The following is a 112,232-nucleotide window of genomic DNA, read 5'->3' as shown; positions in this document are numbered from 1 at the left end:
TATCCGCATTCAGGGGGAAGGGGAGACCGTCTTCTTCGACTTCTGAGGTGAAGCTTGGGGCCGCTCTGCGGCCCATTCGCGGGCAAGCCCGCTCCTACATTGATCGGCGTCGGCGTACGCAGATCGTCGTAGGAGCGGGCTTGCCCGCGAATGGGCTGCAAAGCAGCCCCGGCAAAACAACGATCAGCGCCGAACCAGCAGCACCCCACTCTCCATATGGTGGGTATACGGGAACTGGTCAAACAATGCACAGCGCTCGATACGGTGGGTGTCCTGCAACTGGGCAATGTTCGCTGCCAGTGTTTCCGGGTTGCACGAGATGTACAGGATGCGTTCGAAACGACGGGTCAGCTCGCAGGTATCCGGGTCCATCCCCGCACGCGGTGGGTCGACGAACACGGTACCGAACTGATAACTCTTCAGGTCGATGCCTTCCAGGCGACGGAACGGCCGCACCTCATTCAGTGCCTGGGTCAGCTCCTCTGCCGACAAACGTACCAGCCGCACGTTATCCACAGCGTTCTCGTCGAGGTTGCTCAGTGCGGCATTGACCGATGTCTTGCTGATTTCGGTGGCCAGCACCTGGCGTACGCGCGTGGCCAGCGGCAGGGTGAAGTTGCCGTTGCCGCAATACAGCTCCAGCAGGTCATCCTCACGCTCGCCAATGGCCTCGAAGGCCCAGCTGAGCATCTTCTGGTTCACTGCGCCGTTGGGCTGGGTGAACGCACCCTCCGGCTGGCGGTAACTGAACACGCGGCCAGCCACATCGAGTTTTTCCACTGCGTAGTCGCGGCCGATAACCAGGCGCTTGCCCTTGGAACGGCCGATGACGCTCACCCCCAGCGCTTCAGCCAGTTGCCGTGCTTCCACTTCCCAGGCCTCGTCCAGCGGGCGGTGATAGCACATCGTGATCATCGCATCGCCAGCCAGCGTGGTGAGGAACTCCACCTGGAACAGGCGGTTGCCCAGTTCTTCGCTGGCCTGCCAGGCTGCCTTCAGGCGTGGCATCAACGCGTTGATGCGTTCGCTGGCAATGGGGAAATCGTCGATCAGGATTGCCTTGTGCTTCTCGCCCGGGGCGAACATGGCGTAGTGGCGCTGGCCATCCTCGCGCCACAGGCGGAACTCGGCGCGCAGGCGGTAATGATCGCGCGGTGAGTCGAAAACAGCCGGTTCCGGCGCGCCGAACGGTGCCAGCAGCTCGCGCAGCCGGGTCACTTTGGCATCCAGCTGGGTGGCGTAGGAGGAGGGGTCGAAAGCAGCACTCATGCGTTGAACCAGCCTAGCTTGATGACGAACAGGATGGAAAGGATCACCAGCGCCGAGTTCAGTTCGCGGTGGCGGCCCGAGATCAGCTTGACGGCGGTCCAGGCGATGAAGCCGAAGGCGATACCATTGGCGATCGAGTACGTCAGCGGCATGGCCAAGGCAGTTACCACCACCGGTGCGGCTTCGGTGACGTCGTCCCAGTTTATTTCCGCCAGGCCCGAGGCCATCAGTACCGCGACGAACAGCAGCGCCGGAGCGGTGGCGAAGGCGGGCACGCTACCGGCCAGTGGGGCAAAGAACAGCGCCAGCAGGAACAGCACGGCAACCACGATGGCCGTCAGGCCGGTGCGGCCACCGGCGCTCACGCCCGCAGCGGATTCGATGTAGCTGGTGGTGGTCGAGGTGCCCAGCAGGGAGCCGGCCATGGCGGCGGTGCTGTCGGCGATCAGGGCGCGGCCCATCTTCGGCATGTGGCCGTCCTTGCCCATCAGGCCGGCGCGCTTGGCCACGGCGATCAGGGTGCCGGAGTTGTCGAACAGGTCGACGAACAGGAACGCGAAGATCACGCTGATCAGGCCCACGTCGAGGGCACCGGCGATGTCCAGCTGCAGGAAGGTGGGTGCCAACGACGGTGGCATCGACACGATCCCGCCGAACGGCGTGACGCCCATGGCGATCGACGCGACGGTGACGGCCAGGATGCCGATCAGCACCGCGCCGCGCACTTTCAGCGACTCAAGGCCGACGATCAGGAAAAAGCCCAGTGTGGCGAGAATCACCGAAGGCTGCTTGAGGTCGCCCATGCCCACCAAGGTGGCTGGGTTATCGACGACGATGCCGGCGTTATGCAGGGCGATCAATGCCAGGAACAGGCCAATGCCGGCGGCAATCGCCGAACGCAGCGGCAGCGGGATGCTGTTCACGATCCACTCGCGGATGCGGAAGATCGACAGCAGGAAGAACATCACTGCTGACAGGAACACGGCACCCAGTGCCACCTGCCAGGTGTGGCCCATGTGCAGCACTACGGTGTAGGTGAAGAACGCGTTCAGGCCCATGCCCGGTGCCAGGGCGATCGGGTAGTTGGCAATCAGGCCCATGGTGGCGGAGCCGATGGCGGCTGCCAGGCAGGTGGCGACGAAGATCGCGCCCTTGTCCATGCCGGTCTCACCGAGGATGCTCGGGTTGACGAACAGGATGTAGGCCATGGCCAGGAAGGTGGTGACGCCCGCGAGAATCTCGGTGCGCACGTTGGTGTTGTGTGCTCTTAGTTGAAACAGCCTTTCCAGCATGCCCGCTCCCCAAGGCGCCCCCGGCGCCATGAATGTATCGACCCCATCAGCAAAGCACAGACCGTACCGGATGCTGTGGTTTTGTGTGGGGAGGAAAAAAGCCGCGCATCATACCAGCATGCATGGCGGGGGCCTATGGCCGTTGGGGAATGGGTTTTTCCGGCCCTGCGCGGGTAACGTCCCCTGCAGGCGCGGGCTTGCCCGCGAACAGTCCGGCACGGGTGACGCGTCACCCGTTATGCAACCGATCCCGCTTGGCCAGGGTAGGGAACAGTTTTATCCACACCCCGGTCACCACCAAGGTGCCCACCCCGCCCAGCACTACCGCCGGCACTGTACCAAACCAGTGCGCGGTCACCCCCGATTCGAACTCACCGAGCTGGTTCGAGGCACCGATGAACAGGCCGTTCACTGCGCTCACCCGCCCACGCATTTCATCCGGTGTCTCCAGCTGCACGAACGAGCTGCGAATGACCATGCTGATCATGTCTGCCGCACCCAGTACCACCAGTACCGCCAGCGAGAACCAGAACGAGGTCGACAGGCCGAAGGCGATGGTCGCCACGCCGAACACCCCGACCGCAGTGAACATCGTCCGCCCGACGTTGCGCTGGAACGGGAAGCGCGCCAGCCAGAGCGACATCAGCAACGCCCCCACCGCTGGCGCGGAGCGCAACAGGCCAAGGCCCATCGGCCCGGTCAGCAGGATGTCTTTGGCAAATACCGGCAGCAACGCGGTGGCCCCGCCCAACAATACGGCGAACAGGTCCAGCGAGATGGCGCCGAGGATGTCGGGCCGGCTGCGAATGAAACGGATGCCAGCCAGCAGCGATTCGATGCTGGCGCGCCCGCGCTGGGCGACCTGGCCGCGCGCCTGCAGGCTCAGGGTCAGCACGCAGGCAATGGCGTACAAGGCCACCGTCGGGCCGTACACCCACATGCTGCCAAAGGCATACAGGAAACCGCCCACCGCCGGCGCCACGATGGTCGCCGACTGGGTGGCCGAGGCCGACGCCGCCACTGCCCGCGGGAACAGCCCGGCCGGTACCACATTGGGCAACAGCGCCTGGGTTGCCGGCATTTCGAATGAGCGGCTGGCGCCGAGCAGGAAGGCCAGGGCAAAGATCAGTTCGCGGGTGACGTTGTCGGTGGCACTGCCCACCGCCAGCGCCAGGGCAATCAGCCCCTGAAGGCTCTGGCACAGGGCGGCGACCTTGCGCCTGTCATAGCGGTCGGCGACATGGCCGGTGTGCAGCATGAACAGCACCCGTGGGGCGAACTCGACCAGGCCGACCAGGCCCAGGTCCAGGACGTTGCCGGTCAATTGGTAGAGGTGCCAGCCGATGGCCACGGTGAGCATCTGGAAGCCGCTGGCGGTGAACACGCGGGCCAGCCAGAAGGCCAAAAAAGGACGATGGTGACGCAACAACTGCGGTGCGGAATCGGACATCGGAAACCAGGGGCCTCGGCGCAGTAGAGGGGGGGCGCAGCGTATCATCTGTTTGTAACAAGCGGTTACTGTTTGCTCAGGTCGGCACTTTTCCACTGCTAATCAAAGAGGGTGAGGCAACAGGTCACGCGGCAATCCACCACACGGCCCACCGGGCCATTCGGGACTATGCTTCCTAGCATTCATTGATCTGGGTCAATCGTTCCAGATCAATGAATTGGCCGTCTGGCCGGAATCCCTGCGATCGAACAGAACAATTCCAACACGCCGTACTCGACCCAGTGGGGGCAGTGGGCGACTGGGGCCACAAGCCCGGACGCCGGATTATCTGAAGAGGAAGCACCATGTTCGGAATAGAGGCCTTAGAGCTCGCCCGAATGCAGTTTGCCTTTACCGTGTCGTTCCACATCCTGTTCCCGGCCATCACCATTGGCCTGGCCAGCTACCTGGCAGTCCTCGAAGGCCTATGGCTGCGGACCCACAACCAGGTCTACCGTGACCTCTATCACTTCTGGTCGAAGATCTTCGCCGTCAACTTCGGCATGGGCGTGGTCTCCGGTCTGGTCATGGCCTACCAGTTCGGTACCAACTGGAGCCGCTTCTCCGACTTTGCCGGCGCCGTCACCGGCCCGCTGCTCACCTACGAAGTACTGACTGCGTTCTTCCTCGAGGCCGGCTTCCTGGGCGTCATGTTGTTTGGCTGGAACCGCGTCGGCCGTGGTCTGCACTTCTTCTCCACGGTGATGGTAGCGCTCGGTACGCTGGTCTCTACCTTCTGGATTCTCGCCTCCAACAGCTGGATGCAAACCCCGCAAGGTCACGAGATCATCGATGGTCGGGTGGTGCCGGTGGACTGGTTTGCGGTGGTGTTCAACCCCTCCTTCCCCTACCGCCTGATGCACATGGCCACTGCCGCGTTCGTGTCCACCGCGTTCTTCGTCGGTGCCTCGGCGGCCTGGCACCTGCTGCGCGGGCGTGACAACCCGGCTGTACGCAAGATGCTGTCGATGGCCATGTGGATGGCACTGATCGTCGCCCCGATTCAGGCAGTGATCGGCGATTTCCACGGCCTCAATACCCTCAAGCACCAGCCGGTGAAAATTGCTGCGATCGAAGGCCACTGGGAGAACGTGCCCGGTGAGCCGACTCCGCTGATCCTGTTCGGCATTCCCGACATGGAGGCCGAGACTACCCGGTTCAAGATCGAGATCCCGGCGCTCGGCAGCCTGATCCTGACTCACAGCCTGGACAAGCAGGTGCCGGCGATGAAGGAGTTTCCGCCCGAGGACCGGCCTAATTCGACCATTGTGTTCTGGTCGTTCCGGATCATGGTCGGGCTTGGTTTCCTGATGATCTTCGTTGGCCTGTGGAGCCTGTGGTTGCGCAAACGCGGCACGCTGTACAGTTCACGCCCGTTCCTGCATGTGGCCCTGTGGATGGGGCCATCCGGGCTGATCGCGGTGCTGGCCGGCTGGTTCACTACCGAAATTGGCCGCCAGCCCTGGGTGGTGTACGGCCTGATGCGCACGGCGGACGGTGTTTCCAACCACAGCTACGCCCAGCTCGGCTTCACCCTTGTGGCGTTCGTGGTGGTGTACTTCGCCCTGTTTGGCACCGGCCTTGGCTACATGATGCGCCTGGTGCGCAAAGGGCCGCAGACCGGTGAGGGTGACGAGCACACACCGGGAGGCCCTGGCCAGAAACGCACGCCGGCACGGCCTTTGTCCGCCGCCGATGATGGCCGCGAGGCCACCTCTGCCAGCCTGAACAAGGGGAACTGAACCATGGGTATCGACCTTCCACTAATCTGGGCCGTGATCATCATCTTCGGCGTCATGATGTACGTGGTGATGGACGGATTCGACCTGGGGATCGGCATGCTCTTCCCCTTCGTCAAGGGCGAGCAGGACCGTGATGTAATGATGAACACTGTCGCGCCGGTATGGGACGGCAACGAAACCTGGTTGATCCTGGGCGGTGCCGGACTGTTCGGGGCCTTCCCGATGGCGTATGCCGTGGTCCTCGAGGCCCTGTACCTGCCCCTGATCCTGATGCTGATCGGCCTGATCTTCCGGGGCGTGGCCTTCGAGTTCCGCTTCAAGGCCAAGGCTGACAAGCGGCATATCTGGGACAAGGCTTTCATCTGGGGTTCACTGATCGCCACCTTCTTCCAGGGCGTGGCGCTGGGCGCGTTCCTGGAGGGGTTCAAGGTGGTCGACCGGCATTTTGCCGGTGGCACCCTGGACTGGCTGACGCCGTTCAGCCTGTTCTGCGGGCTGGGGTTGATCGTGGCCTACACCCTGCTGGGTTGCACCTGGCTGATCATGAAGACCGAAGGGCCGCTGCAGCAGAAGATGCACGATATGGCCCGGCCGCTGGCGCTGGTGCTGCTGGTGGTGATCGGTATCGTCAGCCTGTGGACGCCCATCGCCTACCCGCAGATTGCCGACCGCTGGTTCAGCATGCCCAACCTGATCTGGTTCATGCCGGTGCCGCTGCTGGTGCTGGTGACCTTCTACGGGTTGCTCAAAGCGGTGGCACGCAACGCGCACTACACGCCGTTCCTGCTCACGCTGGTACTGATCTTCCTTGGCTACAGCGGCTTGGGAATCAGCCTGTGGCCTAACATCATCCCTCCGTCGATTTCGATCTGGGATGCCGCAGCGCCACCGCAAAGCCAGGGCTTCATGCTGGTGGGTACCCTGTTCATCCTGCCGTTTATCCTCATGTATACCTTCTGGAGCTACTACGTGTTCCGCGGCAAGGTGACCCACGAAGACGGCTATCACTAGGAGGGCCGCATGATGGCTGGCAAGCATGGTTTGGAAGACAAGAAACCGCTGTGGCAGCGACTGGGTTGGCTGTTGCTGATCTGGGCGATGAGCGTCGCAGCGCTGGGTGTGGCGGCCTGGGTGATGCGGCTGTTCATGGGGGCGGCGGGCCTGACCACACACTGATAAAGAGCGGCAGCGGGCTTGCCCGCGAAGCAGGCAACGCGCTAGATGGCACCGGCGTTGCCGGTGTTCGCGGGCAAGCCCGCTCCTACGGGGGCGGTGGCGCGCTTACTTGCGGGCTTTCAGAATGACGAACTTGGGCGTTGCCGCCACCTGCTCCACCCCCCGGAACAACCGCGCCAGCTTGCTGTGATAGCCCAGGTGCCGGTTACCCACGATGTACAGCGCCCCACCTACCACCAGCGCTTCACGCGCCTGCTGGAACATGCGCCAGGCCAGGAAATCGCCTACTACCTGCTGTTGATGGAACGGCGGGTTGCACAGCACCACGTCCAGCGACTGTTTCTCCAGCCCGGCCAGGCCATCGGCCGCGAAGAAGGTCGCCGGGCGCTCGCCCAACGCTGCCAGCCAGTTCTCCCGCGCCGATTGCACTGCCATGTACGACTCGTCGACCAGGGTGTACTCGGCCTCCGGGTTGGCCAGGGCGCTGGCGATCGCGAGCACGCCGTTGCCGCAGCCCAGGTCTGCCACCCGTGCACGGCCGAGGTTGCGTGGTAGATGCGGGAGGAACGCCCGCGTCCCGATATCCAGGCCTTCACGGCAGAACACGTTGGCGTGGTTGACCAAGTCAAGAGCCGGCGTGTCGAGGCGGTAGCAGCTGGGGTAGGGGGACTTGGCGAGCGGCCGCTCGGCAACCGTTGCTGTCAGCAAACGGGCCTTTTTCAGTGCCAGCGAAGCCTGTACGGGGCCGATGTACTTCTCCATCAGGTCGCCGGCCGCCCGTGGCAGGTGCTTGATCATTGCCCCAGCAATCACCTGTGCACCGGGTGCCAGCTGGCCTTGCAGGCGGATCAGTTGTTCTTCCAGCAGTGCCAAGGTCTTGGGCACACGCACCAGCACCCGGTCGAACGGGCCTTGCCAGTGTTCGCTGGCCGGTACGAACGGCACACTGTCGAACGGCAGGCCATTGCGCACCAGGTTCTTTTCCAGGGCCAGGTGCCCCAGGTGCGAGTCACCGCTGCTGACCACCTGCAGCTGGCCCGCAAGGCTTGCAGCCAGGGCACCGAAGCTGTCATTGAGCACCAGTACCCGGCAATTGGCGTCGGGTGCCTGATCGTGTAGCTGCGCAAGCAGGTACTCGTCGGCGGCATCGAAGGCCTGCAACGGGTCGTTGGCCTGCTCCGGCTGGCGGATCAGGTCGAGTTCGGCGTAGGGGGTGGTCAGCAGGGGCATGGCGTCTGGCTCGGGTACGAAACTGCCCGTTGCGGTTCGCGCCGGGCTTTGCCGGGCGATTCTACAGGGCTTTGCCCAAGGTCGCAGGTTTGAAGGTCAGATCCAGCCACGCAAGGCGGCAATGGCGATGGCTCCGGCCTTGTTGGCAGCGTTGGTCTTGGTGATCACGCTGCGGATATGGAAGTTGACCGTGCTTTGCGACAGCGAGAGGATGGAGGCAACATCGGCAGCGGTCTTGCCGGCGGCAGACCATTTCAGCACTTCCAGTTCACGCTCGCTCATTTTCGGTTGGGGTGGGCACAGCGCGTTCAGGTGGTGCTCGCCCAGTACCGCGTGAAGGGTGTGGCACAGCCACTGCACGCTACCGGCTTTGTCGTACAGCTCGAGCACATCGATGTGGCCGTTTGGCCGAGCGACACTGATCTGGCTTTCGTTGTGCTGCTGGTCGTGAAGCGACTGTGTCCAGCCGTGGCGCAAGCCATGCTGGCAGGCCATTTCGCGAAATTGCGGGGCTTCCTTGTAAAGTTCATCGGTCCACAGCACCGGCGTCGTCGAGCTGTGGCTCAGGTTCGCTGCCGGGTCCAGCTTGTAGAAGTCGTCGCGCTGGTAACGCTCGATCCACTCAATTGGGTAGTTGCTGTAGAGGTACAGCCTTGGCGTTTGCGTAGCGATCTGAATGCGGATGTTCAGCCCAAGGTAATCCATGTCCAGGTCCTGAGCCAGATGGACTGCGATGTCGAATAGCTTCTGCGGGCTGCGTTCGCTGACGAACGCATGAAGATACTCGGGTTTCCAGTGAAGCATTTGAAACACTCCTAGGGGCGCGCAGGATCCAATCCGTTTGAGTACCCGGATGATTGTAGGAAAAGACCTACCATCCTGTTGGGATTTTTTTGTTATAGCGAACAGGATTTTCTGCGAGTTCGGCACGTTCAACCTGGATGAGGCCCTACAAAGCGGTGGTTTTTATCCTGGCCACTTTAGGCGACACTGTGCACACGCCAACCCTGGAGCCCGATATGACCGCTAGCGCCGAAAAGTTCACTCGCCAGACACTGCTCGATGTTCAGCCACTGACGCCGAACCTCTTCAGCCTGCGGGTTACGCGCGATGCGGGGTTCCGTTTCCGTTCCGGCCAATTTGCCCGGCTAGGTGTGACCAAGGCCGATGGTAGTGTGGTGTGGCGCGCCTATTCCATGGTCAGCGCCCCTCATGACGAGCACCTGGATTTCTTTTCCATCGTGGTGCCAGGTGGTGAATTCACCAGTGAGCTGAGCCGTTTGGGGGCAGGCGATACGTTGCTGATCGACCGCCAGGCGTTTGGTTTTCTCACCCTCGACCGCTTCGTCGGAGGTCGTGACCTGTGGCTGCTGGCTACCGGTACCGGCATTGCGCCCTTTATGTCGATCCTGCAGGACTTCGAGGCCTGGGAGCGCTTCGACAGCATCAAGCTGGTGTATTCAGTGCGCGAAGCGAAGGAGCTGGCTTATGTGGATGAAATTGCCGGGCTGGAACAGCGCGATTATCTGGCCGAGTACGCGGGCAAGTTGCAGTTCATTCCCGTGGTGACCCGTGAACAGCACCCCGGGGCGTTGAATCAGCGCATTACCACGTTGATCGAGAATGGCGAGCTGGAGAAGGCGGCAGGGCTTGAGCTGTCGCCGGAGCATTCTCGTGTGATGCTGTGCGGTAACCCGGAAATGATCGACGAAACCCGCAAGGTCCTCAAGGCGCGAGACCTGCAACTGAGCCTGAGCAAGCGGCCCGGGCAGGTGGCTGTCGAGAACTACTGGTAAGACCATTGCGGCCGTTGCGGGCCTGTAGGAGCGGGTTCACCCGCGAAAGGGCCGGGCCTGCTGGCCAATCTCCACCCGCCGTTCACCGTTGCCGCCGCCACCGTATTCGGGGGTAATCCGGATCCTACACAGACCGCCGTAGGAGCGGGTTTACCTGCGAAAGGGCCGGGCCTGCTGGCCAATTTCTACCAGCTGTTCACCGTTGCCGCCACCACCGTATTCGCGGGTAAACCCGCTCCTACACCGGATCGGTGGTGGACACACCTCAGTGTTTTAACACAGGCCGCCGTAGGAGCGGGTTCACCCGCGAAGAGGCCGGCCCTGCTGGCCAATTTCCACCCGCCGTTCACCGTTGCCGCCGCCATCGTATTCGCGGGTAAACCCGCTCCTACGCAGATTGGTGGTGGACACACATCGGAGGTTGGACACAGGCCGCCGTGTAGGAGCGGGTTCACCCGCGAAGAGGCCGGCCCTGCTGGCCAATTTCCACCCGCCGTTCACCGTTGCCGCCGCCACCGTATTCGCGGGTAAACCCGCTCCGATGGTGGACACGCATTGGAGGTTGGACACAGGCCGCCGTGTAGGAGCGGGTTCACCCGCGAACACCGGCGAAGCCGGTGCCATCCACCGCACTGGATTCTTCGCCAGCATGCCCGCCCCCCCAGCGCCCCCGCCAATGTCAAGGCAAGCGGTTCTGGTTCTGCGTCTTGAGCAAATCGCGAATTTCGGTCAGCAGCGTCTCTTCAGCCGAAGGCACAGGCGGCGTAGTCGGTGCCACGGCTTCTTCACGCTTGAGCTTGTTGATCGCCTTCACGCCCATGAAGATGGCAAAGGCCACGATCAGGAAGTCGATCACGGTCTGGATGAACTTGCCATACGCCAGCATCACCGCTGGCACGTCACCTTCGGCAGCCTTCAGGGTAATGGCCAGGTCGCTGAAGTCCACGCCACCGATCAGCAGGCCCAGTGGCGGCATGATTACGTCGCCGACGAAGGACGAGACGATCTTGCCGAAGGCCGCGCCGATGATGATACCGACCGCCATGTCGACGACATTGCCTTTGACTGCGAAAGCCTTGAACTCGTTGAGCATGCCCATGTTTGGTTCCTTGTAACAAAAGGTAAGGTTAAGGCAGTGTAAGCCACTTAAACGCTTCATGCGTTGTGTTCAGGGCTACTGACTGCAGTTAGAACGAATAGTTTTGTCGCATCTCGAGGCGTTCGAGACACGTCCTGCTCAGTTATCATGGCGAATTTTTCCAGGAGACCCCACCCATGGCTAAGGCCAAGCGCTTGTATGGCTGCACCGAATGCGGCGCGACCTTCCCCAAATGGGCCGGCCAGTGCGGCGAATGCGGGGCCTGGAACACCCTGGTCGAAACCATGATCGAAAGCGGCGGCGCTGCTGCACCCAGTAGCGGCCGCGCTGGCTGGACAGGGCAGCAGGCGCAGATCAAGACCCTGGCCGAAGTCAGTGTCGAGGAAATCCCGCGCTTCACGACCAGCAGCACCGAACTGGACCGTGTGCTGGGTGGCGGCCTGGTGGATGGCTCGGTGGTGCTGATTGGCGGTGACCCCGGCATCGGCAAGTCGACCATTTTGCTACAGACCTTGTGCAACATTGCCGTGGGCATGCCGGCCCTGTATGTCACGGGGGAGGAGTCGCAGCAGCAGGTGGCCATGCGCTCGCGGCGGCTGGGCCTACCCCAGGACCAGCTCAAGGTGATGACCGAAACCTGCATCGAGACGATCATTGCCACGGCGCGGGTCGAGAAGCCGCGGGTAATGGTGATCGACTCGATCCAGACCATTTTCACCGAGCAGTTGCAATCGGCCCCGGGCGGCGTGGCCCAGGTGCGCGAAAGCACAGCGTTGCTGGTGCGCTATGCCAAGCAAAGCGGTACGGCAATCTTCCTGGTCGGCCACGTGACCAAGGAAGGCTCGCTGGCTGGCCCAAGGGTGCTGGAGCACATGGTCGACACGGTGCTGTATTTCGAAGGTGAGTCCGATGGCCGGCTGCGCTTGCTGCGGGCGGTCAAGAACCGTTTTGGCGCGGTCAACGAGCTGGGCGTGTTCGGCATGACCGATCGTGGCCTCAAGGAGGTATCCAACCCGTCGGCGATCTTCCTCAACCGTACTCAGGAAGAGGTGCCGGGTAGCGTGGTTATGGCAACCTGGGAGGGGACCCGGCCAATGCTGGTCGAGGTGCAGGCGCTGGTCGACGATAGCCATCTGGCCAACCCGCGGCGGGTAACCTTGGGCCTGGACCAGAACCGTCTGGCCATGTTGTTGGCGGTACTCCACCGCCATGGCGGTATCCCGACCCATGACCAGGATGTGTTTCTCAACGTGGTCGGCGGAGTGAAGGTGCTGGAAACGGCTTCGGACCTGGCGCTGCTGGCGGCGGTGATGTCCAGCTTGCGCAACCGGCCACTGGCCCATGGTTTGCTGGTGTTTGGCGAGATCGGCTTGTCGGGCGAGGTACGGCCGGTGCCCAGTGGCCAGGAGCGCTTGAAGGAAGCGGCCAAGCACGGCTTCAAGCGTGCCATCGTGCCCAAGGGCAATGCGCCGAAAGAAGCGCCTGCGGGGTTGCAGGTGATTGCCGTTACCCGGCTGGAACAGGCGCTGGATGCATTGTTCGAATAGCGTGCAGGAGCGAGCAAGCTCGCTCCTGCAACCCGTCAGTGCTCGGCAACGGCCGTGCGCCTGACCGTTTCATTGCCGTGCTCGTCCAGTTCCAGCATCGGCACTTCGTTACCCTCGGCATCGAACAGCTTGCCATCCTTGAAGTAGTCCCCATCACGCAGCGCGGAAATGTCCGAATACTGGATGGTGCGCTCGTAGGCTGCAGCGAACACTGACTGGTTTTCCGAGTTGCCGGTGGTGAAATGGTTGAAGATCAGGTTCAGCAGGATGGCCATGATCGCCGCCGAGCTGATGCCGGAGTGGAAGATGGTCTCGAACCAGTTCGGGAAGTGGTGGTAGAAGGTCGGCGCGGCAATCGGGATCATGCCGAAGCCCAGCGAGGCCGCGACGATGATCAGGTTGACGTTGTTCTTGTAGCTGACCTTGGACAGGGTGCGGATACCGCTGGCCGCCACGGTGCCGAACAGCACGATACCGGCGCCGCCCAGTACCGGGGTAGGCACGGCGGCAATCACCCGGCCCATGACCGGCAGCAGGCCGAGTACCACCAGAATCACGCCGCCGGTAGCCACTACGTAGCGGCTCTTGACCCCGGTCACGGCCACCAGGCCAACGTTCTGGGCGAACGCGCTTTGGGTGAACGAACCGAAAATCGGCGCCAGGATGCTCGAGGCCATGTCGGCGCGCAGGCCGTTGCCCAGGCGCTTGGAGTCCACCTTGGTGTCGATGATCTCACCCACGGCGAGGATATCGGCCGACGTTTCCACCAGGGTGACCATGATCACGATACACATCGACAGGATCGCGGCGATGTGGAACTCCGGCATGCCAAAGTGGAAAGGCGTGGGGAAGGCGAACATCGGGCCTTCGCTGACCTTGCTGAAATCGGTCATGCCCAATGCCCAGGCGATCAGCGTGCCGACCACCATGGCCAGCAGGATCGACAGGCGTGAGATGGTGGCGCTGCCAAGCTTGCTCAGCAGCAGCACGATGGCGAAGGTCAGCCCGGCCAGGCCGATGTTGGCCACGCTGCCGAACTCCGGCGAGGCGCTGTTGCCACCCATTACCCAGCGTGCGGCAACCGGCATCAGGGTCAGGCCGATGGTGGTGATGACGATACCGGTCACCAGCGGCGGGAAGAACTTGGTGATGCGCGAGAACACCGGTGTGATCAGAAAGCCGATCAGCGACGCAGCCATGACCGCGCCGAGCACCCCAGGCAGGCCACCGCCCCCCTCGCTGCTCAGGATCGCACCCATGGTCGCCACACCGGCGAACGACACGCCTTGCACCAGTGGCAACTGGCAACCGAAGAACGGCAGGCCAAGGGTCTGCAGCAGGGTAGCAAGGCCACCGGCGAACAGCGAGGCGGCGATCAGCATGCCGATTTCGGCACCATTCAGGCCCGCGGCCTGCCCCAGGATCAGGGGTACTGCGACGATCCCACCATACATGGTCAGCACATGCTGCAGACCATAGGCCAGGTTGGCACCAAGGCCGAGGTTTTCATCCTCGGGTCGCTTGGCGGGAGACGTGCTAGGGGACGTAGTCATGGAGCAGGCTCTCTGTTTATTGTTGTGCCGCTACTGTAGACACTTCCTACAAATGATTGCTACAAGAATTGTATACAATATTTTGATCGGAGCGCGAACAGGTCTGGCTGCAGGGTGTGCTAAAACCCAATGCAGAAGGCGTACCAACTTGGCAGAAGCTGTATTAGAAGGGTGTGTACAAAGCATCGCTACCCAGGCTTAAAGCTGTCTGGGTAGACAAGAAACACCGGGTGGGAGGGCTATTAGCTAGCTAAGAGATTTCATTATTCGATGAGTTCGCGCAGCTCACGCATCATTTCGGTGCTGTCAGCCACGTTCAATTCCACAAGACGGTGCAAATGGGTCATCGAATCGACGTCGATGTACAGGCAGATGAAGCCCAGGCGGTCCGGCTCTTCGTGGCGCAGTTCGACTTGCATCTGCACACGGACCTCGTTGTCCAGGTCGATGATGGCGTCGAAGTCCTGAGTCAGGTCGGCATCCCAGTCTGCCGGGCGTTCGATCAGCAAGCCTTTGAGTGAAAGGTCCAGCAGTTTTGCAGGCCAGCGTTTCAGCCCCTGGCGCAGCTCGGTGGGGGCATCGAAGTCGATGCGTTGAAAGCGGCGGCGTTCGTCATGATCGCTCATGGCATGGATCCTCGAATAGGTCATCAGGTGTCATCCTGACTATAGTTAGAGTTGCATGTGCATCAGGTACTGCAATCTGGCCGCAGAGGCTCTAGAACGAAGCAAGTGTGGCAATGCCGCTTGACTGGCCCTAGACTCGGTGGGCGGTCTTTCCAATCCACCAGCTGGAAGCTAACCATGAACAACAATAATAGCCTGCTACGCCATATTCCGTGGCTGGCGCTGGCAGTCATAGGCGCCTGCGCACTGGGTGTGGTTGCCCTGCGTCGCGGCGAGGCGATCAACGCCTTGTGGATCGTGGTCGCGGCAGTGGCCATCTACCTGGTCGCCTATCGTTACTACAGCCTGTTCATCGCCACCAAGGTGATGCAACTCGACCCGCGCCGTGCCACCCCGGCGGTGCTCAACAACGACGGCCTGGACTACGTCCCGACCAACAAACACATTCTTTTCGGTCACCACTTCGCTGCCATCGCCGGCGCAGGCCCCTTGGTCGGGCCGGTACTCGCCGCGCAAATGGGCTACCTGCCCGGCACGCTCTGGCTGATCGCCGGCGTGGTGCTGGCCGGTGCGGTGCAGGACTTCATGGTCCTGTTCCTGTCTACCCGCCGCAACGGGCGCTCGCTGGGCGACATGGTGCGCGAGGAAATGGGCAGAATCCCGGGCACCATCGCCCTGTTCGGCTGTTTCCTGATCATGATCATCATCCTCGCGGTGCTGGCGTTGATCGTGGTCAAGGCCCTGGCCGAAAGCCCATGGGGCATGTTCACGGTGATGGCGACCATCCCGATCGCGATGTTCATGGGCATCTACATGCGCTACATCCGTCCGGGCCGTATTGGCGAAATCTCGGTCGTTGGTGTGGTACTGCTGCTGGCCTCGATCTGGCTGGGCGGCGTGATCGCTGCGGACCCGGTGTGGGGCCCGGCGTTCACGTTCACCGGCGTGCAGATCACCTGGATGCTGGTGGGCTACGGTTTTGTCGCCGCCGTGCTGCCAGTGTGGCTGGTGCTGGCACCGCGTGACTACCTGTCGACCTTCCTCAAGATCGGCACGATCCTTGGCCTGGCCATCGGTATCCTGATCATCGCACCTGAGCTGAAAATGCCGGCGCTGACCCAGTTCACCGACGGCACCGGCCCGGTGTGGAAGGGGACCCTGTTCCCGTTCCTGTTCATCACCATTGCCTGTGGTGCGGTGTCCGGCTTCCACGCGCTGATTTCCTCGGGGACCACCCCCAAGCTGCTGGATAACGAAACCAACGCCCGCTATATCGGCTACGGCGGCATGTTGATGGAATCGTTCGTCGCCATCATGGCCATGGTAGCGGCCTCGGTGATCGAGCCGGGCGTGTACTTCGCCATGAACAGCCCGGCTGCAGTGGTCGGTACCGATGTCGCGTCGGTGGCGCAGACCGTCAGCAGTTGGGGCTTCCTGATTACACCCGAGCAGCTCGAAGCCGTTGCCCGTGACATCGGCGAGCACACCATCCTGGCCCGTGCCGGCGGTGCGCCAACCCTGGCGGTCGGTATCGCGCAGATCCTGCACCAGGTGTTGCCAGGTGAAAACACCATGGCCTTCTGGTACCACTTCGCGATCCTGTTCGAGGCGCTGTTCATCCTCACGGCGGTAGACGCTGGTACCCGTGCCGGGCGCTTCATGCTGCAGGACCTGCTGGGCAGCTTCGTGCCTGCACTCAAACGCACCGAATCGTGGGGGGCCAACCTGCTCGCCACCGCTGGCTGCGTGGCACTCTGGGGCTATCTGCTGTACCAGGGCGTCATCGACCCACTGGGTGGCATCAACACCCTGTGGCCGCTGTTTGGTATCTCCAACCAGATGCTGGCCGGTATCGCCTTGATGCTCGGTACTGTGGTGCTGATCAAGATGAAGCGTCAGCGCTACATCTGGGTCACCCTGCTGCCGGCCGTATGGCTGCTGATCTGCACCACGGCTGCAGGCCTGATCAAGCTGTTCGACCCCAACCCGGCTGTCGGCTTCCTGGCCTTGGCCAAGAAGTACAGCACTGCGTTGGACGCCGGCCAGGTACTGGCCCCGGCCAAGGACATCGGGCAGATGCAGCACGTGATCTTCAACGCCTATACCAACGCGGGCCTGACGATCTTGTTCCTGCTGGTGGTCTTCAGCATCCTGTTCTTCGCCATCAAGGTCGGCTATGCCGCCTTGGGCCGCAAAGAACGCAGCGACAAGGAAACCCCGTTCCAGGCGTTGCCTGACGCGTAATCGAGAGGACTGCAATCATGTTCAACGACTTGGGTCGACTGGGCAAATACCTGGGGCAGGCAGCCCGCCTGATGGTCGGCATGCCCGACTACGACAACTATGTCGAACACATGCAGAAAACGCATCCGGACAAGCCGGTGATGAGCTACGAGGCGTTCTTCCGCGAACGTCAGGAAGCACGTTACGGTGGCAAGTCCGGGCCCAAGTGCTGTTGAGCCTGCGGTACGTGTAAACCTGTGGGAGCCTGGGTAACCGGCTCCCACAGTCATTTTCAGATTCAGGAGTATTTTGCGTGCAGACGCCCATTCCCGTAACCGTCCTCACAGGCTTCCTCGGTGCCGGCAAGACCACCTTGCTCAAGCACATGCTCAAGGCCGAGCATGGCCTGAAGCTCGCCGTGATCGAAAACGAATTCAGCGAGGCCGGCATCGACAGCCAACTGCTGGGGGACCAGCCGGTGCAGGTCATGACCTTGGCCAACGGGTGTGTATGCTGCAGCATCCATGGCGACCTGACTCGCGCGCTGTACCTGCTGCTTGAACGCCTGGATGCCGGGGAAATCGCCTTCGATCGCCTGGTGATCGAATGCACCGGCCTGGCCGACCCGGCGCCGGTAGCGCAAACGTTCTTCATCGACGAGGAGCTGCGTGAGCGCTACATCCTCGACGGCATCATCACCCTTGTCGATGCCGCGCATGCCGAACTGCACCTGACCCAGACCATCGCTCAGGCTCAGGTCGGCTTTGCCGATCGTCTGCTGCTGAGCAAGACCGACCTGGTCGAGCCGGCTGCTGTTGAAGCCCTCCGCGAACGCCTGGCCCGCATCAATAGCAGGGCTGCGATCCGTGTGGTCGAACACGGCTGCATCGACCTGGCTGAGTTACTGGATGTGCGAGGTTTCAACCTCAACCCTGACCTTGGGGTGAACCTGAAACCGATGTTGCGACCGGTGCTCAAGCCTGCCACCCCGGACCGCATTTCCACGATGGTGCTGCGTACCGAAGCCCCGCTGGATATCGACCGCCTCAGCAGCTTCATGAACGAGCTGCTGGAAACCCACGGCAAACAGCTGCTGCGCTACAAGGGCGTGCTGAACATTGCCGGCGAGGAGCGCAAGCTGGTGTTTCAGGGCGTGCTCAAGCTTTATGGCTTCGACTGGGACGCCGAGTGGGCTGCAGGCGAAGCGCGCGAAAGCGTGATGGTGTTCATTGCCGATGAACTGCCGGAGGCTACGATTCGGGCTGGCTTCGAGGCAATGGCTGCGGGCTGAGCCGCTGCGGTGCCTGCCCTGCGAACCACTGCGGCCATGAGCTGCGGTGGCGGGTTTCGACCTCGATGCACGGGATCAGGCGCTCGGTCAGCACAGCGGCTTGCCGCACTGCTTTGGCGGTGCGGTACTTGACGCTGTGGATGCACTCGCGGTCGCCGAACTCGCAGCGGTTCAGGGCGGTTCCGCCGCAAGGGCCATTGGCCAGGCCTTTAGGGCAGGTTTCCGGGCAGATATACAAGGTGTCTTCCAGGCGGCAACGGCCGCAGGTGTCGCAACCCACCAGCGGGCGCTTCACACTGCGCTCCAGCGTGTGCAGCACGTGTGCGCCGACGCGTGTACCCCACAGAGGCTGGCGCACCGCCCAGCCGAAGGCCTTGCTCAGGCTGTTGCGGCGGCTGAACAGCAGTGCGTGCATGCCATGCATCAGGTGATAGCGGGCTTTTTCCTTGAATGAGGCATCGACCCGTGACTCGTCCAGGCGCCAGCCAGCCTGTGGCGGATGGAAGGTCACCGCCGGCAGGCCAGGCATCTGCCAGCTGGCGTGCCAGGCCGGTGCCCATTGCTCCAGGGACTGAACCTGGGTTTGCCAGTACTCGATACGGGCCTCCAGGGCCAGCAGCTGTTCGAGCGTGTGAACCCCTGACAGGTGCACACCGGCGTACCCCATCAGCTTTGTACCGATAATCTGCAAGGCCAGGCGGTCAACACTGCGCGCCTGGGCAAAGGCCTTGGACTGCGCCGTCTCCGCTTCGAGCATGTCGCGCATGGATGGCGTGACAGTCACGCCGGCCACGTGGTCGAGCATCGCCGCGCGCCCGTGGGTGAGGCTCATGAGGCAGGCCAGCATGGGCTTGGGAGTGGCCTGGCGGCGCATCCAGTGTATGGCTTCCTGATGCTTGGCGGCATCGAAGCCCAGTTGCAAGGTGAGGAAGTCAGCCCCCGCTGCCAGCTTTTTCTCGGCCTTGAAGTACTGGGCGCCGCCTTCTTCCTCGTGGTACTTGAACGGGTTCAGCGCCGCACCCAGCAGCCAGTGCGGGCAGGCCTGGCGAGCAACCTGCAGGGCGGCGACCGATTCCAGATAACGCACCGGGCGCTGGCCAGGTTCATGGCCGGGCAGGCGGTCGCCAGTCAGCAGTAACAGCTGGTCGAGGCCGGCGGCGTCCATACGCTGCAGTTGGGCGAGCAGGTGGTGGCGTTCGCGATCCTTGCCTGAAAAATGCGGCAGGGCAGGCACCGGGTTGCTGAACGAGGCGAGGGCGTCCAGCGGTGACATGTCCAGCGGGCTGCCGACACGATCACCGATGGCCACGGTCATGGGCCAGCCGCATAGGTGCGCACGGGCCAGGATCGCTTCCATGGCGGCAAAGCGTTCTGCGGAAGGCTTGGGGACGAACTCCATTACGCAGACGAAGTTCTGTTCGCGCAGGGCGGTTCTCAGCAGGCTCATATTGGCCGGGCACCTGGTGTGGTCAGGGTGGCATTGTGCGGCAGAAGGCGAGCCGGGTCATGTCCGGATGCGCAAGGTGGTGATCTGAATGAGACATGGGGCGCGAAGACCATGACAGCATGATCATGAAGATTTCTTGGGTTCATCTCAAATTTAATGAGTTTGTCTCAATACCTCGCCAGCCGGAGAATCCCCTCATTCATTCAAGCATGCTGAAGGGACAAGACATGGCACTGGCACATAACCTGGGCTTTCCACACATCGGCCGTGACCGCGAGCTGCGTGCCCGCCACTGGCAGGTGCAGAAAGACGCTGGCATCGAGCTGCTGCCGGTCGGCGACTTCGCCTGGGACAGCCACGTGCTTAGCGCAGGCGATCAGCCGTTGGTTCTGAACTGGGAACCACTGTTCGAAGAAGTGGAGCACGCCAAGGCTCTGGGTCATGCAGTCAAGCCGGTAGTGATCGGCCCCTTGACCTACCTGTGGCAGGGCCAGACCTTGGGCGGTGACTTCGACAAGCTGGAGCTGCTTGACCGCCTGCTGCCCGTGTATGACCAGCTCCTCAACCGCCTGGCCGACCATGGCGTTGAATGGGTGCAGATCGATGAACCCATCCTCGCCCAGGACCTGCCCCAGGATTGGAAAAATGCCTATGAACGCGTTTACAACATCCTTCAACGCGCACCGTTGAAGAAGCTGATCGCCACGTACTTCGGTGGCCTGGAGGGCAACCTCGGCCTGGCCGCCAACCTGCCGGTCGATGGCCTGCACGTCGATCTGGTTCAGGCGCCCGAGCAGTACCAGACCATTCTCGATCGCCTGCCGGCCTACAAGGTACTGTCGCTGGGCCTGGTCGACGGTCGCAACGCCTCGCCTTGCGATCTGGGCAAGACCCTGGGGCTGCTGCACGAAGCCCATGAACGCCTGGGTGAGCGGCTGTGGTTGGCGCCGGCCTGTTCGTTGCTGGAGAGTCCAGTGGAACTGGCCGTGCAGAAGTGCCAGGAAGTGGCGGTGCTGGCCGCTTCGCTCGAGCAGGACCGAGCCGCGGCTTGATCAGATGCTGCCTGTGCCGGCCTCTTCGCGGGTGAACCCGCTCCTACGACGGCCTGCGCGCAATCACGGATGTGTGTCCGCCACCGATCAGTGGTAGGAGCGGGTTTACCCGCGAATACGGTGGCAGCTGCAACGGTGAACGGCTGGTGGAAATTGGTCAGCAGGCCCGGCCCTTTCGCGGGTAAACCCGCTCCTACACGCGGCCTGCGCCCGATCACCGATGAGTGTCCACCACCGATCAGCGGTAGGAGCGGGTTTACCCGCGAATACGGTGGCAGCTGCAACGGTGAACGGCTGGTGGAAATTGGTCAGCAGGCCCGGCCCTTTCGCGGGTGAACCCGCTCCTACACGCGGCCTGCGCGCAATCACCGATGTGTGTCCACCACCGATCAGCGGTAGGAGCGGGTTTACCCGCGAATACGGTGGCAGCTGCAACGGTGAACGGCTGGTGGAAATTGGCCAGCAGGCCCGGCCCTTTCGCGGGTGAACCCGCTCCTACACGCGGCCTGCGCGCAATCACCGATGTGTGTCCGCCACCGATCAGCGTAGGAGCGGGTTTACCCGCGAATACGGTGGCAGCTGCAACGGTGAACGGCTGGTGGAAATTGGTCAGCAGGCCCGGCCCTTTCGCGGGTGAACCCGCTCCTACACGCGGCCTGCGCCCGATCACCGATGTGTGTCCGCCACCGATCAGTGGTAGGAACGGGTTTACCCGCGAATACGGTGGCAGCTGCAACGGTGAACGGCTGGTGGAAATTGGCCAGCAGGCCCGGCCCTTTCGCGGGTAAACCCGCTCCTACGACGGCCTGCGCCCGATCACCGATGAGTGTCCACCACCGATCAGCGTAGGAGCGGGTTCACCCGCGAAGAGGCCGGGCCTGCTTGAATCAATCAGCGCTCGATGGCCAGCGCCACCCCTTGTCCACCACCAATGCACAAGGTCGCCAGGCCTTTCTTGGCATCCCGTTTGATCATCTCGTGCAACAGGGTCACCAGCACCCTGCACCCGGAAGCACCAATCGGGTGGCCCAAGGCAATCGCCCCTCCATTGACGTTAACCCGCGCGGCATCCCATGCCAGCGCATTGCCCACGGCCAGCGCCTGGGCGGCAAAGGCTTCGTTGGCTTCGATCAGGTCCAGTTCGGCCAGTTGCCAACCGGCCTTGTCCAGGCAACGCTGGGTCGCCGAAACCGGACCAATACCCATGATCGCGGGGTCTACCCCGGCACTGGCGTAGGCGGCGATCTTCGCCAGCACCGGCAGGCCCAAAGCCTCGGCCTTCGCTGCGCTCATCAAAAGCACGGCGGCGGCGCCGTCGTTCAGGCTGGAGGCATTGCCTGCGGTGACGCTGCCGTCCTTCTTGAAGGCCGGGCGCAGTTTGGCCAGGGACTCGGCGGTGGTGTCCGGGCGTGGTTGCTCGTCACGGGCAAAAACCTTGGGCTCTCCCTTTTTCTGCGGCAGCACGATGGGGGTGATTTCAGCGTCGAAACGGCCGGCCTCCATCGCCGCCACTGCCTTGCGCTGCGACTCGGCAGCAAAGGCATCCTGCTGCTCACGGCTGAGGCCGTACTTGTCCACAAGATTTTCGGCAGTGATGCCCATGTGGTAGTCATTGAAGGCATCCCACAGGCCGTCCGTGATCATGCTGTCGATCAGTTGGCCATGGCCCATGCGTTGGCCGGTGCGGGCGGAGGGCATCACGTAGGGGGCAAGGCTCATGTTCTCCTGACCACCTGCAATCACCACCTCGGCATCGCCGCAGCGGATCGCCTGGGCGGCCAGGTGCAGGGCCTTGAGGCCCGAGCCGCAGACCTTGTTCAGGGTCAGGGCCGGTACGCTGAAGGGCAGGCCAGCCTTGATCGCCGCCTGGCGTGCCGGGTTCTGACCGGCACCGGCAGTGAGCACTTGGCCGAGGATGACTTCATCGACCTGCGCCGGGTCCAGCCCGGTTTGTTTCAGCAGTTGCTTGATCACGGCGGCGCCGAGGTCAACTGCAGGCACTGTGGCCAGGGCGCCCTGGAAGCTGCCGATGGCGGTACGGGTTGCGGCGACGATCACCACGTCGTTCATGTTGTTGTTCTCCGTGCAATGGGCGTAGTGCCGCCAGCATCGGCGGGTTCGGCTTATTTGTTAAGTTTGTTTTTCTTTCGGATTGATGTGAAAAACAAATCAATGGGTGGCGAAGGTTCTAACCAGCCAATCTGGATTCCGTGCAGCTGTGAGCCTCCTGCACATAAGAACTCTGGTTTTGCATCCCTCTGATCACCCCGTAATATGTGTCGGATAACCTGCGGGGGTAGTCTCACCCTCTGATCAATCGGAATCGCCCCAAGCGGCGCTTCCCCGGCATAAACCTGACGAGGTACAGACATTGGCCATCATTCATCCTAAGGTTCGCGGTTTCATCTGCACCACGACTCACCCGAAGGGCTGCGAGCTCAACGTCCGTGACCAGATCGAAGCCACCCGCAAGCTGGGCGTACGCGAGGATGGCCCGAAGAAGGTCCTGGTCATCGGTGCTTCCAGCGGCTACGGCCTGGCAGCCCGCATCACGGCGGCGTTCGGCTTCAAGGCCGACACCCTGGGCGTGTTCTTCGAAAAGCCAGGCACCGAGACCAAGGCCGGCACTGCTGGCTGGTACAACGCTGCTGCCTTCGACAAGTTCGCCAAGGCCGAGGGCCTGTACAGCAAGTCGATCAACGGTGACGCCTTCTCCGACGAAGCCCGCGCCAAGGTCATCGAGCTGATCAAGAACGAAATGGGTGGCAAGGTCGACCTGGTCATCTACTCGCTGGCTTCGCCCGTGCGCAAGCTGCCGCAGACCGGTGAAGTCATTCGCTCGGCACTCAAGCCGATCGGCCAGCCATACAAGTCGACCGCCATCGACACCAACAAGGACACCATCATCGAGGCCAGCATCGAGCCGGCCACCGAGCAGGAAATTGCCGACACCGTCACCGTCATGGGTGGCCAGGACTGGCAGCTGTGGATCGATGCGCTGGCTGGCGCCAATGTACTGGCCGAAGGCGCTCGCACCGTGGCCTTCAGCTATATCGGCAGCGATATCACCTGGCCGATCTACTGGCACGGTGCACTGGGCCAGGCCAAGCAGGACCTGGACGAAACCGCCCTGCGTCTGAACCAGAAGCTGGCCGGTGAAGTGAAAGGCGGCGCCAATGTGGCGGTGCTCAAGTCGGTGGTTACCCAGGCCAGCTCGGCCATCCCGGTGATGCCACTGTACCTGTCGATGGTCTTCAAGATCATGCAGGAGAAAGGTGTTCACGAAGGCACCCAGGACCAGCTCGACCGCATGTACCGCGACCGTATGTACCGTACCGACGGTGCGCCGGCAGAGGTCGACGAGAAAGGGCGCCTGCGCCTGGACGACTGGGAACTGCGTGACGACGTGCAAAACGCCTGCAAGGCCCTGTGGCCACAGGTGACCACCGAGAACCTGTTCGAGCTGACCGACTATGCCGGTTACAAGAAGCAGTTCCTCAACCTGTTCGGCTTCGAGCGCGCTGACGTCAACTACGACGAAGACGTGGCCACCGATGTGAAGTTCGACTGCGTCGAGCTGTAATCGGATCAGCCTGCACTGGCCTTTTCGCGGGTGAACCCGCTCCTACAGGTCTCACCCCTGTAGGAGCGGGTTCACCCGCGAAGAGGCCGGTACAGGCTACAAAATATTTGCTAGTTTTGGCGCACAACGACAGGGAATGCGCCATGAGTAGCCTCACCCAACCTGCTACCCCATTTCGCCACCCCGCGGCCGACGGCTACCGCCTCGGCGGCTTCTGCTGGCGCCACGCCCAACCTGCCCCCCAGCGCCCGCTGGTGATCATCAACGCTGCCACTTCGGTACGCTGCCGCTATTACGCCCGCTTTGCCGACTACCTGTTCGCCCACGGCTGCGATGTGCTGACCTACGACTACCGTGGCATCGGCGAATCCCGGCCGGCGTCGCTGCGTGGTTTCCAGGCCTCCTGGAGCGACTGGGGCCGGCTGGATTTCGAAGCCATGCTGGCGCATGCGGCAGCGCATTTTCCAGGTCAGCCGGTGGACGTGGTGGGGCACAGTTTCGGCGGTTGTGCAGTAGGCCTGGCACCGTCGGCTGGCCTGATCCGTCGGGTCGTGATGGTTGGCGCGCAGTTCGCCTACTGGCGCGACTACGCGGCCAACCAGCGCTGGCAGCTGTTCGGCAAGTGGCATGTGGTCATGCCGCTGCTGACCCGGGTATTCGGCTATTTTCCCGGCAAGCGCCTGGGTTGGCTGGAAGACACGCCATCCGGCGTGGTACACGACTGGACCACGCGTACCCCACGTTATGAGCACCGCCCCAGCGGGCGGGCGTTGGCGGCGCTACCGTTCGCCCAGGTGCGTGCGACGACGCTGGCCATCAGTCTGACGGACGACCCTTTCGGGACCGTGGCGGCGACCGAGCGTTTGTTGGGTTATCTACAGGGTGCCGAGCGAAAGCACCTGCGCATTGCACCTGTGGATATCTCGGCCGAGGAAATTGGCCATTTCGCGTTTTTCCATGACCGGTTTCGCGAAAGCCTGTGGCCGGTGGCCTTGCAGTGGTTGCGGCAGGGGAGGCTGGAAGGCGGGGGGCCAGGCATCATCATGGATTGAGGGTGGGCGCGGGATCGTGGGGCCGCAAAGCGGCCCCGGCAATCTCAAGCCTTGCGCGCAAGCGGCTGCGCAGCAAACTTCACACCCGCCAGACCGTGTTTGATCAGTGCACGGATGTTGCCATGGTCGCTGCCCTCAGGCGTGGCCAGCACATCACGGTAGTGTTCGCCGAAGGCCAGCAGCGCTTCCTGGTCGCTCAGCCCTTCAAGCAAGGCCAGGCCCAGGGTTTTGCACGAACCTTCGTTCTGCCCTGCCGCATTCTCTACGCCGCCGTTATTGAAGGCCTGCGGCTGGTAGCTGTAGTTGTCGGCAATGAACGCCAAGGTATCGGCAAATACATGTTGGCCGCTGGCCAGGCTTGCGCGCAGGGTATTCAGGTCAGTCACGAGGTTTTCCTTTTTCGAACGCCGCTTGTTGTTCGGCGCTGGCTTCTTTCTGGTATTGGGCTTTCCACTCGGCGTAGGGCATGCCGTACACCGCTTCGCGGGCATCATCCAGGCTCAGGTCCAGCTGACGCTCGTCAGCGGCGGCCTTGTACCACTTGGACAGGCAGTTGCGGCAGAAACCGGACAGGTTCATCAGGTCGATGTTCTGTACATCGGTGCGCTTTTGCAGGTGTTCGACCAGGCGCCGGAACGCGGCGGCCTCGAGCTCGAGCTGTTGCTGTGGGGTCATGGTCTTCTCTCAAGTCATGCGGTTCTTCAGGTGGCGGCCACCGTTGATGACCACCTGGCTGCCGGTGCTGTACTGGCTGGCGAGCAGGTACTTGACGGTCTCGATCAGCGGGCCGGCGCCGGGTTCGAACTCCAGCAGGGCCTTTTTCAGGGTTTGCTGGCGGTAGGCGTCGTCACCCCCTTCCTTGAGGATCAGCAGCCCAGGCAGGATACCGTTCACACGCACCTTGGGCGCATATTTTTCGGCGAATGACAGCACCATGTTCTGCAGCGCGGCCTTGGTGGCGGCGTAGCCGATGTGGCTTTTACTGCCGCGCGAGGAGGTTTCGTCGCAGATGTGGATGATGTCGGCCTTTTCCACCTTGGCCAGCAGGTCGCCCAGGGCCAGGTTGAGGTGGTAGGGCGCTTCGACGTGCAGGCGGAACATGGTCTCGAGGTTGTCGAGGCCGTCGTCGAGCCATAGCGAGGCGTTGTGGATGATGGCGCGCAGTCCGTCGTAACGATCGTGCAGGTGATCGATCAGCGCCTGGCGGTCGCCCGCCTGGCACAGGTCGGCCTGAAACTGCACGATGTTGGGGTGGGCTGCCTGCGGCTGGATGCTGCGGCTGGCACTGACCACCGTATGGCCGGCCTGTGCCAGTTCGAGGGCCAGGGCCAGCCCGACGCGCTGGCTGGCTCCGGTAACGAGAATGGGGCTGTTCATGTTCGGGGTGGTCAACTTGTCTGTCCTTTGGTTGCCACCCAGCATACCCGAACTGTTTCCCTGTTGTATGGCCTGGCCTCAGCGGCTGCGCAAGGCGCCGGCAGTGGCCGGGGAGGCATGCAGCCAACTGGCTAGCAGGCGGGTGGACAGCGGGATGAACAGGTACACCATGACCGGCGTCAGGGCCAGGGTGCTGAGCAGTACCCGGGGCACGAGGTCGAGTGCCGTCAACCAATGGCCGAACAGCAGGTTGAAGGCCAGCGAAACTGGGAAAAACGCCAGCCAGATGGCCACGGCCTGCTTCCAGCGTGGCGGTTTCCGCACCGTGTTGGTGCCGAACCAGTCGTCGATACCGCTAACGCGCGCCTCTTTGGGGCGTTCGAACAGACCGTTGCCGCGTTGTAACCATGCGCGGCGAGAGGCGGAGTGCTCCCAGGCATGCAGCGTCGGCTCGTCGCTGAAGCGGAAGATGATCTGAAATTCGTCGCCATCCCGGGGCGGGGCAAGGATGCCCGAGCCGAGGTAGCCAGGGAAGTCGGTGGCCAGCTGTTCGCCTTCGTGCAGCCAGGCCAGCAGGTCCTGGTAGCGGCCATGGGCGGCGCGGCGCGACACCATGAGGGTGACGGGTGGGGTAGACATTGTGTATCTCCTGGCAACGGGGCTGGCGGGTAGCTGGCCCTTTGGCTGTGTGGCCCGGGGTGGTGGGCGACGCAGTCGTGCATGCAAGAATCGGGCACGCATTATCGCGAAGTTGCGTTCCTCGGCAACTATCAGCTGGCAAACGGTGGGTCCAACAGACCGACACAGTCGTAGTAAGCTATGTGCACAGTTTTTACGCACTCAGGGTACTTCGTGCAGATGAACGAGCAGGGACGTAAACCGGTGATCGATGCGAGTTTCGAGCAGCAGGAGCTGTTTCCGATTCGTGAAGTGTCACGCTTGACCGGTGTCAACGCCGTGACCCTTCGCGCCTGGGAACGCCGTTATGGGCTGATCCAGCCCATCCGTACCGACAGTGGCCACCGCCTGTATTCCCTGGCTGATATCGATGAAATCCGCCGTATCCTCGGTTGGCTGGAGCGCGGCGTGGCGGTCAGCAAGGTGGGCAGCATTCTCGCTCGCGACAATGCGCTCTCCGGGCAGGCTGGCGGCGCGGTGGACGCCTGCCTGCGCTGGCAAAACCAGATTCGCCTGGCGGTACAACACTTCGATGTGGCGAGCCTGAATCGCCTCTATGACGAGGTGTTCGCGGCCAACACCCTGGACCAGGTTTTCGCCGATGTGTTCATGCCGGTTTGGCATGACATGGTCGTTCGGCAAGGCGGCTATGGGCAGGCCAGCGAATGGCTGTTCTATGACCAGTTCCTGCGCGGTCGGGTTTTCGCCCGCTTGCAGCTGGCCCGTGTGCCGTGTAGCCGCACCGTGCTCTTGGCGCCATTGCCGGGGCAGTGCCATGAGCTTGAGTTGCTGGTAACCAGCCTGATACTGGGCAGCGACGAAACACGCGTGATCCCACTGGCTAACGGGCAGCCGCTGCAAGAGCTTGCGCTGGTCTGCGAACGGCTGAAGCCGGACGCCCTGGTGCTGTTTTCCCATCAGTCGCCCACAGCAGAACTCGCCCGGCACTTCAAGCGCCTGGCATCGATGCTGGAATGCCCGTTGTTACTGGCTGGTGAAGTAGCGGAAGCGGTACAGGACAGCCTGGCTGGCAGCCCTGTAGCCTGCCTGGGCGCGCAGGGCAGTGTGATGCGTCAGCGCTTGCGGCAGTTTCTGGCCCGTCAGCTCGATACTTGAGTGTGCAGTTCGGGGTGGGCGTGGCGGTGGGCCTGGAGGATGTAGTCGCGCAGGCGTTCGATTTCTTCGGCTGGGCTTTGGCCGAGGTCGTAGGCAGCCAGGTCCGTGCCGATGCGCCGGCCCAACACACCATGCAGTTCGATCGGGGTGATGCCGCCGGGGGCGAAGCGCAGCTCGAAGCGGGTGGGGGCTGTTGGCAAATCACGGACTTCCAGCAACACGCCTTTGAAGGAAATCTCGCGCACCCACAGGCCGCTTGCCTCGTCATGGGCATTGAGCAGTGCGCTCGGCTGGTCCAGCGACAAGCGCCATGGGCGCAGCATGGGGCCGTCTTCGTAGATTTCCGGTGAACCCAGCTGCAGGTGCAGGGCGTGGAACTCGTCCTCTACCAGCTGCAGCGGGAAACTGATCTGCTGGTTGTTGAACTGGGCCTGCAAGGTCACCTGCTCGTTAGCCACCAACCGGGTGAGCAAGCTTTGTATGCGGCGGTCGCCATTGACCAGCAGGCTCGACATGGTGTCAGCCAGGTTAAGTTGCGGCGAATGCTGCATGTTCTGTATGAAATCCAGCTCGTCCTGGGTCAGGAGCGCGTCTGCTTGCATGATCGAACTCGGTGGTGGCGATTTCTTCAACGGAATTGACCGTGCGTGGCGGACTTGGTTCAGGCGCGTTCGTCGGGTTTCGGACGAGCGCGCAGTTCTGCCAGCTCCCGTTCCAGTTCGACCTGGCGGCTGACGTCTTTCTGGATGCCGATGAAGTAGGTGCGCTGGTCGAAGTCGCTCTTCACCGGCGTGATCGACAGCTCGTTCCAGAAGGCGCTGCCATCCTTGCGATAGTTGCGCAGCACTTCGCGACATGGGCGGCCCTCGGCCATGGCCTTGCGGATGCGTGCGCGGCCAAGCTGGTCACGGTCGTCACCCTGCAGGAACCGGCAATCCTGGTAGAGAATCTCGTCACGGCTGTAGCCAGTGAGGCATTCGAAAGCGGCGTTCACGTAGATCAGGATGGTGTCGTCGCCTTCCTTTTCGGCAACCACGATGCCGTCATTGGACGCATCGACCATCGATTGCAGCAATTGCGCGTTGATCATGTCCGGGCCATTGGTAAAGAAAAACGGAAGATGGCGACGTGGGTAACGGCGGCCTTTTGCCAGCGTTGAATGCTAGTATCCTACGTTTTCACTCAGTTTCGGAATCCTCTACCCGATGAAAGTCGCCATTATTTCCGGCTCGGTCTATGGCACCGCCGAAGAAGTCGCCCGTCATGCTGAATCGCTGCTCAAGGCGGCGGGGTTCGAGGCCTGGCATGCTGCGCGTGCCACCCTTCAGGATCTTCAGGGCTTTGCCCCCGACGCCTTGCTGGCCGTGACCTCTACCACCGGCATGGGTGAGTTGCCGGACAACCTCATGCCGCTGTACAGCACCCTTCGTGACACACTGCCTGCGGCCTGGCGCGGCCTGCCTGGCGCGGTGATCGCGCTGGGCGACTCCAGCTACGGCGATACCTATTGCGGGGGTGGCGAGCAGATGCGTGAGCTGTTCGCCGAACTGGGCGTGCGCGAAGTGCAGCCAATGCTGCGCCTGGATGCGAGCGAGACGGTGACCCCGGAGGCGGATGCCGAGCCTTGGCTGGCTGAGTTGGCGAGCGCACTGAACGCCTGACCCGGCACCTGTGCAGGCGTGTTAGCCGTGGGGCTCGCGCAACAAGGCCAACCACGCCTGCGCCGCCCGTGACAGGTAGGCGCCACGCCGCCAGATAAACGCGATATCCCAACGCAAATCCTCCTGCGCATGCAACGGCACACGCACCACCCCGGGGCGCTCCAGCACTTTTGCCACCACCCGGGGCAGCATCACCACGCCCTGGCCCGCCGCCACCAGCGCCGCCAAAAAATCCGCCTGGCCGCTGCGCCCGCCTTCCTTGGGGGTGAAGCCCTGCTGCTGGCACGCCTTCAGCAGCCGGTCGTTGAGCACGAAACTGCGCTGGTACAGCAGGAACGGTGTATCGGCCAGTTGCCCCAGGCCCACGGCGTCCAGGCCCGCCAGAGCATGGCCCGCCGGCAGCAAGGCATCCAGCGGTTCGTTGCAGAAGGGCTGGTAGTCGAATGCCTCGTCGGTGGGCGTCAAACAGCCGCCCAGTTCCAGTTCGCCACTTCTGACGGCCTGTTCGACGCTGCGGCTGCCGCCTTCAAGCAGCTGGATGGCGATGTTCGGATGGCGCCGCCGGTACTCGGCGAACAAGCCGGCGAACAGCGTGTCGCTGCCAAGCATCGGCAAGCCCAGGCGTAGTTCGCCACGCTCCATCTGGCTGAGATCGTCCAGCTCGTTGAGCAGCGCCTGGCGCTGGCGCAGCAGGGCTTCGCCACGCTCCAGCACGATGCGCCCGGCAGCGGTCAGGTGCAGGTGCGACGCTTGGCGCTCCAGCAGCGGCTGGCCCACATCTTGCTCAAGCTGGGCCACCTGCTTGCTCACGGCCGACTGGCTGATGTGCAGGGTCTGTGCGGCCTGGGTAAAACCGCCGCGGTGGACCACTTCGATAAAGCTGCGCAGTTGTTTGAATTCCATTGCTTCGATTCCATTCTGGAATGGCAGGCAGTCTAACAATTCGCTTCTGGCCTAGGCAGCCAAATCTTAAAATGAGGGCCTGTCGAGGAACCCCGCCATGAAACCTGCATTATTGAAAAAAGCCCTGCGCCTGCTCGTCGAGCTGGCGGTTCTCTGTGCCCTGTTCCTGCTCGGTGGCCAGATTGCCAGTTGGCTGGGCTGGCCGATCCCCGGTGGTGTGATGGGCCTGGCACTGCTGTTGATACTGTTCGCTTCAGGTGTGCTCAAACCGGCCATGCTGCAATTGGGGGCCGGCTGGCTGATGGCTGAGATGCTGTTGTTCTTCATCCCGGCGCTGATGAGCCTGCTCGACTATGGCGCATTGATCCGTGAAGAGGGCTGGCGCATCTTGCTGGTGATCGCCGTGAGCACGCTGATGGTGATGATTGTGACCGCCATGACCGTTGAAATGGTGTGCCGCTGGAGGCTGCGTCGTGAGCCTTGAACCCATGCCGTTGTTCTGGTTGGCCTTGACCTTGCTGGCTTACCTGGGCAGCCGTTGGTTGTATCGGCGTAGCCAGCGCTACCTGCTGTCGCCGTTGATCCTGGTGCCGGTGTTGCTGCTGGCTGTGGCCGTGCCGCTGCATACGGCCTATGCCGAGTATGCGCGCAACACCCACTGGTTGATGGGCGTGCTCGGCCCGGTGACTGTCGCCTTCGCGGTGCCGATCTGGCAGCAGCGGGCCATGCTGGCGCGTCATTGGCCGGCCCTGATGGTGGGCATGGTCGCCGGCAGCAGTGCCTCGATCGCCAGCTCCTGGGGGCTGGCGCACCTGTTGGCGCTGGACAGCGCAACCAGCCTGTCGCTGGTGCCGCGCTCGATCACCACGCCATTTGCCATGCCCCTGGCCCATGACCTGGGTGGAGTGCCAGAACTGACCGCGGTGTTCGTGATGTTCACCGGCGTGCTTGGTGCCATGTTCGGCGGTGTGCTGTTGCGTTGGCTGCCGCTGCGTACGCCGCTGGCACGGGGGGCGCTGTTCGGTGTTGGCGCGCATGGTGCCGGGGTCAGCCGGGCGCAGGAAGTGGGCCGTGAGGAAGGCTCGGTGGCCGGCCTGGTGATGGTCCTGACCGGGCTGCTCAACCTGTTCGCGGCGCCGTTGTTGGCATTGCTGCTCTGACCGTTCGTGCCACTGACTCGCTCAGTCATCAAGCTGGCTGGCAACGCAAGTTCCAGCCAATGGGCTGCTGGCTAGACTTTGCCTCGACATAGAGAGCACATGTAAGTGCCGAGGTGACATGCAATGACCGCAGCCTTGCCCTATTCCGCCAATACCACTACACCGGGACCCATCTGATGCCTATGGCCGAGATTCCATTGTGCGTCTGGCGTACCCGGGCACAGAGTTTCATGTTCCGGGGCCAGAGCATCCGCTACTGGACCGCAGGGCAAGGAGAGCCTCTGCTTCTGTTACACGGTTTCCCCACCGCCAGTTGGGATTGGCACTACCTGTGGGGCCCTCTGAGCCAACGTTTCCGGGTGATCGCTTGCGACATGCTCGGCTTTGGTGATTCGGACAAGCCCGTCGATCACACTTACAGCCTGATGGAGCAGGCAGACCTGCAGCAGGCATTGCTTGCCCATCTGCAGGTCGCGCAGCCCGTGCACCTGCTGGCCCACGACTACGGCGGCAGCGTGGCTCAGGAACTGCTGGCGCGACACCATGAGCAGCGTGCCGACATCGCCAGTTGCGTGTTTCTCAACAGCGGGCTGTTCCCCGAAAGCTGCCGCATGCTACTGATCCAGAAGCTGCTGCTCAGCCGCTTTGGCTGGCTGGTCGGGCGCTCGTTCGGGCGTGACGACCTGGTGCGGAATGTGATGCAGGTGTACGGCCCCTGCACCCATCCCAGTGAAAGCGCGCTGGATGATTTCTGGAGCCTGATCGCTGCCAACCGGGGCACGCGCATCCTGCATAAGCTGGTGGGCTACATGCCGGAGCGCAGGTTGCACCGCGAACGCTGGGTCGGGGCGATGCAACGTAAAGGCGTGCCGCTGCGCTTGATCAATGGCGTGGTCGACCCGCTTTCCGGCGCGCACATGCTTGAGCGCTACCGGCAACTGGTGCCGGAGCCGGACACCGTGCAGTTACTGGGCATTGGCCATTACCCGCATACTGAAGCGCCGGTGCAGGTGCTGCGCCACTACCTGGCCTTTCGTGAGCAGCCGCTGAGCTTCTACCCGCCAAAAGTGGCGTGGTCATGACGAGGCTTCAGCGTCGGCCACCTGGCAGCCAGGGTGCATGTTCCGACGCCAAAAAAAAGGCCGCTGCAAGCCGCAGCGGCCAATCGAGACGTCAGATCAAGGAGCTTCAAAATCTACGTCGGTGAACCTGGCAGGCTTGAAAGGCGGGGGGGAGAGCCCTTCAAGCCGGCCAGTGAGTCAAGAATAAGCGCTTGATCCGTCAGGAAAAATAGCTTCTGTCGACATTCACCGTTACGTATCAGGCAACAGTGCCAAGTGCTGGGTAAGCTTCCCTGCGCTATTGCCTTTATCATCCGTTCACTCTGCTGCTTCGGTAATTTTGGAGCACAGTTCATGTCTTTCGATTTCAATTTTGGCACCCCCGATCTCGGTGAGGGGTGCCCAGATGCACGCTCTGTGAAAGAACAGGTGAAGGCCATGATGGCTCACGCCCAGGAGCTGCAACAACTGATGGCTACGGTTGCGCAACTGGCCAGCCTGATCCCGGAGGCTCATCGGCAACAGTTCACCGAGCAGAAGCGTTTACCGTTGGCGGTTGTCGAGTCGCTTGTGCCGCAAAGGCAGGCGGTTCTTGACCAGTGGTGGGAGCAACAGTCCAGATTAAGTTTGAAACCACTTACCCTGGCGTCCCGTTTGATCCAGCTGATGTTTGCCGAAACGCGCCTCAAGGCCCTTACGTTCAAGGCCTGGGAAGCCGGTATCGAGGCCCTCGAACAGGACGGGGACGCAAACAAGCATGAGGTGTACCTGGTTGCCGGAGATTTGCGTTTTCGTTTGCCGGGTGTCGTCGCCAGCCGTCATGACCTCGAACAGAACCCGGACGCACCTGCGGATTTTCTGATTTACAGCCTGGCCAGCGGTTGCTGGTTCGACACTGAACGCGCGCGCGCAGCCCGTGAACTCGCCCCTGCCTTTGCTGAAGGCAGCCCGTTGCGTTGGCTGTTGTCTTCGCAAGAGCGAGCGGCGTTGTCTACGGAGGGTTTGACACTCGATTTCGTGCCGCTGCAGGTGCCACTTCACAGGTATTTCATCCGTGATCTGCAGGCTATCCAGCTTGAAGCCACCCGGCGCAGCCTGTGGGTCAAGGTCGATGACGCCCGGCGTCTGGCCCAGCTCGACAGTGCGGCTCGGCTTGAGCCTCTGGTGGCTGCGCTGCAGAAACGTGCGACGCGGCATGTGCGAGCGTACCGCACCAGCCTGCTGCCCGAATGGCGGCGGTTCATGCAGGGCGAGGAACTGCAAGCCTATCGACAGCTGGAAGATGACCTGCAGGTGAAGGAGCAGCGTTGCACCGAGCGTCTGGCGCAATGGCGCGACCTGCGCAGCTTCGCCAGGAAACAGGTCCAGCAAGCCCTTGGCCTGGATATCGACCCCGAGCAGGTACGACTGCGTGTCAGTCACGTCGATGACCCTGAGCAGGCGATGAAACACACTCTGCTCGATTGGGCGCTGAGTGGTGGCTACAGCGGGGGCCAGCTCAAGGTCGAAGTCCTGGGTGAGCGGCACCGTTCATTGTTGGGGAGTACCTCTATCCAGAGCGTGATCGAAAAACTGGATTTGCGCGTGAACTACGTCAAGCAGATCCGTACGCTCTATGACGACGCTTTGACCATGGCCGCACTGTGTGAGGTTCTCGATGCGCGGCTGGCGCTGGCCAATCAGGCCGCTCGTCATCAGGGTTTTCACCCGGCGGCGTTCGATCTGTTGCACCACGCACGCCTGGGGAAAATGCAGGCCAATGTCATCAGCGCCGGTCTGGTTTGCCTCGATGGTGCGCAAACGCCCTTGAAGGACCTGCTGTGCCTGGTGCAGGGCGATCAGTACCTGCTCTATGCCCCTGGGGCGCCGGGAGGCGATTTTCATCTTTTCGACTCACTCGAAAAAATGGCGCTCGAAATCGGTAGCTGGACCTTGTGGCCGGTAGGCAGTGAATACCTGCTGGGGCAATGCTCGCGGGCCCAGCATGATTCGCTCAAGCGCCATTTGCGCAAGGTCGAGCTGCTACCCACCGACTGGTCCATGCACAGCGTGACGCTCGCGCCGATCAAGTCGCAGCAGTGGCCGGATGTGCTCAAAGCTCTGGCCAAGCGCAAGATCCTTGCCCTGATCGAGGATCAACAGGCCACCACGCCAAGCTGGTTCATCAACGCCAGTCGTGCCGAGCAGCAGGCACTGGTTGATATCGATCAACTGCTCAAGCTGGCGCAGGCCAGGTATCAGTCGCTGATGAAGATGCCGAGCTTTCGCACCTTCGCCCATCGACAGGTGACGGAAAAGATCAACTCATACCCGGGCAATCGCGGCGGCCCAATCAACCCGGATCAGGTATTGATAACGCTGGAAGAGGATGCAATTCGCACACTGACACAGACTGTCATCAAAGGTTATCCCACGTATTACAATTTCTCCGACTTTGCCCGCATCACCTCGGCTACCGGCCAGGATATCTCGCACCTGAGCCCGGCGCTGCTGGGGAGCTACATCCGTGCTGCCGACCTGGGCAACAAGTACATCGAAGAAGTGAAAGCGCAGTTACTCGACCGCTCCAGGCCGGAATATGAAAGGCTCAGGCAGTGTTATCGCACGCTCTTCGCTTTGAAGATCAGGCGTGCCGTGCTCAGCGAGAAACTTCAGGGCAGCTTGTCGGGCCGCCATGCGCAGTGGCTGGAGTCGGTGATCGACAGCTTTTCGGGGACCTCGATCGACGCGGCGTGCAACCTTTATCCGTTGTGGATGGACGATTGCCCCGTTCAAGGTGCCTACCTGCTGAAGCATGCTCGTGACCGCGAGCTTGAGCCCTTGGTCTATCTGCCAGAAATCGAGCAAGGCCCCACGCTGCGGACCCTCAGCGAGCTGGCAAGGACTTGGCGTGAGCACGACTTGGCAGGTTATTGCCAAGACCGCGTGCCGTTATCGAACCAGGCGCGCCTGAACGTATTGATCGAAGAGCAACTGCGCGCCGGGGATGGCATTGAGGTGGTGCTGGACGCCGTTGCCCGAGGCAGGGGCGTGCGGCCGCCGATAGGCGAGACCGGGCGTATCGGGGATCCTGTCCAGGACCTGGAGAAACGTATCAGGCGGATGATCAACGAAGCCGCTGAAGACAGCGCCGACGCTGCCGAGCGTATTTCGGCCGTGGTGGTGGAGTGGGGGATCGTACTGGCCGGCATCCTCACCGTGCCGTTTCCGCCGGCAGCTATGGCCGTCGGGCTGTTCTGTGCGGCCAGGTCCTTCGTCACCGGGGCCATCGCATGGAGCGATGGCGACCGTTCCGCCGCCTTGCTGTCGTTCGCGGCGGGGGTTGCAGGAACGGTGGCTTCCACGGGGGTCTTGGTGCGGCTGTTCGGTGCCGCACAGAAATACATCACCGTGCTTTCCCGGGCAGAGGTGTCTCAGCCCACGGCATTCTCGCGTGTGATCGGGCGGCTATGCGATGACTACGGCGATTTGGTGAGTGAGGTGGCGCCCGCCCTTTATGACGGCTTCTCTCAGGAACTGCTCTGGCTCGTCGAGGAGGAAACGCTAGACGTCGAAGCGCAGTGTGGGTTGCCCGCGTAACCCATGCGCCAGCTCACGGTTCGTGCGGCCGTGAGCAGGCGCTGCGCCGCCGGCCCATGTTCATCGGCATGGAAGATCGACGTCGGCCCGACCACGGTCATCACCGCGGCGATCTGCCCCATGGCGTTGAATACCGGCGCCGACAGCGCATCCACCCCCGGCATCAGCAGGCCATGCACATGGTGCAGGCCCTTTTCGCGGATGCCGGCCAGCAGTGTGTGGTAGTCACTGGCGGTTTGTTGCAATGCGGCCAGTTCCCTGTCGCGCAGTTCCTGGGTTTCTCGCTCGGGCAGGTAGGCGGCGAATACCAGGCCAGTGGACGAACTGAGCAACGGCAGCACCGAACCGATCTGGGTCACCACGGTGACCGCGCGCACGGCAGGTTCGATGCTTACTACCGTGGCCCCCTGGTTGCCCCACACGGCGATGAAGCAGCTTTCGTTGAGCTCATCTCGCAACTGCGACAACGGCATTGCCGCCACCTTCAGCACATCGATGCTGCCCAGCGCCGCCAGCCCCACCCGCAATGCCTCGCGCCCCAGCCCGTAATGGTTGGTGGCCGTATCCTGTTCGGCAAAACCACTGGCAATCAGCGCCTGCAGGTAGCGATGCACTTTGCTCGCAGGCATCTGCACGTGCTCGGCCAGGCGTGATAGTGACGTCGAGGGCGAGAGTTCAGCGAGGGCCTTGAGGATGTCGGTGCCGACTTCCGCCGAGCGGACCTTCTGCTTGCCGGTGTCGGTGGAGGCGTTGGCTTTGGCCATGGGAGGGGAGGTTCCGGGTTTATCGTGTCGCCTTTATAGCTTGACGCCTTGAACGGAGCAAATTACGTTATTCGTAATCTGATTACGATAAAAACAAAACCCGGAGGCATCGATGAACCGCGACACGTCGCCCGACCTTCACTACCTGAGCGGCTTCGGCAACGAATTCGCCAGCGAAGCATTGCCCGGGGCGCTGCCTGTCGGGCAGAACTCCCCGCAGAAGGCCCCGTATGGCCTGTATGCCGAGCTGCTGTCGGGCACGGCGTTCACCATGACCCGCAGCGAGCTGCGCCGTACCTGGCTGTACCGCATTCGCCCTTCTGCCTTGCACCCACGCTTCGAGCGCCTGGCGCGCCAGCCGCTCGGCGGGCCACTGGGTGGCATCAACCCCAACCGCCTGCGCTGGAGCCCGCAGCCGATTCCTGCTGAACCGACCGATTTCATCGAAGGTTGGCTGCCCATGGCTGCCAACGCCGCAGCGGAAAAACCGGCTGGCGTGAGCATCTATATCTACCGCGCCAACCGGTCCATGGAACGGGTGTTCTTCAACGCAGACGGTGAGCTGCTACTGGTGCCGGAACAGGGCCGCCTGCGTATCGCCACCGAGCTGGGCGTGATGGAGGTCGAACCGTTGGAAATTGCGGTGATCCCACGTGGCATGAAGTTCCGCGTCGAACTGCTTGACGGCCAGGCCCGTGGCTACATCGCGGAAAACCACGGTGCGCCGCTGCGTCTGCCGGACCTGGGCCCGATCGGCAGCAACGGCCTGGCCAACCCCCGCGACTTCCTCACGCCTGTGGCCCACTACGAAGAAGCGGAAGGCCCGGTGCAGCTGGTACAGAAGTTCCTGGGTGAACACTGGGCCTGCGAGCTGCAGCACTCGCCACTGGACGTTGTGGCCTGGCATGGCAGCAACGTGCCGTACAAGTATGACCTGCGCCGCTTCAACACCATCGGCACGGTCAGCTTCGACCACCCGGACCCCTCGATCTTCACCGTGCTCACCTCGCCAACCAGCGTGCATGGTATGGCCAACATGGACTTCGTGATTTTCCCGCCACGCTGGATGGTGGCCGAGAACACCTTCCGTCCGCCATGGTTCCACCGCAACCTGATGAACGAGTTCATGGGGCTGATCAATGGCGCCTACGACGCCAAGGCCGAGGGCTTCCTGCCGGGTGGTGCCTCGTTGCACGGGGTGATGAGTGCCCATGGCCCCGACGCCGAAACCTGTGAAAAGGCCATTGCCGCTGACCTGGCGCCACACAAGATCGACAACACCATGGCCTTCATGTTCGAGACCAGCCAAGTGTTGCGCCCGAGCCTGCAAGCCCTTGAATGCTCGCAATTGCAGGCCGACTACGATAGTTGCTGGGCGACTTTGCCGAGCACCTTCAACCCGAACCGGAGATAACCCATGAACCACTCTGCCAATGCCCGTAGCTGGGTCGAGCACGCCAACGGGCACAGCGACTTCCCCCTGCAGAACCTGCCATTGGGCATCTTCAGCCGGCCGGGTGAAGCCAGGCGCTGTGGCGTGGCCATCGGCGACGCGATCCTCGACCTGGAGGCGGTGCTGGCCGCCGGCCTGTTCGACGGGGCGGCCAAGGCCGCCGTTGAAGCCACCCGCGGCGGGGCTCTGAACGCATTCTTCGCTTTGGGCCGCAACGCCCGCGTAGCCCTGCGCGAGCGTTTGCAGGTGCTGCTGGGCGAGCACAGCGAACACCAGGCAGCCCTGAAGCCGGCGCTGCTCCCGGCCAGCGACTGCCAGCTGCACGTGCCAGCGCAGATCGGTGACTACACCGATTTCTACGTTGGTATCGAGCATGCGAAGAACGTGGGCAAACTGTTCCGCCCCGACAACCCACTGCTGCCCAACTACAAGTACGTACCGATCGGTTATCACGGCCGCGCCTCCACCATCCGCCCGTCCGGCACCGACGTGCGCCGGCCCAAGGGTCAGACCCTGCCGGCCGGGCACACCGAGCCGAGCTTCGGCCCTTGCGCTCGTCTGGACTACGAACTGGAACTGGGTATCTGGATTGGCCAGGGCAATGACATGGGCCAGGCAATTCCGGTAGGCGACGCTGCCGAGCACGTAGCCGGCCTGTGCCTGCTCAACGATTGGTCGGCGCGCGATATCCAGGCTTGGGAATACCAGCCACTGGGGCCGTTCCTGTCCAAGAGCTTCATCACCACCATTTCGCCCTGGGTAGTCACCGCCGAAGCGTTGGAGCCGTTCCGCTGCGCCCAGCCGGAGCGCCCGGAGGGCGACCCGCAGCCACTGTCGTACCTGCTGGACAAGCGCGACCAGGCCAGCGGTGCATTCGATATCGAACTCGAAGTGCTGCTGCTGACCGAGCGCATGCGTGAGCAGGGCATTGCCCCGCACCGCCTGACCCTGAGCAACACCCGCAGCATGTACTGGACCGTGGCGCAGCTGGTGGCGCACCACAGTGTCAACGGCTGCCAGCTGCAGCCAGGTGACCTGTTCGGTTCGGGCACGCTGTCGGGCGCCACGCCGGGATCGTTCGGTAGCCTGCTGGAGATCACCGAAGGCGGCAAACTGCCGGTCGAGCTGGCCAGCGGCGAGGTGCGCAAATTCCTCGAAGACGGCGACGAAATCATCCTGCGTGCCCGCTGCACACGTGACGGCGTGGCCAGCATCGGTTTCGGTGAGTGCCGCGGCACGGTCATCGCAGCCAACTGAGGAGGCAGGGGTATGGAGCTGTACACCTATTACCGTTCCACCTCGTCCTACCGGGTGCGCATTGCCCTGGCACTGAAGGGGCTGGCTTACCAGTCCCTGCCGGTCAACCTGCTGCAGGGTGAGCAGCGTGACGAGGGCTATGTAGCCGTCAACCCGCAGGGCCGCGTACCGGCCTTGCGCACCGACGGTGGTGAGGTGCTGGTGCAGTCGCCGGCGATCATCGAGTACCTGGAAGAGGTTTATCCACAGCCTGCGTTGCTGCCGGCCACAGCCGAGGCACGGGCCAAGGTACGTGGGGTGGCGGCCATCATTGGTTGCGACATTCATCCGCTGCACAACGTCAGTGTGCTCAACCGGCTGCGCCAGGCCGGTCAGGATGAGGGGCAGGTCAACCAGTGGATCGGCCACTGGATCAGCCAAGGGCTCGCGGCAGTGGAGCAACTGATTGGCGATCACGGTTTCTGCTTTGGCGACACGCCTGGGCTGGCGGATGTGTACCTGATCCCGCAGTTGTACGCGGCCGAACGCTTCAACATCGACCTCGACAGCTTCCCGCGCATCCTGCGGGTTGCCGCACTGGCGGCCGCGCACCCGGCGTTCGCCAAGGCCCATCCCGCCCAGCAGCCGGACAGCCCGGCTCAGTGAAGTGAACGGTTCGCCGCCGGAAGCTTGCCGATTCGCTCGGACAGCTTCAGGCGCTGGACCGGGTCTTCCGTCAGCAGCAATGCATGCTCCAGGTCGAAGCGCTCGGCCTGTGGGCAATCCAGATGATGGTAGAGCGAGGCGCGAGTCATGTAGTCGCTCACCTGCACCGGGCCCAACTGCATGATCCGCTCTGCATCGATCAATGCCGCCAGGTGGTTGTCGTTACTGATGTGCAGTTGGCGCAGGTTGCGTGACAGGCGTTGCAGCATCTGCAGCGGGCTGGCGCTGCGCAGGTGCTCGGCTGTCAGCGCCAGGTGCGGGCCGAACTGGCGCGCCAGCAATTCGCGGCAGTCGCTGGGATACAGGCGCCGGCCGCCACAGGGATCGAGCAGGTGGTCGGCACCCGGCACGCGCAGCAGGAAATGGCCAGGGAAGCCCACACCCTCCAGCGGTATGGACAGGCGCCTGGCCAGTTCCAACGCGAGGATGGCCAGGGTCAGTGGTTGGCCGCGGCGGCGCTGCAGTACCTTGTCCATCATCGCCGCATGGGGGCGCAAGGGGTGATATTCATCCTGCTGAAAACCCAGCGCATTGAGCTGGCGCAGCAGTGGCTGGGCCAGTTCGCATAGTGGAAGCATCGGCAGGTTGGCGCTTATCTCGCGCTGCAGGTCGTGCAGCGCAGCAAGGCTGGCCGCGGGCTCGACACCAGGGTCGTGCTCGGCAGCAATCCACAATGCGGCTTCCAGCAGGTCGACAGGCTCGCGTTCCAGGCAGGCCAGGCAGGCTTGACGTGGCTTCATGGGGCATCTCCACACACGTTTGAGTATTAGCTGTGGCGCGTGGTTTCGTCCAGTGGTCCGGCGGCGGCGTCAACGCCGAGGCCGTGCCTATACTGGAAGGAGCACCTCGTAGGGGAGCCGGTCGATGTTCGCGCTGATGCAAAGCACCCGTACCCAGTCACTGCACCTGTTCAATGACCCGCCTACGGGCCTGAAAGCCGTTGTGGCAATCCACAGTGAGCATTTGGGCCCGGCCATGGGGGGGTGCCGCTACCTGCCTTATGCCGATGACGAAAGCGCCATGACCGACGCGATTCGCCTGGCCCAGGGCATGAGCTACAAGGCAGCACTGGCCGGCTTACCGATGGGGGGTGGCAAAGCGGTGATCATGCGCAACCCGCATGTGGAAAACCGCGCCGCGCTGTTCGAGGCCTTTGGCCGCTTCATCGATACTTTCCATGGCCGCTTCATTATCGCCGTGGACAGTGGCACCTCGACCTTGGACATGGACTGCATTGCCCACAGCACGCCCTACGTGACCAGCACCACTGCGTCGGGCGACCCATCGCCACATGCGGCGATGGGGGTGTTCGCGGGCATACGTGCCACAACCTCGTTCCGGCTGGGCAGCGATGACCTGAGAGGCTTGCGGATAGCGGTGCAGGGGTTGGGCAATGTCGGTTATGCACTGGCGGAGCAATTGCATGCGGTGGGCGCGGAGCTGCTGGTCAGCGACCTGGACCCGGGGCGGGTGCGGCTGGCGATGGAGCAGTTCGATGCCAAACCGGTGACCAACGATGCGTTGATCAGTACCCCTTGCGATATCTTTGCACCCTGCGGCGTGGGCCCGGTACTGAACGGGCAGAGCGTGATGCAACTGCGTTGTGCGGCAGTGGCGGGGGCGGCCAACAACCAGCTGACTACCTTGCAGGTGGCAGACCAACTGGAGTCGCGCGGCATATTGTATGCACCTGACTACGTGATCAATGCCGGTGGGCTGATCTATGTGGCTCTCACCCACCGTGGCGAAGACCAGCGCACGATTACTGCGCACCTGGCGCGGATCCCTTCACGGCTGACCGAAGTGTTTGGCCATGCGCAGGCGGAGAAGCGTTCGCCGGCAAGGGTGGCGCAGATGTTGGCGGAGCGGTTGTTGTATGGCTGAAGGTTGATGATGGCGTGGTGGGCCACTTCGCGGGTAAACACGCACCCCTCCAGCGATATCATTCGGCAGCAGTACCCTCAAGCAATTCGGCCAGCGCATCCGGCTGGCTTTTGAACGCCCGGGCGAACACATCGCGGTTCTTCGCCATGTAGATACCGGCTTCCTCGACCTGCTGCTCGGTCAGCGACGGCACCGCCTTGTGCAGCACTTCGGCCAGGCGCTCGGCCAGTTCGAGCATCTTGTCGTGACGGTCTGCTTCGGCCTTATCCATGAACAAGCGCTCCGGGTCGCGGCTGCTGCGGTACACCACTTCGACGGCCATTCATCACCTCTATGCCTTTTTGCTGGTTGCTTTGCGATTTACTGTATCTATATACAGTAATGGCAATGCGGGTTGGTTCGCAAGCAGAAATTGTATCGTGGCATAGACCGAGCGCTGCGGGTGCGCCTTTGCCAGGAACAATTGGCCCGAAATAGACGTAGGAGCGGGCTTGCCCGCGAATGCGGTGGCGGCTGCGACGGTGAATGACCGGGAGATATTGGCCGGCAGGTCCGGCCTATTCGCGGGTAAACCCGCTCCTACAATGCCCAAATCGGCATCATCCATCAGCGCCTTGGCCATGGCACTCAGATAATGGGCGGCCCAGATCATCATGGGCTTCTCCTCCATCAGGCCAGTAATGGTCAATTCACGCACATAGCCCATCAATTCCGACGACTGCTCGCGGGCGTCCCTGCAGGGGATGCCGGGCTCGATGCGGAACAGTGGATGGGTGCTGTTTTCGCCTTGATAGAAAGTGGTCTTGCCGACGGTGAATTGGGTGTCTTCTGTTGTCATTGTTCAATTCCCTGAAGTTTCTCGAGTGCCTGGCCGACCCTTTCGCGGGCATGCCCGCTCCCACAGGTACAGTGCAAGTCTTGAAGACTGTGGTGATCCTGTGGGAGCGGGCGAGCCCGCGAAAAGGCCGGCCCTCCCGGCACATTAACCAGCCTTAGTGCGAAGTCCTGGGCTCAGCGGGCATCTGCACCTGAACCAGTGCCGACTCAAGCAGAGCCCGCAGCGCCTCCAGCTCATGCATCGAGGTCATCATCAGGATCGAAACCGGTGACTTGGGCTGAAGCAGCAACGCCTGATGCACCACGGTGGCTGCGCACAACGCGTAGTCGGTGGCCTGGATCAGGGTGTCTTCGAGGGAATGGGGGTTATGGGGTGGATCGGGAACTACTTTCAGCATGGTGAAGGCCTGTTCAAAGTTGGGGCCACCACCTCCTGCTGTCAAACAATGAGGCGGCAGCTGTACATGGGTTGACAGACCGGTGAACAGAACCAAAAGCCGGCGCACACGAGGTGCCCCATGACAGCTGCCATAAAGGCAAAGCCATGTGGTTAGTTCAGGGCGGCCTGTCAAAGCCGGTCGCTGACTGGCAGCGACGACCCCAGACTAGTGCGCATGCCCGAACGCCACAATGGCAGGGAGTATCTTTGGGAAATACCCTACAAGGAAGGGGTTAAATCTGATTTTTCCCCAAGCACGGCGTGCTTTTTTGCAATGCGCTATGCCTCAAGGTGCCTTGCGGCAATCGGTCGCCTTCCAAGACAGGGGCTTGGCCCTTTAACTGCATGGCACAAGCGTCACATCAGCGACGCATCATCCTTAAAGACGTATCGGGGAATGGAACATCGTGAACATCAAATGGGCAGAAAAACTGCGCAAGGGCCTGCACGGCTCGGCCGACTCGCTGGGCAACCTGTGCGTCGAGGCGTTCCATTACCTGGCGCTGTTCGGCATTGGCGCCATCACCGCCTACGCGGCAGTGGTGACGTTCCTGGACATGCTGGGCAAGGGCGGGATCAGTGTCGATGACATCCTGCTGTTGTTCATCTACCTGGAGCTGGGGGCGATGGTGGGGATCTACTTCAAGACCAACCACATGCCGATCCGCTTCCTGCTGTACGTGGCAATCACCGCGCTCACTCGCCTGCTGATCGGCGATGTTTCGCATCACAAGGCACCGGATGAAGGGCTGCTGTACCTGTGCGGCGGCATCCTGCTGCTGGCGTTCTCGATCCTGGTGGTGCGCTACGCTTCGTACCGCTACCCCTCGACCAAGGTGCTGGACGCCAACGGCAAGGCAGTGGAGGAGGGCAAGTAGCCCTCAGTTGGCAATGAAATGGCGCGGCTCGTGGCGGGCGTCACGGGTCAGCGCGGCCAACACTTGCAGGGGGTTCTGGCTGAGTTCGATCGCAAGACCCAGGCGGATGCTGTCGATCACCCGTTGCAGGCGCACCGGGTCGTTGCGTTGGGCCGGGGTGATGAGGCGTTTGGCGACCACGCCGGCGTCGTCGGACAGGGTCAGCATGATGCTGCCGTCGAGGTTCGCAATGCTCAGGTTCACCCGGTATTCGGGGGCGAATGCAGCACTGATTCGTTCGAATGGGTTGTTCATGGTCTTGCTTCTGCGGTGAGTGATGCAGAGGTTGACCGGGACGTTCGCACGTTGGTTCAGCGCCATTTATCGGCACAAACGAAAACGCCCGGCTCAAGGCCGGGCGTTTTGCATTGCCGATCAGGCGTCCGGGTCACTCAGTTCCAAGGCGCCGCGCTTGCTGCGCAGCTTGCCGTAAAAGTGCTCCAGCGCGTGATTGAGCTTGGTGGCGGCACCGTCGACTGCCTGGTCCAGCGAACTGGCGGTGTGGGTCACGGAAATCGGTTGGTGGCCTTTCGGGCGAGCCTCCATCTGGCAGCGTTTGTCATGCGGTCCGGGCTTGACGCCGTTCTCGTCGCGCAGGTGAACCTCGATGCGGGTGAGGTCTTCTTCGTAACGTTCCAGCGAGTTCTGCAGTGTGCTGCGGACCCACTGGTCGAGCCGGGCGTTACCGTCGAAATCGTTGCTGCTGTTGACCTGGATTTGCATGATTCAATCCTTATTCAGCTTGCTCGCATGGAGACGCGCCTAGGCCCTTGAGACCCTTGGAATTTCTGCGCCTCTTGACTCTAAGGTCAGGCAACTGCGGAATGAATTCAAGCCCTTTTTGAAAATAAATTTCTTGTTGCAGATTGGCTGACTGCGGCATGCCGCTCCGTCGGCCAATCGGCTGGCGGGTTCTGGGCTTTGCTTATGAGAATTGAAATCATTATTATTGCAGCCTTTAAAACGCCCGGACCCCGCCATGACGCGCAAAACCGCTGGCCTTCCCCTCAGCTATCGCCTGGCCGTGACATCCCGTAGCCTGGCCGCGCTGCTGGGCGGCTACTTGCTGGCGTCGATGGCCAGTGTCTGTATTGCCTTGGTGGCGCCGTTGCCAAAGGTCGATGCCACGCTCACCGGTCTGTTGCTGTCGTTCGTCTTCTACCTGCTGGCGTTCATCTGGTGTTTTGCCTGCCGCAGCGCCTGGCGTGCCTGGTTGGGCGTATTGGCGCCAAGCCTGCTGCTGGGCGTGATCAGCGGCGTTGCCTACTGGATGAAAAACCCATGAAAGAAGGCTTCCGCCAGGCCATGGCCTGGCTGCACACCTGGACCGGCCTGATCTTCGGCTGGCTGTTGTTCGCCATCTTCCTTACCGGCACGCTGTCGTACTTCAAGGAAGAAATCACTCATTGGTCGCAACCTGAAGTGCGCAGCCATGCCCTAGACCCGATCAATAGCCTGGCGGTCGCTCAACGTTACCTGCAGGACAATGCAGGGCATTCGAGTACCTGGTTCATTCGCATGCCGAACGAACGGGAGGCCGCCTTGAGTGTGGGCTACCGCGACCCCAGTGGCGGCCCGCGTGGCTTCGTCAGGAAAACCCTCGATACCCAGACCGGCCAGCCGGTGGAAGCACGTGACAGCCGCGGTGGTGAGTTCTTCTACCGCTTTCACTTCCAGCTTCAGATGCCTTACCCGGTTGGCCGTTGGCTCTCGACGTTCTGCGCTTTCATCATGCTGCTGGGGTTGGTCACCGGCATCATTACCCACAAGAAGATCTTCAAAGAGTTCTTCACCTTCCGCCCTGGCAAGGGGCAGCGTTCCTGGTTGGACGGGCACAACGCCATCGGCGTGCTGGTGCTGCCGTTTCACCTGATGATCAGCTACAGCAGCCTGGTGCTGTTCATGTACATGGTGATGCCGGCGGGCATCATGGCCAGCTACGGCAATGACACCGACAAGTACTTCAACGACCTGTTTGGCCGCAACGATGCGCCCAAGGCGGCCCAGGTGGCCACACCGCTGGTAGCGCTGCCGAACCTGTACGCCAAGGTGCAGGAGCTGCAGCCGGGGGCGCGTGTCGGCAACATCCAGGTGCAGAACCCGGGCGACAGCAATGCCCGCGTCACCTTCACCCAATCGGCAGCCGACCACGTGGCTTATCGGCGTAGCGCCAACTGGACATTCGATGGGGCCAGTGGTGCGCTGTTGAGCCAGGGCAAGCCAGAGAGCGGGGTAATGATGACCGCCTTCAGTTTCGCTGGCCTGCACATGGGTAACTTTGCCGGGCCTTGGCTGCGCTGGCTGTACTTCTTCTTTGGCGTGGCCGGTACTGCGGTGATTGGTACCGGGTTGGTGATGTGGTTGGGCAAGCGCCAGCTCAAGCACGCCAAGAGCGGAGCTGTGCCAAGTGAGCTGCGCCTGGTCGAAGTGCTCAATATGGCCAGCATGAGCGGCTTGTTGCTGGCGGTGGCGAGCTTCTTCTGGGCCAACCGCCTGGTGCCCATGGCTGTCGAAGGCCGGGCCGACTGGGAGGTGAATGCTTTCTTCATCGCCTGGGGCCTGTCGCTGGTGCACGCCGTGCTGCGTAGCGGGCGCAAGGCCTGGGGCGAGCAACTGGCGCTGGGGGCGCTGGCCTTCGCGCTGCTGCCGTTGCTCAATGGCCTGACGACTGACCGGGGCTTGAACCATTCGGTGCTGGAGGGCGACTGGGCCATGGCCGGCTTCGATCTGACAGCCCTGGGGACCGGCCTGTTTCTGGCCTGGCTGGCTCGCAAGATGCTGGCCAGCCCCACGCCCGTAGCCAAGCGCGCGGCGCGTGCGACAAAAAAGCCGAGCATTGAAACGGTGGGGGCGAGCTGATGCTGGGTAACGCACTGATCGCCTTTGCAGGCTTCGTTGCCCTGTGCCTGGCGATGGAAAAGCACTTCAGCGACTTGCTCGGGCGCAAGCCGCGCCCGCGCCACTTGCACCTGTTGCGTGTCGCAGGTTGGCTGCTGCTGATACTGTCGCTGGTGCTCAGCGTGCACCAGCGTGGCTGGGCCATCGGCCTGGTGGAGTGGACCGCGGTGATGATGGCCGGGGTAACACTGTGGGTGTTCGGCCTGCCGTACCAGCCTCGTCTGCTGCTGGGCCTGGCCGCCGTCAGCGTGGTGCTGGGCCCGATACTCGCCGTATTTGCCGTGTGACCCCCGTGAGCGAGCCAGGGGATATCATCGAGCCTCACGCTGACAGCGCAGGCGCACGTGCACGTTTCGTCCAGGTGTTCCAGGCCCAGCGTGCGCGTATGGAGGCGTTGGTAAACCGTCGGGTCGGCTGCCGCGCCACCGCTTCGGACCTGGTCCAGGAGTTGTTCCTGCGTTTCTGGCGTCGCCCCGAGGTCAAGGTCGAGGCGCTGGACACTTACCTGCTGCGTTGCGCGGGCAACCTGGCCATAGACCACCTGCGCAGCGAAAGTAGCCGCGAACGCGTGGCCGAAGCCGCTGTGCCGGTGAGCGAGGCGAGCCTGGCCCAGGCCCCTGAGCAGGCCGTGGAGGTTGACCACGACTTGCAGCGTATCGAGGCCACCTTGCGTGCCTTGCCCGAGCGCACCCGGCAGATCTTCCTGCTCAACCGCATTCACGGCTGCAAGTACAGCGAAATCGCCAAAGCCATGCAGCTGTCACAGAGCGCCGTGGAAAAGCATATGATGCGCGCCCTCGAAGCGTGCAAGGCGAGTGTTGCCGAGCCCGCGTCCACCCCACGCCGGCCAGGGAGCGCCCGTCGATGAGCCGTTTACCGCCGATCACCGAAGCGCAGTTTCAGGCTGCCCTGCAATGGTTCAACCGGATCAACGAGCAACCCGGGCAAGCCGAAGGCGCGGCATTCAAGCGCTGGTTGCTGGCCGACCCCGCACACCGCGCAGCCTACGACCAGGCCCAGGTGCTTTGGCAGAAAAGCGCCGCCCCGGCAGCGCGGCTGGCGGACGAAGAACAGGACGCCCTGCAGCGCTACCTCGATACCATGGCCAGACCACCGGCGCGTGGCGGCTGGCGGCGGGTGGCAGGGCTGGCGATGGCAGCCTGCCTGGTGCTGGCCGTGGGCGTCGCGGGTGGTTGGCACCCAGGGTACTGGTTGCAGGACCTGCAGGCGGACTACCGCAGTGCCGGGCAGATTCGCCAGGTGACCTTGGCCGACCAGTCGCAGGTGACGCTTGATGCAGGTAGCGCCATTGCGGTCGATTTCGCCCAGGGTGAGCGCCGTGTGCGGTTGCTGCATGGCGCGGCGTTCTTCGAAGTTACCCATACCGGTGAGCCGTTCCTGGTGGAAGCTGCCGGCGGCGAAGTGCGGGTGCTCGGCACCCAGTTCGAGGTGCGTGAGCAAGGCGAGGGTGCCCAGGTGACGGTGCGCAGTGGGCGTGTGGGCGTCAGCCCCGCACAGGGCATGTTGGCGCGAGAACTGACTGCCAACCAGCAGCTGACCTACCGCGCAGGCAGGGTAGGCGACACCCTGGCGGTGGACAGTGACAACCGCCTGGCCTGGCGCCAGGGGTGGCTGAACTATTACCAGGTGCCGCTGGCGCAGGTGATTGAAGACCTTGGGCGTTATTACCCGGGGCGTATCCTGTTGCTCGATGGTGACCTGGGGCAGCGCAAGGTCAGCGGCAGCTTCCCGGTGGCCGAGCCGCTGCTGGCGCTGGATTCGCTGGGCAAGGTGATGGGTTTTTCAAGGCAGACCGTGTTGGGGCGTTTGACCCTGGTTCGGTAGTTGCCCGTGCCGGCCTCTTCGCGGGTAAACCCGCACCTACACCGTTGCGCGCCCCCTGTAGGAGCGGGTTCACCCGCGAAGAGGCCGGCACAGCAAAAAATATTTCCAGGCACAGGTGAGGTAACAGCACGTGGCATCCGTGTAATGAGTGAAAGTGCGATTGATTCGCAATAATCACCCCCTCACAGGTCTGCGTCCATGAAGTTCTCCCCGCGTTGCGTCCCTCTCTGGTTCGGCCTTGCTGCGCTCCCGGCCTTCGCTGTCGCCCCCCTGGCAAGCGCGGCCGAGCAGCTGCAGGCCTATGCCTTCGCCCAGCCGGCCCAACCCTTGGCCCAGGCCCTGAACGCCTTCAGCCGCACCACTGGCCAGAGCGTGGTCTACACCCTTGAGCTGCAAGGCGTGCAAGCGCCAGCGCTGAATGGTCGGTTCAGCGCTGAGCAGGCGCTGCAACAACTGCTGGGCAACGCTGGGCTGGCCTGGCGCCGCGTCGACGCACGTACTCTGACCCTCGAACCTGCAGACACCTCCGGTGCCCTCAACCTGCAGGCCACCACCGTGACCTCGCAACTGGACGACTACAGCTACCAGCCCCCGGCCAGCGCTTCGATCATGCGCGGGCAGGGCCCGAGCCAGGACATCCCCCAGGCAATCAACGTGGTACCGGCCCAGGTCATCCGCGACCAGGCCCCGCGCAACCTTGATGACGCCCTGGCCAACGTCAGCGGCATTACCCAGGGCAACAACTTCGGCGGCACGTCCGACACGGTGATGAAACGTGGCTTCGGCGACAACCGAGACGGTTCGATCATGCGCGATGGCATGCCCGTGGTGCAGGGCCGCAACCTCAACGCCAGCACCGAGCGGGTCGAAGTGCTCAAGGGCCCTGCCTCGCTGCTGTACGGTATCCAGGACCCGGGTGGGGTCATCAACGTGGTCAGCAAGCGTCCGCAGTTGCAGCAGTACAACGCCCTGACCGTGCGCGGCTCGACCTATGGCAGCGGCAAGAACGGCAGCGGTGGCGGGCTCGACAGCACGGGCGCACTGGGTGACAGCAACTTCGCCTACCGCCTGATCGTCGACCACGAAGACGAGGACTACTGGCGCAACTACGGCGTGCACCGCGAATCGCTGGTGGCGCCGTCGCTGGCCTGGCTGGGCGAAGACACCCAGGTGGTGCTGGCCTACGAGCACCGTGAGTTTCTCTATCCCTTTGACCGTGGCACCGCGTTCGGCAACAACGGCCACCCGCTGAATATCCCTGCCACGCGCCGCCTGGACGAGCCGTTCAACGACATGGAAGGGCGCTCCGACCTGTATCGCCTGGAAGTCGACCATCAGTTGGCCGATGACTGGAAGCTGCACTTCGGCTACAGCTTCAATCGTGAGACCTACGATGCCAGCCAGGTTCGCGTGACCGGCGTCAACGAAACCCAAGGCACGCTGACACGCAGCATCGACGGCACCCACAACGCCATGAGCCGTGACCAGTTCGTGACCCTGAGCCTCAATGGCAATGTCGAGCTGGCGGGGATGCAGCATGACCTGCTGTTCGGCATCGACCATGAAGACCGCAAGATCTTTCGCGGTGACCTGATTCGCCAGACACCACAGTCCACGTTCAGTTATCTGGACCCGGTCTACGGACAGGAAGTGGAGGGCACCAACGTACGAGCCAGCGACAGCGACCAGACCGACAAGCTGCGCACCGATGCGCTGTTCGTGCAGGACGCGCTGCACCTCGATGAGCACTGGATCCTTGTTGCAGGTGCGCGTTTCCAGCAGTACGACCAGTACGCTGGCCGCGGTCGCCCGTTCAAGGCCAATACCGACATCAGTGGCCAGGCCTGGGTACCCCACGCCGGTATCGTTTACAAAGTCGACGACCAGCTCTCGTTCTATGGCAGCTACAGCGAGTCGTTCAAGCCCAACTCGACCATCGCGCCGCTGACCGGCAATGTCGTGCTCGATTCCTCGGTGGCACCTGAGGAGGGCAAGTCGTGGGAGCTGGGCGCCAAGCTCGACATGCCAGGCCGCATCACAGGCACCCTGGCATTGTTCGATATCACCAAGCGCAATGTACTGGTCTCGAACTTTGACGCCGTCACAAGCGAGACGGTCTACAGCAATGCGGGTGAGGTCAGTTCACGCGGTGTGGAACTCGACGTGACCGGCCAGCTCAGCGAGCGCTGGAGCCTGATCGGCAGCTATGCACTGACCGATGCCAAGGTCACCAAGGACCCTGATCTTGAGGGCAATCGCCTGCAGAACGTGGCCCGGCACAGCGGCTCGCTGTCGGCGGTGTATGACTTTGGCAGCCTGTTCGGGGGGGACCGGCTGCGCTTCGGTGCCGGCGCCCGTTATGTGGGCGAGCGTTCGGGTAACGCGACCAACACCTTTGACCTGCCGAGCTATACCGTTGCCGATGCGTTTGCCACTTATGAAACCAAACTCGACGAACACAACGTGCGCCTGCAACTGAACGTGAAGAACCTGTTCGACAAGGTGTATTACAGCTCGGCGGTGAACCAGTACTTTGTGGCAATTGGCGATGCGCGGCAGGTCAGTTTGTCGAGCACCTTCGAGTTCTAGGTAAATGGGGCCGCAGAGCGGGCGCTTTTTCAGGTGAAAAAGGCCTTGCGGTATTCGCCAGGTGTGGCCCCCAGGGCTTGGCGAAACCGGTTGCTGAAATGGCTGGCACTGGCAAACCCGCACAACAAGGCAATCTCCCCCAGCGGTAACACGCCCAGCCGCAACAGCTGGCATGCCCGGTGCAGCCGCCGGGCCAGCAGATACTGGTGCGGCGGGAGCCCGAAACTGGCGCTGAACATGCGCGCAAAGTGGTATGCGGACAGATTGCAGCGCAGCGCTAGCTCGTCCAGGGTGATGGGCTGGTCCAGGTGTGCCTCGATGTAGTCGACCAGCTGCCGGCGCAGGTTTGGCGCCAGCCCGCCTTTCAGGCGCAGGCCTTGGCGCAACCCGACCTGGCTGAGCAGCGCATGGTCCACGATCTCGTGCGCCAGGCTGCTGGCCAGCAGGCGCTCGCCGGGCTCGTCCCAGTCCAGCTGGATCAATTGACGGAAGCGGCCAGCCTGCTGCGGGTCGTCCAGAAAGGTCGCTTCCTGCAGTTGCAGCTCGCGCGGTTCCCGGTCGAGCAGGCGCACACAGCCCAGGGCAAACTGCGCCTCGCTGACATACAGGTGTGCCAGGCGGATCGCGCCATTGACGACCCAGTTCGATTCCTGCCCGGCCGGCATCACGCACAGCTTGTCGGGCGCACCTTTGTCGGCCGGGCGCTGGCGGCGGAAGGTGCCGGTGCCGTCGGCGATGTAGCACGACAGGGTGTGATGGCTAGGCGCCTGGTAGTCGCGCACATCGTCACGGTTGCTCCACAAGGCCGCCGCCAGTCCGTCGCCCAGGTGCGCGCTCAGCTCCAGCCTGGCGTTGGGCGAGGCATGCATGGCGTTGAACACTTGCAACTGGGTGAGTGGCGTCATTGGCGGGTCCTCTTGCCTGCCATCCTACTGCGCCCAGGATCGAGTGACATCCACCGGCGCAAGAAAAGCGCAAGTTCGTGCAAGCAGCCAGAGGCCGATCGAAAGAACACTGGTGATCCCTGTAGGAGCGGGTTTACCCGCGAAGCGCCGGGCACCGATTTCCAAAGGCCCAAGGAACCGCCACCATGAACCTGTCACTCTACCTGCTCACCGTCCTGATCTGGGGCACCACCTGGATCGCCCTGAAACTCCAGCTAGGCGTGGTCGCGATCCCGGTTTCGATCGTCTACCGCTTCGCCCTGGCCGGCCTGATCCTGTTTGCTTTCCTGTTGATTACCCGCCGGCTGCAACCCATGAACCGCCGTGGCCACCAGATCTGCCTGGCCCAGGGCCTGTGCCTGTTCTGCGTCAACTTTATCTGCTTCCTCAGCGCCAGCCAGTGGATCGCCAGCGGCCTGATCGCGGTGGTGTTCTCAACCGCCACACTGTGGAACGCGCTTAACGCCCGCATTTTCTTTGGCCAGAAAATCGCCAGCAATGTGCTTGGCGGTGGAGCCCTGGGCCTGCTCGGCCTGGGCCTGCTGTTCTGGCCGGAGCTGTCGCATCACGCAGCCAGCCGCGAAACGCTGTACGGCCTTGGCTTGGCCCTGTTGGGCACGCTGTGCTTCTCGGCCGGCAACATGCTGTCGAGCATGCAGCAGAAGGCCGGGCTCAAGCCGATGACGACCAATGCCTGGGGCATGGTCTATGGGGCGGTGATGCTGGCGGTGTTCTGTGTGGTCAGCGGCGTACCGTTCAGCATGGAGTGGAATGCGCGCTATATCGGTTCACTGCTGTACCTGGTGGTGCCGGGGTCGGTGATTGCTTTCACTGCCTACCTGACGTTGGTCGGGCGCATGGGCCCGGAGCGGGCAGCTTACTGCACGGTGCTGTTCCCGTTGGTGGCGTTGAATGTGTCGGCGGTGGCCGAGGGTTATCAGTGGACGGCGCCGGCCTTGCTCGGCTTGGTGGCGGTAATGGCGGGGAATGTGCTGGTGTTTCGCAAGCCCCGGGCCAGGGGGGCTGAGGGTGTTGTGGTCGCCAAATAGGTGATGGGTTGCCTGGGCGGGCCCTTTCGCGGGTAAACCCGCTCCTACAGGGCAGTGCACACCCGTTGTAGGAGCGGGTTTACCCGCGAAGAGGCCAGCACAGGCACTCCAAATCGTAGGAGCGGGTTTACCCGCGAAGGGGCCAGCACAGGCACCCCAAATCGTAGGAGCGGGTTTACCCGCGAAGGGGCCCGCACAGGCACTCCAAATCGTAGGGGCGGGTTTCCCCGCGAAGAGGCCAGCACAGGCACTCCAAATCGTAGGAGCGGGTTTCCCCGCGAAGAGGCCAGCACAGGCACTCCAAATCGTAGGAGCGGGTTTACCCGCGAAGGGGCCAGCACAGGCACTCCAAATCGTAGGGGCGGGTTTCCCCGCGAAGAGGCCACCCCAGCACTCCAAATCGTAGGAGCGGGTTTACCCGCGAAGAGGCCAGCACAGGCACTCCAAAACGGTCAGCCCTTCCACACCTGCGGGTTCACCAGGTCCCGCGGCCGCTCGCCCAGCAGCGCCGCACGCAGGTTGTCGATCGCCCGGTTGGCCATGGCCTCACGGGTCTCGGCAGTAGCCGAGCCAATGTGCGGCAAGGTCAGCGCATTGGGCAGCTTGAACAGCGGCGAGTCGCTCAGCGGTTCCTTCTCGTACACATCCAGGCCTGCGCCCCGAATGGTGCCCGCCTGCAGCGCCTCGATCAGCGCCGCCTCATCCACCACCGGCCCACGGGCAATGTTGATCAGGAACGCGCTCGGCTTCATCAGCTTCAGCTCGCGGCTGCTGATCAGCTTGCGGGTGGCATCGGACAACGGCACCACGATGACCACGAAGTCGGCTTCGGCCAGCAATTGATCCAGGCTGCGGAACTGCGCGCCCAGCTCCTGCTCCAGCGCGGTCTTGCGGCTGTTGCCGCTGTACAGGATCGGCATGTTGAAGCCGAAGCGGCCACGGCGTGCCACTGCTGCACCAATGTTGCCCATGCCGACGATGCCCAGGGTCTTGCCATGCACATCGCTGCCGAAGTGGGCCGGGCCCACGGTGGCCTGCCAGTTGCCGGCCTTGGTCCAGGCATCCAGCTCGGCGGTGCGCCGGGCGCAGCCCATGATCAGCGAGAAGCCCAGGTCGGCGGTGCTTTCGGTCAGTACGTCGGGGGTGTTGGTCAGGGCGATGCCGCGCTCGTTGAAGTAGTCGAGGTCGTAGTTGTCATAGCCGACCGACACGCTGGACACCACCTCCAGCCTGGCTGCACCTTCAAGCTGCGCCCGGCCGAGCTTGCGGCCAACGCCGATCAGGCCATGGGCTTCGGGCAGGGCTTCGTTGAACTGGGCGCTGATGTCGCCGAGCTTGGGGTTGGGCAGGATCACGTTGAAGTCTTGCTGCAGGCGTTCGGCCATGGCCGGGGTGATACGGCTGAAGGCCAGGACGGTCTTTTTCATCGGGCAACTTCTCTGCAAGGCGGGGTGGGGCTGTGCTGGTCCCTTCGCGGGCAAGCCCGCTCCTACGGGGGGGCGCGGTGCCTTGTAGGAGCGGGCTTGCCCGCGAAGGTGCCGGAACAGGCGAAATCAATGGTTAGCAACCTACCATTGTCCGCCCCCGCATTGCAGCAGCTTTTTAGTTGGCGATCAGCACCTGATGGGTTTTCAGGTCTGCCTCATGCGCGGCAAGAATCTCTGGCAGCGAGTTGCGCAGGTACTCGACCCAGGTCTTGATCTTGGCATCCAGATACTGCCGCGAAGGATAGATGGCATACAGGTTCAGCTCCTGCAGGCGATATTCGGGCAGCACCCGTACCAGGCTACCGTCCCGCAGGCCCTCGATAGCCGAATAGATCGGCAGCACGCCTACGCCCATGCCACTGCGGATCGCAGTCTTCATGGCATCGGCGGTGTTCACCATGAACGGCGAACTGGTGATGTTGACCATCTCTTGGCCTTCCGGGCCATCGAACAGCCATTTCTCCAGCGGTATCACCGGGCTGACCATGCGCAGGCAGGCGTGCTTGAGCAGGTCGGCAGGCTTGTGCGCCACGCCATGCTGGGCGATGTAGGCGGGCGAGGCACAGACAATGCTGTAGGTGATGCCCAGGCGCTGCGAAACGAACCCCGAGTCGGGCAGTTCGGTGGCCAGCACGATGGAGACGTCATAACCCTCGTCGAGCAGGTCGGGCACGCGGTTGGCCATGGTCAAATCGAAGGTCACGTCCGGGTGCGTTTCGCGGTAGCGGGCGATGGCATCGACCACGAAGTGCTGGCCGACCCCGGTCATCGAATGCACCTTCAACTGCCCGGCCGGGCGCGCATGGGCGTCGCTGGCTTCGGCCTCGGCTTCTTCGACGTAGGTAAGAATCTGTTCGCAACGCATCAGGTAGCGCTTGCCGGCTTCGGTCAGCGCAATGCGGCGGGTGGTACGGTTGAGCAGCCTTGTTTGCAGATGGGCTTCCAGGTTGGAGACCGCCCGCGACACGTTCGCGGTGGTCGTATCCAGTTGCGCCGCAGCGGCAGTGAAGCTGCCGAGTTGGGCTACGCAACTGAAAGCACGCATGTTTTGCAGGGTGTCCATGGGTCACTCTCGAGGTAGAGGACAAAATTGTGTCACGAAGTAACTTGGAAAAGAGAAAAAGTTGCCTTCGACCAAAGGCGGATTATCGCTGTTTTGGTAACAAAGATTCGCAGGAATCTGTGCTTATCGCCAGTGCTGCCGCCCCCTAGAATTGCCCGGCCCCCTTCACCTCTTCCTCGGGAAATCGCAGCTGTGCCGCGTCGCATCATCAGAACGCTCAAGGCGTTCAGTGCCTGTGCCCTTGCCCTCAACTTGAGCGGCTGTATCGGAACCTGGGGCATTGCCCCGCAAAGCAAGACGCTGCAAGCCAATACCTTGACCACCGACGCGGCCATTCGCGAAGCCGCGACCGACGCCCACTGGCCTGACCAGCAGTGGTGGCACGCCTATGGCGACCCGCAGCTGGACCGCTGGATTGCCCTGGCCGTGGCCGGTAGCCCGAGCCTGGCCATGGCTGCGGCGCGGGTGCGCGAAGCCAAGGCCATGGCCGGTGTGGTCGAGTCGGCGGAAAAGCTCCAGGCCAACGGCCAGGCCACGCTCAAGCGCCACAACTGGCCGGAAGACCAGTTCTATGGCCCTGGCGCGCTGTCCGGTGCCAACACCTGGGACAACAACGCTGCCATCGGCTTCAGCTACGCCCTCGACTTGTGGGACCGTGAACGCAATGCCAGCGAGCAGGCCGTGGACCAGGCGCACATGAGCGTGGCCGAAGCCCGCCAGGCGCAGCTGGAACTGCAGAACAATGTGGTGCGTGCCTACATCCAGTTGAGCCTGCATTTTGCCCAGCGCGATATCGTCAAGGCCGAGCTGGAGCAGCAAGAACAGATCCTGGCTTTGGCCAAGCGCAGGCTGGATGCTGGCATCGGCACCCACTTCGAAGTCAGCCAGGCCGAAGCGCCGCTGCCGGAAACCCACCGCCAGCTCGACAGCCTGAACGAAGAGATTGCCCTGACCCGCAACCAGCTGGCGGCACTGGCAGGCAAGGGCCCGGGCGAAGGCGCCCAGTTGCAGCGCCCGACCCTGGCGCTGGCTGCACCGCTGAAGCTGCCGTCGAACCTGCCGGCCGAATTGGTTGGCCAGCGCCCCGACGTAGTTGCCAGCCGCTGGCAGGTGGCCGCGCAGGCGCGGGGTATCGACGTCGCCCACGCCGGCTTCTTCCCCAACGTGGACCTGGTCGGCAGCCTGGGCTTCATGGCCACTGGCGGTGGGCCGCTGGAGTTCCTGACCGGGCGCAAGTTCAACTACAACGTCGGCCCGGCCATCAGCCTGCCGATCTTCGACGGTGGCCGTTTGCGCTCGCAGCTGGGCGTGGCCTCCGCCGGCTATGACGTGGCCGTGGCGCGCTACAACCAGACTGTGGTCGGTGCGCTGAAAAACATCTCCGACCAGTTGATCCGCCGCGAGTCGATGAAAGAACAGTCGCACTTCGCCGCCGAATCGGTTGCTGCCGCGCAGAAAACCTACGACATCGCCATGGTCGCGTTCCAGCGCGGCCTTACCGACTACCTGAACGTACTCAACGCGCAGACCTTGCTGTTCCGCCAGCAGCAGGTGCAGCAGCAGGTGCAGGCCGCCCGCCTGATTGCCCATGCCGAGCTGGTCACCGCCCTGGGTGGTGGCCTGCAGGCCGGTCAGGATGCGCCGAAAGAGGAACGCCAGGCAGCACCGAAGACCCCGGCCACCCTGGCCATTTTCGACAAGAAGCCGGATAACGCCGAATGAGCACTTCCAGTTTGCCCGTGCGCTGGCTGCAAAGCCTGGAATGGCGCCGGGGCTTCTTTGCCTGGGCGCGCACCGACGGCGTGACCTGGGTGTACATCTTCAAGGTGCTGGCCGCTGCGTTCATCACCTTGTGGTTGGCCATGCGCCTGGAGCTGCCGCAACCGCGTACAGCGATGATCACTGTTTTCATCGTCATGCAGCCGCAAAGCGGGCATGTGTTCGCGAAAAGCTTCTATCGGGTGCTCGGCACCCTGGCCGGCTCGGCGATGATGGTGGCGCTGATTGCCATCTTTCCGCAGAACACTGAGCTGTTTCTGCCCAGCCTGGCCCTGTGGGTGGGCCTGTGCTCGGCCGGTGCCATGCGCTACCGCACCTTCCGCGCCTATGGTTTCGTGCTGGCCGGCTACACCGCAGCGATGATTGGCCTGCCGGTGCTGCAACACCCCGACCAGGCCTTCATGGCAGCGGTATGGCGGGCGCTGGAAATTGCCCTGGGGATTCTGGTGTCGACCTTCGTCAGTGCCGCGATCCTGCCGCAGTCGGCCAGTGCCGCAATGCGCAACGCCCTCTACCAGCGCTTTGGCGTGTTTGCCGGGGTGGTGGTGGAGGCCCTGCGTGGCGACAGTCAAAAGGACCGCTTCGAGAGCAGCAACGTGCGCTTCGTGGCAGAGGCCGTGGGCCTCGAGAGCCTGCGCAACGTCACCGCTTTCGAAGACCCGCACATGCGCCGTCGCAGTGGCCGGCTGGTGCGCATGAACAGCGAGTTCATGGCCATCACCACCCGCTTCAATGCCTTGCACCGCTTGCTGGAGCGCCTGCGTGCCCGTGGCCCTCTGCAGATCGTCAGTGCCATCGAACCGGGCCTGAACACCCTGGTGGAGTTGCTGCAGCCCTATGTGGGCCGGGCGTTGACTGACGCCGATGCGCTGCGCCTGACCCTGGAGCTGGCCGCCTACAAGGAAGGCCTGCAGGCCCAGGTGCGGGGGCTGCGGGCTGAGTACCTGGCAACGGACCCCAGCGAATCCGACCTGCTCGATTTCCATACCGCGTTCGAGCTGCTGTACCGCTTCGTCGACGAGATGTTGAGCTACGCCGAAACCCATGCCTCGCTGGCCGCGCACAAGCATGAGCGCGAGCAGTGGGACGAACCCTACGTGGCGCAGACCAGCTGGTTGGTATCGCTGGCGGCCGGTGTGCGCGCCTCGGCAGTGCTGTTGCTGCTGGGCAGTTACTGGCTGCTCAGCGATTGGCCCAGCGGCGCCATGATGACCCTGATCGCCACGGTCACCGTATGCCTTTCGGCAGCGTCACCCAACCCCAAGCGCATGTCGTTCCAGATGGCTTGCGGCACGGCCATCGGCGCTTTTGTCGGCTTCTTCGAAACCTTCTTCGTGTTCCCCTGGATCGACGGTTTCCCGCTGCTGTGCATGGTGCTGGCGCCCGTGTTCGTGCTGGGCGCGTTTCTTTCGTCGCGCCCTGCCTACGCCGGTTATGGCATCGGCCTGCTGGTGTTCTTCGCGATTGGTTCGGTGCCGAACAACCTCACCGTTTATGACCCGTACACCTTCATCAACGACTACATCGGCATGGTGATCGGCATGTTCGTCTGTGCCGCCGCCGGGGCGATCATCCTGCCGCCCAACAGCCGCTGGCTGTGGAGCCGCCTGGAGCAGGCGTTGCGCGAGCAGGTGCTGTTCGCGATCAGCGGCCGCCTGCGCGGTCTGGGCTCGGCCTTCGAAAGCCGCACCCGCGACCTGCTGCACCAGGCCTATGGCCTGGCGGCCGGCAAGCCGCAGGTGCAAAGCCAGCTGATGGGCTGGATGTTCACCGTGCTGGAGATCGGCCACGCCGTCATCGAGCTGCGCAAGGAGCAAGCCCGCGCCCCGGTGCACCCGGCCTATGCCGAGTCGCAGCCATGGCGCCAGGCAATCCGTGTCATGGGCCGTGCACTGACCCGGCTGTTCCTGCAGCCCAGCGCCAGCAACCACGAACGCGCACTGGTGGCGGTAGACCACGCCATCGCCCGCGTGCAGGCCACCGACGAGCCATTCGCCCGGCACTTCGACACCTCGGTGCTGCGCCGCGTGCAAAGCTACCTGCACTTCATCCGTACTTCCCTGCTGGACCCACAGTCGCCACTGGCACCGGCGAAAGGATTGCACCATGCCCCGTGAGATCGCCTTCCATGGCGTGTACATGCCCACCATGACCTTGATGTTCCTGTTTGCCCTGGGCCTGGCCTGGGGCCTGGACCGGTTCATTGCCAGCCATGATGGCTACCGCTTCTTCTGGCACCCGGCGTTGCTGCGCCTGAGCCTGTTCGTCTGCTTGTTCGGCGCCATGGCGCTGTCTGTCTACTGGTGAGAATCCTTCGATGAAAAAGTTCTTCAGCCTGATCGCCACCCTGCTGGTGCTGGTCGCTGCCGTGGCCATCGGTCGCCAGTTGTGGCTGCACTACATGACCACGCCATGGACCCGTGATGGCCGTGTGCGTGCCGACATCATCAACGTCGCTGCCGACGTGCCCGGCTACGTGGTGGATGTACCGGTCAAGGACAACCAGCGGGTGAAGAAGGGCGACCTGCTGATCCAGATCGACCCTGAGCACTACCAGTTGGCAGTCGACCAGGCCAAGGCACTGGTCGCCTCGCGCAAGGCCACCTGGGAAATGCGCAAGGTCAATGCCAAGCGCCGTGCCGACATGGACAACCTAGTGATCTCCAAGGAAAACCGCGACGACGCCAGCAATATCGCCAATGCCGCCCAAGCCGATTATCAACAAGCCCTGGCCGAGTTGGCCGCAGCCGAGCTGAACCTCAAGCGTACGCATATCGTGGCGACGGTTGACGGCTACGTGACCAACCTGAATATCCACAAGGGCGACTATGCGCGTACCGGTGAGGCGGTGATGGCGGTGGTCGACGAGCACTCGTTCTGGGTTTACGGGTTCTTCGAGGAGACCAAACTGCCGCATGTGAAGGTGGGTGACCAGGCCGAATTGCAGATGATGAGCGGCGAGCGCCTCAAGGGGCATGTGGAGAGCATCGCCCGCGGCATCTATGACCGCGACAACCCACAGAGCCGCGAGCTGATCGCCGACGTGAACCCGACCTTCAACTGGGTGCGGCTGGCACAGCGGGTGCCGGTGCGCATTCACATCGATGAAGTGCCGGAAGGGTTTTTGCTGGCGGCGGGGACGACCTGTACGGTGGTGGTGAAGCCGAGTTCGCCTTGAGAGGCAGGTCGCCAGACTGATCGAGCGCCGCTCGCGTGGTGCTCGATCTTACAGGCGGCACATCGCTCCAATCATGCACTCGCCGCCCCCACCAACACCGGCACTTCGACCCGATCAATCACCTTCGCGCTGATCGATGGGTCGAGCAACCGCCCCAGCCGCGACAGGTGGCGGTGGCCCATGATGATCAGCTCGCAGTTCAATTCCTGCGCCTTGGCCACAATCGCATCAACCGGCAGCCCGGCCACCATGCAGCCCTGACTGGCGAAGCCGGCTTGCTGCAGTTCGCGCACGGCCTCGGCTACGGCGTGGTCGGCATGCTGCTGTTCCATGCAGGCGGCGGGGTATTCTTCCAGTTCCTCGGCGGTGTAGGGCGCGGGTTGCTCGTGCACCGCGAAGGTGGAATCGATGGCCAGCAGCACGTGCAGTTCGTGCTCGCCCGGGCGGCAGTAGCGGCGGGCGAGGGCAAGCAGGGCGGCAGATGCGGGGGAGGCGTCGATGGCGATCAGGACGGGGCTGGGCATGCGGGATCCTTGATGTATTTGGGGGGGCTGGGGCGGCCTCTTCGCGTAGACCAACGTAGGCGCGGGTTTACCCGCGAAAGGGCCGAACCTGCCATGCATCATTCTCGACCCAATCCTTCCCCTGAATAAATGGCCCACCACGCACAAGCGCATTGCGTCCGGTGCAATCCATCAACCTGATACCATCGCATTCCCCACAGCTGTAACGGAAAACGGCCATGCAACTTCCGGACATGAACCTGCTTGTCGCCCTCGATGCCTTGCTCGACGAGGGCAGCGTGGTTGGCGCGGCGCAACGCATGAACCTGAGCCCGGCAGCCATGAGCCGGACCTTGGGGCGTATCCGTGAAGCACTGGGTGACCCGATCCTGGTGCGGGCCGGCCGTGGCCTGGTGCCGACGCCGCGTGCACTGGCCCTGCGCGAGCAGGTGCATGGCCTGGTGGAGCAGGCCGGGCAGGTATTTCGCAGTCGCGACGATGTCGACCTGGTGAACCTGGACCGTGCCTTCAACATCCGCACCAATGACCTGTTCATCGCCCTTTATGGGGCTCAGTTGTTGCGCATGATGCTGGCCCAGGCACCGCATACGGTGCTGCGTTTTGTGCCGGAGGGCAGCGGCGACGATGATGCGGTGCTGCGCAATGGGCAAATCGACTTGATCATCAGCTCAGCCATTGAACTGGGCCCCGAAATCAAGGTTCAGAGCCTGTTCAACACCTACTTCGTGGGCTTGGCGCGGGAAGGGCACCCGGTTTTCGATGACGAGATAACCCCTGAGCGCTTCGCCGCCTACCCGCACATCAGCGTGTCACGCCGTGGCCGCGCCAATGGGCCTATCGACGTGGCGCTGGCCAATTACAAGGTGGAGCGCCGGGTGGCCCTGATCACGACGAGTTTTCACTCCGCGATGTTTTCGCTGCCGGACTCAGACCTGATCTTGCCGATACCCGCCAATATCCTGAACAGTGTGAACCGGCTGAAACTGCCATTGCGGTCCTTCGAGATCCCCGTGCCACTGGAAAAGGTCAACGTCATGCAGGCATGGCACCCGCGGTTCGATAACGACCCGGCCCATCGCTGGCTGCGGCAGACGTTGAAGGCGTGCGGCAGGATGGACCCTTGAGGCGTGGGGCACGTGCGCATCCGCTGCCCGATTGCGTTTGACGCAATATAAAACTGCCAACAAGTCAGTTTTCGTAAGCATTCGACCTTTTTAGACTTGCTCCAGTCGCAAACTTTGTTGCCGGAGATGTCTGCCCATGAGTTCCCTGTCCGTCCCGTCTGCCGCCATGGCCGCCGCCCCTGCGCCGGCTGCGCCCGCGCAGGCTGCGTTCGGCCTGCAGGTAGTGGTCGGGTTGTTCGGTGTGTTGCTGGCTGTGCTGTGCGCCGGCCTCAACGAGTCGGTAACCAAGATTTCCCTGGCCGATATCCGCGGCGCCATGGGCATCGGTGCCGATGAAGGTGCCTGGTTGCTGGCGGCATACAGCGCCGCTTCGGTCTCGGCCATGGCCTTTGCGCCGTGGCTGGCCACGACCTTCTCGCTGCGGCGCTTCACCATGAGCGCAATTGGTCTGTTCGCCGTGTTTGGCCTGCTGCAACCGTTCGCCCCCAACCTGCACAGCTTGATGTTGCTGCGCGTACTGCAGGGCTTTGCCGCTGGCGCCTTGCCGCCGATGTTGATGAGCGTGGCCCTGCGCTTCCTGCCGCCAGGTATCAAGGTCTATGGCCTGGCCTGCTACGCCCTGACCGCCACCTTTGGCCCCAACCTCGGCACGCCGCTGGCGGGGCTGTGGACCGAATACGTCGGTTGGCAATGGGCATTCTGGCAGATCATCCTGCCCTCGCTGCTGGCCATGGTCTGCGTAGGCTGGGGGCTGCCGCAGGACCCGCTGCGCCTGGAGCGTTTCAAACAGTTCGACTGGCGGGGCGTACTGCTGGGCCTGCCCGCCATCAGTTGCACTGTGCTGGGCCTGTCGCTGGGCGACCGCTGGGGTTGGTTCGACTCGCCGCTGATCTGCTGGCTGCTGGGCGGTGGCCTGCTGTTGCTGGTGTTGTTCATGTACAACGAGTGGTCCGAGCCGTTGCCGTTTTTCCAGTTGCGCTTGTTGCAGCGGCGCAACTTGAGTTTCGCCCTGGTGACCCTGGCCGGCGTGCTGGTCGTGCTTTCGGGTGTGGGCAGCATCCCGTCGGCCTACCTTGCGCAGATCCAGGGCTACCGCCCGGCGCAGACCAGCCCGTTGATGATGCTGGTGGCCATGCCGCAACTGATCGCCCTGCCGCTGACGGCGGCACTGTGCAACATCCGCGCAGTGGACTGTCGCTGGGTGCTGGGCATTGGCCTGGCGATGCTGGCGGTGTCCTGTGTCGGCAGCAGCCTGCTGACCAGCGAGTGGATCCGTGGCGACTTCTACCCGTTCTACCTGCTGCAGGTGTTCGGCCAGCCGATGGCAGTGCTGCCGCTGCTGATGCTGTCCACCAATGGCATGACCCCGCAGGAAGGCCCGTTCGCCTCCAGCTGGTTCAACACCGTCAAGGGCCTGGCCGCCGTCATCGCCGGTGGCCTGCTGGATGTTCTTGGCACCCTGCGCCGGCACTTCCATTCCAATCACCTGGTGGACAGCCTGGGCAACGCCCCGCTGGTCGACGGCAACGCCGCTGGCCTGGCCAAGCGCATTCACGACCAGGCGCAGGTATTGACCTCAGCTGACCTCTATCTGGTGCTGGCCTGTATCGCCGTGGCCCTGATCTGCCTCATTCCTTTCGTGCCTGCCCGGGTCTACCCGCCGCGTGCGGTGGCTTGAACCCTGGATGATTTCGAGAACCATTGAAATGACCAACAACCGCAAAACCCTTTTCATCGGCTCGGTGCTGGCCGTGGCCGTCCTGGCCGGCATCGTCGGCCCCTGGATGTTTGGCAGCGATCACCGCCAGAGCACCAATGACGCCTATGTGACCGCCGACTACACCGTGGTCGCGCCCAAAGTCGCCGGTTTCATCAAGCAAGTGCTGGTGGAAGACAATCAGCAGGTCACAGCTGGCCAGTTGCTGGCGACCATCGACGCGCGTGACTACCAGGCCGCGCTGGATGCTGCGCAGGCGCAGTTACTGGTAGCCCAGGCACAAAGCGCCGATGCCCGCGCCACGCTTGAACGCCAGGACGCGCTGATTGCCCAGGCCGAAGCGGCAGTGAAGGCGGCCCAGGCTGAGGTGGCGTTCGCCGACCATGAAGTCAACCGTTACAGCCGCCTTGCCGAGCAGGGCGCGGGTACCGTGCAGAACGCCCAGCAGGCGCGCAGCGCTGTCGATCAAGCCCGTGCTCGCCTGGCCAACGCTCAAGCTGCGCGGGTGGCGGCGCGCAAGCAGGTGGACATCCTCACGGCTCAAGTGGCCAGCGCCGATGGCCAGCTCAAGCGTGCCGAAGCAGGCCTGGAAAAGGCCCAGCTCGATCTGTCCTACACCCGCATCACAGCGCCGGTGGACGGTATGGTCGGCGAACGCGCCCTGCGCGTGGGGGCCTACGTCAACCCGGGCGCTCGCCTGCTGTCGGTGGTGCCGTTGCAGCAGGCCTATGTGGTCGGCAACTTCCAGGAAACCCAGCTGACCCACGTACAACCGGGCCAGCCGGTGCGCATCAGCGTCGACACCTTCTCCGGCGAAACCCTGCAAGGCCATGTGCAGAGCATTGCCCCGGCTACCGGCGTCACCTTCGCCGCAGTCAAGCCAGACAACGCCACCGGCAACTTCACCAAGGTGGTGCAGCGCATTCCGGTCAAGATCGTTCTCGATGATGGCCAGCCACTGCTCACCCGCCTGCGTGTGGGCATGTCGGTCGAAGCCACCATCGACACGCGTGGCGACAAGCTGGACGGCAAAGAGGTAAGTGCGCGATGAAACCGGGATTACGCTTGAGCCCTTTGCTGCTGGCTGTGCTGCTGACCGGTTGCACCCTGGGCCCGGATTTCCAGCGCCCAGATAGCCAGGCCCCGCAGCAGTGGGCGCCGCTGCAAGGCGAGGCAGCGGCCAGTCAGCCGCAGGCCGAACCGCTTGAACTGCGCTGGTGGGAAACGTTCCACGATGCCCGCCTGAGCGCGTTGATCCAGCGCGTTGCCGAACGCAACCTCGACCTGCAGATGGCCAGCGCGCGGTTGCTGCAAAGCCGTGCCCTGCGCAGTACCTTGGCTGCCGACGAAGTACCGTCGGTGGACGTGAACGCCGGTTACAGCCGCGCTCGTAACAGCGCCGATGGTTTGAGCGATCCGTCCGGCAAGGCCGGGAAAGAAGCCTTCAACCTCTGGCAGGGCGACCTGGTGGCCGGTTGGGAACTGGATCTGTGGGGCCGTGTGCGGCGTCAGGTCGAGGCTGCCGATGCCACGGTCGAAGTGGCCGAGAATGACCGCCGCGGTGTGCTGTTGGCACTGCTTTCGGAAACCGCCGGCAATTACATCCAGCTGCGTGCCGTGCAGCACACCCTCGATGTGACGCAGGATAACCTCAGGGTCGCCCGGCACAGCCTGAAGCTGTCCCAGGACCGCCAGGCCGAAGGCGTTGCCACACGCCTGGATGTGGCCCAGGCCAGCGCCCAGGTCGCGTCTATCGAGTCGCGCCTGCCAAGCCTGGAAGCGCAGCGTGATGACCTGGTCAATGCCCTCAGCCTGCTCGCTGCCGAGCCGCCGCGCAGTCTCCAGGCCGAATTGCTGCAAGGCGGCGAGCTGCCTGCGCCGCAGCAGAAGTTTGCCATCGGCTTGCCGTCCGAACTGGCCGAGCGCCGCCCGGACATCCGCCAGGCCGAGGCCCGCCTGCATGCCGCCACCGCCAGCATTGGCGTGGCCAAGGCGGATTTCTACCCGAGTATCCGCCTGTCGGGCAGTGTCGGCTTCCAGGCGATGCAGCTGTCGGATTTCGGTGGCTGGGATTCGCGCCGGTTTGCCTTCGGTCCACAGATGTCGCTGCCGATTTTCGAAGGTGGCCGGCTCAAGGGCACCCTGGAACTGCGCGAGGCGCAACAGCAGGAAGCCGCGCTGAACTATCGCAAGGTGGTGCTGGGGGCCTGGCATGAAATTGACGATGTGCTACGCCTGTACAACGCCAGTCAGTTGCGCCGTGATCACCTTGCCGAGGCCGTGCGGCAAAACCGTATCGCCCTGGAAACCGCCCAGCGCCAGTATGTGGAAGGGGCGGTGGACTTTCTCAATGTGCTGACGGTGCAAGGCGCGCTGCTGGCCAGCGAGGAGCAATGGATCGACAGCTCGGCCGCGGTGTCGCAGGCGCTGGTGGGGCTGTACAAGGCGCTGGGTGGAGGCTGGCAGGCGTTTGATGAGCCGCCGCCGAATGCTCACGGTTAGAGAGGACGCGCAGTATCTGGAGGGCGGGGTACTGCGGTCCATGGCATGATGCTTTACAGCCTGTACTGGCCTCTTCGCGGGTAAACCCGCTCCTACACGACGGCCTGTGTCCAACCACCGATGTGTGTCCACCACCAATCTGGTGTAGGAGCGGGTTTACCCGCGAATACGGTAGCGGCGGCAACGGTGAACGGCGGGTGAAAATTGGCCAGCAGGCCCGGCCCTTTCGCGGGTAAACCCGCTCCTACGGCGGCCTGTGTCCAACCACCGATGAGTGTCCACCACCAATCTGGTGTAGGAGCGGGTTTACCCGCGAATACGGTAGCGGCGGCAACGGTAAACGGCGGGTGAAAATTGGCCAGCAGGCCCGGCCCTTTCGCGGGTAAACGGCGGCCTGTGTCCAACCCCCGATGTGTGTCCCCCACCAATCTGTGTAGGAGCGGGTTTACCCGCGAATACGGTAGCGGCGGCAACAGTGAACGGTGGGTGAAAATTGGCCTACAGGCCCGGCCCTTTCGCGGGTACAGGCAGGCGATCACTCAGAGCGGGCGCAGCAGGCCAAAGCGCTTGCGCAGTGCCCAGTCCAGCAACCGCCGCGGCAGCAACCGTGCCATCAGCGGCAAGGCTGTACTGCCATTCCCCAAACGTACCACCGCGGGCACCGGCGACTTGCCGACGGCTGCCAGCACGCCTTGGGCAAATACCGCCGCCGACGTTGGCTTGTCCTGCGATGCCCGCGCCCGTGCCTGCACATGCTCACGCAAAGGCCACCACGCCGAGTCTGCCGCCAGCACCTGCTCGGCCTGGCGCTGGGCATTGCTGGCGAACTGCGAGGCGATTGCGCCCGGCTGTACTTCCATTACCCGCACTCCGAACGGCGCCAACTCCAGGCGCAAGGCATCGCTCAGGGCATGCACAGCCGCCTTCGAGGCGCAGTACGCGCCGGCGAATGGCGTGACCAGCACGCCCGATACACTGCCGATATTCACCACCAGGCCGCGTGAGCGGCGTAGCAGCGGGAACAGCGCCCGGGTAACGCCGACCACGGCGAAGACGTTGGTTTCGAATTGCTGGCGCAGGGCGTCGACGCCACCATCGAGCAGTGGGCCCATGGCGCCGTAGCCGGCGTTGTTGATCAGGATATCGAGGGTCTCAAGTTCCTCTGCCAGGCGGGCCAGCGCCTCGCCATCGTTTACATCCAGCTGCCGGGCCGTGTAGCCGGCGGCACTCAGCTGCTCGACATCCTCAGGCTTGCGGGCGGTGGCCCAGACATGATGGCCCGCATCGCGGAAGGCGTCGGCCAGGGCGCGGCCGATGCCGCTGGAACAACCGGTGATCAGGACGGTGGGCATGATTGGGGCCTGTTGTCATGGAGGATTGGTTGTTGCCTGTGCCGGCCTCTTCGCGGGTAAACCCGCTCCTACACACCCTGCAGGAGCGGGACTACCCGCGAAGAGGCCGGCATAGGCAACACATCAATTGGCAAATGTACCTTGCAGGCGTTCTGCGCGGAATTCCAGGGTCTGCGGCCGATAGCCGGAACGCAGTGGCGGCAATGGCAGGCAGTCTTGCCACTCGGCCCCCGGCTGCAATTCACCTGGCCCGCGGTATCGCGGGGCGTTGTAGGTGTTCTCGGCCAGGTTCACGGTATCGCCCGGTGCGTACGCCGCCACGCGCCAGCGCAGTTCGGTCAGCGGCACGTCGTTGCCGTTCTTCATGCGTACCTGCAAGGCACGGTCGGCGGGACAGTGTTCGGGGGCGTAGGTCAGACGCAGGTCCAGGCGCGCCAGTCGACTGCTTTCCCGGCTGTCTTGCCAGACGACGAACAAGGCCACCAGGCCCAGGCCACACACAGCCGCCAGGGAGATGGGAAGAGCCTTGGCTGGGTAACGCAACAACAACACCAGCCAGGTGAGGATCAGCAGGGCACCGATCAGCATCGCGTTATCGCCTCATTCGCGCGCAGGGATGGCTACAGCCTACCTAAAACCCAGCAGTCAGGTAACCGGTGAGCAACCGTGCCAGAAGCCAGACCTGGCAATACTGCGAGTAGTGGAAAGCGTATATCCATTCTAGATTCCGCCATGCCTATTCAAAAGGAGCATGGCCATGAGTCACACAGTAATTGAGCGAGAGCTTGTGCAAGAAATGAAAAAAACACCTGCCAAGGGCAACGTTACGGCTCTCATCAGCCTTGCGGGTCAAAAGGAGGATTTCGTTTCCGAGGGCGTGGACTACGGGAACGCTGAAAAATCAGCGTGGTTGTACGCCTACAAGGGGCAGGCCGAAGATGCGGACGTCTACATTGACTTCGATCTGGAACTACAGGAGGGCGTGCGGGATGTCGTTATCGGGGGTGAGGCGAACCGGGCGCTTGTTCACAAGCGCGGCACAACCTATGGCGGCTATGCGAAATCCGGGCGTATCCGGAAACTCGAAATGACTGCCACGAGCATCAGGGCTGAGTCCTTCGAATTTGAAGGGGAGGATGATTTGCAGCGACCTTTCAAGGTGGTGGGTGGCCCATTCGACATCTACGTCATAGCCCCGAGCGGTGAATGAGCAGGCTCGCCCCTGGTCAGCCCAGGGGCGAGTCAGCATTTACTGTGCGATGGTCTTCACCGAAACGCCGCGCTCCATGGGGGTGGACGTGCGCCCATACACATCCTCGAAGCGCTCGATGTCATCCTCGCCCAGGTAGCTGCCGGACTGCACCTCGATGATCTCCAGCGGGATCTTGCCCGGGTTGCGCAAACGGTGCACCGAAGCGATGGGGATGTAGGTCGACTGGTTTTCGGTCAGCAGGAACACGTTTTCGTCGCAGGTCACCTCGGCGGTACCGGATACCACGATCCAGTGCTCGGCGCGGTGATGGTGCATCTGCAGCGACAGGCTGGCGCCCGGCTTGACGGTGATGTGCTTGACCTGGAAGCGGCCGCCCATGTCCACCGAGTCGTACGAGCCCCACGGGCGATACACTTCCAGGTGGTTCTGGGTTTCCGTGCGGCCCTGTTCGTCGAGGGTCTTGACCATCTGCTTGACGCCCTGGACCTTGTCCTTGTGGGCAATCATCATGGCATCTTTGGTCTCGACCACCACGATGTTCTCCAGGCCGATCACCGACACCAGTTTGCCGTTGCCGTGGATCATGCAGTTGCGGCTGTCTTGAACCACCACGTCGCCCTTGGTGACGTTGCCGTTGTCGTCTTTCTCGTGCACTTCCCACAGCGACGACCAGCAGCCTACATCGCTCCAGCCGGCCGACATCGGCACCACGCAGGCACGCTGGGTTTTCTCCATCACCGCATAGTCAATGGAGTTGTCCGGGCAGCAGGCGAAGGTGGCTTCGTCGATGCTCAGTACATCGCCGTCTTCCTGGCTGCGCTCCAGGGCCAGTACGCAGGTATCGTAGATGTCGCCGTCGTGCTTTTTCAGCTCTTCGAGGAAGCGGCTGGCGCGGAACAGGAACATACCGCTGTTCCAGAAGTAACCACCGGCCTGGACGAACTCGGCGGCGCGTTTTTCGTCGGGCTTCTCGACGAACTGCGCAACCCGCGCCACGCCTTCGGGCAGCAGCGCGTCCTGGCTGGAGCGGATGTAGCCATAGCCGGTTTCCGGCTTGGTCGCCGGCACGCCGAACAGCACCATCTCGCCACGCTCGGCGGCCACGGTGGCCAAGGCCAGGGCACGTTGCAGGGCTTTCTGGTCATCGATCACATGATCGGCAGGCAGCACCAGCATCAGCTCGTCGCGGCCTTCGTTGACCAGCTTCATGGCAGCCATGGCAACGGCCGGCGCGGTGTTGCGGCCGAACGGTTCCATGAGGATGCCCTGGGTTTCCAGCTTCAGTGCGGCCAGTTGCTCCTGGACGATGAACTTGTGGTCCTTGTTACAGACCACGATCGGGGTGTCCATGCCCTCGAATACCAGGCGCTCGATGGTTTGCTGGAACAGCGTGTGTTCACCGGTCAGGGCCAGGAACTGTTTGGGGAACTGCTTGCGCGACAGAGGCCACAGACGGGAACCGCTACCACCAGAAAGAATTACCGGGATCATCATGTTTCTCCAATAGTCGTTGAGAGGCAGGGGAATCAGTTGCCAGCCACGGGGCGAGTTACCCACACCGGCGACAAGGCGTTGCCGGAACCCGTTACGTACAGCACTGCGGCTTCGCCGCGCTCCAGGGCGACGGGTTTCACGTCACCCACTTTCTTGTCTCCTTGGTACAGCGCCAGGTTGACCTTGACCGGGTTGATTTCGCGTTCGCCACGGCCGTTGGCGGCCACCGGCTTGACCACTTCGGTCTTGCCGTCGGCGGTTTTCAGTGTCAGTTGCTGGTCGCTCAGGTTCTGCACGCGCACCAGGGCTTTCTGCTTGTTCTTGAACGGTGGTTCTTCGATCAGTTTCGGGGTGCCGCTGTTGCTGTTGACCAGGGTGTAGTACTTGTCCGAGGCCAGCTTGACCGGCACGCTCTTGCCACCGACCTGGGCGGTGTAGTCGCCGCCTGGCAGGAAACTGAAGTCGCTGCTGGCCTGTGCGCCAACCTGTTTGATCTGGGTGTTGCCGACCGACGCGGCGGCGGGTGCGCTGGTCGCGTTGTACAGGCGTACGAAGGTCGAGCCTTTCGGCGCGCTTGGGCCATACAGTGCGGCGTCGGCACCAGCGAAGGCCTGCATCGAAGCAAGGGAAAGGCCGGCCGCGAGGGTGAGGGCTTTGGCAATGGAAGTCTTGGTAGTCATGTGCGTTTCCTCTCTATCAGTCAGTGGTCTGTCCGGGTGGACGACAAGGCCAGGTTTTCTTCGGATTTACGGGAGTTTTTCAGCTGCGCGATCCACTGCGGATCGAAGCTGCTGAGGTCGTTTTTCATTGGCAGATAACGTTCGGGGAACTCCCACACCACCACTTGTGGGGCGGCGTTTTTAAAGGCATCGCTTTGCAGGTACTTGAGCATCGGCAGCAGCGGGCCATGGCCGTCTTCGGCGTAGTTGGCGACGTCACTGCGCAGGGCCTGCTGCAGCGCGCCGAGGAAGTTCCAGTGCGGGTTGGCGCTGTAGCTGGTGCCTACCAGTGCAACCGGGATCTGCTTGTCGGCGAACAACGCGTCGCCGGCGTCACCCTCGGCATCGACCGGCCGGGTGGTGCGTTTCTGCAGGTTGTCCGGGGCCGGCAGCAGGTTGCTGAACAAGGGGTCCAGTGGCAGGAAGTTGGTCAGGTCGCCCTTGTAGGGGGCGGTGTTGCCGGCTTCGGTGATGAAGGCTTGTGGGTCGCCGTTGAGCAGGCTCTGGCGGCTGACCGCTTCGGCCAGCGCTTGCGCCGCCACTTCGGCACCCATAGGCGTCCAGTGGGTATCGGTACGCAGGAATACCTGGCCGCGGGCCTTGGCCTGCTCCATCGGTGCCATCAGGTCCGGTGCGAACACGTTGGCCTGGCGTGCCTGGGCATGGAACTGGTTGTACAGGTCGTCATGCAGGCTGGCAGGCCGCTCTTTGCCCAGGTACTCGGCGTAGACCCGCGCCTTGGCCGGCACGATCGCCAGCACCAGCTGGCTACCGTGTTGCTGCAGGGTGTCGCGTACGCCACGGATCAGTGCCAGGTTTTCCTGCATCAATTGCTCGGCACCGGCGGTGGGCTTGAACTCTTCGTCGCTGAACAACCACTGGTCGCGGCCCAGTACCACACCCGGGCGGCCTTCGTTGAACAGCTTGAAGTCCATTGCCGCCCACAGGTTGGTGCCCAGGCGCTTGATCGGGAACTCGGCGTCGTAGTGGGTCTCGGCGGCCTTGGCCAGCTTGCCGTTGAGCAGGGTCATCTGCTCGGTGCGCTGGAAACTCTGCAGGCCACCGGTGGACCAGGCGCCCATGCCGACCAGCAGGCCGAGGAACGACAGGGAGTAGGTGATGCGTAATGTCCGGGTCATCGTCATCAACCTCAGAACTGGAAGTAAAGGAACGGCGAGTAGCTTTGCGCCGAAAGCTTGAGGATCGAGGCGACGAACAGCAGCAGGATCAGTGCGCGGGTCATCACCCGGGTCCAGTCCAGGCCGATCGAGCCGTCAGCGTTGACCTGCACCGGGGTCGCCTTGGGCGTCGGCCTGGCATTGCGGTAGAAGTCGCGCAGGCCGAAGAACGCCAGGGTGAGGTAGGCGATGACCAGGGTGGCCACCTGCAGGCCGGTGAGCTGGGCGCGGTTGAGCTCCGACAGCTGCCAGTCGCCGAAGCTGAACATGGCGCCGTACATGCGGGCGGCCACATGCAGGTTTTCGGCGCGGAAGATCACCCAGCCGACCACCACCAGCAGGAAGGTGAAGGCCCACTTCACCGGGTTGAAGCGCTGCGGGTTGGTGTCGAGGCCCAGCGCGCGCTCGATGGCCAGCCACATGCCGTGCCAGGCGCCCCAGATGATGTAGGTGAAGTTTGCACCGTGCCACAGGCCGCCCAGCAGCATGGTCAGGAACAGGTTGCGGTAGGTATTGAAGGTGCCTTTACGGTTACCGCCCAAGGTGATGTACAGATAGTCGCGCAGCCAGGTCGACAGGCTGATATGCCAGCGCCGCCAGAACTCGGTGATCGACTGGCTGATATAGGGCTGCTTGAAGTTTTCCATGAAGCGGAAGCCCATCATCAGGCCCAGGCCGATGGCCATGTCGCTGTAGCCGCTGAAGTCGAAGTACAGCTGTGCGGTGTACGCCAGGGCGCCGAGCCAGGCATCGCCCGTAGTGGGGTTTTGCAGGGCGAAGCAGTGGTCGGCGACCACGGCCAGGGTGTCGGCGATGAACACCTTCTTGATGAAGCCCTGCATGAAGCGGGTGCAGCCTTCGGAGAACTTGTCCAGGGTGTGGGTGCGGTTGTTGAACTGGTCGACCAGGTCCTTGAAGCGCAGCACGGGGCCTGCGATCAGGTGTGGGAAAATCGCCACGAACGCTGCGAAGTCGATCAGGTTGCGGGTCGCCGGGGTGTCACCGCGGTACACGTCAATGATGTAGCTGATCGACTCGAAGATGTAGAACGAGATACCGATCGGCAGCAGCACGTGGGTCAGAATGAATGGCTCCAGGCCAAACGACGTCATGATCGCGTTCAGGCTGTCGACGCCGAAGTTGGCGTACTTGAAGTAGCCGAGGATCGCCAGGTCGACACCCACGCCGAGTAGCAGCCAGCGCTGCGCAGGCTTGGTGCGTACACCGGCGGCACCGACTTTCAGGCCGATCCAGTAGTTCCACAGGGTGACGCCGGCGAACAGTGCCAGGAAGTCCACCCGCCACCAGGCGTAGAAGATGTAGCTGGCGACCAGCAGCAGCAGGTTGCGATAACGTTGCCCGCTCAAGTAGTACAGGCCGAGGAAGATCGGCAAGAACAGGAACAGGAACACGTTGGACGAGAAGACCATCCCGGTTCTCCTAATTTGTTCACAGCATCCAGGGCAAAGCGCCCCCCAAACCCCCCAGTGCAAGACTGGAAGGCAACTTAGATTCCTGTGGGAGCGGGCAAGCCCTTGCCATGCACCGCGGTGGCTTCTTCGCGGGCATGCCCGCTCCCACAGGTTCCGCCCCCACAATGGGGGTCAATTCATTTCTTGCTCTCTGCACTCGGGTCATAGACCCGGGTCACATCGCCGCCCAGCCGGAAGCTGTTGAACGGCTGCATGTCGTGCTTGCGCTCAAGCGTGTCGCCAACGCAGTGGTACAGCGCGCACCAGGGCTCGAGCCAGGAGTACTTGCTGTCGACCTTGAGGTCGGTCATGTCCTGTTTCTTGCCCGCACGCGCCTTGAAGTGGCTGGGGTCGCGGGCGCCGGCCAGCACGCCTTCACCCAGGCGCTGCAAGGCGAAGTTGTTCTCGGCGCGCAGGTCGACGCCATTGGCCTGGGCGAAGCTGGCAATCATCGCCAGCGGCGGCAAGGCGTAGTTGTGATAGGCCAGCGCGCGCTGCTTGCGCTTGATTTCGTTGGGCAGGAAGCCCTGGTCATCCACCTGGTTGGCGCCCACCTTGTATTCCTTCACGGCCCAGTCGAACAGGTCGCGACGGTCGGTGGCGACGGCGGTAGCCATGACCGACCAGGCCGCCCAGTAGCTGTGGTTGTTGATCTTCTCCAGCGGCAGGTCGCTCCAGTCACGCACAGTCTGCTCGGCCAGGCGGGTGAGCCATTTTTCGATCAGGTCGGCCTCGGCCTGGTGTGCGGCCAGCGGCTGCGAGTTGGAGAATTTCAGCCGCAACCATGAACCGCTCATGCTACCCAGCGCCCATTTGCGCATCGACTTGCCGGTATGGTTGTAGTCGGTGGACAGCAATGCACCGGCACGTGCCCAGGTGCCCAGCCACGTCAGGGTGCAGTCGAGTTGCGCCGGGCGGCCGTCGCGCATGTACTGGCCGACCATCTTGCTCACGCCTTTCTCCAGCGTGGTAATGTCTTCGGTCGACTTGCGGAAGGCTTTTTCCGAGGCAGCGTTGAGCGTTGCCCGTGCCTTGTCCGAGCCTTCGTACTTGCTGCGAAACTGCAGCGGGCCGGTGTATGGCTTGGGCGCCGCTTCGCAGCGGAAATTACCCTCACCGGTCTTGAGCTTTTCGATCCCCTGGTAGTAACCCTGCGGCGGTACCAGCGCGGCGTGCGCGGCACCGCCAAACAAGGCCAACGCGAGCAGGGCGGGGCTGGAAATTCGTTTGAAAAGGGTCATGGGTCGCCTCACTGGCCTGCCTGCGCGGTCTGCGCAGGCACGGCGAAGTTGTTGCGTTTGCAGAGCTTGGCTTCGACCTTCTGGGTGCCGCTTTCCGGCCCCTGTACCTCGAACGCCAGCAGGCTTTGGCTGGCCCAGTCCTCGTCTTCGCGCAACTGGAAGACGAAGCGGCCGTCGGTGTCGGAGGTTTCCGGTTTTTCCAGCTTGATGTCCTCGTGGCGGCCGTTGAGGTACCAGAGCGTGGCCTGCAACACCTTCACCGAGGGGTCTTCGAACTTGACGTCCATCTGCAGGTTGCGGTTGATCAGGTCTTTGATCACGCCGCCCTTGCCGTTGACCATCAGCTCGTTCTTGCCAGGCTTGAGGGTGGTGCTGGCGCTCATCAGGGCTGGGCGGTCGTCGCAGCCGTCGTCGAGCAGGCCAAGGATTTGCCGCCAGATGGTTTCCTGGTCCAGGCGGTACAGCGGGGAGAATTCCCAGATCAGGATCTTCGGCGGGTTCTTCTGGAATTCCTCGCTGCCCAGGTACTGGATCATCGACCCTTCCAGGCCACCGCCTGGGAAGGCGACGTTGAGCACGTCGGCGCCGATGTATTGCTCGAGGAAGCCCGAGAAGTTGTAGTTCTTGCCACTGTGGCTGGTACCGACCAGGGTGATCTGCGCGTTGCCGCTGTCACCGAACAGGTCGTCGCCGCCGCTCGCGCCTTTCGGCTCGGTGGCGAACTGGTCCATGTACTGGACGGCGTAGCTGGTGCCGCACAGTTGGCCGGCAACGTTGTGCAGGGTGCCGGTCTTGCCCATGCGCCCGGACTTCCTGGTCTCGAATTCCTTGCGCGGGATGCCTTCGAAGGCCGGCATCTTGTGCACGGTGTCGGCCACGATCTTCGCCGCACGCTCGGCACCGTACGGCGTCCAGTGCTGGTCGCCACGGAAGTAGAAGTCCTTGCCCTGGTCAGCGGCGGCCAGTTGCTCGTTGGTCAGCGGTGACAGGTCGGGCACGTTGTAGCCCATGCTGGCGAAGCGCTTGAGCATGGCCTGGTAGTTGCCCAGGGCCTTCTGGTAGTCGAAGGCGGCTTTTTCTGCCGGGTTGAGCATGTTGCGGTTCACCAGGCCACGGGTCGGCTGGTACACCACCACCAGTTCCACACCACGTTTCTTGAACGCGTCGTGCACTTGCTTCAGGCGTTTGTAGCCGGCCGGGGTGGTGTTGAACTCGGTGCGCAGGTCTTCGCGGGTGCGGAACAGCCAGTCGCCCTGGGCCTGCACCAGCGTGGTGAAGTTTTGCTGATAGCGGGTGGTGTAGCGGCTGGCATCGTGCGCTTCAGGGCACAACTGGCAGCAGGGCTCGGCGCTGAAGGTCGGGGCCTTGACGTCTTCGGCGCGCACGCCCTGGCTGATTGCCAGAAGGGCGGCGGACAGGCCCAGCAGTTTCATCAGGTGTGGAGTCATGGTCTGGGCTTCCTTAATCGATCATTTCGGTCTGGCGTTCGACCGGGTCGATCAGCACAGCCTTCTGCTGGCGTACCAGCAGGTCGAGGATTTCGTCCTGGCGCTCGCCCAGCACACCATTGAGGCTGATGCCGCTGGCCTTGCGTGGGGCGAGCATGGACACCTTGTACAGCTCGACCGACAGCGGCGAGTCGATCGACAGCGGGCCGGAGCCGTTGGCCGACAGCTCGCCACCCACCACGATCAGCGACACCTTGGTGTCGAACGGGTCGAGGGCGATGTCGCGGTCGGTGTCGGACAGGTCCTTGATGTGGCCGTATACGCCGACCAGGCCGTTGGCCATGGCGACGTTTTCGTACAGGCGGATGTTCACGCTGTTACGCACGCGGATGCCGTGGCGGCGGTTGTTGACCAGCTTGTTGCCCCAGATCAGGTTGTCGCCGCTTTCGTACAGGGTGATGCCGTCGGTGTGGTTGCGGTAGATCTCGTTGTAGGCCACCAGGTTGTTGACGCTGTTACGGTCGATCACCACGCCCGAGAGCTTGTTGTCGTAGCTCTTGTTGTTGATGATCCAGCTGTCGTTGACCTCACGTGAAACGATGATGCCGTGCTTCTTCTTGGTGCCGTACACCGTGTTGCCGGCGATGATCAGGCGATGCGAACGGTCGTGCGGGTCGATGCCGTAGACGATGTTGTCGCGGTAGGTGCTGTCCTTGATCACGAAGTCCTGGGTTTCGTAGCAGTAGAAGCCGTACCACATGTCGCTGAACTCCGAACCGATGATCCAGCCGGTGGGCTCCGGGCGGCCCATGCGCTTGGCCATGTTCGGCGTGTACTGCGAGATGCTCACGCCATACGACTTGGACTTGGCGTAGCCGAAGCTGGCCATCTTCGTATTGACGATGTAGGTCTCGGTGCCGCCCCACGACAGCAGGAACGGGCGGAATTCCTTGGGCGAGCGGAAGGTCGCCGGGCCGTTGTCCTTTTCCCGCCAGCCGGTCACCTGGGTGTCGGTTACGAACAGCTTGCCGTCATTGACCAGAAATGCGCCGCCCTCCTGGGACAGGCGCAGCTGTTTGACCTTGCCGTCGATCTCGAGGATGCCCTTTTGCCCGACCACGATCGGCAGGCGTGCCAGGTAAACCCCAGGCTCGACTTCGCTGAAGTACTGTTTGGGCACCTTCTTGCTCAACTCGGTCAGGTCGACATGGCCGTCATCGACGAAGATCGCCTGCGGGATGCCGTGCTGGCGCTGCACCCACTCGGCGGCCTTGTTGTCGCCGCCGACGAACTCCTTGAGGGTGTCCTCCTGGAACATACGGCGCAGGCTGACCTTGCCCTTGTGGCGGCGGTCGATTTTCTTCTGCACCGCCTCGGCCGTGAAACCGGTGAGGTCGGGCAGCTTTGGCGGGTCCATCTGCAGCGGTTCGATCGGTGCGCTGGCCACCGTATAGGTCTTGGCCTGCTGCAGCTCCTTGGCGATCACCTGGGGCTCTGCGGCAGTGGCCAGGCCGCTTGCCAGCAGCAAGGCACTGGCCAACAGGCTGTGACGTAAGTGCGGGTGAAGGTTCATCACGGTCAGTCCCCTACGGCCTCAGAAGCGCCAGATGACGTCGACGAAGGCGCGGTGCATGTACGAGTCCGTTTCCTTGCCGTAGGCGTCGCCCGGCTTGAATACACCGGCACGCAGGCGCACCAGGGCTGACGGCTCGTCGATTGCCTGGCTCATCGAAGCCGGCAGCAGGCCTTGCTTGAAGTACTTGGTCACGACCACGTCCATTTCCTGGCCAAGGTCCTTCTCGCCGTCGACCAGCTGACGGTTCACGCCGTTGTCGTCGACCACCGCGTTGATGCCGCTGGAGCCGATGTTCTGGTTACCGTCGACACGCCAGAACTTGTGGTAGATCAGGCTGGCGTCATAGTCGTCACGCAGCTGCCACGAAGCGAACAGGGTGGCGGCCTGCAGGTTGCCTAGCTCGCCGCGGAAGGCTTCGCCGAAGCGGTGCACGCGCGAGCGGGTGCCGGTGAAGTTGGAGCGGTTGCTCTCCAGGCCGGTCTGCTCGAAGTTGTTGGAACCGTCATCGCCGCCGCCGCCGCTACCGCGGGCGTAGGCAGCGCCGACCTGCCATTGCGGGTCCAGGCGCAGGCGGATACCGAGGTCGGTTGCCCAGGCGTTGACGTCACCGCTCTGCTTGCCGCTGGCGACCTGATCGTCACCCACCTGCTGGGTGCTCAGCTTGTCGCGGTCACCGGTCAGCCAGGTGACGCTGCCCCAGTAATTCACGGTGTGGTCGTTGCGCCAGTTGTAGGCGTCGCTGTTGGCCTCCAGACCCAGCCAGGTAAGGTCGCCAGTGCGGGTCTTGTCCAGCGCGTCGACCGTTTCGCCGGGGCTCTTCAGGCTGCCGCTGTCATGCGTGTGGTGAGCGCGCAGGCCAACCCAGTGGCCAGGGGTCCACTGCGTGGCGACGTTGCCGTAGATGTGGGTGCGGTCCTTGTCTTCCGGCGCCAGTTCGGTGAGGTCGGTGCGGTATTCGCTGAAACGCTGGGCTACGCCAAGGTCGGCCTTGAGCAGCGTGGTGTCGAAGGTCCAGTTCAGCGCTTCGATGTTGGTATCGCGCCACATGCCATCGTCGCTGCGCAGGCGCTGGCGACCGAAGCGCAGTTGCTCGCCGGGGTAGGCGGTAAGGCCGCTGTAGCCGACCCAGAACTCGCGCATGGCCAGGTAGCTTTTGTCTGGTTGACGGCTGTCGTCGCCGGTGTCGGTACTGGTGCCGTCGTCATTCTGGCGCAAGGTGTCCGTTTCGATGGTGTCGGTCGCAGCGACCGCCTGGCCCATGGCGTAGGCACTCCAGTTACCGCGCTCGCCGTACACCCACGGGCGCAGATCCAGGCCCAGGCCGTTGACGTCGCCGCCAGAGCGGGTGCCCAGGTCACGGTCGTCTTCCGACTGGCCGGTGATTTTCACGTCCAGGCCGAAGTTTTTTTCAGCGGTCATTTCCGCCAGGGTCGGGCAGGACCACAGCAGGGCGAAGCTCAGGCCGATGCCGGCTTTCACGAAGGGATTGAGCGTCATAGCGAGTCCTCACCGTCTACTTCTTTTTCGTCGTCTTGCAGGGCTTCGAGGGCCAGGGTGCTATTCGCGCCCTGCGCCAGGCTGCCGCGTGCACGCTTTTCCTGGTCCAGCAGTTGCTGGGCCTGGTTGCGCTGGTCAGGTGTCAGTTGCTGGTCGAGCTGCTGCAGCAGTTCGGCTGATTGCGGCGTCGGGTTGGCCTGCGACAGCTGGGCGAACACCCAGGCGTTGCCCGGTTGCGGGCGGATGCCGTGGCCCTCGCTGAACAGCTGGGCCAGGGCATAGTCGGCGCTGTTCTGCCCGCCACGGGCGGCGGCCAGCAGGTGGTCGACGGCTTTCTGCGGCTCGACATTGCCCAGGTAGCCGCGGCGGTAAAGCTGGCCCAGGTAGTAATGGGCGCTGATCTCACCGGCTTCGGCAGCGGCTTGCAGGTGCTGCTCGGCTTTTTGAGCGTCGGCTGGCAGGGTTTTGCCTTCGTAGTACAGGCGGCCCAGCAGCAGTTCGGCGCGTGGCTGTTCAGCTTCGCGGCCTTTGTCGATGTAGGCCATCAACTGGTCGGTGTCGCCCAGTTCGGGGAAGTCGTATACAAGCTGTGCCAGGCTGACCCAGGACGCCGGGTTGGCCGGGGCTATTTGCTCGAGCAACTCCTTGGCGGTTTTTTCGTCGGTCTGGCCAAGGCTGCGATCGGCCAGCACCCGGGCCACGCTGTCAACCCGGGTGGCCGGTACGGCGCCACGGGCATAGGCGGATTTCAGCTGGCCGAGCAGGGCGGTTTGCTGATCGGCCTGGCCACGTTTCTGGTACACGGTGGCCAGTTCGACGTAGCAGATGTCGGTGGTGTTCAGCGCGGCCTTGCAGATCTTTTCCACTTCACCCAGGTGCTGGTCATAGGTGCCCTGGGTGCGGTACAGCAGCACCTGGGCCAGGCCCGCTTCCGGGTTGCCGGCGGCGCGCCACTGGTCGATCTGCTGCTGCGCGTTGACCTTGGGGAAGCTCTGCGGGTAGCTGAGGTAGAGCATTGCCAGCGGAATCAGGGTATTGCTTTGGCCCTGTTTCGCGGCCTGCTTGAGCAGGGTTTCGGCTTCCTCACGTTCGGCCTGGGTGCTGTCCGGCTTGGCCACCAGCAGGCGGCCAAGGCGTGCCTGGGCGCGTGGCGACGTGGCGGCCGCAGCGCGATAGGTGGCCTCGGCTTCCTTGATTTGCGAGGGGTCGCGGGTGGCCACCTTGATGTCCGCCAGGCCGACTTGCGCTTCGCTGTAGCCCAGGTCGGCCAGCGCCTTGTAGTTGCGCTCGGCCAATGCCGTATCACCGCGCTTCATGGCCTCGTTGGCCAGGCGCTGGTCGGGCAGGCCGGCACAGCCGGCCAACGTGATGGCGGCGGCCAGTGCACACAATCCCAGGTTCACGCGGACCTTGTAGGTATCAGAGATCATTGTCCGTCCCTCACAGGCCACGGGCCACGGCTTTGTCGATCAGCCAGTTCAGCGATGGGCCACGGTCGCTGTTGACCGAGGCCGGGCGGCCGGCCAGTTCGGCTGGCAGGCCGCTGTCTGGCTTGATCTGCACGCGGATGTCGGAGGACAGGTCTTCGCTGTTGAGGCTTGTGCTGCTGACGATCTGACCGGTGCGCACTTCGTCTTCGCCGGCCACCTGGAAGTTGACCCGGGTACCCGGCTTGACCTCGTCGAACTGGCGGTAGCTGAAGCGCGCCTCGACCATCGGGGTGGTGGTGCGTGGGATCAGCTGGAAGATTGGCTGGCCCTTGGCGGCGTACTGGCCGTCGTCCACCAACTGGCGCGCGACCACGCAATCGCAAGGGCTGGTGAGGGTGCCGGACAGCTGCTTGCCGAACAGTTCCTCGATCTTCGCCGGCTCCAGCTGTGCGTCTTCAAGGTTGCCCTTGAGCATGTCCAGCATGCTGGTGGTGAAGCTGGCCAATGGCGCGCCCTTGGCGATCTGCCCACCGCTTTCGACCAGGCTGCTCACGGTACCGTCGCGCGGCATGGTGACGTTGGTGGTCGGCACTGCGACCACACCGGCTTCGGCGTGGCTGACGAAATACATGCCATACAACGATTTGGCGACGAAGCCGAAGGCCGCAACGCCGACCACGAACACGCCCAGTGTGACGGTGACTGCCTTGAAGCGGCCGAAGGCGCTCAGGCCCGATCCACCGTCCTTCTGCTTGCGCGCCTTGGTGAAGTTGTCGCGCTGCAGGGTGCTGAGTACGTCGCCGATGCTGATCAGCTCACCCGACAGGTGGCTGGTGATGATGTGCCGCAACGTGGCGATGTCGCGAGGTTCAAGGTTCTGGAACTGCGCACCGATACGGCCATTGTCCGGGTTGTACGAGCGCACCTGGAACTCGATGTCGATCGACAGGCCCAGGTTGTCGACCACGAACTGCAGGCGCCCGCGCAGCACATCGCCCACCGACTGCGGTTGCTTGGCGTGGAAGCTCAGGCCGCCGGCAGAAAGGTCTTCGACCTTGACTTCGTGGACCTGGCGCTGGGCGTCCAGGAACCGCAGCTTGGCGGGAATGCGTACCCGGGCGTGTTGGCGCTGGGCTTCGGACTCATGCACGACATTGACGTTCACGGCGGTATTCATGGTGGTTTGTTCCTGTTAGATCCGATCCGGGTTGGGCTCACACGACCATGAACAGCACAGCAACGAAGATGCTGGCAGCCGAGAAGGTCATGGTCCGCGAGGACCAGGTGTTGAACCATTGTTGAAAGCTGGCGAGGTCACGCTTGAGGGCAGTGGGCTGACGCGTCCACGACTGCTTGTCGAGGCGGAAGAACACGTAGATCTTCATCAGCGCGCCGATGATCTGGTTGTAATAGAGAATCAGCGGGTAGGCCGGGCCTACGTTGTGGCCGGAGCACAGCAGCATGATGGTGAGGATCAGGCGGGTAATGCCGATCCACAGCAGGTACACCAGCAAGAAGGCCATGCCGAACTTGAGGCTGGCGATCACCGCCACGGTCAGGCCCAGCAGGCTGGTCCACATCGACACGCGCTGGTCGAACAACACGATGCTGGTGAACAGCCCCAGGCGACGCAGGCCAAGGCCCAATGCCCGTGAGTTCTGCCGCAGGTTGTTGCCGTACCAGCGGTACATCAGCTTGCGGCTGGCCTTGAGGAAGCTTTTTTCCGGCGGATGCTCGACCGTGTTGATGGCGGCGTCCGGCACGTAGAAGGTGTCGTAGCCCAGGCGCATCAGGCTGAACCAGCTGGACTTGTCGTCCCCGGTAAGGAACTTGAAGCGGCCCAGGCGCCAGTGCATCAGCGAGTCGCTTTCGACGTCGGCGATGAACTCGGGGTTGGTCACCACGCTGGCGCGGAACATCGACATGCGCCCGGTCATGGTCAGTACGCGCTTGGACAGGGCCATCGAGCACATGTTGATGTGGCGCTGGGCGAAGCGCAGCTTGTGCCACTCGCTCATGATGTAGCCGCCGCGCACTTCGCAGAATTCATTGGTGGTCAGGCCGCCCACATTGGGGAACAGCTTGAACCACGGCACGGTCTTGCGCACCACGCCGTCGGCCAGCACGGTGTCACCGTCGATCACCGCCACCACGGCGTTCTCGTCCGGCAGCATGCGCGAGATGGCGCGGAAGCCGTAGGCCAGGCCATCGCGCTTGCCGGTACCGGCGATACGCACGATGTCCAGCTTCACGTGGGCCGGTGGGTTGTACTTGGCCCACAGGCTCTTCACCAGCAGTTCATCGGACATTTCCACCAGCGAGCAGACCACGGTGGTGGGGAAGCCGCAGTTGATCGCCTCGCGGATCACCGAGCTGTACACCTGGGCGGTGGTCAGCGCTTCGATACGGAAGCTGGTGACCATCAGGTAGACATGCGACGGGTCGGTGGCATTACCCATTTTCTGCACCTTGCGGCGCAGGTACGGGTACACGCCGTAGAGGAAGATCATGCCGCGGATGAAATGGGTGGCGCCCATGGAGTAGCGCCAGATGCCGACTGCGCCGACCAGGAAGATGAAGTGCTTCGACTGCGAGTCGAAGATATCAGCTGGCAGGGCCAGGGCGATCAGCATGAGCAGGCTCATGTAGAGCAGCCACCCGGCGCACTGCAACAGCACTGTCTGGAGCCTTTGCATGTTCAGCATCCGTCGAGAATTCGGGAAAGGGTGGGCAGCGAGGAGGCGGATCTTGTCGAGTGCCTCATCGCTGCCCGGCCGGGCACTTACCAGCAGATGCCTTCGGTACGGGCGGTGGTGCTGGTCGGTTTGTTCATGAAGCCGACCAGGTCGATCACCTGCTTGCCGGCTGGCGCTTGCAGGGCCAGCGCACGGAACTGCTCGTCACGGTTGCCGAGGACGATGATGTCGGCGTTGTCGATCACCTGCTGCAAGTTGGCGTTGAGCAGCGACGACACGTGCGGGATCTTCGACTCGATGTAGTCCTTGTTGGCGCCGTGAACACGGGCGTACTGGACGTTCTCGTCGTAGATGTCCAGCTGGTAGCCCTTGCCGATCAAGCGCTCGGCCAGTTCTACCAGCGGGCTTTCGCGCAGGTCGTCGGTGCCGGCCTTGAAGCTCAGGCCCAGCAGGGCGACCTTGCGCTTGTCGTGGGCTTCGATCAGCTCGAAGGCGTTCTGCACCTGCGATTCGTTACTGCGCATCAGCGAGTCGAGCAGCGGTGCACGGACATCGAGGCTGGCGGCGCGGTAGGTGAGGGCGCGTACGTCCTTGGGCAGGCAAGAGCCGCCGAAGGCAAAGCCAGGGCGCATGTAGTACTGGGACAGGTTGAGGACCTTGTCCTGGCAGACCACGTCCATCACTTCGCGGCCATCGACGCCCACTGCCTTGGCGATGTTGCCGATTTCGTTGGCGAAGGTGACCTTGGTGGCGTGCCATACGTTGCAGGTGTACTTGATCATCTCGGCCACTTCGATCGGCTTGCGGATGACCGGGGCGTCGAGTTCTTCGTACAGGGCCTGGAGGATGTCACCGCTGGCGCTGTCCAGTTCGCCGATGACCGTCATCGGGGGCTGGTCGTAGTCCTTGATGGCGGTGCTTTCACGCAGGAATTCCGGGTTGACCGCCACACCGAAGTCGACGCCGGCCTTCTTGCCCGAGCAGTCTTCGAGGATCGGGATGACCACGTTCTTGACGGTGCCAGGCAGCACGGTGCTGCGCACCACGATGGTGTGACGGCGGGTGGTGTCACGCAGCACGTAGCCGATTTCGCGGCACACGGACTCGATGTACTCCAGGCCCAGGTCGCCGTTTTTCTTGCTGGGGGTGCCCACGCAGATCATCGACACATCGCTGGCACGGATGGCTTCGGCGAAGTCGGTAGTGCCGCGCAGACGGCCATTGGCGATGCCCTGTTGCAGCAGTGCTTCCAGGCCAGGTTCGACGATGGGCGACTTGCCCTGGTTGATCAGGTCGATCTTGGTGCTGGACACGTCCACACCGATCACTTCATGGCCACGCGCCGTCAGGCAGCCTGCACAGACTGCACCCACATAACCCAAACCAAAGATGCTGATACGCATCGCTATCACCTCATGTGTTTATCACGCCGACGCCTCCGCAGAGAGCCGGGCTGGGTTGATTAACAACAGTTTTCGGGCGCACGGATCCATGGCGAATGCACACTTCGCCGAGCGCAGGCAAAATAAATCCGGAGCGCAAAAAGTTATGCACTCAAAGTTGGCACTCAATAGCCATTCATTAAAAAACGTGCCCTGAAATGCAGCCGTCTTTATTGCAATGCGCTACTTGGCGCGTTGCTGTGCTTGTTTTTTCAAGTGAATAAATCCTTTGAAATCAACCACTAGGACGATTTGTAAGGGACGCGTCTCTCCTGCATGGACAAGGTCTTCGGGGGGTTCCGTGATACCTGTCGAATTTCTTATGGCGGGCAGTGGATACCCGCCGCTGTCATCTGTAAGTCATCTCTCACAGCCCGTAGGCAGGACAATCGTTACGGCACTATGAGCGATTGGCTTTGGTAGAAGTTCCTGAGCCAGTTTCGCCCGAATGAAAGATTTCTAAATATTTATTCAGTTGCGGACAGTTTCAAATTGATAGCACTCGGGTGTTTCACCCCCGTGTATAAAGGACGTAACTGTTGCGAGATATTTTTATGCCAGCATCTGAAAAATTTTTTCAGAATTCGTCAAAAAAGGTATGAACGGTCTTATGGCGTTTGGCGATAAAGGCGGGCGTGCTGGATTTTTGGCGTCGGTTTAATGGCGTTGTGGTGGTTTGCAGCGTGCCCTGTTGCAGGGCGAGAGGGGGGCATGGCTGTTGGCCTCTTCGCGGGTGAACCCGCTCCTACAGGTAGCGCATTACCTGTAAGAGCGGGTTTGGCCGTGAAGGGGCAGGGTCACTCCGAGGGGTGATCGCGCAGGAACACCAAATGGTCCGGCTTGGACTGCTCGGCACTGTAGTAGTACCCCTGAGCATCGAACTGCTTGAGCTGTTCCGGGGTGCTGATGCGCTGCTGGATGACGAAGCGGCTCATCATGCCGCGGGCTTTCTTGGCGTAGAAGCTGATGATCTTGTACTGGCCGTTTTTCTGGTCCTTGAAGTCGACGTTGATCACCCGGGCCTTCAGTGCACTGCGTTTCACTGCACTGAAATACTCGTTACTGGCCAGGTTCAACAGCACGTCATCGCCTTGGTCGACCAGGGCCTGGTTCAGCCATTCGCTGATGCGCGTGCCCCAGAAGGCGTACAGGTCCTTGCCGCGGGCGTTGGCCAGCTTGGTGCCCATCTCCAGGCGGTAGGGCTGCATCAGGTCGAGCGGGCGCAGCAGGCCATATAGGCCCGAGAGCATGCGCAGGTGGCCCTGAGCGTAGCTGAAGTCGTCTTCACTCAGGCTCTCGGCATCGAGGCCGGTGTACACGTCACCCTTGAACGCCAGCAGCGCCTGCTTGGCATTGGCCGGGGTGAAGTCTGGGGTCCAGCTGCCAAAGCGCGCAGCATTCAGGCCGGCGAGCTTGTCGGACAGGTGCATCAGCTCGCTGATCTGCGCCGGCGACAGTTCGCGCAGCTGCTGGATCAGGGCCTGGGATTCATCCAGGTACTGGGGCAGGGTGAAACGCTCGGTCACTGGCGGGGTGTCGTAGTCGAGGGTCTTGGCGGGGGAAATCACCGTCAGCATCGGGTCGGCTCCTGGCATCGTTGGCCGAGGATTCTACGGGGTGGGCGGTACAAGTCCAAACTATGGCGACGATAGTCACAGCCCATGGTCGGTGCAGGCGCTATAGTTCGCGTTTTGCCGTTGCGGAGCCTTCCACTGTGCGCATTGCTTCTGCCTTGCTGGCCGGCCTGCTGAGCCTGGCCGTGCAAGCCGCCCCTTCACCCCAGGTCAGCCTGGACCGCAGCCTGTGGCCCGAACAGCTGGACAGCCCGGCGCTGTTCGATGTGGCCTCTCGGGCAGAAATCCTTTCGTTCGCTCAAGCGCTGCACGAAAGCGAGTTGCTGGATGACGCAAGCCTGGCGGCCCGGCTGGGGTTGCGGCAGATCAACCTGCAGAAGGTGCGCCAGGTTCGGGCGCGCATGTGGCAGCGGTTGTGGGAGGGGTATCAACAGGCGCAGCGCAGCTGTGAGCAGGATGCATCATTCTGCTACCCGGTTACGTCCATGGCGGAGTTGCGCACAAAAGCGGCGACGTTCGCTGCCGATGTCGGTGCGTTCTATACCGGCTGGATCGAGCCGAGCCACCAGTTCCATGTCCGCTACCTGGATGAGCAACTGCGCAAGGCGGCGTTGCTGCCGCAGACCAGCAGCGAAATCGAGCGGTTGTCTTCGCGTGAGCGCAAGGGTGACGAACTGAACGACCGCATGTTCCTGCTGACCTTTGTCGGCGGGCCCGGGCCCGAGGGGGGCAGTACGGATCTACTCACCGACTACCTGCGCCGACAAAAGCTCGAAGGCACGTTCTTCACGCTCGGTAACCGCTTGCAGCAACGCCGTGATGGCGCGGCGGCAAACGCCTTGCGCCAGCTCTATGACGGGCAGTGCGTGGGTATCCAGGGGTGGGAATACCGCTCCCATGCGCAGTGGACCGACTGGCAGGATTCGCTGCGGCGCAGCCAGGCGCGGGTGCAGGCTGATCTGCCCGAGCAGTACCTGCCGCTGTTCCGCCCACCTTATGGCCAGCGCCGGGCTGACGGCGAGGCGTTCATGGTCCGCCAGCAGTTGCGGGTATCGTTGTGGGACATCGATGCCCAGGATGACGGTGCATTGAGCGCAGAGGCATCCGCACAGCGCGTATTGACCCTGATGCTGTTGTGGCGCAAGGGCGTGATCCAGTTTCATGACAGCCTTCCCAAGGCGCAGCCGGCGGTGGATTGGCTGCTGCGCAATACCGCGCAAAGCGGCATCGGCTGGGAGGATTGCCGGGAATATGGATACCGCGAATAGAGGGTATGACTTCTGAGCGTAGTCCCCTCTGACGGTGGCGCCAAGGCCTCTTCGTCAATCGGAAAAATAAACTTCAAAAATGCGTAAAAGTGCTTTTTTCGGTCATGGTTTTTGCGGTATGAAGAAACCAGACAGCCGATTCCTGCAGCACAGGTGGCGTCATCCAGGCCCACCTAGCCAGGTTCGCTTCCCGCCCGTAACAACGCGGATACGGGGACAGCGGCAGTCACTCTGCGGCGTAACAGACCACGCCGTGTGGCTTCGACATAAGGTGACCGAGTATGGATGACCAAGGACGCAACCCTTCCTCCAGCAAGCCAATCCTGTATGTGCTCGATACCAACGTCCTGATTCACGACCCTAACGCGTTACTGAACTTCGAGGAGCACCATGTCGCCATCCCGATGACGGTGCTGGAGGAACTCGACAAGCTCAAGACCGGCAAACAGAGTATCGCCGCCGAATGCCGCCAGGCCATCCGCCTGATAGACCAGACCCTCGGTGACGCTTCGCCCAGCGATGTCGAGCAGGGCGTACCGATCCAGCGCAACAAGAGTGGCCCCAAGGGGTTCCTGTCCATCCTGATGACCCCGCGCAACGAGCCGAACAAGCTGCTGCCGGAAAACCTCAACGACAACATCATCATCAACCAGTTGCTCGAAGTCCGGGCCCGGCGCACCGACTTGGATGTCGTGCTGGTCACCAAAGACATCAACATGCGCCTGAAGGCGCGCGCTTGCGGTATAGCCGCTGAGGACTACAGCACCGACCAACTGGTCGATGACGTGTCCTTGCTGTCCAAGGGCTACCATTCGGTCACCGGCTCGTTCTGGGACCGCGTGAGCAAGGTCGATACCCGCCAGGAGCGCGGCCGCACCTGGCATCGGGTGCAGATGATCGACAACCTGCCAGCCGTGCACGTCAATGAGTTCATCATCGATGAGCAGGGCTTCGTCGGGTGGATCAAGGGCATTCGTGACGACGAACTGCTGCTGCTCGACCTGCACCAGGAGCCGCTGCTGCACCAGGAAGCCTGGGGCCTGAAACCACGCGACATTCACCAAAGCCTGGCGCTGTTTGCCCTGCTGGACCCGGATATCCACCTGGTGAACCTGACCGGCGCCGCCGGCTCCGGTAAAACCATCCTGGCACTGGCTGCGGCCATCGAGCAGACCATGGTCAGCAAGCGCTACCGGCGCATCATCGCCACCCGCAGCGTGCAGGGGCTGGACCAGGAGATTGGCTTCCTGCCGGGTACCGAAGCAGAGAAGATGGAGCCGTGGCTGGGCGCCATCACTGACAACCTCGAAGCTTTGCACATGGATGACGAAAGCACCCATGGCAGCGTCGAATACATCCTTGAGCGCGTGCCGCTGCAGTTCAAGTCGCTGAACTACATCCGTGGCCGCAGCTTCCAGCAGAGCCTGATCCTGATTGACGAGTGCCAGAACCTGACGCCGCACCAGATGAAAACCATCATCACCCGTGCCGGCTCCGGGTCCAAGGTGGTCTGCCTGGGCAACCTGGCGCAGATCGACACCCCCTACCTGTCCGCGACCAGCTCGGGCCTGACCTACCTGACCGAGCGCTTCAAGGACTTCCCCCACGGCGTGCACATCACCCTGCAGGGCGTGCCTCGCTCGGTGCTGGCCGAGTACGCCGAGTCGCATTTGTAAGAGTGATGCTCTCAGTTGCAAGCCTGTTTACAGGCTTGCAACTTTTTACGAGGCACCGAGTGTTTCATGTGCTAGATAGTAGATGTGTAAAATGCCAGCGCTGATGAGTGTCAGCAATCCAGCTGTCATGATGACGCTGGCTGTACTCGTTATGCCTGCTAACCATGCGCCTGCGGCTGGCAGGACAATGAATAAGGAAATTGAACAGCTTCTCGCAGTGGAAAATGCTCTTCCTAGAATTTTACTTGGGCATTTAATTTGGAGAGTGGAAGTGAAACCTTGAGAGGTGAGTCCATAAGCAAAGCCTGCGATCAGAAAGAGAATCGGGAATGAGTGAGGTTTAACTATTTCAGGATTTAAACCCGCAATGGCTACAATGCATAAGCAAACGCCAAAAATTGATGAGGCGACTGTCGCACAAACTAAAAAATGTCGTCGGTAAAGTCTGGGGAAAGCAAGTCCAGCAATAATCCCCCCGATTGCCGTCGCGCTCACTACTTGACCGAAAGAAGTAGAGCTTAAACTCAGCTCCTTCATAAAAAGGCTTAGCAGAGAGTCATAGATGCCCAAGGCCGTCGATTGAATAAGCATGCATAATAGAAATGCTTGAACAGTCGTCTGAGAGACAAAAAAATTGATCACCTCGCGTAGGTTGGATTGTTGTTTTGTTTTTCCGCGTCTACCGGTGTGTATATCTCCTGACTTCAATAGCCAGACAAAAAACAATCCATTGATGCTGATGGCTGCAGAAATTAAGAAGCCGTAAGTACTATTGCTCCAGTTGATTGATAATCCAGCGGCAAGTGGTGCTATTATTTTTATGGTCTGATCAGTGATACTAACTAGTGACGTGTTTTTTATTATGCTTTCAGGGGGTAATAGCCTAGCTGTTAGTACGATCTCAGCTGGAGTTGAACCTAAGTTTGATAGGCCCTTTAGGGTTATAAAGAATAAAAATATATTCAAATCTACAGCGTGTGAAAGACAGGTCGCGGTAATTGCTCTAATACAAAAACTGACTGCTACTATTGCGCGTGGTGAATAGCGGTCTGGTAATGATCCAATGTATGGGCCCAATATGAGCGAGGGCAGGCCATAAAGCGCTGCCGCAAGTGCTAAAGTTTGTGCTTGTGCATTAAATATAAAAGTGAGCGTAGAAAATATTAGAATAAAGTCAAGCCATACGGTAGCAGAGCTACATAGCCGTATTCCGTACAGGTAGAAATACTGGCTGGTTGCCAACCTTTGCATTATCATTACTCCGCTTTTGTATACATCATGTCGTCAATGACGAATGTAGAAATATCGTTGTTCGTGCAGAATTTCTCTAAATCAGATCTATTGTTGATGAAGCCTGCACCACTGAAGTTGAGTGATGTATTGCATAAGACACCGATGCCACTAATTTTTTTAAATGTCGCTAAGAGGGTGTAGAGTGTGGGGTTATCCTCATAGGCTACGGTCTGAACACGAGCGGTGCCGTCTGCGTGAGTAATAGCTTGGAGTCTTGTATTAATAACTTTGTAGAATGACAGCATATATTTGCTAATTTTACAGTCTTCGAAATGCAGCGGAGCATCTTGCTCTAAGCAAATGGGAGCTACAGGTCGGTAATCTTCTCTTTTTTTTATTTTGTTCAGTTTTTGAGTGGTGACTTTAGAGAACGGGGATGCCAAAATCGAGCGGTTTCCTAACGCTCTCGGCCCGATTTCACAACGCCCTTGCACCCAGCAGACTATTTCACCTGCAAGAATTTTTTTACAAATTATATGGAGTTGGAGTGAGGATGAATTGTAGGAGGAGCTAGTAGAACTTCGATTATGTAAGAAAGGCTGACCCGAGTAGACGCTCCAGTTTAGGCCGCATCGTCCAGTCAAAAGTTTTTGCGCAAGCGCAGCTGCCCCGATAGCCACACCGGTGTCATTAGTGCATGGAGGTACGAAAACATCCGAAAACAAGCCGCAATCTTCCCATTGTTTGTTCCAGTCGCAGTTCAATCCACACCCGCCAGAAATTAATAATGGGATTCTCTTTGTTATGTGTGGTAGTGTTTTTGACTTTATATGCTCGAATAATGTGTTGGATATTTTTCTTGCAAGATTGCAGAAGGGTTGAGTGTGCGGCCCTATATTATAGTATTTAGAGGTTATAAAGTCTGCTTTACAAAAAGTATCTATCGGAGAGGAACAATTGATTAGATAGTCGAGCATGTGTTGTTCGTCGCTGCTCGTTTGAGAATTTTCACCAAGACCAGCAAGCGCCATCATTTTTCCAGCGTCACCCAGGCGGCAATATCCTTTAGGAAGGTTGAAGTGAGGGTCAGCAATTCCAAATGCGAAGGAGTATCTAAGGCCAGGGCTTTGAATAATATTTTGAAGGAGTTGTACATGTAGGTCTTTGTTGATGTAGTAGAGGTTGCCAATAAAGCCTTCCAATAAAAGAACATAACAGTCACTGATGTCAGCGTGTTTTGATAGTGCGTAAGAACATATGATGTGCGAAAGTTCGTGGCTGCAGTATATTGATGTCGTATTGCTGTTTTGTTCGATATTGTAGTCTAGCCCAAGGTATCCCCCGTCGATCGGACTATTTCGTGGGTCATGTCCCTTCGCCCACCCACTTACAGCGATCGCATCATATTCATTGTTGATCGTTGTAAGAGCTTTTAATAGGTCGCTAGGGGAATTGGCTGAGTACCGCGGATTGCTGTTTTTTTCAGCTTCGTAACTGAATATTAAATTGCCGTTTTCAATTAGACAAATCTGACCATCGTGACCGATGTTATAGCTTAGGATTCGCATGGTTATTCCTTGGTTTAACCCAGAATAGGTACATGTTTGAAAATGTTGTGGGGTTTGTTTCTTCGAATAAGTGCCACTTCCGCAGGAGGGATTTCAAGTCTGTTCTACTATTGAATTTAGTAAAGGAGGGGGCTTGAATTAAATTGTTTTCGAACCCACAGAAGTCTAGATTGTAGGTTTGAAGGAGGTCATAGATTCTTTTTAGGGTATAATTATCTTCATGGGGGTTGAATAAGAGATCCATGCACCCTTGGTGAGAGTAAAAGTCTCTCGACCAGATGATGCTCTCCAGCTCTTCTGGATGTTGAGTGACCGCAAGCCTTCTGATTGCTGTGAGATTTTTTGGAGAGTACGTTATGTTATGTTCGGTGCATTTGTTTTTTAATGTGTCAATGGGGGTTCTGGCTATTTTGCTATAAAGGCCTAGTTTTAGAATTCCGTTTTTATGGAGTGCCATTAATAAAGGTTTGATGCCTTTATGAGGTTGCTTAAAGTGATGTAAGACTCCAATGCACTCAATTATGTGAAACTTTATTTTGAGATTTGCTATGTCGAATATGCTGCAGTGTATGAACTTGGCGTTTTCAATGTTGTGATTTTGTTTCATGAAATTTGCATATCTCAGGCTTGATAAGCTTATGTCTATTCCATATATTTCAGCGTCTGGATAGTTGAGAGCCATCTGAATTGCATGGCGGCCAGTACCGCAACCGGCAATGAGTATCTTAATCTTGCGCGAAGGATTTTTTTTATTGTTTAACCCGGTTCTATAAAGGTAATCATAAATCGTGCCAGGTGTGTGATTTGGTAAATATGTCCACTTAGGATAAGGGTTTGATTCGTAGAATGACCTTAGAGGGTCTAAAGAGGCTTTGTGGACAAGCTTATTAAGTGAGCGGTTTTGTCCTCTCGGTTTTTGGATAGCTAATTTTGATGTGGTCTGTTTGTTTGAAATGAATTGGTTGAACTCACTCCGGTCTGTGTTGAAAGCGTGTTGCGATAAGTGATGTTGAGCGTCAATAACTGTGGAAAGCAACATGTTATTTTTTTTATCGATCTGAGCTAAGTGTGCTTTCGATCGCTCAAGTAATATTTCAAGTATAGGATTGGTTATGATGTGGGTGGTTAGAAGTTGAAGTGAAAATTCCTTTTCGAAAAGATGCGTTGCCAGTATAGAAGGCCAATAGGGGAGGGATGTATCTACTGTTGACTCTGTCAGTAGATTTCTATAGTAAAGGTGTGACAATAATTCAAGGTCAATTTTTTCGATCGTGTAAATTTTTTCTAGAGTTATTAGTGTCCTCCTGTTGTGGCTGCTTACGTAAGCGTTGGATAGCAGGTCGAGATATTTCACTGCGGTCTCATAGCAAGCGTTGCCTTCTGTCTCTATAGCTTTTTCGTATGCCCAGATACCCAGTGATATATCTTTTGTAGTAGTGCATGCACGAGCCAGATTTTTGTAGTAAATGTCAGCATTCTTTGTTCCGCTATTTAGTAGCGAGCAGGCTCTTCTATATAGCTCGGTGGACCTTTCTATTTCTCCAAGTTGTTCGTGAAGGGCGCCGAGATTGTTAAGTGTCTTAATGTTATGGTTGTCGAGTTCGAGGCTTTTCTTATAAGCGTCTGCTGCAAGGCTAAGATGTTGATTGATGAAAAAATCATCACCTTTTTTCCGTTCGATTTCGGAGGCTTCGCAGTGCTGTTGGCTATCGTTCATATAACACGCCTAGCTCCTAAATTAGTTTTTGCATATTTGGAGATATAGGGTCTGAATAGCCAGCGCCGCTAGCCATGACGAAGATGGAGTGTTCGTTTATACCGTCTACCTCCAACAGTTTGTTAAGCATGTCGTCGATAAAGTATCCGCTGAGCCATGTGTCTAACTTATACGCGGTTGCGGATAAGTTGAAGGTCTGAGAAAGATGGCCAACGTCCAGTAGAGCGGAGCGGTAGGCTCTTGAATGAGGATATTTCCACCAGAGCTTGTCAAATCTAGACGTCATTACAATCAGGAAGGATGCCTCTGTTGCGAATGTCTGATGGCATAATGTTTTACTCAGGTCGACAATGTCATGCTTAACGAGGGACAGTGAATGGTCTTGTGGTCTGTAATGGTAAATACCTTTCTGTAGCCCCTTTACATTGAGTGCAATCAGATAAGCTTCAGTGGCTTGCAGGCATCCAGCGCTAGGTGAAGAGCGCCTATAGCCAATAGTTTTGATTCCACGTCTGGCTAATGCGTCTTCATGAGTGTCACCGTGGAACTTGCCAAAGGTCGCGAATAGTAAGTCGGAAACAATATGTACGTCGGTTTCTATGTTTTTAAAGTGGCGGCTGGTTTTTCTATTTTTTAATGTGTTCAATAGTGATGCTTCAAGCTGCAGTAAACTTGGGTTTGGTAAGTTTGTTATGGCTCCATCTCGCTCTATGTGAATCGAAGGCATGTTGGCTGCGATACTTTCGCAAAAGTCAACATAGGCAGCCTCTGGGTTTTCTGAATCCTTGGAGAGGTCGCAGGGGAAATTGTGTTTAGTGCCTAAATGGAATATTTTTGCGATTTCGTCCCATCCCCATTGTTGTGGTTTTTCAAAATCGGTTTTTGTCGTTGCTAACTCTAGGATGCCGGCATCTATAAGGTCTTCATCGATATTGTCAACGGCGGCTCGGGGCTCCGAAAATGTTGTTAATTCGTAAATCCTATCGAGATATTTATGGTCGTAAATTTGGTATTGCTCGCCATTTGTCAAATTCCATAGTGCGAATACGCCTTTTTTAATCGTAAAAATGACGTCTTCATTGATCTTGTATTTTTTCATTATCTGCTCGTTTTCATTTCATTAAGTCCTGGGCAGCCGCGCACTGCCCAGGTTGTGGGTTTAGTCTACCAACGCTTGTACATGATCAAATCGAGCAACAAGGATATGATAGGCATTGTTGGACAAAGCACTGAGGTGGCTCTGCAATGTGATTTTTTTCATTGTTAGTTCCTCGTTTGGTTGTGGAAGTCTGATTGACTTCGTAGGTAAGAATAATTTCCATGCATTGAAAGTCAATCGCGTGGAGGTGTAGGAAAGTTCTACGAGAAGGGTAGGAGTTTTCCGTGGTAATAAGTGCTTTTATTTCATGAGGTTGAATGTTCTTTACGCACTAACGAACATCCATAGTCTTGAATGTTTTTTCACAGGTTACGTGCGATTCTCAAAGGCGAATTTTTTCTGCAAAAACCTGACCTACAGGTTTAAACTTTGGGTTCCCTTCACAGGAGCAGAGCAGTGCTGACACATCTTGATTCCCAGGGGCGGGCCAACATGGTCGACGTCACTGAAAAGGCCGTGACCGAGCGCGAGGCTACCGCCGAGGCGCGGGTGCGCATGTTGCCGCAGACCTTGCAGATGATCGTCGACGGTGAACACCCCAAGGGTGACGTGTTCGCCGTGGCGCGCATTGCCGGGATACAGGCGGCGAAAAAAACCAGCGACCTGATTCCGCTGTGCCACCCGCTGATGCTCACCAGCGTCAAGGTCGAGCTCAGCGCCGAGGGGCAGGATGCCGTGCGTATCGTCGCCCGCTGCAAGCTGGCCGGGCAGACCGGTGTGGAGATGGAGGCGCTGACCGCCGCCAGCGTGGCCGCGCTGACGATCTATGACATGTGCAAGGCTGTGGATAAAGGTATGGTCATCGAGCAGGTGCGCCTGCTGGAAAAACTCGGTGGCAAGAGTGGCCATTACAAGGTGGAGGCGTGATGAAGGTCAAGGTGATGTACTTCGCCCGTTACCGCGAACTGTTGGGCGTGGATGCCGAGCGGGTGGAGGGGGCGTTCAAGGTGCTCGATGATGTGCGCCAGGCCTTGGTAGCCAAGGGCGGGCAGTATGAAGTGCTGGCCGAGCAGAACCTGATGTGCGCGCGCAACGAAGAGCTGTGCAAGCTCGATGAACCGCTGGAAGAGGGCGATGAAGTGGCGTTCTTCCCGCCGGTGACCGGAGGCTGAACATGGCTGTGCGAGTGCAGGAAGGCGCGTTCGACCCGGGGGCTGAGACCAATGCCATGCATGCAGCCAATGTGGGCGTGGGCGCGGTGGTCGGTTTTGTCGGCTATGTGCGGGATTTCAACGATGGCCGCGAAGTGGCGGGGATGTTCCTCGAACACTATCCGGGCATGACCGAAAAGGCCCTGGCCAAGATCGTGGTCGAGGCCGAGCAGCGTTGGCCGCTATTGAAGGTGGAGGTGCTGCACCGCATCGGTGCGCTGGAGCCGGGCGAACCGATTGTGTTCGTGGGGGTGGCCAGTGCCCATCGGCAGGCGGCGTTCGATGCCTGCAACTTCATCATGGACTACCTGAAGACCCGGGCGCCGTTCTGGAAGAAGGAGAATACCCAGGAAGGGCCAAGGTGGGTGGAGGGGCGGCAGAGTGACCAGGATGCGGCGGGGCGCTGGTAATCAAGGCGCCACCGGTCGCCTGTAGGAGCGGGTTTACCCGCGAAAGGGCCGGGCCTGCTGGCCAATCTCCACCCGCCGTTCACCGTTGCCGCCACTACCGTATTCGCGGGTAAACCCGCTCCTACAGGGGGGGCTTGTGTGGCGATTGGGCCGCACAAGGCCGCTCCCACAGGGCGCATGTAGCCCGCTGAAGGTCAGTGATGCTTGCGCGGCACCGGCTTGAGCAGTTCATCCGGTGGCATCTCGCACTTGATCTTGCGCCCCAGCAGCGCTTCGATCGCCGGCAGCTGATACGAGTCATCCTCACCGGCAAAGCTGATCGATACACCACTGGTGCCGGCACGGCCGGTACGGCCAATGCGGTGCACGTAGTCGTCAGGGTCTTCCGGCAGGGTGAAGTTGATCACGTGGCTGATGCCATCGATATGGATCCCGCGCCCGGCCACGTCGGTGGCCACCAGCACGGTGATGCGCCCTTCGCGGAAGCTCTCCAGGGTTCGGATGCGCTTGTGCTGCGGCACGTCGCCCGACAGCTGGGCCGCATTGATACCGTCGCGTACCAGCTTTTCCTCGATGCGCCGCACTTCGTCCTTGCGGTTGGCGAACACCATCACCCGTTCCCACTTGTTCTGGGTCACCAGGTTGTACAACAGTTTGTACTTGTCGCTGCCGGCCACCGCATACACGTGCTGCTCCACCGTTTCGCTGGCCACGTTCTCCGGCTCGATCTCGACGATGGCCGGGTTGGTGGTCCACTGCTTGGCCAGGTTCATCACATCGTCGGTGAAGGTGGCGGAGAACAGCAGGGTCTGGCGCTCGCTTTTCGGCGGTGTCTGACGAATGATTTGGCGGACCTGGGGGATGAAGCCCATGTCGAGCATGCGGTCGGCTTCGTCAAGCACCATCACCTCGACCATGTCCAGGTGCACTTCGCCGCGCTGGTTGAAGTCCAGCAGGCGGCCCGGGGTAGCCACCAGGATATCGCAGTGGCGCGCTTCCAGGGCTTTGAGCTGTTTGTCGAAGTCCATGCCACCGACGAAGCTCATCACGTTCAGGCCGGTGTACTTGGTCAGGGCAGCGGCGTCCTTGGCGATCTGCACCACCAGCTCGCGGGTGGGCGCGATGATCAGCGCGCGCGGCTCGCCCATGTAGCGCTCTTTAGGCGGTGGCGTCTGCTGCAACTGGGAAATGATCGAGATCAGGAAGGCGGCCGTCTTGCCGGTACCCGTCTGGGCCCGGCCGATGGCGTCCTGGCCACGCAGGGTGTAACCCAGGACCTGCGCCTGGATCGGCGTGCAGTACGGGAAGCCCAGGTCGTGGATGGCGTGCATCAGCTCGTTGGACAGCTTGAAGTCGTGGAAGCGGGTTTTGCCTTCCTGTGGCTCGACCACAAAGTCTTCGGGCTTCCACAGGCTGGCCTGTGGCTTGGGCTTGCGTTCGCGGCGCGGTTTGTCCTTGGCCGGTTGTTCGGCAGGTGGCGTCGCGGCGGCAGGTTGCTCGGCCTTGGGGGCGGGGTTGGCATGTGGTGCGGCCGGTTTTGCCGCGTGCTGGGCTTCCGGCGTCACGCTGGCAGCAGGAGCGGCGGCTTGTGGCGCGGCCTCTCCCTTGCCGAATATTTTTCTGAGTGCTTTGAGCACGGTCGTCTCATCAACTGATTAAGGAATGTACGCCGGGCAGTGTAATGCAAGATCCGGGCGCGGCGTAGCGGAATACGCCCACAACTACAAGCGAGGCTGCCTATTGCAGCTGCTTGCTCAGCCAGTCGTGGATATCGTTCAGTTCTTCGACCACCACTTCGTGTTCCATCGGGTATTCGTACCAGCGGGCAGCGACGCCCCAGGTATTCAGGTACTCGAAGGCGGTACGGCCCATGGACGGGATGACCACCGAGTCATGCACGCCATGCAGGCACAGGGCCGGGGTGCGTTGCTGGCAGGCACTCAACTGGTGCTGGTCATTGAAGGTGGGGGCATAGGTGGACAGGGCGATCACCCCGCCCAGTGCTTCCTGCCACTTTATATAGGCAGTGTGCAGCACCACCGCACCGCCCTGGGAGAAGCCGGCCAGGAAGATCCGCGACAGGTCGATGCCTTTGGCCTGCTCGGCCTTGATCAGGGCAACCACCTGCTCGGCAGATTCTTCCAGCTGCGCTTCGTCGATGGCACGGGCCGGGGTCATGGCCTTGATGTCATACCAGCTGGGCATGGCATAGCCGCCGTTGATGGTCACGGGGCGGGTCGGTGCCTGGGGCATGATGAAGCGTGTGCTGAGCAAGCGCTCCTGCATGAATTCGGCCACAGGTAGGAAGTCGTAACGGTCGGCCCCCAGACCGTGCAACCAGATCACACAGGCGTCAGCGGTTTTCTGTGGTTCGAGAATCAGCGGGTTGGTCATGACTGCTCCGAAAGTGTGCGGGTCTTGTTATGGCGTGCGTGAAAAGAAAGCACCGGAAATGATTGTCGGAAAAAGAATGTCGCAACGATACAACTTTTCCTACTTGACGAGCGCTTAAACGCTACAGCCAGAAAATTTGGTACGCGGTTTGCAACTACACCTGTGATGCAAAGGGCAGGCCGTGACGGTAACACCCTCTGCACGCGAAGGCTGTCACAGAACAGTCCATTGCGCCAATTGACCCAATAACAAGCCAATACGGGTCGGATACGCCTCAAAAGGGTGCGGTGCAATTCCGGCTCGATACAACAAGAGCGATTTGGAGGTTGTGAATGAAGATGTTGAAAACCACCCTGGCAGTCCTGACCGCTGCCGCCGCGCTGGGCGCCGTGAGCACTGCCCAGGCCGGCGCCACCCTCGATGCGGTAAAGAAGAAGGGCTTCGTCCAGTGTGGCGTGAGCGACGGTCTTCCAGGCTTCTCGGTACCTGATGCGCAGGGCAAGATCGTCGGCATCGATGCCGATGTCTGCCGTGCCGTGGCCGCCGCCGTGTTCGGCGATGCCACCAAGGTCAAGTTCAGCCAGCTCAACGCCAAGGAACGCTTCACTGCCCTGCAGTCGGGTGAGGTCGACGTGCTGTCGCGTAACACCACCTGGACCAGCTCGCGCGATGCCGGCATGGGCCTGGTGTTCGCGGGTGTCACCTACTATGACGGCGTCGGCTTCCTGGTCAACAAGAAGCTCGGCGTTTCCAGCGCCAAAGAGCTCGATGGCGCGACCATCTGCATCCAGGCCGGTACCACCACCGAGCTGAACGTCTCGGACTTCTTCCGCGCCAATGGCCTGAAGTACACCCCGATTACCTTCGACACCTCTGACGAGAGCGCCAAATCGCTGGAGTCTGGCCGTTGCGACGTGCTGACTTCGGACAAATCGCAACTGTTCGCCCAGCGCTCCAAACTGGCCGCGCCGACCGAATACGTGGTGTTGCCGGAAACCATCTCCAAGGAACCGCTGGGCCCGGTAGTGCGTAAAGGCGACGAGGAGTGGTTCAGCATCGTCAAGTGGACCCTGTTCGCCATGCTCAATGCCGAAGAGGCGGGCATCACTTCCAAGAACGTCGAGGCCGAGGCCAAGGCCACCAAGAACCCGGATGTCGCCCGACTGCTGGGTGCGGATGGCGAGTATGGCAAGGACCTCAAGCTGCCCAAAGACTGGGTAGTGCAGATCGTCAAGCAAGTGGGTAACTATGGCGAAGTGTTCGAGAAGAACCTGGGCCAGAGCACTGACTTGAAGATCGACCGTGGCATGAACGCCCTGTGGAACAACGGCGGCATCCAGTACGCGCCTCCAGTGCGCTGATGGCTGCACCCTGCGGCGGCATCCCGCCGCCGCAGGCTGTTCGAATCCCTACTGTCCGGGGCACTTCATGCAAAATCAAATCGGCGCACCCAAGGGCTTGTCCCTTAACGATCCGCGTGTGCGCGCGTGGCTGTTCCAGATCCTCACGATCGTCTTCGTGGTCGGCCTGGGCTGGTACCTGTTCCACAACACGCAAACCAACCTGCAACACCGGGGCATCACCTCGGGCTTCGACTTCCTCGACCGCAGTGCCGGCTTCGGTATCGCCCAGCACCTGATCCCTTATGTGGAATCCGACAGTTATGCGCGGGTGTTCGTCATCGGCCTGCTCAATACGCTGTTGGTGACCTTCATCGGCGTCATTCTGGCGACGATACTGGGCTTCATCATCGGTGTGGCTCGCCTGTCACCGAACTGGATGATCAACAAGCTGGCGACCGTCTATGTGGAAACCTTCCGCAACATTCCGCCGTTGTTGCAGATCCTGTTCTGGTATTTCGCCGTGTTCCTGACCCTGCCGGGACCGCGGGGCAGCATCAACATCGAGGACATGTTCTTCATCAGCAACCGTGGCTTGAACATGCCTGGCGCGTCCATGGCCGATGGCTTCTGGCCATTTGTGGTGGCTTTGGCGCTGGCCATTGCCGCTATTGCCCTGATGGTGCGCTACGCCAACAAGCGTTTCAACGAGACCGGCGTGCCGTTCCACAAGTTCTGGGCGGGGCTGCTGCTGTTTCTCGCCATTCCGAGCCTGAGCGTGCTCTTGTTCGGCAGCCCGGTAACTTGGGACATGCCGCAGCTCAAGGGCTTCAACTTCGTCGGGGGCTGGGTGCTGATCCCCGAGCTGCTGGCGCTGACCCTGGCGCTGACTATCTATACGGCAGCCTTCATCGCCGAAATCGTGCGCTCCGGCATCCGTTCGGTCAGTCATGGCCAGACCGAAGCGGCTCGCTCGTTGGGCCTGCGCGAGGGCCCGACCCTGCGCAAGGTGATCATCCCCCAGGCACTGCGGGTGATCATTCCGCCGCTGACCAGCCAGTACCTGAACCTGGCGAAGAACTCTTCGCTGGCGGCCGGTATCGGCTACCCGGAGATGGTCTCGCTGTTCGCCGGTACCGTGCTCAACCAGACCGGCCAGGCCATCGAGGTGATCGCCATCACCATGAGTGTCTATCTCGCCATCAGCATCAGCATTTCGCTGCTGATGAACTGGTACAACAAGCGCATTGCGCTGATCGAGCGGTGAGGATACGCCCGTGAATGCCCATGTTTTCAAACCCGATATGCCGCCACCGGTGAAAACCGTCGGCGTGCTCGCATGGATGCGTGCCAATCTGTTCTCCAGCTGGCTCAACACGCTGTTGACCCTGTTCGCCATCTACCTGGTGTGGCTGATCGTGCCGCCGTTACTGCAGTGGGCGTTGATCGATGCCAACTGGGTTGGCACCACGCGTGCCGATTGCACCAAGGAAGGCGCCTGCTGGGTGTTCGTGCAGCAGCGCTTTGGCCAGTTCATGTACGGCTATTACCCGACTGAACTGCGCTGGCGTGTGGACCTGACCGTGTGGCTTGCCGTGCTCGGCGCCGCGCCGCTGTTCATCAAGCGTTTCCCGCGTAAGGCCTTCTACGGCCTGGGCTTCCTGGTGCTGTACCCGGTGCTGGCCTACACCCTGCTGCACGGGGGGTATCTGGGCCTGGAAAGCGTACCGACCAGCCAGTGGGGCGGGCTGATGCTGACCCTGGTGATCGCCACCGTGGGCATCGTCGGCGCCTTGCCGCTGGGCATCCTGCTGGCACTGGGCCGGCGTTCGAGGATGCCGGCCGTGAAAGTGGTGTGCGTAACCTTCATCGAGTTCTGGCGGGGCGTACCGCTGATCACCGTACTGTTCATGTCGTCGGTGATGCTGCCGTTGTTCCTGCCAGAAGGCATGAGCTTCGACAAGCTGCTGCGGGCGATGATCGGTGTGATCCTGTTCCAGTCGGCGTATATCGCCGAGGTGGTGCGCGGCGGCCTGCAGGCCATCCCCAAGGGCCAGTACGAAGCCGCCGCGGCCATGGGCCTTGGCTACTGGCGCTCGATGGGGCTGGTGATCTTGCCGCAGGCGCTGAAGCTTGTGATCCCCGGCATCGTCAACACCTTCATTGCCCTGTTCAAGGACACCAGCCTGGTGATCATCATCGGCCTGTTCGACCTGCTCAACAGCGTCAAGCAAGCAGCCGCAGACCCCGCCTGGTTGGGCATGGCCACCGAGGGCTACGTGTTCGCCGCCCTGGTGTTCTGGATTTTTTGTTTCGGTATGTCCCGCTACTCCATGCATCTGGAGCGCAAGCTGGACACTGGCCACAAGCGTTAGGAGTTTCGAAATGAGTGAAGCGATCAAGCAGCCTGCTGGCCCCGAAGGCATCATCCAGATGCAGGGTGTGAACAAGTGGTACGGCCAGTTCCATGTGCTCAAGGACATCAACCTGAACGTGCGCCAGGGCGAACGCATCGTGCTGTGCGGGCCGTCCGGCTCGGGCAAGTCCACCACCATCCGCTGCCTTAACCGCCTGGAAGAGCACCAGCAAGGGCGCATCGTGGTCGATGGCGTGGAACTGACCAACGACCTCAAGCAGATCGAGGCCATCCGCCGCGAGGTGGGCATGGTGTTCCAGCACTTCAACCTGTTCCCGCACCTGAGCATCCTGGAGAACTGCACCCTGGCGCCGATGTGGGTGCGCAAGATGCCACGGCGCAAGGCCGAGGAAATTGCCATGCACTACCTGGAGCGTGTGCGGATTCCGGAGCAGGCACACAAGTACCCTGGCCAGTTGTCTGGCGGCCAGCAGCAGCGTGTGGCCATTGCCCGCGCGTTGTGCATGAAGCCCAAGATCATGCTGTTCGACGAGCCGACCTCGGCACTGGACCCGGAAATGGTCAAGGAAGTGCTCGATACCATGGTGGGCCTGGCCGAGGATGGCATGACCATGCTCTGCGTGACTCACGAAATGGGCTTTGCCCGTACCGTGGCGAACCGGGTTATCTTCATGGACAAGGGCGAGATTGTGGAGCAGGCCGCGCCGGATGACTTCTTCGACCGGCCGCGCAGTGATCGGACCAAGTTGTTCCTCAGCCAGATCCTGCATTGATGCTGTTTGGGCTGCGCGGCAGCCCTTCGCGGGCACGCCCGCTCCCACAGGTTTAGCGCTGGCTTTGGAGCCTGCGTAATTCCTGTGGGAGCGGGCGTGCCCGCGAAGGGCCGCAACGCGGCCCTGGGTTTATTTCTCTTCCTGGCTGGCAGCCGGCGCCGGTGGCGGCCGCAGCCCCACCTCGGCGATCAGCTTCAACTGCTGCCCGTTGCGCATCACCTCGATGGTGATCTTCTCGTTGGGCTTGATCCGCGCTACCTGGTTCATCGACTTGCGCCCGTCGCCGGCCGGCTCGCCATTGATGCTCAGGATCACGTCACCCAGGTGCAACCCGGCCTTGGCCGCGGGCCCTTCGCGGAAGATACCCGCCACCACGATGCCTGGGCGGTCCTTCATGCCGAACGATTCTGCCAGCTCCTGGCTCAGTGGCTGTACTTCGATACCCAGCCAGCCACGGATCACCTGGCCGTGTTCGACGATCGACTTCATCACCTCCAGTGCCAGTTTTACCGGGATGGCGAAGCCGATGCCCTGCGAGCCACCGGACTTGGAAAAGATCGCGGTATTGATGCCGATCAGGTTGCCATTGGCATCCACCAGCGCGCCACCGGAGTTGCCCGGGTTGATCGCCGCGTCGGTCTGGATGAAGTCTTCGTAGTTGTTCAGCCCCAGCTGGTTGCGGCCAGTGGCGCTGATGATGCCCATGGTCACAGTCTGGCCGACGCCGAACGGGTTGCCGATGGCCAGCGACACGTCGCCGATGTGAATAGTGTCGGAACGGCCGATGGTGATCGCCGGGAGGTTCTTCAAGTCGATCTTCAGCACCGCCAGGTCGGTTTCCGGGTCGCTGCCGATCACGCGGGCCAGGGTTTCGCGGCCATCCTTCAGGGCTACGACGATCTGGTCGGCGCCGCTGGTGACATGGTTGTTGGTCAGCAGGTAGCCCTCTGGGCTCATGATTACCGCCGAACCCAGGCTTGATTCCCAGCGGCGCTGTTTGGGCAGGTTATCGCCGAAGAAGCGGCGGAACTGCGGGTCTTCGAACAGCGGGTGGGCGCTTTTGTTCACCACCTTGGTGGTGTACAGGTTGGCCACCGCCGGGGCGGCCAGGGTCACGGCGTCGGCGTACGACACCGGGCCTTGCATGATCCGGGTAGTCTGTGGCGCTTGCTGCAGGTTGACGTCCTGGCTGGGCAGCCCGACCCATTGCGGAAAACGCTGGATGATCAGCATGGCGATCAGTATGCCGGTAAGCAGGGGCCAGCCGAAGTAACGCAAAGCCTTGAACATGAACGAATCCTGGAAAGAGCAGGGGCCAGCGGCCTGGCAGTGGGGCATGAGCGCGCGCGATCATACACCGGTTCCCCCAGTGACAGCGACGGCCCATAATGGCCGGCATTATACGGGCGTTCGTCAGGCGTTGCGCCCGAGAAAAGCGCAGTTTTCGAGGAGATTTTCATGGCCGTCGCTCTAAACACCCTGGTCGAGGAAGCCGAGCGTTACCTGGGCAGCGCGAAGATCCAGGATTATTGCCCAAATGGCCTGCAGGTCGAAGGCCGGCCGCAGGTCAGCCGTATTGTCAGTGGTGTTACCGCCAGCCAGGCATTGCTGGATGCCGCGGTCGAGGCCGAGGCCGATCTGGTGCTGGTGCACCATGGTTATTTCTGGAAGGGCGAGAACCCGTGCATCACCGGCATTCGCCAGCGTCGCCTGAAGACCTTGCTGAATAACGATATCAGCCTGTTGGCGTTCCACCTGCCCTTGGACGTGCACCCGGAAGTGGGCAACAACGTGCAGCTGGCGCGGCAACTGGAGATCACTGTCGAAGGGCCACTTGACCCGGAAAACCCCAAGGTGGTCGGCCTGGTCGGTTCGTTGGCCGAGTCGATGACCGCGCGCGATTTTGCCCGGCGGGTGCAAGAGGTGCTGGGGCGTGAGCCGTTGCTGGTCGAAGGCGATCAGATGATCCGCCGGGTGGGCTGGTGCACCGGCGGCGGGCAGGGCTATATCGACACGGCGATTGCCGCCGGGGTCGACCTGTACCTGACCGGCGAGGCGTCCGAGCAGACCTACCACAGTGCGCGCGAGAATGGCGTCAGCTTCATTGCTGCCGGGCACCATGCCACTGAGCGCTACGGGGTGCAGGCACTGGGCGATTACCTGGCACGACGGTTTGCCGTGGAGCACCTGTTCATCGATTGCCCGAATCCCATCTGAAGGCGGTATCGCCCCCTTCGCGGGTGAACCCGCTCCTACGCGCGGGCCTCGTAGGAGCGGGTTCACCCGCGAAGAGGCCGGCCCTGCCAGCCCAAACCCCCAGTCATATCGTTAGACTTTTTCGATCTAGCCAGCCTCCTAAATAGAAGCAGCTGCTGTGATAAAGTGGTTCGCTCGAACACGGCCCGCAGGCCGTCCATAAGATCGTTTTTCGTGAGTAGCCATGGTCGACAAACTGACGCACTTGAAACAGCTGGAGGCGGAGAGCATCCACATCATCCGCGAGGTGGCCGCCGAGTTCGACAACCCGGTGATGCTGTACTCGATCGGCAAGGACTCCGCCGTGATGCTGCACCTGGCGCGCAAGGCCTTCTTCCCGGGCAAGCTGCCGTTCCCGGTGATGCACGTCGACACCCAGTGGAAATTCCAGGAGATGTACAGCTTCCGCGACAAGATGGTCGAGGAAATGGGCCTGGAGCTGATCACCCACGTCAACCCCGAGGGTGTGGCGCAAGGTATCAACCCGTTCACCCATGGCAGTTCCAAGCACACCGACATCATGAAGACCCAAGGCCTGAAGCAGGCGCTGGACAAGCATGGTTTCGACGCTGCCTTCGGCGGTGCGCGCCGCGACGAAGAGAAGTCGCGGGCCAAGGAACGTGTGTATTCGTTCCGTGACAGCAAGCACCGCTGGGACCCGAAGAACCAGCGCCCCGAGCTGTGGAACGTGTACAACGGCAAGGTCAACAAGGGCGAGTCGATCCGCGTCTTCCCGCTGTCGAACTGGACCGAACTGGACATCTGGCAGTACATCTACCTTGAAGGCATCCCGATCGTGCCGCTGTACTTCGCCGCCGAGCGTGAAGTCATCGAGAAGAACGGCACCCTGATCATGATCGACGACGAGCGCATCCTCGAGCACCTCTCCGAGGAAGAAAAAGCCCGCATCGTCAAGAAGAAGGTGCGTTTCCGTACCCTCGGCTGCTACCCGCTGACGGGCGCTGTCGAATCGGAAGCCGAGACGCTCACCGACATCATTCAGGAAATGCTCCTGACGCGCACTTCCGAGCGCCAGGGCCGGGTCATCGACCACGATGGCGCCGGTTCCATGGAAGACAAAAAACGTCAGGGCTACTTCTAATTTTCAGGGTTACTCCATGTCGCACCAATCCGATTTGATCAGCGAAGATATCCTCGCTTATCTGGCTCAGCACGAGCGTAAAGAACTGCTGCGTTTCCTCACCTGCGGCAACGTGGATGACGGCAAGAGCACCCTGATCGGGCGCCTGCTGCACGACTCCAAGATGATCTACGAGGACCACCTCGAGGCCATCACCCGCGATTCGAAGAAAGTCGGCACCACCGGCGAAGAAGTCGACCTGGCGCTGCTGGTAGATGGCCTGCAGGCCGAGCGCGAGCAGGGCATCACCATCGATGTCGCCTACCGCTACTTCTCCACCGCCAAGCGCAAGTTCATCATCGCCGACACCCCGGGCCATGAGCAGTACACCCGCAACATGGCCACCGGTGCGTCCACCTGCGACCTGGCGATCATCCTGGTCGATGCCCGCTACGGCGTGCAGACCCAGACCCGTCGCCACAGCTACATCGCGTCGTTGCTGGGCATCAAGCACATCGTGGTCGCGGTCAACAAGATGGACCTGAAGGGCTTCGATGAAGGCGTCTTCGAGTCGATCAAGGCCGACTACCTGAAGTTTGCCGAAGCCATCAACCTGACCCCGAGCAGCCTGCACTTCGTGCCGATGTCGGCGCTCAAGGGTGACAACGTGGTCAACCACAGCGAGCAATCGCCGTGGTACGCCGGCCCGACGCTGATGGAAATCCTCGAAACCGTCGAGGTTTCGGCCGACCGCAACTTCACCGACCTGCGTTTCCCGGTGCAGTACGTCAACCGTCCCAACCTGAACTTCCGCGGCTTCGCGGGCACCATCGCCAGTGGCGTGGTGCACAAAGGTGACGAGATTGTCGTGCTGCCGTCGGGCAAGAGCAGCCGGGTCAAGTCCATCGTCACCTACGAAGGTGAACTGGAAAACGCCGGCCCAGGCCAGGCCGTGACCCTGACCATGGAAGACGAGATCGACATCTCCCGTGGCGACCTGCTGGTACATGCCGACAACGTCCCGCCGGTCACCGACCAGTTCGACGCCATGCTGGTGTGGATGGCCGAGGAGCCGATGCTCCCGGGCAAGAAATACGACATCAAGCGTGCCACCAGCTACGTGCCAGGCTCGATTGCCAGCATCACCCACAAGGTCGATGTGAATACCCTGGAGCAGGGCGCTGCCAGCGCGCTGCAGCTGAACGAGATCGGCCGCGTCAAGGTAGCCCTGGACACCTCGATCGCCCTCGACGGTTACGACAGCAACCGCACCACCGGTGCGTTCATCGTCATCGACCGCCTGACCAACGGCACCGTTGGCGCCGGCATGATCATCGCCCCGCCAGTGTTGCCACACGGCAGCACCGGCCATCATGGCAAGCAGGCCCACGTGTCCACCGAAGAGCGCGCCCTGCGCTTCGGCCAGCAGCCAGCCACCGTGCTGTTCAGCGGCCTGTCGGGTGCTGGCAAGAGCACCTTGGCCTATGCCGTTGAGCGCAAGCTGTTCGACATGGGCCGTGCGGTGTACGTGCTCGATGGCCAGAACCTGCGTCACGACCTGAACAAGGGCCTGCCACAGGACCGCGCTGGCCGTACCGAGAACTGGCGCCGCGCCGCCCATGTGGCGCGCCAGTTCAACGAAGCCGGCATGCTGACCCTGGCTGCGTTCGTGGCCCCGGATGCCGAAGGCCGCGAACAGGCCAAGGCGCTGATCGGCAAGGAACGCCTGGTGACCGTTTACGTCCAGGCCTCGCCGCTGGTTTGCCGCGAGCGTGACCCGCAAGGCCTGTACGCTGCCGGTGGCGACAACATCCCGGGTGAAAGCTTCCCGTTCGATGTGCCATTGGATGCTGATCTTGTGATTGACACCCAGGCCACCAGCGTGGACGAGGGCGTGAAACAGGTGCTGGACGTGCTGCGTCAGCGTGGCGCGATTTAAGCGCTAGCCTGAAAAAAAAACCCGCTTCGGCGGGTTTTTTTATGCGCGTAGTCCTGGTTTGTGTGGTGCCTGTAAGAGCAACTGCCTTGCTGACAATCTGAAAGTTTTCACAATCAGTGTAGGAGCGGCTTTAGCCGCGAACACCGGCAAGGCCGGTGCCTTGCACCGCCGTTCCCAAAGGTTCTTCGCTAGCCTCAGAGCTGTATCCAGACCCGGGCGGCTAGCTATCTTTAATTCTGAACACTGCGAGCCCCTTTGAGGCTCTCCATTCCAAGATGCGCGCCATGACCTGCTCGGAGCATCTTCCCCGTCCCTTGTCGGGGCTATAGATAAGGTCGGCGCCATCAGGATGCTCAACCACATGGATAAAATGCTCCAGCAATCGGTCCTGCGAATCACGCGAGCCTGTCGCCTGAATCAACGCCCCAACAATCGACCGGAACTCACCGTGGGTGTAGTCGGTGAGGCTGTGCTTCAAGCTGATTACCATGTTGTCTCCGAAGAAAGCGCGTATTGCATAGCGCTCATGATCCGCAGGTTTTCAGCGTCGTACATCAGCCCACCCCACTCGGGCGGGTTCAGGTGGCATATCTGATACGAGCGCAGTCCCTTTGCCGTTTCATGGTAAGCGATCCATAAACCCAACCCGTTACATGAAGGACGGGAAAATCAGGTATTCGAGTCGGGCACCTGCCCCGCTTGACTCTTCAACCCGAACAACTGGTCAGCTAGCTGTCGGCCTCGCTCCAGCCCCTCCGCCGTCAACCAGATAGATTTGTTTCTATTAACTGGATCACTGATGAAACCCTGTTCATGCAGTCGATTCATGATCTCGAAGTCAAATCCTTTCCACGCGTTACCTTTGTCGGAGCTATAGGCTGCCAACAAGGCAAGCACTGCGTCTTCAATCAGTTTTTCGTCGTATTCCATGGTCGTCACCCCGCTCTTGTCCTTCAGCGCTTCGTAGGCCCCATCTGACCCACGATGGGGGTAGCACTTAACTATGTATTTTAGGCTTGCAATTCCACGGCAGCAGCGCTTCGTAGTCTTCCACGGAGGACGCCTGCGGCAGGCGCTCTAGTGCGTGGCGCAGCCACGCATAGGGCTCTTGGCCGTTGGCTTTGGCCGTCTCGACCAGGCTGTAAAGTTGCGTACTGGCCGTCGCCCCTCTGGGCGTGTCACTGAACAACCAGTTCTTTCTGCCGATGACAAACGGGCGGATCGCGCGCTCGGCAGCGTTGTTGTCGATCGGCAAGTCTCCTTGCTCGACGTAGCGTTCTAACTTGCTCCAGTTGCTGGCCAGATAGCCGATGGCTTTACCCAACGCATTCTGGCTCGTGACCTGGGGCTGCGTTTTCTTTGTCCAGCTTTTCAACTGGGCCAGCACTGGTTGACTGCGCGCTTGGCGGGCCAGCTTGCGATCTTCATCGCTGCCTTCCTTAAGGTCGCGCTCGATGCCATAGAGCTTGTTGATCAAATTCAGTGCGATGTCTGCCCGCCCAGTTTTACCCTTGGGCTGCACTTTCTGCGCTTCGACGAACTTACGACGTGCGTGCGCCCAGCAGCCCAACCGCTCCACGCCGTCCTGTGCAGCCAGCGCG

103 protein-coding genes and 1 pseudogene (2 of these 104 running past the window's edge) are annotated in these 112,232 nt (G+C 61.5%); 51 read left to right on the top strand and 53 right to left on the bottom strand.

Features of this window, described 5'->3' with window-relative positions; all coding sequences use genetic code 11:
- Window positions 1-46: the 3' portion of a protocatechuate 3,4-dioxygenase subunit alpha gene (gene pcaG / locus PRJ_RS23465; protein ID WP_010955312.1), read on the top strand. Its footprint begins 560 nt before the window's first position; only the last 46 of its 606 coding nucleotides appear in the window; its start codon lies beyond the left edge, outside the window; it ends in the stop codon at window positions 44-46.
- A 137-nt stretch (window positions 47-183) separates the two neighbouring features.
- Here pcaG and trmA read toward each other — a convergent pair whose 3' ends face one another.
- From trmA to PRJ_RS23450, 3 genes are all read right to left on the bottom strand, one after another.
- A complete protein-coding gene (gene trmA, locus PRJ_RS23460; RefSeq protein WP_104962560.1) occupies window positions 184-1,269 on the bottom strand; it encodes a tRNA (uridine(54)-C5)-methyltransferase TrmA in 1,086 nt (361 codons plus the stop codon).
- The gene (locus tag PRJ_RS23455) at window positions 1,266-2,561 is read right to left on the bottom strand and encodes an NCS2 family permease (RefSeq protein WP_010955311.1); all 1,296 of its coding nucleotides are present in this window, start codon (window positions 2,559-2,561) and stop codon (window positions 1,266-1,268) included. Before PRJ_RS23455 ends, trmA begins: the two co-directional genes overlap by 4 nt.
- Before the next feature lie 229 nt (window positions 2,562-2,790).
- The gene (locus PRJ_RS23450; protein ID WP_010955310.1) at window positions 2,791-4,011 is read right to left on the bottom strand and encodes an MFS transporter; all 1,221 of its coding nucleotides are present in this window, start codon (window positions 4,009-4,011) and stop codon (window positions 2,791-2,793) included.
- Between the two features lie 344 nt (window positions 4,012-4,355).
- On the opposite strand from PRJ_RS23450, the gene PRJ_RS23445 reads away from it, so the two are divergent.
- Genes PRJ_RS23445 through PRJ_RS23435 form a run of 3 tightly spaced genes read left to right on the top strand, consistent with a single transcriptional unit; the run spans window position 4,356 to window position 6,968 of the window.
- The gene (locus tag PRJ_RS23445) at window positions 4,356-5,792 is read left to right on the top strand and encodes a cytochrome ubiquinol oxidase subunit I (protein WP_019438403.1); all 1,437 of its coding nucleotides are present in this window, start codon (window positions 4,356-4,358) and stop codon (window positions 5,790-5,792) included.
- 3 nt (window positions 5,793-5,795) lie between these two features.
- On the top strand, window positions 5,796-6,803 hold the full coding sequence (gene cydB, locus PRJ_RS23440) for a cytochrome d ubiquinol oxidase subunit II (protein ID WP_003251612.1): 1,008 nt from the start codon (window positions 5,796-5,798) through the stop codon (window positions 6,801-6,803).
- 9 nt (window positions 6,804-6,812) lie between these two features.
- On the top strand, window positions 6,813-6,968 hold the full coding sequence (locus tag PRJ_RS23435) for a DUF2474 domain-containing protein (RefSeq protein WP_003251614.1): 156 nt from the start codon (window positions 6,813-6,815) through the stop codon (window positions 6,966-6,968).
- 105 nt (window positions 6,969-7,073) lie between these two features.
- On the opposite strand, the gene PRJ_RS23430 is transcribed toward PRJ_RS23435, so the two are convergent.
- Together PRJ_RS23430 and PRJ_RS23425 are read right to left on the bottom strand one after the other, a co-directional pair.
- Entirely contained in the window at window positions 7,074-8,198 is a 1,125-nt protein-coding gene (locus PRJ_RS23430) for a methyltransferase (RefSeq protein WP_104962559.1), read from the bottom strand.
- A 96-nt stretch (window positions 8,199-8,294) separates the two neighbouring features.
- Window positions 8,295-9,002, bottom strand: coding sequence for an autoinducer binding domain-containing protein (locus PRJ_RS23425; protein WP_104962558.1), 708 nt, complete (start codon window positions 9,000-9,002; stop codon window positions 8,295-8,297).
- Between the two features lie 215 nt (window positions 9,003-9,217).
- Between PRJ_RS23425 and PRJ_RS23420 the strand changes: the two genes are divergently transcribed.
- A complete protein-coding gene (locus PRJ_RS23420) occupies window positions 9,218-9,994 on the top strand; it encodes a ferredoxin--NADP reductase (protein WP_014592355.1) in 777 nt (258 codons plus the stop codon).
- A gap of 679 nt (window positions 9,995-10,673) precedes the next feature.
- Here the strand turns inward: PRJ_RS23420 and mscL are convergent.
- Window positions 10,674-11,093 (bottom strand): large-conductance mechanosensitive channel protein MscL, encoded by a 420-nt coding sequence (gene mscL / locus PRJ_RS23410; protein ID WP_020193520.1) that lies wholly within the window; start codon window positions 11,091-11,093, stop codon window positions 10,674-10,676.
- 176 nt (window positions 11,094-11,269) lie between these two features.
- Between mscL and radA the strand changes: the two genes are divergently transcribed.
- Entirely contained in the window at window positions 11,270-12,640 is a 1,371-nt protein-coding gene (radA, locus tag PRJ_RS23405) for a DNA repair protein RadA (protein ID WP_003251626.1), read from the top strand.
- A 35-nt stretch (window positions 12,641-12,675) separates the two neighbouring features.
- Here radA and PRJ_RS23400 read toward each other — a convergent pair whose 3' ends face one another.
- Window positions 12,676-14,193, bottom strand: a complete 1,518-nt coding sequence (locus PRJ_RS23400; RefSeq protein WP_012053706.1) for a nucleobase:cation symporter-2 family protein — start codon at window positions 14,191-14,193, stop codon at window positions 12,676-12,678.
- Window positions 14,194-14,456: 263 nt separating this feature from the next.
- Window positions 14,457-14,819 (bottom strand): PilZ domain-containing protein, encoded by a 363-nt coding sequence (locus PRJ_RS23395; protein WP_029615590.1) that lies wholly within the window; start codon window positions 14,817-14,819, stop codon window positions 14,457-14,459.
- Window positions 14,820-14,996: 177 nt separating this feature from the next.
- On the opposite strand from PRJ_RS23395, the gene PRJ_RS23390 reads away from it, so the two are divergent.
- The 3 genes from PRJ_RS23390 (at window position 14,997) to yjiA (ending at window position 18,333) form a co-directional block, all read left to right on the top strand.
- Complete coding sequence (locus PRJ_RS23390; RefSeq protein WP_004577217.1) at window positions 14,997-17,063, top strand: carbon starvation CstA family protein; 2,067 nt, start codon at window positions 14,997-14,999, stop codon at window positions 17,061-17,063.
- Between the two features lie 17 nt (window positions 17,064-17,080).
- Entirely contained in the window at window positions 17,081-17,278 is a 198-nt protein-coding gene (locus PRJ_RS23385) for a YbdD/YjiX family protein (protein WP_003251633.1), read from the top strand.
- A 77-nt stretch (window positions 17,279-17,355) separates the two neighbouring features.
- Window positions 17,356-18,333, top strand: coding sequence for a GTPase (gene yjiA, locus PRJ_RS23380; RefSeq protein WP_064491637.1), 978 nt, complete (start codon window positions 17,356-17,358; stop codon window positions 18,331-18,333).
- Here yjiA and PRJ_RS23375 read toward each other — a convergent pair.
- Complete coding sequence (locus PRJ_RS23375) at window positions 18,293-19,780, bottom strand: methylenetetrahydrofolate reductase C-terminal domain-containing protein (protein WP_104962557.1); 1,488 nt, start codon at window positions 19,778-19,780, stop codon at window positions 18,293-18,295. The genes yjiA and PRJ_RS23375 overlap by 41 nt on opposite strands.
- A gap of 227 nt (window positions 19,781-20,007) precedes the next feature.
- Between PRJ_RS23375 and PRJ_RS23370 the strand changes: the two genes are divergently transcribed.
- Window positions 20,008-20,832 (top strand): 5-methyltetrahydropteroyltriglutamate--homocysteine methyltransferase, encoded by an 825-nt coding sequence (locus PRJ_RS23370; RefSeq protein ID WP_104962918.1) that lies wholly within the window; start codon window positions 20,008-20,010, stop codon window positions 20,830-20,832.
- Between the two features lie 891 nt (window positions 20,833-21,723).
- Here PRJ_RS23370 and PRJ_RS23360 read toward each other — a convergent pair.
- On the bottom strand, window positions 21,724-22,902 hold the full coding sequence (locus PRJ_RS23360) for an acetyl-CoA C-acetyltransferase (protein WP_104962556.1): 1,179 nt from the start codon (window positions 22,900-22,902) through the stop codon (window positions 21,724-21,726).
- A 301-nt stretch (window positions 22,903-23,203) separates the two neighbouring features.
- Here PRJ_RS23360 and fabV point away from each other — a divergent pair, with 301 nt between their 5' ends.
- Window positions 23,204-24,415 carry an enoyl-ACP reductase FabV gene (gene fabV, locus PRJ_RS23355; RefSeq protein ID WP_003251642.1) on the top strand — a complete coding sequence of 404 codons (1,212 nt, stop codon included), beginning with the start codon at window positions 23,204-23,206 and terminating at the stop codon, window positions 24,413-24,415.
- A gap of 143 nt (window positions 24,416-24,558) precedes the next feature.
- Window positions 24,559-25,467: an alpha/beta fold hydrolase gene (locus PRJ_RS23350; RefSeq protein WP_104962555.1), complete on the top strand. Its 909-nt coding sequence runs from the start codon at window positions 24,559-24,561 to the stop codon at window positions 25,465-25,467.
- A gap of 44 nt (window positions 25,468-25,511) precedes the next feature.
- Here PRJ_RS23350 and PRJ_RS23345 read toward each other — a convergent pair whose 3' ends face one another.
- The 4 genes from PRJ_RS23345 to PRJ_RS23330 are packed head-to-tail and all read right to left on the bottom strand — an operon-like array spanning window position 25,512 to window position 27,483.
- Complete coding sequence (locus PRJ_RS23345; protein ID WP_014592347.1) at window positions 25,512-25,853, bottom strand: HopJ type III effector protein; 342 nt, start codon at window positions 25,851-25,853, stop codon at window positions 25,512-25,514.
- A complete protein-coding gene (locus tag PRJ_RS23340) occupies window positions 25,846-26,142 on the bottom strand; it encodes a DUF1244 domain-containing protein (protein WP_010955294.1) in 297 nt (98 codons plus the stop codon). The genes PRJ_RS23345 and PRJ_RS23340 overlap by 8 nt, the downstream gene beginning before the upstream one ends.
- A 9-nt stretch (window positions 26,143-26,151) precedes the next feature.
- Window positions 26,152-26,889: a dihydromonapterin reductase gene (gene folM, locus PRJ_RS23335; protein WP_010955293.1), complete on the bottom strand. Its 738-nt coding sequence runs from the start codon at window positions 26,887-26,889 to the stop codon at window positions 26,152-26,154.
- 33 nt (window positions 26,890-26,922) lie between these two features.
- Window positions 26,923-27,483 carry a hypothetical protein gene (locus PRJ_RS23330; protein WP_064491633.1) on the bottom strand — a complete coding sequence of 187 codons (561 nt, stop codon included), beginning with the start codon at window positions 27,481-27,483 and terminating at the stop codon, window positions 26,923-26,925.
- A gap of 219 nt (window positions 27,484-27,702) precedes the next feature.
- On the opposite strand from PRJ_RS23330, the gene PRJ_RS23325 reads away from it, so the two are divergent.
- Window positions 27,703-28,638 carry a MerR family transcriptional regulator gene (locus PRJ_RS23325; RefSeq protein ID WP_104962554.1) on the top strand — a complete coding sequence of 312 codons (936 nt, stop codon included), beginning with the start codon at window positions 27,703-27,705 and terminating at the stop codon, window positions 28,636-28,638.
- Here PRJ_RS23325 and PRJ_RS23320 read toward each other — a convergent pair.
- Window positions 28,623-29,240 (bottom strand): hypothetical protein, encoded by a 618-nt coding sequence (locus tag PRJ_RS23320; RefSeq protein WP_014592345.1) that lies wholly within the window; start codon window positions 29,238-29,240, stop codon window positions 28,623-28,625. The two genes, PRJ_RS23325 and PRJ_RS23320, sit on opposite strands and share 16 nt — an antisense overlap.
- Before the next feature lie 59 nt (window positions 29,241-29,299).
- On the bottom strand, window positions 29,300-29,728 hold the full coding sequence (locus PRJ_RS23315; RefSeq protein WP_014592344.1) for a PAS sensor domain-containing protein: 429 nt from the start codon (window positions 29,726-29,728) through the stop codon (window positions 29,300-29,302).
- 115 nt (window positions 29,729-29,843) lie between these two features.
- Here PRJ_RS23315 and PRJ_RS23310 point away from each other — a divergent pair, with 115 nt between their 5' ends.
- Window positions 29,844-30,299, top strand: coding sequence for a flavodoxin (locus PRJ_RS23310; protein ID WP_003251656.1), 456 nt, complete (start codon window positions 29,844-29,846; stop codon window positions 30,297-30,299).
- A 21-nt stretch (window positions 30,300-30,320) separates the two neighbouring features.
- Here the strand turns inward: PRJ_RS23310 and PRJ_RS23305 are convergent, their stop codons facing one another.
- Window positions 30,321-31,202: a LysR family transcriptional regulator gene (locus PRJ_RS23305; RefSeq protein ID WP_010955289.1), complete on the bottom strand. Its 882-nt coding sequence runs from the start codon at window positions 31,200-31,202 to the stop codon at window positions 30,321-30,323.
- A 97-nt stretch (window positions 31,203-31,299) separates the two neighbouring features.
- Between PRJ_RS23305 and PRJ_RS23300 the strand changes: the two genes are divergently transcribed.
- The 4 genes from PRJ_RS23300 to PRJ_RS23285 all read left to right on the top strand — a co-directional run bounded on the left by PRJ_RS23300 (window position 31,300) and on the right by PRJ_RS23285 (window position 37,002).
- Window positions 31,300-31,686 (top strand): CidA/LrgA family protein, encoded by a 387-nt coding sequence (locus tag PRJ_RS23300; protein ID WP_020192814.1) that lies wholly within the window; start codon window positions 31,300-31,302, stop codon window positions 31,684-31,686.
- Entirely contained in the window at window positions 31,676-32,362 is a 687-nt protein-coding gene (locus tag PRJ_RS23295; RefSeq protein ID WP_010955287.1) for an LrgB family protein, read from the top strand. Before PRJ_RS23300 ends, PRJ_RS23295 begins: the two co-directional genes overlap by 11 nt.
- 176 nt (window positions 32,363-32,538) lie before the next feature.
- Window positions 32,539-33,444 (top strand): alpha/beta fold hydrolase, encoded by a 906-nt coding sequence (locus PRJ_RS23290; protein WP_020192813.1) that lies wholly within the window; start codon window positions 32,539-32,541, stop codon window positions 33,442-33,444.
- A gap of 333 nt (window positions 33,445-33,777) precedes the next feature.
- Window positions 33,778-37,002 (top strand): DUF6543 domain-containing protein, encoded by a 3,225-nt coding sequence (locus PRJ_RS23285; protein ID WP_104962553.1) that lies wholly within the window; start codon window positions 33,778-33,780, stop codon window positions 37,000-37,002.
- Here the strand turns inward: PRJ_RS23285 and PRJ_RS23280 are convergent.
- Entirely contained in the window at window positions 36,933-37,766 is an 834-nt protein-coding gene (locus tag PRJ_RS23280) for an IclR family transcriptional regulator (protein WP_064491627.1), read from the bottom strand. The genes PRJ_RS23285 and PRJ_RS23280 overlap by 70 nt on opposite strands.
- Window positions 37,767-37,878: 112 nt before the next feature.
- On the opposite strand from PRJ_RS23280, the gene hmgA reads away from it, so the two are divergent.
- From hmgA to maiA, 3 genes are read left to right on the top strand one after another with little or no spacing between them, the layout of a single operon-like run.
- Window positions 37,879-39,180: a homogentisate 1,2-dioxygenase gene (gene hmgA / locus PRJ_RS23275; protein ID WP_104962552.1), complete on the top strand. Its 1,302-nt coding sequence runs from the start codon at window positions 37,879-37,881 to the stop codon at window positions 39,178-39,180.
- 3 nt (window positions 39,181-39,183) lie between these two features.
- Window positions 39,184-40,476 (top strand): fumarylacetoacetase, encoded by a 1,293-nt coding sequence (gene fahA / locus PRJ_RS23270; protein WP_064491625.1) that lies wholly within the window; start codon window positions 39,184-39,186, stop codon window positions 40,474-40,476.
- 12 nt (window positions 40,477-40,488) lie between these two features.
- Entirely contained in the window at window positions 40,489-41,121 is a 633-nt protein-coding gene (maiA, locus tag PRJ_RS23265) for a maleylacetoacetate isomerase (RefSeq protein ID WP_104962551.1), read from the top strand.
- Here maiA and PRJ_RS23260 read toward each other — a convergent pair.
- Window positions 41,115-41,921, bottom strand: a complete 807-nt coding sequence (locus PRJ_RS23260; protein WP_104962550.1) for a SirB1 family protein — start codon at window positions 41,919-41,921, stop codon at window positions 41,115-41,117. The two genes, maiA and PRJ_RS23260, sit on opposite strands and share 7 nt — an antisense overlap.
- Before the next feature lie 124 nt (window positions 41,922-42,045).
- Between PRJ_RS23260 and PRJ_RS23255 the strand changes: the two genes are divergently transcribed.
- Window positions 42,046-43,065 (top strand): Glu/Leu/Phe/Val dehydrogenase dimerization domain-containing protein, encoded by a 1,020-nt coding sequence (locus PRJ_RS23255; protein ID WP_104962549.1) that lies wholly within the window; start codon window positions 42,046-42,048, stop codon window positions 43,063-43,065.
- A 58-nt stretch (window positions 43,066-43,123) separates the two neighbouring features.
- On the opposite strand, the gene PRJ_RS23250 is transcribed toward PRJ_RS23255, so the two are convergent.
- From PRJ_RS23250 to PRJ_RS23240, 3 genes and pseudogenes are all read right to left on the bottom strand, one after another.
- Entirely contained in the window at window positions 43,124-43,387 is a 264-nt protein-coding gene (locus PRJ_RS23250; RefSeq protein ID WP_003251679.1) for a YebG family protein, read from the bottom strand.
- A 261-nt stretch (window positions 43,388-43,648) separates the two neighbouring features.
- A pseudogene (locus PRJ_RS23245) lies at window positions 43,649-43,903 on the bottom strand (DUF3077 domain-containing protein); the annotation flags it as partial.
- Window positions 43,904-44,057: 154 nt separating this feature from the next.
- Window positions 44,058-44,300 carry a hypothetical protein gene (locus PRJ_RS23240; protein ID WP_088513312.1) on the bottom strand — a complete coding sequence of 81 codons (243 nt, stop codon included), beginning with the start codon at window positions 44,298-44,300 and terminating at the stop codon, window positions 44,058-44,060.
- A gap of 448 nt (window positions 44,301-44,748) precedes the next feature.
- On the opposite strand from PRJ_RS23240, the gene PRJ_RS23235 reads away from it, so the two are divergent.
- Window positions 44,749-45,219: a phosphate-starvation-inducible protein PsiE gene (locus PRJ_RS23235; protein ID WP_003251685.1), complete on the top strand. Its 471-nt coding sequence runs from the start codon at window positions 44,749-44,751 to the stop codon at window positions 45,217-45,219.
- A 3-nt stretch (window positions 45,220-45,222) separates the two neighbouring features.
- Here the strand turns inward: PRJ_RS23235 and PRJ_RS23230 are convergent, their stop codons facing one another.
- Window positions 45,223-45,513, bottom strand: a complete 291-nt coding sequence (locus tag PRJ_RS23230; protein ID WP_003251688.1) for a DUF3509 domain-containing protein — start codon at window positions 45,511-45,513, stop codon at window positions 45,223-45,225.
- A gap of 120 nt (window positions 45,514-45,633) precedes the next feature.
- On the bottom strand, window positions 45,634-45,981 hold the full coding sequence (locus PRJ_RS23225) for an HPF/RaiA family ribosome-associated protein (protein WP_014592331.1): 348 nt from the start codon (window positions 45,979-45,981) through the stop codon (window positions 45,634-45,636).
- A 256-nt stretch (window positions 45,982-46,237) separates the two neighbouring features.
- Between PRJ_RS23225 and PRJ_RS23220 the strand changes: the two genes are divergently transcribed.
- The 6 genes from PRJ_RS23220 (at window position 46,238) to PRJ_RS23195 (ending at window position 52,590) form a co-directional block, all read left to right on the top strand.
- Window positions 46,238-46,543 (top strand): DUF3649 domain-containing protein, encoded by a 306-nt coding sequence (locus PRJ_RS23220; RefSeq protein ID WP_104962548.1) that lies wholly within the window; start codon window positions 46,238-46,240, stop codon window positions 46,541-46,543.
- Complete coding sequence (locus PRJ_RS23215; RefSeq protein ID WP_104962547.1) at window positions 46,540-48,117, top strand: PepSY domain-containing protein; 1,578 nt, start codon at window positions 46,540-46,542, stop codon at window positions 48,115-48,117. Before PRJ_RS23220 ends, PRJ_RS23215 begins: the two co-directional genes overlap by 4 nt.
- Entirely contained in the window at window positions 48,117-48,443 is a 327-nt protein-coding gene (locus PRJ_RS23210; RefSeq protein WP_104962546.1) for a DUF3325 domain-containing protein, read from the top strand. The genes PRJ_RS23215 and PRJ_RS23210 overlap by 1 nt, the downstream gene beginning before the upstream one ends.
- Window positions 48,444-48,448: 5 nt before the next feature.
- Window positions 48,449-49,024, top strand: coding sequence for an RNA polymerase sigma factor (locus tag PRJ_RS23205; protein WP_076402252.1), 576 nt, complete (start codon window positions 48,449-48,451; stop codon window positions 49,022-49,024).
- On the top strand, window positions 49,021-50,001 hold the full coding sequence (locus PRJ_RS23200) for a FecR family protein (protein WP_104962545.1): 981 nt from the start codon (window positions 49,021-49,023) through the stop codon (window positions 49,999-50,001). Before PRJ_RS23205 ends, PRJ_RS23200 begins: the two co-directional genes overlap by 4 nt.
- 198 nt (window positions 50,002-50,199) lie before the next feature.
- A complete protein-coding gene (locus PRJ_RS23195; RefSeq protein ID WP_104962544.1) occupies window positions 50,200-52,590 on the top strand; it encodes a TonB-dependent siderophore receptor in 2,391 nt (796 codons plus the stop codon).
- 29 nt (window positions 52,591-52,619) lie between these two features.
- Here PRJ_RS23195 and PRJ_RS23190 read toward each other — a convergent pair whose 3' ends face one another.
- On the bottom strand, window positions 52,620-53,495 hold the full coding sequence (locus tag PRJ_RS23190; RefSeq protein ID WP_104962543.1) for a helix-turn-helix domain-containing protein: 876 nt from the start codon (window positions 53,493-53,495) through the stop codon (window positions 52,620-52,622).
- A gap of 185 nt (window positions 53,496-53,680) precedes the next feature.
- Here PRJ_RS23190 and PRJ_RS23185 point away from each other — a divergent pair, with 185 nt between their 5' ends.
- On the top strand, window positions 53,681-54,583 hold the full coding sequence (locus PRJ_RS23185) for a DMT family transporter (RefSeq protein WP_104887068.1): 903 nt from the start codon (window positions 53,681-53,683) through the stop codon (window positions 54,581-54,583).
- 452 nt (window positions 54,584-55,035) lie between these two features.
- Here the strand turns inward: PRJ_RS23185 and PRJ_RS23180 are convergent, their stop codons facing one another.
- Together PRJ_RS23180 and PRJ_RS23175 are read right to left on the bottom strand one after the other, a co-directional pair.
- Window positions 55,036-56,010, bottom strand: coding sequence for a D-glycerate dehydrogenase (locus tag PRJ_RS23180; protein WP_020193821.1), 975 nt, complete (start codon window positions 56,008-56,010; stop codon window positions 55,036-55,038).
- A gap of 175 nt (window positions 56,011-56,185) precedes the next feature.
- A complete protein-coding gene (locus tag PRJ_RS23175; RefSeq protein ID WP_003251712.1) occupies window positions 56,186-57,133 on the bottom strand; it encodes a LysR family transcriptional regulator in 948 nt (315 codons plus the stop codon).
- Window positions 57,134-57,325: 192 nt separating this feature from the next.
- Between PRJ_RS23175 and PRJ_RS23170 the strand changes: the two genes are divergently transcribed.
- Genes PRJ_RS23170 through PRJ_RS23155 form a run of 4 tightly spaced genes read left to right on the top strand, consistent with a single transcriptional unit; the run spans window position 57,326 to window position 62,090 of the window.
- On the top strand, window positions 57,326-58,855 hold the full coding sequence (locus PRJ_RS23170) for an efflux transporter outer membrane subunit (RefSeq protein ID WP_104962542.1): 1,530 nt from the start codon (window positions 57,326-57,328) through the stop codon (window positions 58,853-58,855).
- The gene (locus tag PRJ_RS23165; RefSeq protein ID WP_003251716.1) at window positions 58,852-61,029 is read left to right on the top strand and encodes an FUSC family protein; all 2,178 of its coding nucleotides are present in this window, start codon (window positions 58,852-58,854) and stop codon (window positions 61,027-61,029) included. The genes PRJ_RS23170 and PRJ_RS23165 overlap by 4 nt, the downstream gene beginning before the upstream one ends.
- On the top strand, window positions 61,019-61,219 hold the full coding sequence (locus PRJ_RS23160; RefSeq protein WP_003251718.1) for a DUF1656 domain-containing protein: 201 nt from the start codon (window positions 61,019-61,021) through the stop codon (window positions 61,217-61,219). Before PRJ_RS23165 ends, PRJ_RS23160 begins: the two co-directional genes overlap by 11 nt.
- 10 nt (window positions 61,220-61,229) lie before the next feature.
- On the top strand, window positions 61,230-62,090 hold the full coding sequence (locus tag PRJ_RS23155) for an HlyD family secretion protein (RefSeq protein WP_064491610.1): 861 nt from the start codon (window positions 61,230-61,232) through the stop codon (window positions 62,088-62,090).
- Between the two features lie 71 nt (window positions 62,091-62,161).
- On the opposite strand, the gene PRJ_RS23150 is transcribed toward PRJ_RS23155, so the two are convergent.
- Window positions 62,162-62,614, bottom strand: coding sequence for a universal stress protein (locus tag PRJ_RS23150; RefSeq protein WP_104962541.1), 453 nt, complete (start codon window positions 62,612-62,614; stop codon window positions 62,162-62,164).
- Between the two features lie 218 nt (window positions 62,615-62,832).
- On the opposite strand from PRJ_RS23150, the gene PRJ_RS23145 reads away from it, so the two are divergent.
- The 4 genes from PRJ_RS23145 (at window position 62,833) to PRJ_RS23130 (ending at window position 67,957) form a co-directional block, all read left to right on the top strand.
- Window positions 62,833-63,738, top strand: a complete 906-nt coding sequence (locus tag PRJ_RS23145; protein WP_003251728.1) for a LysR family transcriptional regulator — start codon at window positions 62,833-62,835, stop codon at window positions 63,736-63,738.
- 136 nt (window positions 63,739-63,874) lie between these two features.
- Complete coding sequence (locus tag PRJ_RS23140; RefSeq protein ID WP_104962540.1) at window positions 63,875-65,416, top strand: MFS transporter; 1,542 nt, start codon at window positions 63,875-63,877, stop codon at window positions 65,414-65,416.
- 28 nt (window positions 65,417-65,444) lie between these two features.
- Window positions 65,445-66,506 carry an HlyD family secretion protein gene (locus PRJ_RS23135; RefSeq protein ID WP_049587435.1) on the top strand — a complete coding sequence of 354 codons (1,062 nt, stop codon included), beginning with the start codon at window positions 65,445-65,447 and terminating at the stop codon, window positions 66,504-66,506.
- Window positions 66,503-67,957 carry an efflux transporter outer membrane subunit gene (locus PRJ_RS23130; protein ID WP_104962539.1) on the top strand — a complete coding sequence of 485 codons (1,455 nt, stop codon included), beginning with the start codon at window positions 66,503-66,505 and terminating at the stop codon, window positions 67,955-67,957. The genes PRJ_RS23135 and PRJ_RS23130 overlap by 4 nt, the downstream gene beginning before the upstream one ends.
- Window positions 67,958-68,496: 539 nt before the next feature.
- Here PRJ_RS23130 and PRJ_RS23110 read toward each other — a convergent pair.
- Together PRJ_RS23110 and PRJ_RS23105 are read right to left on the bottom strand one after the other, a co-directional pair.
- On the bottom strand, window positions 68,497-69,309 hold the full coding sequence (locus PRJ_RS23110; protein WP_020193631.1) for an SDR family oxidoreductase: 813 nt from the start codon (window positions 69,307-69,309) through the stop codon (window positions 68,497-68,499).
- A 123-nt stretch (window positions 69,310-69,432) separates the two neighbouring features.
- Window positions 69,433-69,897 carry a hypothetical protein gene (locus PRJ_RS23105; RefSeq protein WP_014592314.1) on the bottom strand — a complete coding sequence of 155 codons (465 nt, stop codon included), beginning with the start codon at window positions 69,895-69,897 and terminating at the stop codon, window positions 69,433-69,435.
- A 169-nt stretch (window positions 69,898-70,066) separates the two neighbouring features.
- Between PRJ_RS23105 and PRJ_RS23100 the strand changes: the two genes are divergently transcribed.
- Window positions 70,067-70,519, top strand: a complete 453-nt coding sequence (locus PRJ_RS23100; protein ID WP_104962538.1) for a hypothetical protein — start codon at window positions 70,067-70,069, stop codon at window positions 70,517-70,519.
- Window positions 70,520-70,558: 39 nt separating this feature from the next.
- Here PRJ_RS23100 and PRJ_RS23095 read toward each other — a convergent pair whose 3' ends face one another.
- From PRJ_RS23095 to yaaA, 13 genes are all read right to left on the bottom strand, one after another.
- A complete protein-coding gene (locus PRJ_RS23095; RefSeq protein ID WP_029615389.1) occupies window positions 70,559-72,013 on the bottom strand; it encodes a mannose-1-phosphate guanylyltransferase/mannose-6-phosphate isomerase in 1,455 nt (484 codons plus the stop codon).
- A 35-nt stretch (window positions 72,014-72,048) separates the two neighbouring features.
- Window positions 72,049-72,696, bottom strand: a complete 648-nt coding sequence (locus PRJ_RS23090) for an alginate O-acetyltransferase AlgF (protein ID WP_104962537.1) — start codon at window positions 72,694-72,696, stop codon at window positions 72,049-72,051.
- Window positions 72,697-72,716: 20 nt separating this feature from the next.
- A complete protein-coding gene (locus PRJ_RS23085) occupies window positions 72,717-73,874 on the bottom strand; it encodes an alginate O-acetyltransferase (protein WP_003251747.1) in 1,158 nt (385 codons plus the stop codon).
- Window positions 73,875-73,885: 11 nt separating this feature from the next.
- Window positions 73,886-75,343 (bottom strand): MBOAT family protein, encoded by a 1,458-nt coding sequence (locus PRJ_RS23080; RefSeq protein WP_010952409.1) that lies wholly within the window; start codon window positions 75,341-75,343, stop codon window positions 73,886-73,888.
- A 179-nt stretch (window positions 75,344-75,522) separates the two neighbouring features.
- Complete coding sequence (locus tag PRJ_RS23075; RefSeq protein WP_104962536.1) at window positions 75,523-76,626, bottom strand: mannuronate-specific alginate lyase; 1,104 nt, start codon at window positions 76,624-76,626, stop codon at window positions 75,523-75,525.
- Between the two features lie 8 nt (window positions 76,627-76,634).
- Window positions 76,635-78,074: an alginate O-acetyltransferase gene (locus PRJ_RS23070; RefSeq protein WP_104962535.1), complete on the bottom strand. Its 1,440-nt coding sequence runs from the start codon at window positions 78,072-78,074 to the stop codon at window positions 76,635-76,637.
- A 13-nt stretch (window positions 78,075-78,087) separates the two neighbouring features.
- Window positions 78,088-79,647 (bottom strand): mannuronan 5-epimerase AlgG, encoded by a 1,560-nt coding sequence (gene algG / locus PRJ_RS23065; RefSeq protein WP_003251754.1) that lies wholly within the window; start codon window positions 79,645-79,647, stop codon window positions 78,088-78,090.
- A gap of 21 nt (window positions 79,648-79,668) precedes the next feature.
- Window positions 79,669-81,147 carry an alginate export family protein gene (locus PRJ_RS23060; RefSeq protein ID WP_104962534.1) on the bottom strand — a complete coding sequence of 493 codons (1,479 nt, stop codon included), beginning with the start codon at window positions 81,145-81,147 and terminating at the stop codon, window positions 79,669-79,671.
- Window positions 81,144-82,577 carry an alginate biosynthesis TPR repeat lipoprotein AlgK gene (gene algK / locus PRJ_RS23055; RefSeq protein ID WP_104962533.1) on the bottom strand — a complete coding sequence of 478 codons (1,434 nt, stop codon included), beginning with the start codon at window positions 82,575-82,577 and terminating at the stop codon, window positions 81,144-81,146. Before algK ends, PRJ_RS23060 begins: the two co-directional genes overlap by 4 nt.
- Before the next feature lie 10 nt (window positions 82,578-82,587).
- The gene (locus PRJ_RS23050; protein ID WP_070384331.1) at window positions 82,588-83,754 is read right to left on the bottom strand and encodes a PilZ domain-containing protein; all 1,167 of its coding nucleotides are present in this window, start codon (window positions 83,752-83,754) and stop codon (window positions 82,588-82,590) included.
- A 37-nt stretch (window positions 83,755-83,791) separates the two neighbouring features.
- Window positions 83,792-85,273 carry a glycosyltransferase family 2 protein gene (locus PRJ_RS23045; RefSeq protein WP_003251762.1) on the bottom strand — a complete coding sequence of 494 codons (1,482 nt, stop codon included), beginning with the start codon at window positions 85,271-85,273 and terminating at the stop codon, window positions 83,792-83,794.
- Window positions 85,274-85,359: 86 nt separating this feature from the next.
- Window positions 85,360-86,676 carry a nucleotide sugar dehydrogenase gene (locus PRJ_RS23040; protein ID WP_004577139.1) on the bottom strand — a complete coding sequence of 439 codons (1,317 nt, stop codon included), beginning with the start codon at window positions 86,674-86,676 and terminating at the stop codon, window positions 85,360-85,362.
- An 836-nt stretch (window positions 86,677-87,512) separates the two neighbouring features.
- Window positions 87,513-88,292, bottom strand: coding sequence for a peroxide stress protein YaaA (gene yaaA / locus PRJ_RS23035; RefSeq protein ID WP_104962532.1), 780 nt, complete (start codon window positions 88,290-88,292; stop codon window positions 87,513-87,515).
- A 137-nt stretch (window positions 88,293-88,429) separates the two neighbouring features.
- Here yaaA and PRJ_RS23030 point away from each other — a divergent pair, with 137 nt between their 5' ends.
- On the top strand, window positions 88,430-89,557 hold the full coding sequence (locus PRJ_RS23030) for a polysaccharide deacetylase family protein (protein WP_104962531.1): 1,128 nt from the start codon (window positions 88,430-88,432) through the stop codon (window positions 89,555-89,557).
- 281 nt (window positions 89,558-89,838) lie between these two features.
- Window positions 89,839-91,233: a PhoH family protein gene (locus PRJ_RS23025; protein ID WP_003251772.1), complete on the top strand. Its 1,395-nt coding sequence runs from the start codon at window positions 89,839-89,841 to the stop codon at window positions 91,231-91,233.
- A 45-nt stretch (window positions 91,234-91,278) separates the two neighbouring features.
- Here PRJ_RS23025 and PRJ_RS23020 read toward each other — a convergent pair whose 3' ends face one another.
- Genes PRJ_RS23020 through PRJ_RS23005 form a run of 4 tightly spaced genes read right to left on the bottom strand, consistent with a single transcriptional unit; the run spans window position 91,279 to window position 96,850 of the window.
- Window positions 91,279-92,484 carry an MFS transporter gene (locus tag PRJ_RS23020; RefSeq protein WP_158682572.1) on the bottom strand — a complete coding sequence of 402 codons (1,206 nt, stop codon included), beginning with the start codon at window positions 92,482-92,484 and terminating at the stop codon, window positions 91,279-91,281.
- Between the two features lie 5 nt (window positions 92,485-92,489).
- Entirely contained in the window at window positions 92,490-94,034 is a 1,545-nt protein-coding gene (locus PRJ_RS23015; RefSeq protein ID WP_104962529.1) for a carbamoyltransferase C-terminal domain-containing protein, read from the bottom strand.
- The gene (locus PRJ_RS30460) at window positions 94,015-95,751 is read right to left on the bottom strand and encodes a class I SAM-dependent methyltransferase (protein ID WP_256597878.1); all 1,737 of its coding nucleotides are present in this window, start codon (window positions 95,749-95,751) and stop codon (window positions 94,015-94,017) included. The genes PRJ_RS23015 and PRJ_RS30460 overlap by 20 nt, the downstream gene beginning before the upstream one ends.
- 16 nt (window positions 95,752-95,767) lie before the next feature.
- Complete coding sequence (locus PRJ_RS23005) at window positions 95,768-96,850, bottom strand: SagB/ThcOx family dehydrogenase (RefSeq protein WP_104962528.1); 1,083 nt, start codon at window positions 96,848-96,850, stop codon at window positions 95,768-95,770.
- Between the two features lie 456 nt (window positions 96,851-97,306).
- Between PRJ_RS23005 and moaC the strand changes: the two genes are divergently transcribed.
- From moaC to moaE, 3 genes are read left to right on the top strand one after another with little or no spacing between them, the layout of a single operon-like run.
- Window positions 97,307-97,777, top strand: coding sequence for a cyclic pyranopterin monophosphate synthase MoaC (gene moaC / locus PRJ_RS23000; RefSeq protein WP_003251775.1), 471 nt, complete (start codon window positions 97,307-97,309; stop codon window positions 97,775-97,777).
- Window positions 97,777-98,022, top strand: a complete 246-nt coding sequence (gene moaD / locus PRJ_RS22995; RefSeq protein ID WP_003251777.1) for a molybdopterin converting factor subunit 1 — start codon at window positions 97,777-97,779, stop codon at window positions 98,020-98,022. Before moaC ends, moaD begins: the two co-directional genes overlap by 1 nt.
- Before the next feature lie 2 nt (window positions 98,023-98,024).
- Window positions 98,025-98,471: a molybdopterin synthase catalytic subunit MoaE gene (gene moaE, locus PRJ_RS22990; protein WP_010952421.1), complete on the top strand. Its 447-nt coding sequence runs from the start codon at window positions 98,025-98,027 to the stop codon at window positions 98,469-98,471.
- 194 nt (window positions 98,472-98,665) lie between these two features.
- Here the strand turns inward: moaE and rhlB are convergent, their stop codons facing one another.
- Together rhlB and PRJ_RS22980 are read right to left on the bottom strand one after the other, a co-directional pair.
- Window positions 98,666-100,108, bottom strand: coding sequence for an ATP-dependent RNA helicase RhlB (gene rhlB, locus PRJ_RS22985; protein WP_104962527.1), 1,443 nt, complete (start codon window positions 100,106-100,108; stop codon window positions 98,666-98,668).
- A gap of 100 nt (window positions 100,109-100,208) precedes the next feature.
- On the bottom strand, window positions 100,209-100,865 hold the full coding sequence (locus PRJ_RS22980) for an alpha/beta hydrolase (RefSeq protein WP_104962526.1): 657 nt from the start codon (window positions 100,863-100,865) through the stop codon (window positions 100,209-100,211).
- Window positions 100,866-101,197: 332 nt separating this feature from the next.
- Here PRJ_RS22980 and PRJ_RS22975 point away from each other — a divergent pair, with 332 nt between their 5' ends.
- From PRJ_RS22975 to PRJ_RS22960, 4 genes are all read left to right on the top strand, one after another.
- Complete coding sequence (locus PRJ_RS22975; RefSeq protein ID WP_010952424.1) at window positions 101,198-102,226, top strand: amino acid ABC transporter substrate-binding protein; 1,029 nt, start codon at window positions 101,198-101,200, stop codon at window positions 102,224-102,226.
- A gap of 67 nt (window positions 102,227-102,293) precedes the next feature.
- Window positions 102,294-103,472 (top strand): amino acid ABC transporter permease, encoded by a 1,179-nt coding sequence (locus PRJ_RS22970; protein ID WP_104962525.1) that lies wholly within the window; start codon window positions 102,294-102,296, stop codon window positions 103,470-103,472.
- Between the two features lie 10 nt (window positions 103,473-103,482).
- Window positions 103,483-104,580 carry an amino acid ABC transporter permease gene (locus PRJ_RS22965; protein ID WP_010952426.1) on the top strand — a complete coding sequence of 366 codons (1,098 nt, stop codon included), beginning with the start codon at window positions 103,483-103,485 and terminating at the stop codon, window positions 104,578-104,580.
- Between the two features lie 10 nt (window positions 104,581-104,590).
- A complete protein-coding gene (locus PRJ_RS22960; protein ID WP_003251792.1) occupies window positions 104,591-105,355 on the top strand; it encodes an amino acid ABC transporter ATP-binding protein in 765 nt (254 codons plus the stop codon).
- 129 nt (window positions 105,356-105,484) lie between these two features.
- On the opposite strand, the gene algW is transcribed toward PRJ_RS22960, so the two are convergent.
- Window positions 105,485-106,645 (bottom strand): Do family serine endopeptidase AlgW, encoded by a 1,161-nt coding sequence (algW, locus tag PRJ_RS22955; protein WP_014592300.1) that lies wholly within the window; start codon window positions 106,643-106,645, stop codon window positions 105,485-105,487.
- A gap of 168 nt (window positions 106,646-106,813) precedes the next feature.
- Between algW and PRJ_RS22950 the strand changes: the two genes are divergently transcribed.
- The 3 genes from PRJ_RS22950 to cysN all read left to right on the top strand — a co-directional run bounded on the left by PRJ_RS22950 (window position 106,814) and on the right by cysN (window position 110,631).
- Window positions 106,814-107,572 (top strand): Nif3-like dinuclear metal center hexameric protein, encoded by a 759-nt coding sequence (locus PRJ_RS22950; protein ID WP_020191611.1) that lies wholly within the window; start codon window positions 106,814-106,816, stop codon window positions 107,570-107,572.
- A gap of 223 nt (window positions 107,573-107,795) precedes the next feature.
- A complete protein-coding gene (cysD, locus tag PRJ_RS22945) occupies window positions 107,796-108,713 on the top strand; it encodes a sulfate adenylyltransferase subunit CysD (protein ID WP_003251799.1) in 918 nt (305 codons plus the stop codon).
- Between the two features lie 16 nt (window positions 108,714-108,729).
- Complete coding sequence (cysN, locus tag PRJ_RS22940; protein ID WP_003251801.1) at window positions 108,730-110,631, top strand: sulfate adenylyltransferase subunit CysN; 1,902 nt, start codon at window positions 108,730-108,732, stop codon at window positions 110,629-110,631.
- 220 nt (window positions 110,632-110,851) lie between these two features.
- On the opposite strand, the gene PRJ_RS22935 is transcribed toward cysN, so the two are convergent.
- From PRJ_RS22935 to PRJ_RS22920, 3 genes are all read right to left on the bottom strand, one after another.
- A complete protein-coding gene (locus PRJ_RS22935) occupies window positions 110,852-111,121 on the bottom strand; it encodes a bacteriocin immunity protein (RefSeq protein WP_104962524.1) in 270 nt (89 codons plus the stop codon).
- Between the two features lie 179 nt (window positions 111,122-111,300).
- Entirely contained in the window at window positions 111,301-111,561 is a 261-nt protein-coding gene (locus PRJ_RS22925) for an IS66 family transposase (protein WP_010954796.1), read from the bottom strand.
- 67 nt (window positions 111,562-111,628) lie between these two features.
- Window positions 111,629-112,232: the final stretch of an IS66 family transposase gene (locus PRJ_RS22920; RefSeq protein ID WP_104962523.1), read on the bottom strand. Its footprint extends 929 nt past the window's final position; 604 of the gene's 1,533 nt are visible here — the last part of the coding sequence; its start codon lies off the right edge, out of view — the gene reads right to left on this strand; it ends in the stop codon at window positions 111,629-111,631.

The sequence above is a fragment of the Pseudomonas sp. XWY-1 genome (genome assembly GCF_002953115.1).
GTDB lineage: Bacteria > Pseudomonadota > Gammaproteobacteria > Pseudomonadales > Pseudomonadaceae > Aquipseudomonas > Aquipseudomonas alloputida.
Note: the sequence above shows the minus strand (reverse complement) of the source record. Positions and strands in the feature narration are given on the sequence as shown.

Excerpts from the sequence above, each read along its gene's own strand:
- trmA (WP_104962560.1), bottom strand. The coding sequence starts at position 1,269 with ATGAGTGCTGCTTTCGACCCCTCCTCCTACGCCACCCAGCTGGATGCC.
- PRJ_RS23455 (WP_010955311.1), bottom strand. The coding sequence starts at position 2,561 with ATGCTGGAAAGGCTGTTTCAACTAAGAGCACACAACACCAACGTGCGC.
- PRJ_RS23450 (WP_010955310.1), bottom strand. The coding sequence starts at position 4,011 with ATGTCCGATTCCGCACCGCAGTTGTTGCGTCACCATCGTCCTTTTTTG.
- PRJ_RS23445 (WP_019438403.1), top strand. The coding sequence starts at position 4,356 with ATGTTCGGAATAGAGGCCTTAGAGCTCGCCCGAATGCAGTTTGCCTTT.
- cydB (WP_003251612.1), top strand. The coding sequence starts at position 5,796 with ATGGGTATCGACCTTCCACTAATCTGGGCCGTGATCATCATCTTCGGC.
- PRJ_RS23435 (WP_003251614.1), top strand. The coding sequence starts at position 6,813 with ATGATGGCTGGCAAGCATGGTTTGGAAGACAAGAAACCGCTGTGGCAG.
- PRJ_RS23430 (WP_104962559.1), bottom strand. The coding sequence starts at position 8,198 with ATGCCCCTGCTGACCACCCCCTACGCCGAACTCGACCTGATCCGCCAG.
- PRJ_RS23425 (WP_104962558.1), bottom strand. The coding sequence starts at position 9,002 with ATGCTTCACTGGAAACCCGAGTATCTTCATGCGTTCGTCAGCGAACGC.
- PRJ_RS23420 (WP_014592355.1), top strand. The coding sequence starts at position 9,218 with ATGACCGCTAGCGCCGAAAAGTTCACTCGCCAGACACTGCTCGATGTT.
- mscL (WP_020193520.1), bottom strand. The coding sequence starts at position 11,093 with ATGGGCATGCTCAACGAGTTCAAGGCTTTCGCAGTCAAAGGCAATGTC.
- radA (WP_003251626.1), top strand. The coding sequence starts at position 11,270 with ATGGCTAAGGCCAAGCGCTTGTATGGCTGCACCGAATGCGGCGCGACC.
- PRJ_RS23400 (WP_012053706.1), bottom strand. The coding sequence starts at position 14,193 with ATGACTACGTCCCCTAGCACGTCTCCCGCCAAGCGACCCGAGGATGAA.
- PRJ_RS23395 (WP_029615590.1), bottom strand. The coding sequence starts at position 14,819 with ATGAGCGATCATGACGAACGCCGCCGCTTTCAACGCATCGACTTCGAT.
- PRJ_RS23390 (WP_004577217.1), top strand. The coding sequence starts at position 14,997 with ATGAACAACAATAATAGCCTGCTACGCCATATTCCGTGGCTGGCGCTG.
- PRJ_RS23385 (WP_003251633.1), top strand. The coding sequence starts at position 17,081 with ATGTTCAACGACTTGGGTCGACTGGGCAAATACCTGGGGCAGGCAGCC.
- PRJ_RS23375 (WP_104962557.1), bottom strand. The coding sequence starts at position 19,780 with ATGAGCCTGCTGAGAACCGCCCTGCGCGAACAGAACTTCGTCTGCGTA.
- PRJ_RS23370 (WP_104962918.1), top strand. The coding sequence starts at position 20,008 with ATGGCACTGGCACATAACCTGGGCTTTCCACACATCGGCCGTGACCGC.
- PRJ_RS23360 (WP_104962556.1), bottom strand. The coding sequence starts at position 22,902 with ATGAACGACGTGGTGATCGTCGCCGCAACCCGTACCGCCATCGGCAGC.
- PRJ_RS23350 (WP_104962555.1), top strand. The coding sequence starts at position 24,559 with ATGAGTAGCCTCACCCAACCTGCTACCCCATTTCGCCACCCCGCGGCC.
- PRJ_RS23340 (WP_010955294.1), bottom strand. The coding sequence starts at position 26,142 with ATGACCCCACAGCAACAGCTCGAGCTCGAGGCCGCCGCGTTCCGGCGC.
- folM (WP_010955293.1), bottom strand. The coding sequence starts at position 26,889 with ATGCTGGGTGGCAACCAAAGGACAGACAAGTTGACCACCCCGAACATG.
- PRJ_RS23330 (WP_064491633.1), bottom strand. The coding sequence starts at position 27,483 with ATGTCTACCCCACCCGTCACCCTCATGGTGTCGCGCCGCGCCGCCCAT.
- PRJ_RS23325 (WP_104962554.1), top strand. The coding sequence starts at position 27,703 with ATGAACGAGCAGGGACGTAAACCGGTGATCGATGCGAGTTTCGAGCAG.
- PRJ_RS23320 (WP_014592345.1), bottom strand. The coding sequence starts at position 29,240 with ATGCAAGCAGACGCGCTCCTGACCCAGGACGAGCTGGATTTCATACAG.
- PRJ_RS23315 (WP_014592344.1), bottom strand. The coding sequence starts at position 29,728 with ATGATCAACGCGCAATTGCTGCAATCGATGGTCGATGCGTCCAATGAC.
- PRJ_RS23310 (WP_003251656.1), top strand. The coding sequence starts at position 29,844 with ATGAAAGTCGCCATTATTTCCGGCTCGGTCTATGGCACCGCCGAAGAA.
- PRJ_RS23305 (WP_010955289.1), bottom strand. The coding sequence starts at position 31,202 with ATGGAATTCAAACAACTGCGCAGCTTTATCGAAGTGGTCCACCGCGGC.
- PRJ_RS23300 (WP_020192814.1), top strand. The coding sequence starts at position 31,300 with ATGAAACCTGCATTATTGAAAAAAGCCCTGCGCCTGCTCGTCGAGCTG.
- PRJ_RS23290 (WP_020192813.1), top strand. The coding sequence starts at position 32,539 with ATGCCTATGGCCGAGATTCCATTGTGCGTCTGGCGTACCCGGGCACAG.
- PRJ_RS23285 (WP_104962553.1), top strand. The coding sequence starts at position 33,778 with ATGTCTTTCGATTTCAATTTTGGCACCCCCGATCTCGGTGAGGGGTGC.
- PRJ_RS23280 (WP_064491627.1), bottom strand. The coding sequence starts at position 37,766 with ATGGCCAAAGCCAACGCCTCCACCGACACCGGCAAGCAGAAGGTCCGC.
- hmgA (WP_104962552.1), top strand. The coding sequence starts at position 37,879 with ATGAACCGCGACACGTCGCCCGACCTTCACTACCTGAGCGGCTTCGGC.
- fahA (WP_064491625.1), top strand. The coding sequence starts at position 39,184 with ATGAACCACTCTGCCAATGCCCGTAGCTGGGTCGAGCACGCCAACGGG.
- maiA (WP_104962551.1), top strand. The coding sequence starts at position 40,489 with ATGGAGCTGTACACCTATTACCGTTCCACCTCGTCCTACCGGGTGCGC.
- PRJ_RS23260 (WP_104962550.1), bottom strand. The coding sequence starts at position 41,921 with ATGAAGCCACGTCAAGCCTGCCTGGCCTGCCTGGAACGCGAGCCTGTC.
- PRJ_RS23255 (WP_104962549.1), top strand. The coding sequence starts at position 42,046 with ATGTTCGCGCTGATGCAAAGCACCCGTACCCAGTCACTGCACCTGTTC.
- PRJ_RS23250 (WP_003251679.1), bottom strand. The coding sequence starts at position 43,387 with ATGGCCGTCGAAGTGGTGTACCGCAGCAGCCGCGACCCGGAGCGCTTG.
- PRJ_RS23240 (WP_088513312.1), bottom strand. The coding sequence starts at position 44,300 with ATGCTGAAAGTAGTTCCCGATCCACCCCATAACCCCCATTCCCTCGAA.
- PRJ_RS23230 (WP_003251688.1), bottom strand. The coding sequence starts at position 45,513 with ATGAACAACCCATTCGAACGAATCAGTGCTGCATTCGCCCCCGAATAC.
- PRJ_RS23225 (WP_014592331.1), bottom strand. The coding sequence starts at position 45,981 with ATGCAAATCCAGGTCAACAGCAGCAACGATTTCGACGGTAACGCCCGG.
- PRJ_RS23220 (WP_104962548.1), top strand. The coding sequence starts at position 46,238 with ATGACGCGCAAAACCGCTGGCCTTCCCCTCAGCTATCGCCTGGCCGTG.
- PRJ_RS23215 (WP_104962547.1), top strand. The coding sequence starts at position 46,540 with ATGAAAGAAGGCTTCCGCCAGGCCATGGCCTGGCTGCACACCTGGACC.
- PRJ_RS23210 (WP_104962546.1), top strand. The coding sequence starts at position 48,117 with ATGCTGGGTAACGCACTGATCGCCTTTGCAGGCTTCGTTGCCCTGTGC.
- PRJ_RS23200 (WP_104962545.1), top strand. The coding sequence starts at position 49,021 with ATGAGCCGTTTACCGCCGATCACCGAAGCGCAGTTTCAGGCTGCCCTG.
- PRJ_RS23195 (WP_104962544.1), top strand. The coding sequence starts at position 50,200 with ATGAAGTTCTCCCCGCGTTGCGTCCCTCTCTGGTTCGGCCTTGCTGCG.
- PRJ_RS23190 (WP_104962543.1), bottom strand. The coding sequence starts at position 53,495 with ATGACGCCACTCACCCAGTTGCAAGTGTTCAACGCCATGCATGCCTCG.
- PRJ_RS23185 (WP_104887068.1), top strand. The coding sequence starts at position 53,681 with ATGAACCTGTCACTCTACCTGCTCACCGTCCTGATCTGGGGCACCACC.
- PRJ_RS23180 (WP_020193821.1), bottom strand. The coding sequence starts at position 56,010 with ATGAAAAAGACCGTCCTGGCCTTCAGCCGTATCACCCCGGCCATGGCC.
- PRJ_RS23175 (WP_003251712.1), bottom strand. The coding sequence starts at position 57,133 with ATGGACACCCTGCAAAACATGCGTGCTTTCAGTTGCGTAGCCCAACTC.
- PRJ_RS23165 (WP_003251716.1), top strand. The coding sequence starts at position 58,852 with ATGAGCACTTCCAGTTTGCCCGTGCGCTGGCTGCAAAGCCTGGAATGG.
- PRJ_RS23160 (WP_003251718.1), top strand. The coding sequence starts at position 61,019 with ATGCCCCGTGAGATCGCCTTCCATGGCGTGTACATGCCCACCATGACC.
- PRJ_RS23155 (WP_064491610.1), top strand. The coding sequence starts at position 61,230 with ATGAAAAAGTTCTTCAGCCTGATCGCCACCCTGCTGGTGCTGGTCGCT.
- PRJ_RS23150 (WP_104962541.1), bottom strand. The coding sequence starts at position 62,614 with ATGCCCAGCCCCGTCCTGATCGCCATCGACGCCTCCCCCGCATCTGCC.
- PRJ_RS23145 (WP_003251728.1), top strand. The coding sequence starts at position 62,833 with ATGCAACTTCCGGACATGAACCTGCTTGTCGCCCTCGATGCCTTGCTC.
- PRJ_RS23140 (WP_104962540.1), top strand. The coding sequence starts at position 63,875 with ATGAGTTCCCTGTCCGTCCCGTCTGCCGCCATGGCCGCCGCCCCTGCG.
- PRJ_RS23135 (WP_049587435.1), top strand. The coding sequence starts at position 65,445 with ATGACCAACAACCGCAAAACCCTTTTCATCGGCTCGGTGCTGGCCGTG.
- PRJ_RS23130 (WP_104962539.1), top strand. The coding sequence starts at position 66,503 with ATGAAACCGGGATTACGCTTGAGCCCTTTGCTGCTGGCTGTGCTGCTG.
- PRJ_RS23110 (WP_020193631.1), bottom strand. The coding sequence starts at position 69,309 with ATGCCCACCGTCCTGATCACCGGTTGTTCCAGCGGCATCGGCCGCGCC.
- PRJ_RS23105 (WP_014592314.1), bottom strand. The coding sequence starts at position 69,897 with ATGCTGATCGGTGCCCTGCTGATCCTCACCTGGCTGGTGTTGTTGTTG.
- PRJ_RS23100 (WP_104962538.1), top strand. The coding sequence starts at position 70,067 with ATGAGTCACACAGTAATTGAGCGAGAGCTTGTGCAAGAAATGAAAAAA.
- PRJ_RS23095 (WP_029615389.1), bottom strand. The coding sequence starts at position 72,013 with ATGATCCCGGTAATTCTTTCTGGTGGTAGCGGTTCCCGTCTGTGGCCT.
- PRJ_RS23090 (WP_104962537.1), bottom strand. The coding sequence starts at position 72,696 with ATGACTACCAAGACTTCCATTGCCAAAGCCCTCACCCTCGCGGCCGGC.
- PRJ_RS23085 (WP_003251747.1), bottom strand. The coding sequence starts at position 73,874 with ATGACCCGGACATTACGCATCACCTACTCCCTGTCGTTCCTCGGCCTG.
- PRJ_RS23080 (WP_010952409.1), bottom strand. The coding sequence starts at position 75,343 with ATGGTCTTCTCGTCCAACGTGTTCCTGTTCCTGTTCTTGCCGATCTTC.
- PRJ_RS23075 (WP_104962536.1), bottom strand. The coding sequence starts at position 76,626 with ATGACCCTTTTCAAACGAATTTCCAGCCCCGCCCTGCTCGCGTTGGCC.
- PRJ_RS23070 (WP_104962535.1), bottom strand. The coding sequence starts at position 78,074 with ATGACTCCACACCTGATGAAACTGCTGGGCCTGTCCGCCGCCCTTCTG.
- algG (WP_003251754.1), bottom strand. The coding sequence starts at position 79,647 with ATGAACCTTCACCCGCACTTACGTCACAGCCTGTTGGCCAGTGCCTTG.
- PRJ_RS23060 (WP_104962534.1), bottom strand. The coding sequence starts at position 81,147 with ATGACGCTCAATCCCTTCGTGAAAGCCGGCATCGGCCTGAGCTTCGCC.
- algK (WP_104962533.1), bottom strand. The coding sequence starts at position 82,577 with ATGATCTCTGATACCTACAAGGTCCGCGTGAACCTGGGATTGTGTGCA.
- PRJ_RS23050 (WP_070384331.1), bottom strand. The coding sequence starts at position 83,754 with ATGAATACCGCCGTGAACGTCAATGTCGTGCATGAGTCCGAAGCCCAG.
- PRJ_RS23045 (WP_003251762.1), bottom strand. The coding sequence starts at position 85,273 with ATGCAAAGGCTCCAGACAGTGCTGTTGCAGTGCGCCGGGTGGCTGCTC.
- PRJ_RS23040 (WP_004577139.1), bottom strand. The coding sequence starts at position 86,676 with ATGCGTATCAGCATCTTTGGTTTGGGTTATGTGGGTGCAGTCTGTGCA.
- yaaA (WP_104962532.1), bottom strand. The coding sequence starts at position 88,292 with ATGCTGACGGTGATTTCCCCCGCCAAGACCCTCGACTACGACACCCCG.
- PRJ_RS23025 (WP_003251772.1), top strand. The coding sequence starts at position 89,839 with ATGGATGACCAAGGACGCAACCCTTCCTCCAGCAAGCCAATCCTGTAT.
- PRJ_RS23020 (WP_158682572.1), bottom strand. The coding sequence starts at position 92,484 with ATGCAAAGGTTGGCAACCAGCCAGTATTTCTACCTGTACGGAATACGG.
- PRJ_RS23015 (WP_104962529.1), bottom strand. The coding sequence starts at position 94,034 with ATGCGAATCCTAAGCTATAACATCGGTCACGATGGTCAGATTTGTCTA.
- PRJ_RS30460 (WP_256597878.1), bottom strand. The coding sequence starts at position 95,751 with ATGAACGATAGCCAACAGCACTGCGAAGCCTCCGAAATCGAACGGAAA.
- PRJ_RS23005 (WP_104962528.1), bottom strand. The coding sequence starts at position 96,850 with ATGAAAAAATACAAGATCAATGAAGACGTCATTTTTACGATTAAAAAA.
- moaD (WP_003251777.1), top strand. The coding sequence starts at position 97,777 with ATGAAGGTCAAGGTGATGTACTTCGCCCGTTACCGCGAACTGTTGGGC.
- moaE (WP_010952421.1), top strand. The coding sequence starts at position 98,025 with ATGGCTGTGCGAGTGCAGGAAGGCGCGTTCGACCCGGGGGCTGAGACC.
- PRJ_RS22980 (WP_104962526.1), bottom strand. The coding sequence starts at position 100,865 with ATGACCAACCCGCTGATTCTCGAACCACAGAAAACCGCTGACGCCTGT.
- PRJ_RS22975 (WP_010952424.1), top strand. The coding sequence starts at position 101,198 with ATGAAGATGTTGAAAACCACCCTGGCAGTCCTGACCGCTGCCGCCGCG.
- PRJ_RS22970 (WP_104962525.1), top strand. The coding sequence starts at position 102,294 with ATGCAAAATCAAATCGGCGCACCCAAGGGCTTGTCCCTTAACGATCCG.
- PRJ_RS22960 (WP_003251792.1), top strand. The coding sequence starts at position 104,591 with ATGAGTGAAGCGATCAAGCAGCCTGCTGGCCCCGAAGGCATCATCCAG.
- algW (WP_014592300.1), bottom strand. The coding sequence starts at position 106,645 with ATGTTCAAGGCTTTGCGTTACTTCGGCTGGCCCCTGCTTACCGGCATA.
- PRJ_RS22950 (WP_020191611.1), top strand. The coding sequence starts at position 106,814 with ATGGCCGTCGCTCTAAACACCCTGGTCGAGGAAGCCGAGCGTTACCTG.
- cysD (WP_003251799.1), top strand. The coding sequence starts at position 107,796 with ATGGTCGACAAACTGACGCACTTGAAACAGCTGGAGGCGGAGAGCATC.
- cysN (WP_003251801.1), top strand. The coding sequence starts at position 108,730 with ATGTCGCACCAATCCGATTTGATCAGCGAAGATATCCTCGCTTATCTG.
- PRJ_RS22935 (WP_104962524.1), bottom strand. The coding sequence starts at position 111,121 with ATGGTAATCAGCTTGAAGCACAGCCTCACCGACTACACCCACGGTGAG.
- PRJ_RS22925 (WP_010954796.1), bottom strand. The coding sequence starts at position 111,561 with ATGGAATACGACGAAAAACTGATTGAAGACGCAGTGCTTGCCTTGTTG.